This is a genomic window from Yersinia thracica, from assembly GCF_902170565.1.
GTDB classification, from domain to species: Bacteria; Pseudomonadota; Gammaproteobacteria; order Enterobacterales; family Enterobacteriaceae; genus Yersinia; species Yersinia thracica.
Genome location: NZ_CABHXX010000069.1, coordinates 1 through 115,343 on the forward strand (window position 1 = coordinate 1; position 115,343 = coordinate 115,343).

Below are 115,343 nucleotides of genomic sequence, written 5' to 3' on the forward strand. Positions count from 1 at the left end.
TAATAACTCCGTGTCATTCTTGTGTTATATTATTAAGGTTTTTTAAAACGGCAAGTTCAATGGCTACTATAGAGAATAGAAAGTGAATAAACTCTTTAATCATCTCTTTATTTGTTTTTTATTCTTTTGTGGGAGTACGATACTTTTTGTTGAGGGTGTTATATTAAATGTGTAAAGCGAGGGTAATAAGTATTTAATTAGACTAAGGGACGCTGGGAATATTTGATGATTTATTTACTGATGCCGCTGCCACTGCATAGTTAAAATAACATTTTTAGTTTCCGCATTATAGGCCCGCTCGGTGACAACAAAACCTTGTTTACGATAAAAGTGATAAGCCCGATGATTTTTTTGATAAACCTCCAGAGTTAGCGCTTTATAGTGTTGCTGAACGCCATCCATCAGTATTTTTCCCACTCCTTTACCGTAATAGAATGGGTCAACAAATAATGCGCCGACCAGTTGTTCTTCAAGGATACTAATAAACCCGGCGATGGTGTTTCCGCTGTCAGTGGGTTCCGATGGCACTTCTTGCGGTAAATATACCCAAGTCCGCGCCGCCGGAAGATAGGTATCTCGCACCAACGAGGCGCTCTCGTGCCAATATTGCTCGGTAACAAAAGGGTGCGCAGCAATAGTGCTGCTCAACCACAATTGCATTACGGCATCAAGATCGTCAGGTTGGTAAGTTCTTATCATTTTACTACGTTATCCGGGTGGCAAAAACAGCTCGCAAGATGATCGTTCACCAGTCCACTGGCCTGCATAAAGGCATAGCAAATGGTGGAGCCGATAAACTTAAAACCTCGTTTTTTGAGTGCTTTTGACATCGCATCAGAGGTTGGTGTCATTGCCGGGCATTCAGCCAAACACCACCAGTGGTTAATTTTGGGTTCACCGTCGATAAAACTCCAAATAAAACGCGAAAAATCTTCGCCGTTAGCTTCCATTGCCAGATAGGCCTGTGCATTAGTGATAATGGCCTGAATTTTACCGCGGTGGCGGATAATACCACTGTCCAGCACCAGCTTTTCGACTTCTTCCTGCCCCATTTTCGCCACACGCACGGGATCAAAATTATGGAAGCATTTGCGATAGTGTTCGCGTTTTTTCAGCACGGTTATCCACGAAAGCCCAGCTTGTTGGCCTTCGAGGCACAGCATTTCGAATAATGCCTGGCTATCAGTTCGTGGAATGCCCCATTCAGTATCGTGATAAGCAAGATAAAGCGGATCAGTTGTCACCCAAGCGCAGCGTTGTAAATCCATATTTATCTCCCTTTGATGTTTGTTACAGACGGGGATAATCGCTGTTCGGGCGATAATAAGCAACCGACTGATTTTTATTCTGCAATAACCTTGACGCAACTTTGATCTGGTCAATAATTGAACTTGTTATAGTGCTAAATTCCATAATTAATCAATTATCTGGCTATTTATTGAGGTTATATATGATTTTACAGAGATATCTTCTGACTGGTTTATTTGTAGCTGTAATTCTCTTTATTGGTGGTGGGGTTGGCTCCTGTTTCGCCGCCCATACTTTGTCACTGCCGCCCCCGTGCCATGGTTCATGCAAGAGTTCGTCTGGTCAAAATTCACTATTGCAATATGCTATTCCCACCACAATTAATTACGATAAAATTCAGCTGCTTGCAGCCATACCCGGCCCGATCATCTGGAAGTGTAGGTTTGCCTGTCCACTGCCATAAAAAATGAGGATTAAAAGGAGGGCCGCTGCTTGCGGTCCGGTTTGAATCTCAACAAATCTCGTTTGATTACGACATCTTTCCGGATTCTGGCTGTATATCTTACGGTCAACGGGTATACTGACCCATTCCATTTTAATTCACTTGTATCGCGTGCGAATCCAACATGCAAAAGTTTGATACCAAGACCTTTCAGGGCCTGATCCTGACGTTACAGGACTATTGGGCGCGCCAAGGCTGCACCATTGTTCAACCACTGGACATGGAAGTCGGCGCGGGTACCTCCCACCCTATGACCTGCCTGCGTGCACTTGGCCCAGAGCCAATCGCTGCCGCTTATGTACAACCTTCACGCCGCCCGACCGATGGTCGCTACGGTGAGAACCCGAACCGCCTGCAACACTATTATCAGTTCCAGGTGATTATCAAACCTTCACCAGACAACATTCAGGAACTCTATTTAGGTTCATTGAAAGAGCTGGGCCTGGATCCGTTGATCCACGACATTCGCTTTGTCGAAGATAACTGGGAGAACCCAACACTGGGTGCCTGGGGTCTGGGCTGGGAAGTGTGGCTAAACGGCATGGAAGTGACGCAGTTCACTTACTTCCAGCAAGTAGGCGGTTTGGAATGTAAACCGGTCACCGGCGAAATAACTTATGGTCTGGAACGTCTCGCCATGTACATTCAGGGCGTAGACAGTGTTTATGACCTGATTTGGTGTGACGGCCCACTGGGCAAAACCACTTACGGCGATATTTATCATCAAAATGAAGTGGAGCAATCCACCTATAACTTTGAATACGCCGATGTGGACTTCCTGTTCTCCTGCTTCGAGCAATATGAGAAAGAAGCCCAGTCACTGCTGGCGCTGGAAGTCCCGCTGCCACTGCCGGCTTATGAACGCATTCTGAAAGCTGGCCACACCTTTAACCTGCTCGACGCCCGTAAAGCCATCTCGGTGACTGAGCGTCAGCGTTATATTCTGCGCATTCGTACGCTGACCAAAGCTGTCGCCGAAGCTTATTATGCTTCTCGCGAGGCATTGGGCTTCCCTATGTGCAAAAAGAATCAGAACTAAGAGGCTGTCATGACTCAACAGACTTTCCTGGTGGAAATCGGCACGGAAGAGTTGCCACCGAAGGCTCTTCGTTCTCTGGCCGAATCTTTTGCTGCCAATTTTACGGCTGAACTCGATAGCGCCAACTTGCCTCATGGCGAGGTTATTTGGTATGCCGCACCGCGCCGTTTAGCGTTAAAAGTCATTAATTTAAGTGCTGCTCAGGCTGATCGTGAAGTCGAAAAACGCGGCCCGGCAATTGCGCAAGCGTTTGATGCTGAAGGTAAACCAAGCAAAGCGGCAGAAGGTTGGGCGCGCGGTTGTGGTATTATGGTCGATCAAGCAGAGCGTCTGGTCACTGATAAAGGTGAATGGCTGCTGTATCGCGCCCATGTAAAAGGGCAATCAGCACAATTATTGCTGGCGGGGATGGTGAGTACTGCGCTGAGCAAATTGCCTATTCCTAAATTGATGCGTTGGGGTGATAAAGAAACCCAATTCGTTCGCCCGGTTCATACCGTGACCCTGCTGTTAGGTTCTGAAGTGATTCCTGGCACCGTGTTGGGTATCGATTCAGACCGAGTTATTCGTGGTCACCGCTTTATGGGTGAATCCGAGTTTGCGCTCGATAATGCTGATCAATACCCGCAACTCTTGCTGGATCGCGGTAAAGTTATCGCTGATTATGAATTGCGCAAAGCTATCATTAAGCGTGATGCCGAATTGGCGGCACAGAAGATTGGCGGTATTGCTGACCTGAGTGAAAGCTTGCTGGAAGAAGTGGCATCACTGGTGGAATGGCCGGTGGTATTGACTGCCAAGTTTGAAGAGAAATTCCTGGCAGTTCCTGCGGAAGCACTGGTTTACACCATGAAGGGTGACCAGAAATATTTCCCGGTTTACGACACTGCCGGTAACTTGATGCCAAACTTTATCTTTGTTGCCAACATTGAATCGAAAGATCCTCAGCAGATTATTTCGGGTAACGAGAAAGTGGTACGCCCACGTCTGGCGGATGCCGAGTTCTTCTTTAATACCGATCGTAAAAAACGCCTTGAAGACAATCTCCCGCGTCTGGAAACCGTGCTGTTCCAACAACAATTGGGCACCCTGCGCGATAAAACAGATCGTATTCAAGCACTGGCCGGTTGGGTTGCTGCGCAAATTGGTGCAGATGTTAACCATGCCACGCGCGCCGGTTTGCTGTCCAAGTGCGACCTGATGACCAATATGGTGTTCGAATTCACTGACACCCAAGGTGTGATGGGGATGCATTACGCCCGTTACGATGGTGAAGCTGAAGACGTTGCGGTTGCACTGAATGAGCAGTATCAGCCACGTTTTGCCGGTGATGATTTGCCGTCAAATCCGGTTGCTTGTGCATTGGCTATTGCCGATAAAATGGACACGCTGGCCGGGATTTTCGGTATCGGTCAACATCCTAAAGGCGATAAAGACCCATTTGCTCTGCGCCGCGCGGCGTTGGGTGTATTGCGTATTATCGTTGAGAAGAATTTGCCGCTGGATCTGCAAACGCTGACCGAAGAGGCCGTGCGCCTGTATGGTAGCAAGCTAACCAATACTAAAGTGGTCGATGAAGTGATTGAGTTCATGCTGGGCCGCTTCCGCGCCTGGTATCAGGATGAAGGTCATAGCGTCGATACCATTCAGGCGGTATTGGCTCGTCGACCAACCAAACCGGCTGATTTTGATGCTCGGGTGAAAGCGGTAACTTATTTCCGCACACTGGATGCTGCCGCTGCATTGGCTGCCGCGAATAAGCGTGTGTCGAATATTCTGGCAAAATCCACTGATACTCTGAATGACCATGTTCGTGCTTCGGTGTTAAAAGAACCGGCGGAGCTGAAACTGGCCACTCATTTGGTGGTATTGCGCGATAAGCTGGAGCCGGTGTTTGCTGCAGGTCAATACCAGGAAGCACTGGTTGAACTGGCAGCGTTGCGGGAAACAGTCGATGAGTTCTTTGATAGTGTGATGGTGATGGCCGAAGACGATGCCGTGCGAGTTAACCGCCTGACGTTGTTGAGCAAATTACGCGAGCTGTTTTTACAGGTTGCTGATATTTCGCTGTTGCAGTAATCCTGTACTCGGCTCGTCACAGGGGAGCGTAGTTACCCAAAGAACTTGGTGTTGCGGGTAGGCTGCAAACGAGCGCATCCCGATGAGCTTACTCAAGTAAGTGATTCGGGTGAGCGAGAGCAGCGAACACCCCTGCAACCTCAAGTAAGAAGGGTATATCGCTCCCCTTAGCTATTCTTAATGCTGGAGTTGGGTAATAAGAATAGAATTTGGTGAAAATAAGTACTTATTACAGGAGTAGCTTCACATGACTTTTGCACTGAATACGACCCGATATTCACGTTGGTTAGCGCCTTTTCTGGCGTTGCTGGTGGTGTTCCAATTGACCGCCTGCGGGGATAAAGAACCAGAACAACGTAAGGCTTTTATTGATTATCTGCAAAATACAGTGATGCGCAGTGGGATGAAACTGCCAACGCTGAGTGAAGATCAAAAACAGAAATTTGGCCCTTATGTCAGCGATTACGCGATTTTAGTGACTTTTTCGCAGCAACTCAGTAAATCTGTGGATGCTAGCCTGAGCCCGGCGATTGCGCAAATCAATGAGATTCGTATGGCGCAGGATTATCTTAATCAGCGCGATGCATTGCAGCAGTCAGCGGGTGCGCTGAATTTGTTAGTGCAGCAGATTCGCACCGCCAAAACACAAGCAGATGCCGCGGTATCCGCGTTGAAGCAGCCGGATGACTTGAAAGTCGTTTTCAATAAAGCTTTTGATAATATTGTGACTCAACCTACCAATGTGCTCATTCCGGCTGTTCCAGTCGTTTCTGCCTTTGTGCAGGATCTGGCGCAGGTTGGGGATTTCCTGCAACAGCAGGGGACTCAAGTGACCTTTAATAATGGTGGTGTTCAGTTCCAGACAGCGCAACAAGCGGCACAATACAACGCGATGATGGCTAATTTAGTCGCCAAGTACCCGGCGATGATGGCGGCGCAGAAGAGTGTCATGAGTGTGATTCAGTAGGTTTTTGGATTGAATTGCATTGGATTGGTGATCGGTTCGGTTGTGAGGACTGATCGAGTTATTGTTTCGGTTGATATTGGTTCAGTGGTCATTTTAGCTCAGTAGCCTCAACCGAGTTAAGGCCCATAAGCGTGGGCCTTAACAATCCGCGCTTTCGCACGTATCGCCTGCCTGCTTCGCAGGTTCCCTCGGTTCATCATTACGCTGGCGGGACGGCTTTATTCGCGTCCCTGCTCATGACGCCTAAATCCGCCGTCCATGGCGGATTTCCTTGGCTACATTCTTCACTCGGCAGCTCAAATGTGCTTTTAACATCAAGGTCAAAATCATGGTTTTGACTTTCTCTGTTGACCTTGAGCGCAATCAGGAATATTACCGACAAAGACGGTGGCCCGAGTGAGCCGCCATGGACAAATCTGCCGGGAGCAGATTTGAACGCTGCTTGCAGCGACCCCGTAGGGGTGAGTCCCAGGGATGGGACGAATAACCCGGCGAAAAGCGCGCTGGAGCAGGAAGCGACTCGCGCTGGCTCGATAAGGCCAACGGCTGCCGGAGGGGACTGCGAATAGCAGTAATATTTCGCGCAAGCGCAGGGGTTCCAAGGGGGTTACGCGCTTGTAACCCCCTTGGCGGTTGAGGCTGCGAAGGCCAAGTGATTACTAATCTTATGTCAACCGAACCTAATCACCGAAAAAATCCCAAGCGAAACAAAAAATCATCACCCTCTTCCCCCCTGTTGTTTTATTACACATTTACCACGTAACTTGGCGGCTCAATCCGAATAAGATGGGTGAATGTCTCATCCTTCTTCTGCGAGCAAAAATAACTTGTGATTAACATCACATTTTCAAAACAAATGGTCGCCACTAAAGTGTGATATGAATCACTATATTGGCCGCTTGCAGCTTAAAAATTCTCCGTTGTGGCTTTCTTACACCCTAATAGTGTGATCTTAATCAACAAATCCACCCCTATAGTGGGGGTTTTAGTGTGATATCTGTCACATGTCTGGGGTGAGCTACGCGTGAGCAAAGGAGCATGCTAAAGTTTGTTTTGCATACAGCGGGTTTGTATTCGATAACACCGGCGGGTTTTGCAGAACTGCCTCAACAAAACAATTATATCGCGCTCTTATTGTTAGCGCGTACCAATAGGGGTGTTTTATGTTTTCACCAGACGCAAAGGTCAGAATTCAAAATTTTGGCCGATTCCTCAGTAACATGGTCATGCCCAACATCGGCGCATTTATCGCCTGGGGTATTATCACCGCGCTGTTTATCCCAACGGGTTGGCTGCCGAATGAAACGCTAGCCAAATTAGTTGGCCCGATGATCACCTTCCTGTTACCACTGCTGATCGGTTTTACCGGTGGTCGTTTGGTCGGTGGTGACCGTGGTGGTGTGGTGGGTGCTATCACCACCATGGGGGTTATCGTTGGTGCTGATATGCCAATGTTCCTCGGTGCGATGATTGCTGGCCCATTAGGTGGCTGGGCAATCAAACACTTTGACCGCTGGGTTGAAGGTAAAATCAAAAGCGGCTTTGAGATGCTGGTTAACAACTTCTCAGCCGGTATTATCGGGATGTTGCTGGCTATTCTAGCCTTTATGGCGATTGGCCCGTTGGTCGAGATTTTGTCTAAAGCACTGGCTGCTGGCGTGCACATCATGGTGCAGAATAACCTGCTGCCACTGACGTCAATCTTTGTTGAACCGGCCAAAATCCTGTTCCTGAATAACGCTATCAACCACGGTATCTTCTCACCGCTGGGTATCCAGCAGGCGACTGAGACCGGTAAGTCTATCTTCTTCCTGATTGAGGCTAACCCAGGCCCAGGTTTGGGTGTGTTGATGGCTTATATGTTCTTCGGTAAAGGTAACGCTAAGCAATCTGCTGGCGGCGCGGCTATCATCCACTTCTTCGGTGGTATCCACGAAATCTATTTCCCATACGTTCTGATGAACCCACGTTTATTGCTGGCGGTGATTCTGGGCGGTATGACTGGCGTGTTTACTCTGACTTTGCTGAACGGCGGTCTGGTATCTCCAGCGTCTCCGGGTTCTATCCTGGCCGTATTGGCGATGACACCAAAAGGTGCTTATTTTGCCAACATTGCTGCGGTTGCTGCTGCGTTTGCGGTGTCCTTCGTGGTGTCAGCTATCTTGCTGAAAACTTCTAAAGTCAAAGACGACGAAGAAGATAGCCTGGAAGATGCAACTCGCCGTATGCAAGACATGAAAGCGCAATCTAAAGGCGCACAAGCGGCTAATGCTGCCGCTGCTGCGGGCGACTTGAGCACTGTGCGGAAAATCATTGTTGCCTGTGATGCGGGTATGGGTTCCAGCGCGATGGGTGCCGGTGTGTTGCGTAAGAAAGTGCAAGATGCGGGCCTGAAGTACATCTCGGTCACGAACTGCGCCATTAACAACCTGCCGGAAGATGTTGATTTAGTTATCACGCACCGTGATTTGACTGAGCGAGCAATGCGTCATGCACCGCAAGCACAGCATATCTCGCTGACTAACTTCCTCGACAGCCAGTTGTATACCAACCTGACGGCACGTTTAGTCGAAGTGAGTAACGCGACAGCGACCACACAAAAAGTGATTGAAACGCTGGATGATAGCTTTGAGCCATCAGAAGCCAATCTGTTCAAACTGACTGCGGAAAATATCTTCCTCAATCAACACGCTACAGATAAATGGCAAGCTATTCGCTTCGCCGGTGAGCAGTTGGTAAAAGGCGGTTATGTCGAGCCAGAATATGTTGAAGCGATGTTGGAACGTGAAAAACTGACTTCCACTTATCTGGGCGAATCTATCGCCGTACCACACGGCACCATCGAAGCTAAAGACCGCGTACTGAAGACTGGTGTAGTGTTCTGCCAATACCCTCAAGGTGTGCGCTTTGGCGAAGAAGAAGATGAAGTGGCTCGCTTGGTGATTGGTATTGCTGCCCGTAATAATGAGCATATTCATGTGATTACCAGCCTGACCAACGCGCTGGACGATGATTCTGTCATTGAGCGTTTAAGTAAAACCACCAGTGTGCAAGAAGTCTTGGATTTGCTCGGTGGTAAAAAGTAACTGGACGGAAAAAATAGCCCAGTAATAACTGAATAGGGCCGTTGGGAGAAAACGGCCCTTTACAGCAAAAGGTGAAAAATATGAAAGCATTACATTTTGGCGCGGGTAATATTGGCCGGGGCTTCATTGGTAAACTTCTTGCTGATGCCGGTGCGCAACTTACTTTCGCCGATGTTAATCAGCCGCTATTGGATGAGCTGAATAAGCGTAAGAGTTATCAAGTTAATGTAGTGGGTGAGCAAGCCCGTGTTGAAGAAGTGAAAAATGTTAGCGCAGTGAACAGTGGTAGCCCGGAAGTGGTGGAGCTGATTGCGCAAGCGGATATTGTCACGACCGCCGTTGGCCCACAAATTTTGGCCCGCATCGCCGGCACTGTGGCGCAAGGTTTGGTGACCCGTCATCAACAAGGTAATACCCGCCCACTGAATATTATTGCTTGTGAGAATATGGTGCGCGGCACCAGCCAGTTAAAACAGCATGTGTTTGCCGTCTTGCCAGAAAGTGAGCAGGCGTGGGTTGAGCAACATGTTGGTTTTGTTGATTCTGCGGTAGACCGCATTGTGCCGCCATCAGAAGCGGGCAGCACGGATATTCTGGCCGTGACAGTAGAAACATTCAGCGAGTGGATTGTTGATGGTACCCAATTTAAAGGGCAGCCGCCGCAAATCGCCGGTATGGAACTGACTGACAACCTAATGGCCTTTGTGGAGCGCAAACTCTTCACGCTGAACACCGGGCATGCCATTACCGCCTATTTGGGCCAGCTTGCTGGTCACCAAACCATTCGTGATGCGATTCTTGACTCAGCCGTTCGCCAGACAGTGAAAGGTGCAATGGAAGAAAGCGGCGCAGTGCTGATCAAACGCTATGCTTTTGATCCGCAGAAACATGCGGCTTATATCGATAAAATTCTCTCCCGTTTTGAAAACCCTTACCTGCATGACGATGTTGAGCGCGTTGGCCGTCAGCCATTGCGTAAACTGAGTGCCGGTGACCGTTTGATCAAGCCGCTGTTGGGGACATTGGAATATCAGTTGCCACATAATCATCTGGTGACCGGCATTGCTGCCGCGATGAGTTATCGCAGTGAGCAAGATCCGCAAGCGCAGGAACTGGTTGAATTACTGGCTAAATTAGGGCCAAAAGCCACTCTTGCTCAAATTTCCGGTCTGCCAGCGGATAGCGAGGTTGTGGAACAGGCGGTGAGTGTGTATAACGCCATGCAGAACAAGCTGGCGCACTAATTCTGTTTCGTTATGAACAAAACGCGTTTGCGTTAGGGGATAAATACCGTGTCAGATTGCGCGGTATTTATCCTTTGATAGCCTGATAATCGGCAACCACCCCAGTGACAAGCGATGATTGAAAAAACACAGGCATTTGAGAATCGGGTACTTGAACATCTGAACGCGGGAAAGACCGTTCGGAGTTTCTTGATGGCTGCTGTCGACTTATTGGCAGAAGCATTGAACATTCTCGTGGTGCAGGTTTTCCGTAAAGATGACTATGCGGTGAAATATGCCGTGGAGCCATTGCTGGTCGGGGATGGGCCGTTGGGTGAATTATCAGTAAGATTGAAGTTGGTTTATGCTCTGGGCGTCATAACCCGTCATGAATATGAAGATGCCGAGCTATTGATGGCGCTACGTGAAGAGCTAAACCATGATGGCACCGAGTACCGCTTTACCGATGACGAAATCCTCGGGCCATTTGGTGAACTACATTGTGTGGCTGAGTTGCCGCCAGTCCCGACATTCTTACGCCCGGATGAAGCAGATGCTTCGCTGATTGCCATGCAACGCCAGCGTTATCAGCAAATGGTGCGCTCCACTATGGTGCTGTCGATTACAGAATTACTCTCCCGTATCAGTCAAAAACAAGTTTCTAAACTCTCGCCACTCGGACATGTTTAATTATTGAAGACACTGAGCCATTCCTCAGCTAACAACCACAGGGCCGTTATTGCCATCAATCCGCCCATCACGCCATTAAATAGCCGCAACTTCCAATTAACGCGCAGCGCATGACGCAATTGATCGCCCATCACCGCCCAAACCGCCACGCAAGGCAGATTTAATAAAGCAAAGCCACCGACAATCAGCAAAGTATGACTCAGTGTTGCACCTTCGCGTGGGGTGAATAAGATGGCGACATTCATTGCCATCAACCAGGCTTTTGGATTAATCGCTTGAAATAATGCCCCCTGAATGAATCCCATTGGTTGCTCATTGTCCCGAGCATTGGGGCTACCAGAATTAAAAATCTTCCAGGATAACCACAGTAAATAACCGCCACCCAATGTGACTAATGGCAAGCGAACAACCCCTACCCAGCTGAGGATAAATGCCAATAGCGTGGTCATTAGTGCGCATTGCAGTGCACAACCAAAGGTAATCCCTAGCATCATCGGGAAAGTTCGGCGCAAACCAAAATTGACACCAGCGGCGGCCAATAACAGGTTGTTTGGGCCTGGGGTGATCGACATTACGGTGACGTAACTGATAAAGGCACTGTCCAGCATAAGAACCCCTCGGGTATTATATTATTGATGTTGCCAAGAGATTCAGCATAAACAGCAATCGGCGCTAGCGGCAGAAGCAGAAGTTATCTATTGTTATGGGTACAGTTTTCATGATACTTAACTGTACCCATCAATTCTCTAGAGAACTGTCACCATGTCCCTTGTTATGAATGAAATTCGCTACTTACAAGTGGCAGACAATTTGGCGCAAGCCATTAAAAATGGCAGTCTCCTGGCGGGTAGCCGCTTACTCTCGGTGCGGGGCTACGCGCAGAGTCATCAGGTGAGTATCAATACCGTGGTGGCAGCCTATCGCACATTGGAAGACCGCGGCTTGATTGAGGCCCGCCCGCAGTCAGGTTTTTATGTCTGTAGCCCGTCAACCGCCGTGGTGCCAACCGCCACAGTGGGGAAACCGGTGGATGAAGTGCTGGATTTGATTGATACCGTATTTGCTGCGCAACAAAATCCGCGCTTTACCAATATCTCGCTGGCCTGCCCGCAGACTGGCGATTTCTATCCCAGCGCCAAGTTGGGGCGCATTATGGCTTCTTTGTTACGTCGTCAGCCGCAGTTAATCAGTCAATATGCATTGCCACCCGGCAGTCAGCGCCTACGCCAGCAAATAGCTCGCCGCGCTATGACGTTGGGAATGCTGGCCGATCCGGCAGATATCACCATTACCCATGGGTGTATGGAGGCGCTGCAATTAGCGCTCCGGGTGACCACTAAACTGGGGGATTGTGTCGGGCTGGAGTCGCCGACTTATTTCTATCTGATGCCCTTGTTAGCTAGCCTTGGCTTGAAAGCCGTGGAGATTCCGACTGATCCGCAGCAAGGACTTTCATTGGATGTGTTGGAGTTATTGCTTAAAGAAGGGCGGTTGAATGCACTGATTGCAATGCCGACGGTGCAAAATCCCATGGGCTATACCATGCCGCTCGCCGCGAAAAAAAGATTGGCGCAGCTGATGAACGATCATCAAGTGCCACTAATTGAAGATGGTTTATATGCCGAAATTCAATTCGGCTCGACTTTATCTCCGGCGGTCAAAGCATTCGATCGTGACGGCTGGATACTGTTTTGCTCCAGCTTCACCAAAACGCTGGCACCGGATTTCCGTATTGGTTGGATTGATGGGGGCCGCTTCGCAGAAGCATTGCACAAGCTAAAAGCGGTATCGTCGATGGCGGAGCCGATGCTACTGTCAGAAACCTTGGCACTGTTCCTTGAGTCTGGCGGCTATGACCACCATCTGCGCAGTTTGCGCCGCCGTTATGCGCAGCAGGTTCAGCAAGCTCAACAACTGATTACCCGCTCCTTTCCGCGGGGAACCACAGTGACACAACCAGCTGGCGGGTTTGTTTTTTGGGTCGAATTCCCTGATAGCGTCGATACCGTCACGCTGTTCCATCAATTGCTGCAAGAGCAGATTTGCCTGACGCCGGGGACGCTTTATTCACCCAGCGGCCGGTATCGCAATGCATTTCGCCTCTCTTGCTGTTACCCATTCAATAGCCGCTATACCGGGGCGTTGGAGCGGTTGGGGGCGGTTGCATGTGAAATTAGCGGCTTACCCGCCGGAATGCAGTGGCAATCGGCACAGGAGGCTGCTGTCGAAAGGCCTGCATCCTGATACACTATCCATCTTGATGCACAATCAGTGCTATCCTATCTCCAACTTTAGCGAAATATCGTGCCCATCAGTGGCATGTACGGGCCAATACTATGAAAGAACATGCAGAAATAAAACGTCTAAGCGATATGCTGGATGCGCTGAACCACAAAGATCCGACTGTTATACAGCAGGGTAATGTGGAGTTAATCGCACAGCATATGAAGGAAAAAGAGAAACTGGCGGCTGAAATTCAGCGCCTGAAAGAAGTGCGGGTTAAAAACCTGAGTGCTGAAGCCCAGAAACTGGCGCAACTGCCGTTCAGCCGAGCGATTACCAAGAAAGAGCAAGCCGATATGGGCATCTTGAAGAAAGCGGTGCGCGGCATTGTGGTGGTTCACCCAATGACCGCATTAGGTCGCGAGATGGGCCTGAAAGAAGTGACTGGTTTCGCCAAAAAAGCGTTCTGATTGCTATTTTCGATAGAGCCGGGTGTGTGGCATCGCCGTTGCCCGGTTTTTGCGGATTTGCATGACTCTTGACATATGCTAAGCATATGCTAGTGTTTTTTGTGGGGCACTGCTATCAGGAGTAAAAATATGAGAACTGTATCTATTTTCAAAAATGGGCAGAATAGGGCAATACGTTTACCCAAAGATATGGATTTTGAGGGCGTCACTGAGCTGGAAATACTCAAAGACGGCGACAATATCATTTTACGGCCGATACGCCCTACATGGGTATCATTCATGGATGAAGATAAAGCAGATAATGACTTTCTTGCGGAAAGACAAGAAGTTATCGAAGAAGGACGCTTCGAGTTATGATCAAAAAAGTGTATATGCTTGATACTAATATTTGTTCTTTTATTATGCGAGAACGCCCAGCGGAAATAATTATAAAATTACAAAAGTGTATTGAGCAGCAGAATAAAATAGTTGTTTCAGCAATTACTTATTCAGAAATGCGTTTCGGTGCGATAGGTAAAAAAGCATCACCAAAACATATCTATTTGGTAGATGAATTTGTAAAAAGATTGGACTCTATCTTACCCTGGGATGTCGCCGCTATTGGTGCTACAACCCATATTAAAATGGAGCTAGCAAAGCAGGGAACGCCAATTGGAGGCAATGATGCTGCTATAGCGGGGCATGCTATTTCTACCGGTGCGATATTAGTAACTAATAATATTAGAGAGTTCGAAAGAGTTAAAAAGTTGCGAATTGAAGATTGGGCACAATAATAACTATTAATATTACTAATTAATATTTTCAGAAGATTAATTGTAACAATATGGTGAAGTATCCGTTTTAAGGAATTCTCTCGTATTAGTTTGCCATCCTTGGCAATATTGTTTTGACTGACTATTCTCCTTGTCTGTACCCAAAATAAATAATCAGAAAGTTTCCCAATTATCCTGCTGATTATTACGGCTAGCGTCTGGGGCCGGGCGCGGTGTGGTTACACGTGAGGCGCTGGTATTGCTTTGAACCGTTTCAGCTTCAGCTTCGGACAGGCGGAATACCGCGACCGCTTGCGCCAGTAAGATGGCTTGTTCAGCCAGTGAATCGGCGGCGGCGGCGGACTCTTCCACCAATGCGGCGTTCTGTTGAGTGGTGCTGTCCATTTCGGAAATAGCCTGGCTGACTTGTGTGATACCCCGGCTTTGTTCATCAGAGGCCGAGGCGATTTCCGCCATGATATCGCGCACATGGGTGACTGAGCGGACGATATCTTCCATAGTTTGACCCGCATTCTTCACCAGCGAGGTACCGGCATTCACCTGCGATACTGACTCACTAATCAGCCCCTCAATTTCTTTCGCCGCTTGCGCACTTCGCTGCGCCAGATTACGCACTTCGCTGGCGACCACGGCAAAGCCCCGGCCTTGCTCACCGGCGCGTGCTGCTTCAACTGCGGCATTCAGCGCCAAAATATTGGTCTGGAAAGCAATACTGTTAATCACCGAGGTGATTTCAGAAATGCGTTTAGAGCTGCCGGATATATCATTCATGGTGCGCACCACATCATTAACCAGTTTGCCCCCCTGTTGCGCAGTTTTTGATGCCTCGGTAGCCAGTTGATTAGCGTGGTGAGCGTTATCGGCATTCTGTTTAACCGTGGCATTCAATTGCTCCATACTGGCGGCAGTTTCTTCTACAGCGGCGGCTTGTTGCTCGGTTCGGGATGATAAATCAGTATTGCCGGCTGCAATCTCGCCGGATGCATAGGACACTTGGCTGACGCCGATACGAATTTCATCAATCATGGCGCGCAGGTTTTCATTCATCCGGGCGACGGTATTCATCAGCAAGCCCAGTTCATCAGTACGGTTTGATGTTGTCTCTGCGGTTAAATCGCCGTTAGCAATGCGTTCAGCCATTGCCAGCGTGGTGCGCAATGGCACGGTAATCTGGCGGGTCATGCGCCATGAAATCAGCAAACCAAATAGCAAAGCAGCAATGACAGTAATGGCTAGCTGCAATTGCGCATTATTGATTTCGTCATGGGTGCCTTGCAGTTCTTGGGTGAATAGATGTGTCGCCAACTTATTCAATTCATTGGCATTATCTTCCATCACTTTACCCACTTCCAACTCTTGCTGATAAGCCGGTAAAAAGGCCAGCACATTGCCTTTATAAGCGCTGAGGCTGGAGATGACGGGGGATAATAACTTTTGCTGGTCGGCGGATAACACCGGCATGAAAGCATTCGCCGCACTGTTAGCAATATTGATCGAGGTTATCAACGAAGATTCTGCATCTTGGTTGCGATCCAGCAATAAACCCCGCGCGTTATAGCGCACGGTCATTAATTTTTGGTTCATTTCTGCCAGTAGAATCTGGGTGTTGGTATCCGCACCCTCATTGAGCAAGCTTTGTTGTAACTCATTGAGATTCTTTTGAGTTTCAGAGATATTCCAGCTTTTACGCACATCGTCTTTATGGGCCACTGCATTCACAAAGTTGCTTTGTTGTTGCAGATATTCTTCTACCACATCGGCAATACTATTGATCGTTTTACGGTTATTTTCCGACCAGGCAAGATCTTCACTTTGGGAGAGCAGATTTTTTATCTTATTGATATGCTCTGAGTTTTCTTCGATATATTTCAGGTCATAAGTGCGTTCATATAGCGCACGATTATATTTCGCCTGATTAGCCTCATCATTAATTTTGTAGCTCAAATCGACTTTATAAGCATGTTCTTCAATGACGGAGAAATGATATGCGGTGGTACCAGCGATGATCCCAACCAATAACAACATCAGGAAAAAGCTTAACCCCAGCTTTTTACCGACTTTCACGTTTTCAAAGTTACCAAAAACTTTGCTAAATCCTGCCATGTTCTTCTCCGTTATGCGGTGTTTTTGCTGCAAATCAATCAGCGTAGGTGAGTTTGGGGAGGTCTAATTATTAGAGGATTTCGGGGAACTGGCAGTATGTGGGGCAGCCTTGGCAAGAGTGCTTTTCCCAAACGCAATGACTTCTACATTCATAGATTTCTTCCATGAATACCAGTGACCTTCTTGTACATTCTATCGGCAGGAATTGGCTAAACTTTAACAATAAAAATGTCAGTAAGTAGCAATAAAAAATGCCAGCAAGAGGGCCTTGCTGGCATATATCTTTCGTACTTGAAGCCGCAGGGTTGTTAGCTGCTCTCATTCACCCGAATCACTGACCAATGTCAGCTCATCGGGATTCGTTCGCTTGCTGCCTACCTGCAACTTCAAGTTCTTTGGATATGTAACGTGCGGTTTATGCGGTTCTGGTGAATTACTTAGCTTGAGCGAAACGCGCTGCTGCTTCGTCCCAGTTAACGACGTTCCAGAATGCTTTGATGTAGTCTGGGCGGCGGTTTTGGAATTTCAGGTAGTAAGCGTGTTCCCACACATCCAGGCCAATAATCGGGAAGCCAGACGCGCCAGAAACAGCTTCGCCCATCAGCGGGCTGTCTTGGTTAGCTGTAGAAACAACCGCCAGTTTGCCATCGTCTTTCAGCACCAGCCAAGCCCAACCTGAACCGAAACGCGTTGCCGCAGCTTGCTCAAATTTTTCTTTGAAGCTGTCAACGCTGCCGAAGTCGCGCTCGATAGCGGCTTTCAGGTCACCGGTCAGAGTGGTGCCCAGTTTCAAGCCCTTCCAGAACAGGCTGTGGTTAGCGTGACCGCCGGCGTTATTACGCATAAAGGTGCGTTTTTCAGCTGGGACTTTATCCAGATCTTTGATCAGATCTTCAACGCTGAATTTAGCCAGCTCAGGGAAGCTCTCCAACACCGTATTTGCATTGTTAACATAGGTTTGGTGGTGTTTGGTATGATGGATTTCCATCGTCTGCTTATCGAAGTGGGGTTCTAAGGCATCATAAGCATAAGGCAGGGATGGCAGTGAGTAACTCATAATCATCGTCTCCGTAGGTGTAGGGCGGCGCAAAAAAGTAAGCACCGCGTAAGCATTCGGATCATTATAGTTAATTAAATGATATTGAAAATGATTATCAATGCCGTACTAATTGTGTGGTTTTTATGTGTTAATCCGCTGCGGGTGTGTGTATACCGTTGCTCTGCCGAGTTTACTGAAACCAACCAAGGTGAGATTACAGCGCTCGGCGACTTCAACGGCTAAGGTTGTGGCAGCTGAAACAGCAAATAAAATTTCAGCCCCGCACATGGCGGTTTTCTGCACCATCTCATAGCTGGCGCGGCTGGAGACCAGCACCGCACCTTGCTGCCACGGCTGTTTAGCTCGAATCCCAAGCAGTTTATCCAGTGCGACATGGCGGCCCACATCTTCACAGCCCCCTAATAATTCCCCTTGAGGATTAATCCAGGCGGCGGCATGAGTACAGCCGGTCAGTTGGCCCACGGTTTGTACCTGTTTGAGCTGTGCGAGGGCGCGGTCGAGGTTGTTAAGATCAAAAGTTTGTGTGAAGGGTAAGGGCGTGATTGGGCGGAATATATCATCCAGTTGCTCAATACCACAGACACCGCACCCCGTGCGGCCAGCCATCGCCCGGCGGCGTTCTTTTAACCCGACAAAACGGCGGCTGGATAATTCAATGTTAACTTCTATGCCATTACAGCCAGGATTAACATCAATGGCGTAGATTTCTTGCGGCGCACTAATAATTCCCTCTGATAACGAAAACCCCAGCGCGAAAGCCTCTAAATCCTTGGGGGTGGCCATCATCACGACATGAGAAATGCCGTTGTACACCAGTGCTACCGGCACTTCCTCCGCCAACCAATCCAACTGTGGCTCGGCCATTTTATGGCGCTGTAGCACGTTAAGTTGCCTGGCTCCGCAAATTCCGGTGGAAAGGTCAATATCTGAAGGTTTGATCTGGCTCACTATGCGGCCCTGAAAGTTATAACCCATAATCACAATGTGGTAACATTCACATTAAGAATGGTATGGGTATGATTCCATTTCAACAGGAATGTATCCCACACCGATAAAGGTGATATCGCATTAGCGATTTTAGCGCTTCTGGTTTTGTTGAGGGAAGCGCGAACTGAATTTTAAATTCATACAATGTGACAATGAATGAAGGAGAGACCCATGCAGGTCAGCAGAAGGCAGTTCTTTAAGATCTGCGCTGGCGGTATGGCAGGAACCACGGTCGCGGCACTCGGCTTTACGCCGTCAGTGGCGCTGGCGGAAACGCGCAATTATAAGTTGCTGCGCGCCCGTGAAACGCGGAATACCTGCACATATTGCTCCGTTGGTTGCGGGCTTTTGATGTATAGCCTCGGCGATGGCGCTAAAAACGCCAAAGAGAGTATTTTCCACATTGAAGGGGACCCGGATCATCCGGTAAACCGTGGTGCACTGTGCCCTAAAGGTGCGGGGCTGGTGGATTTCATTCACAGCGAAAGCCGCTTGAAATACCCAGAATATCGCGCGCCAGGTTCAGATAAATGGCAGCGAATCACTTGGAATGATGCATTTGACCGCATTGCCAAGCTGATGAAAGAAGACCGGGACGCTAATTTCATTAAGACCAACGACGCGGGTGTGACCGTCAACCGTTGGCTGAGTACCGGTATGTTGTGTGCTTCGGCATCCAGCAATGAAACGGGTTATTTGACCCAGAAATTTAGTCGCGCTCTCGGCATGCTTGCCGTAGACAACCAAGCACGTGTCTGACACGGACCAACGGTAGCAAGTCTTGCTCCAACATTTGGTCGCGGTGCGATGACCAACCACTGGGTTGATATCAAGAACGCAGACTTAATTATCGTCATGGGCGGTAATGCGGCAGAAGCGCATCCGGTGGGGTTCCGCTGGGCGATGGAAGCCAAAATCCACAACAATGCCAAGTTGCTGGTGATCGACCCGCGCTTTACTCGTACTGCATCGGTGGCTGACTTCTATACGCCAATCCGCTCCGGTAGCGATATCGCGTTCCTGTCCGGCGTGTTGTTGTATCTGATGACCAACAACAAAATTAACCGCGAATACGTCGAGGCCTATACCAACGCCAGCTTGCTGGTGCGGGAAGACTATGCTTTCGATGATGGTTTGTTCAGTGGTTATGACGCCGAAAATCGCAAATACGATAAAACCACCTGGAATTATCAGCTGGATGAAAACGGCTTTGCTAAACGCGATGTCACCTTGCAAGACCCGCGCTGTGTGTGGAACTTGCTAAAAGAACACGTCAGCCGTTACACGCCGGATGTGGTCTCCAACATTTGCGGCACACCAAAAGAAGATTTCTTGCAGGTTTGCGAATATCTCGCCGAAACCAGTGTGTCCAATAAAACCGCCACATTCCTTTACGCATTGGGCTGGACACAGCACTCAGTTGGCGCGCAGAACATCCGTACCATGGCGATGATCCAGTTGTTGCTCGGCAATATGGGCATGGCGGGGGGCGGGATTAACGCCTTGCGCGGTCACTCTAATATTCAGGGCTTAACTGACCTGGGCTTGTTGTCACAAAGCTTGCCGGGCTACCTGAATTTGCCGTCAGAAAAACAGCCGGATATTGATACTTACCTGAAGGCCAACACGCCGAAAACCCTGTTGCCGGGCCAGGTTAACTACTGGAGCAACTACCCGAAATTCTTCGTCAGCTTGATGAAAAGTTTCTACGGTGACAACGCCCAGAAAGAAAATGGCTGGGGCTACGACTGGTTGCCGAAGTGGGATAAAGGCTACGACGTATTGCAGTATTTCGAGATGATGTCGCAGGGAAAAGTGAATGGCTATATTTGCCAGGGCTTTAACCCGGTGGCTTCATTCCCGAACAAAAACAAAGTGGTAGCCTCACTGTCGAAACTGAAGTTCCTGATAACTATTGACCCGCTCAATACGGAAACCTCGAATTTCTGGCAAAACCACGGCGAATTTAACGATGTCGACCCATCGAAAATTCAAACCGAGGTATTCCGCTTGCCATCCAGTTGTTTTGCTGAAGAAAACGGTTCCATCGTTAACTCCAGCCGCTGGTTGCAATGGCACTGGAAAGGCGCGGATTCACCGGGCGAAGCATTGAACGACGGCGCTATTTTGGCGGGTATCTTTAGCCGTCTACGTGATATGTACCGCCGGGAAGGTGGTGCGGTGCCAGAGCAGGTGCTCAATATGACTTGGGATTACCTGACGCCAGATAATCCAGAGCCAGAAGAAGTGGCGCAGGAAAGCAATGGTAAAGCATTGGCCGATATCACTGATGCCGATGGCAAAGTGCTGGTCAAAAAAGGCGAGCAGCTCAGCACCTTTGCTCACTTGCGCGATGACGGCACCACCGCCAGTGGTTGCTGGATTTTTGCCGGTAGTTGGACACCGGCGGGCAACCAGATGGCACGGCGCGATAATGCTGATCCATCCGGTTTGGGCAATACCTTGGGCTGGGCATGGGCATGGCCGCTTAACCGCCGCATTCTGTACAACCGCGCGTCTGCTGACCCTCAGGGTAAACCTTGGGATCCAAAACGCCAGTTATTGGAGTGGGATGGGGCTAAATGGGGGGGCATTGATATCCCTGATTACAGCGCCGCCGCACCGGGCAGTGATGTCGGGCCATTTATCATGCAGCCAGAGGGCATGGGCCGCTTGTTTGCCATCGACAAAATGGCGGAAGGGCCATTCCCGGAACATTATGAGCCGTTTGAAACGCCGCTGGGCACCAACCCGCTGCATCCGAATGTGATATCCAACCCAGCCGCGCGCGTCTTTAAAGACGATTTGGCTGCTATGGGTTCTCATGAGCAGTTCCCGTATGTCGGCACCACTTATCGTCTGACCGAGCATTTCCATTACTGGACTAAGCATGCGTTGCTCAATGCTATCGCGCAGCCAGAACAGTTTATTGAGATTGGCGAAAAGCTGGCGGCGAAAAAGGGCATTAAGCAGGGCGATACCGTGAAAGTCAGTTCCAACCGTGGTTATATCAAAGCCAAGGCGGTAGTGACCAAACGTATTCGCACGCTGAATGTTCATGGGCAAGAAGTTGACACAATTGGTATCCCCATTCACTGGGGCTATGAAGGGGTAGCGAAAAAAGGCTTCCTGGCCAATACCCTGACACCCTTTGTCGGTGATGCTAATACACAAACGCCAGAGTTCAAGGCGTTCCTGGTCAACGTGGAAAAGGTGTAACGGAGATAATCTATGTCACTGCAAACTCAAGACATTATCCGGCGCTCCGGCACCAACTCCCTTACGCCGCCGCCACAGGCTCGTAACCATCAGGAAGAGGTGGCCAAGCTTATCGACGTCACCACCTGTATCGGCTGCAAAGCCTGTCAGGTGGCGTGTTCGGAATGGAACGATATCCGTGATGAAGTGGGCCATAATGTCGGGGTGTACGATAACCCCGCCGATTTGACCGCTAAATCCTGGACGGTGATGCGCTTCTCTGAAGTTGAAGACGAAGATAGCGGCAAGCTGGAGTGGCTAATCCGTAAGGATGGCTGCATGCATTGTGCTGATCCGGGCTGTTTGAAAGCCTGTCCGTCAGAGGGTGCAATCATTCAGTATGCGAATGGCATCGTCGATTTCCAATCAGAACACTGTATCGGCTGTGGCTACTGTATCGCCGGTTGCCCATTTGACGTGCCGCGCATGAATAAAGACGACAATCGGGTGTACAAATGTACTCTGTGCGTCGATCGTGTCGGTGTTGGTCAAGAACCTGCTTGTGTGAAAACTTGCCCGACCGGGGCGATTCACTTTGGTACCAAAGAGGCGATGAAAGAAGTGGCCGCGGGCCGAGTGAGCGAGTTGAAAACGCGTGGTTTTGATAACGCCGGGTTATATGACCCAGCGGGTGTTGGGGGCACTCACGTGATGTATGTTCTTCATCATGCTGATAAACCTCAGCTTTATCATGGCTTGCCGGAGAACCCGACGATCAGCCCGACCATCACTTTCTGGAAAGGCATCTGGAAACCGCTGGCGGCGATCGGCTTTGCTGCGACCTTTGCTGCCAGTATCTTCCATTACGTGGGCGTCGGCCCGAACCGGGTTGAGGAAGAAGAGGTCGAAGACGATAAATCGGATTCCACCCCTTCCGATACGGCATCCAAGGCTCCTGAGCCAACCACCGCTGAGCACTCAGACGACGGGGAGACGCGGAAATGAAAAAAGAAAAGCGGATCCAGCGCTACAGTGCGCCGGAGCGAATCAACCACTGGATAGTGGCCTTTTGTTTTATGCTGGCCGCCATCAGTGGTCTGGGGTTCTTCTTCCCGTCATTTAACTGGCTGATGAATATTTTTGGTTCGCCGCAGTTGGCGCGCATCCTTCACCCCTTCGCCGGGGTGATTATGTTCGCTGCCTTCCTGATCATGTTTTTCCGTTACTGGAAACATAACTTGATCAACAAGGAAGACCTCGAGTGGGCGAAAAATATCCATAAAATCGCCATGAATGAGGAAGTGGGTGACACGGGGCGCTATAATTTTGGTCAGAAATGCGTATTCTGGGCTGCTATTATCAGCCTGGTGTTATTGCTGGCCAGTGGCGTAGTGATTTGGCGGCCTTACTTTGCGCCCTCTTTCCCGATCCCACTGATTCGCCTGGCGCTGCTGGTGCATTCGCTGGCGGCGGTAGGATTAATTATTGTTATAATGGTGCATATCTATGCCGCCCTGTGGGTGAAAGGCACGATTACCGCGATGGTGGAAGGTTGGGTACCGGCAGCATGGGCTAAAAAGCACCATCCGCGTTGGTATCGTGAGGTTAACGCCAAACGGCAGCTCCAGAAAAAACAGGAAGAGAAACCCTGATGAGTATTCGCATTGTCCCTAAAGATCAATTAGGAAAACAGAGCGAAAAAGGTACGACGGCGGGGAATATCCCGCCGTTACTTTTCGCGAATTTAAAAAGCCTGTATACCCGGCGCACCGAGCGTTTGCAGCAGCTAGCGCTGGATAATCCGCTGGCTGACTATCTGGATTTTGCGGCTAAAATTACGCAAGCGCAGCAGAACGCGCTGCATGACCACCCGCTGGTATTGGACATGCAGGCTGAGTTGGCGCAATCCGCAGCCAGCGGTAAACCGCCGCTGGATTTAAGCGTTTTTCCCCGTACTGACCACTGGCGCAAGCTATTGTCAGCGCTGATTGCTGAACTGCGCCCTGATGCGCCCGACCCTATTGCAGCGGTACTGGATAATCTGGATAAGGCGTCGGTACATGAGCTAGAGCTGGACGCCGATGCGCTGTTAAACCGCGAATTTACCCATGTAGGTAGCGAAAAAGCGCCCTTTATCTGGGCGGCGCTATCCTTGTATTGGGCGCAAATGGCCAGCCAAATCCCCGGTAAAGCCCGAGCTGAGTATGGTGAACACCGCCAATTTTGCCCAGTGTGCGGCAGTATTCCTGTCTCCAGTGTGGTACACATTGGCACCCACAGCGGCTTGCGTTATTTACACTGCAATTTGTGTGAGAGCGAGTGGCATGTGGTGCGGATTAAATGCAGTAATTGCGAGCAAACGCGTGATTTGAACTACTGGTCGCTAGACAGTGAATTGGCCGCTGTGAAAGCAGAAAGTTGTGGCGATTGCGGCACTTACCTGAAAATCTTATATCAGGAAAAAGACCCGATGGTCGAAGCGGTGGCGGACGATTTAGCCTCGCTGATCCTCGATGCAAAAATGGAAGGCGAAGGTTTTGCTCGCAGCAGTATTAATCCATTTATTTTTCCGAGTGAGTAACTTTTCCCGAGTGAATCGGTTTTCTGGGGAATAACTTTCCGAGTGAATAAATAGGTCTACAGGTGAGTCAATTTTCGATTACGAATCTCCCCCAATAATATTGATTGTGCTGAAGATGAAAGTATCATTCAGCACAATTAAATAACTGAAAGTTAGTTGTCACCAAACAAATCACGGGTATAAACTTTATCTTTTACATTATTTAATGCATCAACCATCCGGTTACTGATGATTATATCGGACTCTTTCTTAAATTGATCTAAGTCAGTCAATACTCGTGAGTTAAAAAACTCAGATTCTTTCAGTGTTGGTTCATAGATAATAACTTCAATACCTTTGGCTTTAATTCGTTTCATAATCCCTTGAATACTGGATGCTCGGAAGTTATCAGATCCACTTTTCATTATGAGACGATAAACACCTACAATCTTTGGTTTACGTTGCAGAATTTCTGCTGCTATAAAATCCTTTCGTGTCGTATTGGACTCTACGATGGCATTAATAAGGTTTTGTGGGACATGGCGATAATTTGCCAAGAGTTGCTTAGTGTCTTTAGGTAAGCAATAGCCACCGTAGCCGAACGATGGATTGTTATAGTGTGTCCCAATTCGAGGATCCAGACATACACCATCAATAATTTGACGTGTATTCAAACCATGGGAGGCTGCATAAGTGTCAAGCTCATTAAAATAAGAAACTCGCATGGCTAAATATGTATTTGCAAAGAGTTTGATCGCCTCAGCTTCAGTAGAATCAGTAAACAGAGTTGATATATTCTCTTTAATTGCGCCTTCTTTTAATAAGTTAGCAAATACTTCAGCACGTTGGGAACGTTCACCCACAACAATACGAGAAGGGTGTAAGTTATCATAGAGCGCGCTCCCTTCACGTAGGAATTCAGGCGAGAAAATAAGATTATCACAACCAAGAATTTCTTTGGTTTTAGCAGTGTAACCTACTGGTACAGTTGATTTTATAATCATTACAGCATCAGGATTAATTTCCATAACATCCCGAATGACAGCTTCAATAGATGCTGTATTGAAATAATTAGTTTCAGGATCGTAGTCGGTAGGGGTGGCAATAATAACATAATTTGCTCCCTCATAAGCTTCATGCTTATCTAGCGTAGCTCGGAAATTAAGTCGCTTATTTTTTAAAAAATCTTGTAACTCAGTATCAACAATTACCGACTCTTTACGGTTAAGCATCGCAACTTTTTTTGGAATGATATCCAATGCTACGACTTCATGGTGTTGCGAAAGCAAAATACCATTAGATAAACCTACATAACCTATACCCGCTATTGCAATTTTCACAGTCAATATTCTCAGTTACAAACCTATTAAAAATTAAAATAAAAATATGCAAACCTGTTATTTTATCATTTAAATTATTTAAAGTAACTACGATACCAGTCGACGAAATATCCAATACCCTCTTCAATTTCCACCTTCGGTGTATAATGAAAGTTTTCAACTAGATCATCAATATTCGCATATGTGTCAGTCACGTCTCCGGGTTGTAATGGTAGCAATTCTTGCTTTGCTTTTTTACCCAGTGCTTTTTCTAAGGCAGTAATATAGTCCATTAATTCTTCAGACTTATTATTACCAATGTTGTAAACACGCCAAGGTGCTTTGCTGGTAGCCGGATCTGGTATATTACTATTCCATCCCTCATTTTTTTGGGCTGGTTTATCTAATACACGAACAATACCTTCGATAATATCGTCAATATAGGTAAAGTCGCGGCGATGTTTTCCGTGATTAAACACCTGTATAAACTCACCAGCCAAAATAGCTTTGGTAAATTTAAATAGGGCCATATCAGGACGACCCCATGGACCATATACTGTAAAGAAACGAAGCCCAGTGGTTGGTAGTCCATAAAGATGGCTATATGTATGTGCCATTAATTCATTCGATTTTTTTGTCGCCGCATAAAGACTTAGTGGATGGTTTACACTTTGATGAACGGAAAAAGGCACAGATGTATTCGCACCGTAGACACTTGAGCTACTGGCATAAACAAGATGCTCTACCCCGTTATGGCGGCATCCTTCTAGAATATGCGCAAAACCGAGAATATTGCTGTTAATATAGGCGAGTGGGTTGTCGATGGAGTAACGAACACCGGCTTGCGCTGCTAAATTGACTACTCGTTGTGGTTTATGCGTTGCGAAACAATCCTGGATAGCTAAACGATCAGCAAGATCAACTCGCAGATGAGTATAGTTTGGATGATTGATGTGTCTTGCAAGGCGATCTTCTTTAATTGCGGGGTCGTAATAATCATTATGATTATCTATGCCAATAACAGTATCACCTCGCTCCAGCAGCCTAAGAACAAGAGCAGAACCGATAAAGCCAGCAGATCCGGTTACAAGTACTTTCATTTATTTATTCCTAAAGCATTAATCCCAAGTATCTCAATGACGGTGCCGGTAACATGGCATCCCTTCTATAATAAGGGTGAAGCATAATGTATTACCCCGCATTCCATAGCATTTGGGGTAATATATCATTCTAAACTCACCGATCTTTAGAAATAAATGCAAATTAGTTTATGTTATTAACTAACCGCGTTCTTAAGCCGTCTCAATCGATTTTTGATCTTGTGTGTAATACTTGGTTTCTGGATCATTATGGCGGGTGATTTTGCTTTTATGGTAGATACCAATAACGGTATTATGGATGCTTCTTTCTGCTGAATAAGATTTGCGCTCCGAACATGTAACCCCAGCAAACGCCGATCATTCGTGCCAAATTGCGAAGGAGACTTAGGATTCTCTATCCTGAGTTCAACCTTTAAATTACGGGATGATTGCAGCACTGATAATGGTATTGGAGCGAAGAGATCAGATGCGATGCCATGAACAATCCATTTTGCGACTATTACATCATTAACCAGTACGGTCACATTGATCGCTTCCCCTGCCGGAGAGTAGCCGAACGCAGAGAAACACAAGGCTAAATTACTAACATGGGCTTGATCAAACTGGAATCCTAGGAAGGCTTGATTACCGACAGTCCAGGTACCTCCATTCTCACTGTTAGACCAACCTTTGAGCGTAAATTTATCGCTTTTCAGTGAGTGAGGTTCAGTATTGCGTATAAAGCTGATTTTATCACCAATATTTAACGAAGACATTCGCTTAGTTGTATGAACATCATCTATTGATTCAACTACTTGCTTAGCAGTTAATTGCCAGTCTGTTGGTTCATAACTTTTTGCTAGTTGAGTTTTTTCTGCCAATAACTCAGGGTTAAAACAATATTTCTGCAATGCTTTATACCAAGCAATACAATCTAAGGGGTCAATGTATTCAGCATGGTCAGGTGCGACTTCTGGTAATGAACCTGCATTTGAAGAAATACAGAACTTACCATATCGGCAACTTTCAGCGACAGGTAATCCCCAGCCTTCATAGCGAGAAGGGAAAACAGTGAAGAGACAATGGGTATAAAGCCAGTCTAAAGTCGCATCTTCAATGCCATGCAGTATCAGAACCTTATCTTTGAGGATTGGATTATCATTAAGGATACTTACTGCTTCTTCACCACGCCAACCTACGCGACCAACCAAGACTAGTTTAGGTACTGCATCACCATATTCACTGATCAAACCTTTCCATAACATCAGTAAAAGAGAGTGATTTTTTCGCACATCAATCGTACTGACAAACATAACAAATCTATCATCGCTTGCTAAATCTGTTAGCCCTTCTCTCTGAAGTTCAACATCTGGTTCAGGGTTAGAATAAACAGCTTCATCCCCTAATCTGAAAACAGAAATTGGACATAATGGTGTTTGAGTTTCAAGGCAAAAGTCCACAATATCTTTGCGGCTTTGGTTGGAGCAAGTCAGTACCATGTCAGAAATCGTTAATATTTGACGACAATTTTCGGCAAATTGATCACCAACCCCTTCAGGGAATAAGAATTTCAGCTTATGTTGAATAACATCGTAAACTGTAGTGACAAGTGTTATGTCAAACATCAGTTTCAATGCCCATAGATCTTTTAGATAGTGAGTATTTCTTATCCATGCACCACCGAAGACGAGTAGTATGTCATCTTTTTGGAGATTACAGACAGAGCGTGGAATACTATCGTTAGTACTGGCATTTTTTTTGCCAGCAAAATTGCATATATTACCATTTTCAAATTCAGAGAAACTGACTTCGATAAACTTACGATAGAATGAGTTCCAGACAATATAATGTATTTCTGACCCATAATATTTATGCAATTCATTTGCTAGCCGGCTTTCAACACGTGCAATACCCGTTGGCGTGGCGCTATGGTGTGCCATTGTTGTTAAATCAACAAAAATACGTTTCTTTCTTTGTCCAATGGTCGGTAATGATAATGGTTTCTCAGCTTCTACTTTTAATGCTGATTCATAAGCATCTTTAGTCTGGATTGCATAATTTCCCCAACTATGCTGGGTACGCATTTTTTCTTTAAGTTGTTCTGAACGCGCAGATTTGAGTGTATTGGAATCATTCCACGCATCTAAAATTTTGGCTCGTATGTCATCAGGATTTGCTGGGTCAATATACCGGGCTAAATCACCAAAATATTCTGACTCTGATGATCGATTACTCAGAACCATATTACAACCTGCGGCTGCAGCTTCCAGGGCAACTAAGGGCGCACCTTCACTCCAAGATGGTAGACAGAATACTTTTGCACCGGCAAATGCTGAAGCCAGCATTGGGCTGTTAGCTTCAACCCGGCCAGCAAAGATAACTTTATCACTGCCCCATTTTCTTATTAATTCAGCGTAGTCAGAATCAGCTTCGTGTCCGATAAGAACCAGTGGAACATTAGTGTCTCGTAACGCGAGTGCAAGAAGTGCCTGGTTCTTCCTAGATTCAATTCTACCGACACAAAGTACATAATCTTCGACCCCGATGAGTTCTCTGAATAATTTGGGATCACCGTGATTAAATACCGAAGCATCAACTGGATTTTTGACAATACTTATTGAGGGATGCGAAATACCAATTTGCTCAAGTAGTGTTTTCTCAAGATCACTTAATAGAATTAAATGATTGGCATAAGAGGCTAAACGGCGCACAGATGCAAAATAATTAGGAAGAGGTTCACGTTCGAGCATCGGTTTCTTTCGGTGAGCCGTGATTTCACGCCGTAAGGCGGAAAGCTCTTTGTTAACATCGACAATGTCTTCATTATTCGACAGGATTTGCCTAACTTTGATGTTATAAAAATTTAACTCAGAAAGATCAAGGAATATAGGTGAAAGTACGGAGGGTCGATTATTTTTTTCTATTTGTCTTAGTAATACTTCACATTCAGTTGGATGCCAAACATTCAAAACATGAACGAGATCGACATTGTCTACGGAGAAATTACGGTTTGAGATAAAATCAGCCGTTAAACCAATATTGCGCAAAGCTGCGACTGTTTTCGGTGCCCGTATTGAAGGGCCGCCCAACGAAGCCGTCATTTCTTGGCCATGAACCGCAACAAGTGCGCTGAGTTTATTAGTTGTATTAACAGTTTTCATTTTAGTATTTAGTATCTGTGGTTGATTTTCTTTTTTATCTAAACTGGGATCGCGTCCTAGCAATTGACTAAAAAGATTATGATGGTTTTTGGCCCATGATTCCCAAGTATAATCTTCAACACTTCTTCTTAATGCCAGTTTTTCTTCAACGACTTGCAGTAGAACCCGGCGTAAATCTGCAGCGTCACCCAGTTTAAATTCAATATGTGGAAATTGTGGAACCCAGCCAACAGGTGAAGCAATTACTTTACAGCCACTTGCCAAAGCTTCAAGTACACACATAGGCCCGCCCTCAATTAAAGCAGGCACAAGTATATAATCTAGTGAGCGATAAAATTCAGGCAGTTTATCTTCGTCAATAAAACTGGCGGGACCTGGCCAACCTGTACCGGTGAAATGCCATTCAATACCAGGAATATCCATGACTTGAGCAACAAGTTTTTCACCTTTTCGTCCTGTATGGTATGTCCGGCCAACGACCCCAATGCGAACTGTTGGAGAGAAGCGATTTAAATCAACGCCAGGAGAAATAGTTTGGACGTTTGTCAGACCAATTTTACGGATAATATCTTCTGTTTTCAGCGATTGTGCTATGCAAAAATCAACCTCTGATGCAACAGCATCAAATTTCGCGGCCGCGGCTGCCACTTCCTCTTTGTGGGTAAATAAAGCGACTTCAATAGGGGAAACTCTTTCCTGCCGACATCCGTATGTCATGTAATATTGAATTTCAGCAGAGCTATCTGTGTCAAGACCAAAACTAACGTAGTGCAATCGATTGGTTATTTCACTCGCTAGTTTTTCAAGGATCCAACCTGAGTCAGAAATCTTGATATGTACTATGTTTTTCATAAAACCCCGACTTAATAATCAGAAATAAGCATATCCAAATAATATTATTGAATTTTAATAAGGAAATGTAATTATTTATTATGCATACAGTTTATCTATTTAGATATTCCCGAGAGGTACTCTACTACCCTTGTTAGTCTGAAAGACGTTGAAGCAGTTTTTCAAAATCAGAATTATTGGATGTTAATTGATTAGCTCTGCGCGCAGAGCTAATTGCTTCATTTAAAAGCCCAGATTTTTCGCACATAAGTGCCAGCCGATAGTGAAAAATAGAAACGTCATCTTGCAATAGAATGGCTTTGCGTAAATATTCACCTGCCTGTGTTAAATTACCTGAAGCTAGATATAACTCCCCAAGAAAGGAAATATAATGAGCACTTGTTTCGGGTAGATTAACAGCCTGTAATGATGAGGTTAATGCTTCTTCAATATTTCCTGCTCGATATTGTAATACAGATAGATGGTGGAATAGTTTAGCCGATTCAGGGAAAACAAAAGTAGCAGAATGTAGCATTTCTAAATGAGCGGGAGAATTTGGATGGCGGGAAACAATGCGGATAAGTTCCCCGATAAAATCTTGATGACTACTGCTTTTTGTGAAATTGGTTGTAGTCAAATTCATTTGATCAAAAGCTCGCTGAAACTTTTTCTCCCAACTAGGGCCATACTCATTGCCTATAGAAGAGGCTATCTTCACAAGGATTGAAGGAGTAATCTTTGCTTCCCAAGGTGTATAGGTCGTATTTAGTAGGAGCGTAAGAAATTTCTCATCGATCCTTTGGGGCATTCTAACAGCGCCGATCATGGGTAGGTTCTGCGAAGAATGAAGTTTTTCAAAAGGCCAACATTCATATAAATATTTCGGACCTCTATTAGCTTGATTATGTCGCTCATAGGTAGAAAGATTTAAATCGTGTAGCAGTACATATGCAGATGGACTAAGCGTAGGCATTAACGACAAAAGATCTAATATCGCCCAAGGATGCATATGGTCACCGTCAATAAATGCTAAATCTACATCTTTACCAATCTCTTTTTGTAGATCAATAGCCAAAGAACCAAGCAAGAGTTTAGCGTTAATTGGGGAGCTAGGAAATAACTCTGAAATGGCTGCCCCAGTTTTTCTTGAAGGGTCGAGATAATACGTTGGGGAAAGGTCGATGCCAATGTATTCAGCTGGCTGACGATTCGCCTCAAGAATATCCATAAAGATGCACCCACTCCAACCACTGGCGACCCCGATTTCAACAACCTTTTTGGGGCGCGTTAATTTGGTGAGACCCATCAGTAGTGGTTGGTCAAACTCCGAGATATTTCCGCTAACCCATAAAGGTTTCTTCTCTAGCATTACTCGTGAAGCTGTTTTTGCAACAAACTCACATAACTCGGATGTAATGGTCATATTAACCTTCCCATATATTATATTTTTCTAACCAAAATAGCGAGAACACACTGATTCGACATCTCCATCCATGAAAACTTTCCCGTGTTCTAACCATATTGCCCTATTACATGTTTTCATTACTAGACTTCTGGAATGAGATGCAATAACTAAAATATTGGTCGCTTGCACCATTTCACTTAGTCGGGTTTCCGCTTTTTGTTTAAACCCTTCATCACCAACGGAAAGCCACTCATCCATCAACAGAATTTCTGGACGAACAATAGTAGAAACAGCAAAAGCAAGACGCAGATGCATACCAGTAGAGTATGTGCGTACCGGCATATCAACGAAATCACCTAATTCTGAAAATTCTATAATTTCATCTAACCGAGCTGTAATTTCTGCACGAGTACGACCTAATAGGCCACCGCGTAGATATATATTTTCTCTGCCAGTCGCTTCAGCATCGATACCGAGAGAAATATCGATCAGTGACCCAATTTCACCAGACGTCTTTGCCGTTCCTGATGAAGGTTCATATGCACCACTTAGTAGGCGAAGAAGTGTACTTTTACCGGCACCATTATGCCCCAAAAGACCGACTCTATCGCCGTCTTTAAGTGTAAATGATAAGTTATCAATTGCACGGACAACAACTCTTCCTTGTTGGTCCGAACCTAACTGCCCACCAGTAGCCACTTGCAGCAGTCGTTTTTTCAATGATCGACCATCTGCATTGTAAATAGGGAAATCTACGCAAACGTTATTAAACTCAACAAAAGCCATATATAAGTCTTCTTATAACCAGTAAGCGATTCGACGCTTATAGCGCCCATAAACTATAAGTGCGAATGACCATCCAAGCACAGCAAGTGCAAGTGCTATACCCCAACTAACCATTCCGGGTAATTGGCCAAGTAATGGAGCTCGTACAATATTGATCAGATGAAAAACAGGGTTAAATCCTAGAATATATACCCCGACTCTCTCTGGTACTAAATGTGGCATCCACATTATCGGTGTGAAATAAAATATTACATTTAGTAGGCTGGCAATAATTTGGGGGAGATCTCTATATCTTGCGCACAATATACCCAGTACAAGTGCTACCCATGTTAAATTTAGTACAGTTAGCATAAATCCGGGAATAGCAAGAAAAGCATAAATAGTTAATGGTTTACCGACAGCCAAAAATACTAAAGGAAGGATAACAATGTTATGGCCTAATATAAGGATATTACGCCAAATAATCCTTAATATATGCACAAATAAAGGTATTGGAAGTTGTTTGATTACACGTTCTGCACTTATAAACCCAGCGCAGCCTTCATTGACGGTTGTGGTGAAAAAAGTCCAAAGAATCATGCCGCAAGCGAGGAATGGCAAAAACTCGGCAAGTGGTGCTCTAAAGATAGAACCAAATACTATACCAATAGTGCCAATTATTACCCCCATACTGATAGTCAACCAGAAGGGGCCTAATGTTGATCGGCGATACCGTTGTCTCACGTCCTGCCAACCCAGCATTCCCACTAATGAGAAACGTCTTATTGCAGCGATAATATCTTTTAGGGCGACTTGTATAGAACTACCTTGCATTAGTTTAATCCAGCGATGAAAGTCAGGTATTTTAAACTGTAGCGTAGTGTAGTCAACTTCTTTAGATTCCGCATTGATGCCTCTCAAAAATGCAAAAAAATAAAAAATATTGTCACTAAATAAAGCATTATAGTGAACTCAGTTATAATTTGAGTTTTTTTGATAACAAAAAGCATAATGGCATAATAAAGGAGACTATTCTTAACCAAGGTTGTACAGGGGCTAAAAAAGGAAAGTATGTTAGTGTATTTTATGCCAGCGAGTTGTTTAAAGGGCTTTTACTCATTTGTCTAAAGGGGTGATATGTGTCAGCACTTATAACGCATATTTACCTTGGCACAATGTAACCATTTGTTTTACATGTTCATTGTATGTTGGTGATGTGGGTGTCTTATCCGTAATAATAGTATGCTGGCACTCGTTGATAACCTTTGAGCCGAAACTTTCAGTCAATCGACAGCAGATGAATAGATTTAATGATAGGGTTATCATTATGCTGTTTACCCATCAGGGTAATTTACCGGTGCTGAGTTTTTTAATACTAAGCGTTAGTGTAATGCGTGACAAATTTAATCACGTCTCACTAATTAATTCGTCAGAGTATCAGGCTGCTGCCTGGTGCCTTTTTGACCTCACTATCACTAATATTTGAGTGACTATGAGCGCAGAATCCCATCATCTTTACAGTCAGTTACCCGCCATAGACAGCTTGTTGCGGTCGCCAGAAATGGCCCCTTTGCTGGATGAATATGGCGCAGCTCTGTTAACTGAAACCCTGCGTTTGATGCAGGCCGAGGCCCGTGAATATATTGGTCAATTCCATACATTGGCTGATTGGTGCGCGGATTGGCCAGCGGCTTTACGTCAGCGATTAAACCAACGTCAACCCGCATTGAAACCCGTTTTTAACCTCTCCGGCACGGTTTTACACACTAATTTAGGACGAGCACCTTTAGCGGAATCCGCTATTGCTGCGGTGACTGACGCCATGCGTGGCGCGGTAACTCTCGAATATTCCCTGAGTGGCGCGGGTCGCGGTCATCGTGATCGCGCGGTGGCCGATTTACTCTGCGAACTGACCGGGGCGGAAGATGCTTGCATCGTCAATAATAATGCCGCCGCAGTATTTTTGATGCTGACGGTCATGGCCGCCGGGAAGCAGGTGGTGGTTTCTCGCGGCGAATTGGTCGAAATTGGCGGCGCTTTTCGCATTCCAGATGTGATGCGTCAGGCCGGTTGTGACCTGGTTGAAGTTGGCACCACCAACCGCACCCATCTGAAAGATTACCGCCAGGCGATTAATGAACACACCAGCCTGCTGATGAAAGTGCACACCAGCAATTACAGTATTGAGGGCTTTACGGCCTCGGTACCGGAGCAACAATTGGCGGCTTTGGGGCATGAATTTGCTATCCCAACCGCGACAGATCTGGGTAGCGGTTCGCTGGTGGATATGACCCGCTACGGCTTACCGGCTGAGCCGATGCCACAGCAATTGATTGCGGCGGGGGTCGATTTGGTGACTTTCTCGGGGGATAAACTGCTTGGCGGCCCACAGGCGGGGATAATTCTCGGTAAAAAACAGTGGATTGAACAATTACAGCAGCATCCGCTCAAGCGGGTATTGCGGGCCGATAAAATGACATTGGCGGCGCTGGACGCCACTTTACGCCTCTATCAGCAGCCCGACCGCTTGAGTGAATTGTTACCGACCCTGCGGCTACTGACTCGTCCGGCGCAGGATATTGCCGAGAGCGCCCAGCGGGTGTTGGCGGCACTCAATGGCAGCTATGGTGTCGATTTTACACTGGCTGTTGAGCCATGCTGGTCGCAAATTGGCAGTGGATCATTACCTGTAGACCGGTTACCCAGTTGGGCGGTAACATTTACGCCTAAAGATGGCAGCGGCAGTGCGCTGGAAGCATTGACGACACGCTGGCGTAGCTTGGCTAAACCCATTATTGGCCGCGTGGCCGATGGGCGCTTATGGTTGGATTTGCGCTGTCTGGAGGATGAGGCGGCGTTGCTCAGGGAGTTGGCACCATGATTATTGCAACCGCGGGACATGTCGACCACGGTAAAACCACGCTTTTACAGGCCATTACCGGGGTTAATGCTGACCGCTTGCCGGAAGAAAAGCAGCGCGGAATGACCATTGACTTGGGTTATGCCTATTGGCCACAACCTGATAACAGCATCATTGGGTTTATTGATGTCCCCGGACATGAGAAATTTCTCGCCAATATGTTGGCTGGCGTGGGCGGCATCAGTCATGCTTTGCTGGTGGTGGCTTGTGATGATGGTGTAATGGCGCAAACTCGCGAGCATCTGGCGATTTTACGGCTGACGGGGCGGCCGATATTGACTGTCGCGCTAACTAAAGCCGACCGAGTAGATGACGAGCGGATTGAGCAAGTTCGCCAACAGGTGATGGCTGAGCTGTTGGCCCAAGGCTGGTCGGCAGAGCAAGTCACTCTGTTTGTCACTGCGGCTACAACCGAGCGTGGTATCAGCGAATTGCGCGAACATCTGGCGCAATGTCACCAGCAAGATGAAAATAATAGCCGGTTACTGCGGCGTTTTCGGCTGGCGATTGACCGCGCATTCAGTGTGAAAGGCGCAGGTTTAGTGATCACGGGGACGGCACTCGCGGGCAAGGTGGCGGTGGGCGATATCCTATGGCTCACTGGCAGCGATTGCCCGGTACGGGTGCGGGGCATTCATGCTCAAAACCAAGATACGCAACAGGCGCAAGCGGGGCAGCGCATTGCGCTGAATATCACCGGCGATATTAGCAAACAACAAATCAATCGCGGCGACTGGCTATTAACGCAACAGCCGCCAGAATCCGTTGATCGGGTTTTGGTTATTGTCGATGCCGATGAACCCATACAGCATTGGCAACCGCTGCATTTACATCATGCCGCCAGCCATATTACCGGGCGCTTTTCACTGCTGAGCAGCACTCAGCCGGAGGGTAAATCCCAGTGGATACTGGCCGAGATATTGCTGGATACCCCCCTATGGCTGGCTGAGAATGACCGGCTGATCCTGCGGGATATTGCCGCGAAAAAGACATTGGGTGCCGCGCGGGTTATCCACCTGGCAGTACCAAAACGAGGTAAGCGGCAACCGGCCTTTTTGGCGTGGTTAACCGCGTTAGCGCAAGCAACAACAGACACTGAAGTGCTGGAGTTGCATTTGGCGCAAGGGCCGATTTCTGTGAGTAAGTTCAGTTGGGCGCGCCAGCTTAGCAGCCATAATATGGCCGCATTATTGGCAGAGACTGACTGCGTTATTGCCGGCGATATTGCATTGTCGAGCCCGCATGCCCAGCAAGCGCAACAAACCTTATTACATGTTTTATGTTTGTATCATCAACAGCATAGTGACCAGTTAGGGCTGGGCCGGGCACGTTTGCGGCGCATGGCATTGCCGACACTGGATGAAAATTTAGTGTTTCGTTTGATTGATAATTTGCTGACACAGGGCACGCTAAAGAATACTCGCGGCTGGCTGCACCTGCCCGAACATGGATTAGGATTTACCGCGCAAGAACAAGCACGATGGCAGCAAGTTGCCCCCTATTTTGTTGATTTACCCTGGTGGGTACGTGATTTAGCCGCAGAGTTGGCAATGGATGAAAGCGAAATGCGCAGCTTATTACGCAAGGCCGCACAACTGGGCTACATCACGGCAATTGTTCCCGATCGCTATTATCTGAGCCAGCGTATTGAGCAGTTTGCTGATTTAATTCGTGAGCTGGATGCCAGCCAAGGCAGTGCCAGTGCCGCGGATTTTCGTGACAGACTGGGTATCGGTCGCAAATTGGCGATTCAAATTCTTGAATTCTTTGACCGCAGTGGCTTCACCCGCCGCCGGGGCAATGACCATTTTCTGCGCGACAGCGGGCTGTTCTCTGCTGGGAATTGACTATCTCATTTATCTAGCATGAGAACACTGGCAGAGATTGCAGAGGAAATAAAAGGTATCCGTCAGCAGCAGAAACCCAAACAATCTGATATGCGGCTGGTTAATGGCATGACGCAACAACAGGTTCTAAGTTTGAAAAAGGTGGAGATATCAATATTTCCACTCTGCTGCGTATTCTGGATGGCTTTAATTTGGAAATGGTCTTCGTGACGCGCGAACAAGCTCGGGAGTTGCGCCAAGGGCTGAACTCGATAAACATGGCCGAGATTGACAATAACGGCGAGCATAGTAACCCATGGCAGGAGAAATATAAACATCTGGTGCCAACAGGTTTGCTTACTGCAGCTCGCCTTGCCGCTTATATCGCCCACATCACTTTTATTCATTACGTAATATATCTACATAAGCCTGATAGACGTAGGTTTTACCTCTCATCCGACCCGTTGTTTCCACAAGTACACCTGCATTTACAAGTGTTCTGATGGCCGTGTTCGCAGTAGGAAATGTAACGTCTAACTCCACCTGAGCTCGTTCTACGGTCAATTTTGGCATTGTTGGTAATAACTCAAAAAGGCGCAACGTTGGCAAAGTACTTGATGCAATGCTGAGAACTTTCTTTCTGTCTATTGCGATTAGCGAAGCTATCTGAATGATGCTCCGCTGTGCTTCTTCTGCAGCAAATTCAACCCATTCAAGAAAGAATAATACCCACGACTCCCAATCTCCATTACTCCTTATCTCTGACAAACAACGATAGTATTCTGCCTGATGAGTCTTCAGATACCCTGATACATACAATAAGGGTTCAGGCAAAATATTCCATGCTTCAAGTAACATGGCTATTAGCAAACGGCCGATGCGCCCATTACCATCAAGAAAAGGGTGAATAGTTTCAAACTGAGCATGTACCAAAGCTATCCTTACCAATGGCGGCAATGCTGATTTTTCGTCGTGTATAAAAAGTTCAAGGTCTGCCAGTAAATTGCCGACTTCCTCTGGAGGGGGGGGGACATACAACGCATTGCCTGGGCGTGTACCGCCAATCCAGTTCTGACTGGTTCGCACACTACCTGGCTGCTTATTCGCACCACGAACACCATCCAGAAGAACTTTGTGGGCTTCCATTAGCAAGCGAACTGATACAGGTAATCCAGTTGGAGAACTTATCTGTCCACGAACAAATCTGAACGCTTGCAGATATTGAGTAACTTCCTCAACATCATCCGCATTTGTTACAGGCAACCCTGCTTCTTCATCAAAAACATCTGTCAGCGTCGCCTGAGTTCCTTCAAGCTGTGAAGTGAGCAACGCTTCTCGCCGTATTGCGCTGTAGATGAGCCATTCTCCTGATGTAACCAGACCGGACATGCCTGACAGTCTGGCCAGAGCAAGCTCAGCCTTGTTGTTGAGTTCTTGATACGATATCGAGTCTAGGTCAGGGGCAGATGGCGGTAAAGACGCTGGCACAAAGGCATTGACGACTTCCTGATGGCTATGGGTTGTCACAAATCGACCAGATACACGCTTCATTAAAGACCCCTTTAATAAGACCAAACGTTATTAAACAACTCTTTAATAACATAGGCAGTCATTAAAAGTCTCTTTAATTAACAGTTTTATCGCTACGCAGTGGCATTGTTCCAGATAGCGGGCCGAAAGATATAGACTACTCTGTAGCCAATGTCTCCGGCTGTTTACGGATAAAAATCATCACCAAGCCCAGCCACAGCAGGCCACTGATGAGATTGAACAGATTAAAGACTCCGCTGTTGCCCCACAAATAGGCCACTTTGGCGAACTCAATTCCCAAGGTGAAGACCATCATACTGATCATCCCCATGGCCGCCGACACAGTGCCTTTACTGATATCGCTGGAGAACAGGGTTAGGCGCACCAAACCGGCGTTCGCCAGGCCGATACCAAAAGCATAGAGACTCAATCCCGCCGTCATCCACAAATAAGCATGAGATGAATAGAGGGTAGAGCCGGCGGCAATCATCAGGCCAATAATCATCGGGCCTGCGCCATAGCGGATAAGCTGTGGAATTGAGGTTTTGCCGCTGAGTCTCGCCAGTGTCAGGTTACCGATAATCAGTGCGCCGAAAATGGGCACCTGCAAAACGCCATATTCCACAGTAGATAATTTTTCACCGCTGATCAGAATCACTGGCGATTGTGCAATCCATGCCAGCAGGGGCAAGCTGGCAAAGCCCAATGCCAGGGAGCCGCACAGAAAACGGCGGTTGGCGAGCACTTGCTTATAATCGTGCCACATCGCCCCCACTGACAGTTTTTCCCCTTTGCGCGAGGCGGTTTCTGGCATTGCACGCCACAATCCGGCAAATGAAATTGCACCCAGCACCGCGAATATCACAAACATGGATTGCCACGGGGCGACATGTATCAAGGCGGCACCGGCCAAGGGGCCGAGCAGCGGGGCAATTAACGCCACATTTGCCATCAGTGCGGTGATTTTAATACAGACCGCTTCTTCAAATGATTCCTGAATAGTGGCGTAACCGACAGCGCCGATAAAGCACAGGCCGATCCCTTGCAGGAAGCGCATGGCGATAAACTGTTCAATTGACGTGACCAATAATATGGCAAGGCACGTCGCCACAAAAAATGCGACGCCAACCAGCATCACCGGGCGACGCCCACGGCGATCCGATAATGGCCCCAGCAACCATTGCAGAAACATCCCGCCAGCCAAATAAGCTGTCATGGAGGTCGGAACCCACTCAATGCTGGCATTAAAATCGGCAACCACCGCCAGCATACCGGGCTGAATCATATCGTTAGCGATATAGGTGGTAAATTCGAATAATACCAAACACAGGGGAAATAAAAGCGCCCGTCGACCTAAACGCGTCGCGGGTGAAAATGAAGTTTGCATAAGTTAAGTTGTTAATAATAAACACAAAAAAATGAAACATTCAGATAAAGTATAGCATCTGAGTGTGTTAGGGCGGTTATTTTGCCGTCAATGTAACGTTATAGCAACAATTACCCTTCGTAGATTTTGGGTAATGCCTTTCGTCCTTGATGTAGTTTCATTTACTTTGGGTATAAGTCGAATTTACGTTATTGTTTGCAACCTGATTATTGGCGTCCTAAATAACTAGGCGCTTCTAAGTATACAAACGGGTGATTGAGAGTATGCATGACCAATAAGATAGGCTGGATTGATAACTTGCGGGCCGTCGCCTGCATTATGGTGGTCATGATCCACGCCACGACTTATTACGTCACTAGCGGTGCGCAGGTGGGAGAAGTGAATTGGGACATTGCCAATTTGCTGAACTCGGCCTCTCGAGCTTGTGTGCCTTTGTTCTTTATGATCTCCGGTTATCTATTTTTTGGTGAAAAAAGCGCGCAGAAAAAGCATTTTACCCGCATTGGGCTGTGTTTGTTGTTCTACAGCTTGATTGCACTGATTTATATTTCGACGCTGACCCCCATCAATGGTTGGGCGGCGCTGAACAATATTCTGCAAAAACCGGTGTTTTATCATTTATGGTTTTTCTACGCCATTATCGTGGTTTACCTGGTTTCACCGCTGATTAATGTTAAACCGGTATCAGGTCGCTATCTGGCGGTGGTCATTCTGCTGCTGGCGGTGGTGGCTAACCCGCAGACCAGCCAATACACCTTTGGCGACTTCCATTTATTGCCAATAAATCTCTATATCTACGGCGATACTTTCTATTACTTATTGTATGCGCTGCTGGGGCGGGCCATTGGCATGCTTGATACGCGAGGGCGGGCCATCAGTTGGGGCGCGGCATTGTTGTTTATTATGAGTGTGATATTTATTGCTATCTCAACGGAGAAACAGACGCGAATCAATGGCAGCTTTGCGGATACCTTCTATATGTACTGCGGCCCGTTGGTTTTTGTTGCGGCGGTATCACTGCTGGTGTGGTTTAAAAATTGTCTGAATCAGCCTATTGCCTGGTTGAGTTGGCTTGCCGGGCATTCGCTAGCGATTTACGGTTTCCATGCGCTTATTATTCATTTTATCCGCACCCATCATTATGATTTTACTGGCCATCCGGTGCTGGATATTTTCTATGTCTTCGCATTAGCGCTGGCGCTGAGCACCTTATTCTCAATGGGATTACAGTGCATTGACCGGCGGCGATTAGTCAGTTAACTGTGACCTGCCCGCGCTGTTGTGCGCGTCGAAGCTGGCGGGCGGAGGAAAACCCCGCCGCCAGTGCCGCTTTCTCTAAATTAAACCCCTCTTGCAGGCGGACTTCAGCCACGGCGACCCGCAGTTGCTCATGAAATTCTCGCACACTGATCCCGACATGCTCGCGGAATAATCGGGTTAAATGACGGCTGCTGACATGGGCTTTCTGCGCGACTTGAAGCAGCGACCACTCCGCTTGGGGGGCTGCGGACATCACATCTTGCGCCCGATGTACCGCCGGGTGGAGATGGTTGCGGTAACGTAACCACGGTGAGAGTTGGGGATCATCCCCCGAGCGGCGGAAATAAACCACCATCTCCCGGGCCACTTCCAGCGCGGTTTGCGGGCTACAATAGCGGCTAATCAGATGCAAAGAGAGATCAATACCGGCGGTAATTCCCGCGCTGGTGTAGACCCCGCGATCTTCCACAAAAATACGATTTTCTTTGGTTTGTGCCGCCGGAGCTTGTTGGCGCAGCCGTTCAAGCACATGGTGATGAGTCGTGCATTGGTAGCCATCCAGTAGCCCGGCTTGAGCGGCTAACAACGCCCCAGAACAGACACAAACTAGAATGGTTTTTTGCTGTGTAATCGCGGCTTTCTGCTGTTGTAGCCAGTGGCGAGCTATTGTTGCAGTCTCGGTCGCAAAATAGTGGCGCGAATCGCTCACCCCCGGCACCACCAGTAAACTGCCTTCCGGTAAGCTGTCTGGCAGCGGCTGCAACTGGCCCAACATCATCTCAGTGGAAGACATTACTTCTGGTAACGGACTGATATAAAACAACTTAAATGAACATGCCAGCCGTAGCGTTTCAGCGGGGCCGGTTAAATCCAGCGATAACACGCCGGGCAGCAAGAGAAAATAGACATTTCGTTGCATTATTAATCCACAGTTACCGGTTGATATATCCACTTTGATGCTAGGGACATAAGGCTCTTTGGTTAAATATCACTTATTGTATAATTCATCCAGGACATGCAATGTTTCTGCTACGGTATGAACCGCAGCAAACCGGTCGATGAGCACGGTTGCGGTGCGTAATTTTAATTCAGCACTGCTCAGAACAATGCCATTAGGCTGAGTCATAGGGAACGTCAATGTGGCATCCGTGACAAAAGTGACTTGATAACCCAAATCTGACGCCACGCGCGCTGTGGTTTCACAACATTGTTCAGTGCGCATGCCAGCAATAATCAGGTGATTTATTTGTCGCTCCTTAAGCCATTGAGCCAGCCCTGAGTCAGTCAGTGCATTATGCACCCGTTTATGCACGGTGACATCCGCTTGATGGGACACCAGCGACATGGGCTTAACATAGCCAGAAGCCAGTGAAAACGGGCCATCAGGAGCAACATGGAAGACATCCACTAGCGCAATGCCCCGCTGTTTACAGCCCGTAATCAGTTGGTTCAGTGCTGTAGAGAAAGCGGGTAAGTCTTCTTGCCGCCAAAAAGATTTATGTTCGAAAGATTGTTGAACATCAATGATCAGTAATGCACTGTGAGTCATTTCCGGCCCTCCGCCATATGGGTATGGCCTCATTATTAGCGGGTTTTGAATTGAGAGGAATGCCAAATCCGGCCATCATAGGGAGTAAAAGGGACCAGATTTTACTTCCGCTCCGGTAGATTAAAAAGTTAATGAGAAAAATATTCATTAAAACAGTTTATTGGCCGAAAATACTTATTAAGGGAAAACGTTATTCACGGTAAGACGATATACATTGGAATGGAATAAACCATGAAAGACCTTAATAACGCGATGTTGATAAAAAAAAGCTATCAGTTAAATAACGTCCTGATGGGAATAGCGCTTTTACTTGGCACGGGAGTGAGTCAGGCGGCAATCAATCTGGACAGAACGCGGATTATTTTCAATAGTGCCGACACATCAGCCAGCATTGTTTTGCAAAATAAAAGCGAGACATCGCCTTATTTGGCGCAAGCTTGGTTAGAAAATACAGCCGGACAAAAAGTGGATAGCCCATTATCTGTGTTACCCCCGATACAGCGGATTGATACGGGGCAGAAAAGCTTGGTGCGCATTATTTCGCTACCGGATGTTGAGCAGTTAGCCACTGATCGTGAAACTTTGTTCTATTTTAATGTACGGGAAATACCGCCGAAGAGTGAAATAACTGATGCGGTACAAATAGCGATTCAAAGCAAAATAAAATTATTTTATCGACCAGCGGCGATTAAAGCGGATTATAAGAATGTCTGGCAGGAGAAATTACAGTTTAGCCAACAAAGAGAAATGCTTAAAATTCATAATCCTACGCCGTATTACGTCACGCTAGGGCATTTAAATCAGGATAATCACGGTAATTTCCCCGGTTTTGACAGTGTCATGATTGCGCCATTTAACACTGAGTCCATCGAGACTCCCGGATATAATGGTGACCATTATAGCATCGGCTATATGGATGATTTTGGTCAGATGATCATTCGTCATGTTAACTGCTCGATAGGTCATTGCCAGATTCAGGCTGTGGAAAAGAAATAATCCTCTCCACAACCTGTGATGCGTTATAGGCTGCACTTTAGCTTATTCACACAATCTAGCCTATTCACACAATTTAGCTTATTCATACAATTTAGGTTATTCACATAGTGGCAGTAATTGCTGGCAAAGCTTTTTAAAGATGACGCGACGATCAGCATAATTCTGATGGCGTAGTGCATCTGGAAAATGTGTTTGCTCCAGTGGTAGCGCAGGCAATAAATCAGCTAATGGAATATCCGGATTGAGAGCAATTTGGGCTAATCGGGCGGCACCTAAAGCAGGGCCGACATCACCTCCAGTTCGATACTCCAGCGTTTGGCCGCTAATATCTGCCAGCATTTGACGCCAATAAGGGCTTCGCGCTCCGCCACCAATTAATGTGACCGATTTGGGCTGTAATCCACTGGCATGCAGGGCATCCATTCCGTCGGCTAAAGCAAATCCTACTCCTTCCAATACCGCACGGGCTAAATCTGCCCGGCCATGTTCATGGGTAAAGCCCCAGAAAGCCCCTTTAGCATTCGGATTATTATGAGGAGTTCGTTCGCCAGAAAGGTAGGGCAAGAACCACACTGGCGTGGCGGCTTGCGGCGTATTTGCCACTTCATCAATCAGCGCAGGAACACTCTCGGCCCCGGTAAGTTGGCAAGCCCAATCAAGACATGACGCGGCGCTCAACATCACTGACATCAAGTGCCAGGTATGCGGCAAAGCATGGCAAAAGCTGTGCACGGCGCTGGCCGGGTTACTCAAAAAGCCATCACTGACCGCAAAATAGACGCCGGATGTACCCAGCGATAGCATTGCCTGCCCGGTTTGATACAAGCCCACCCCGATTGCTCCGGCAGCATTATCACCTCCGCCAGCAACCACCGGAACAGAGTTGATACCCCAGCGGCGCGCAATATCGGCACTGACATGGCCGGTAATCTGGCTACCTTCGAACAGGGCGGGCATGTGCTGGCGATTAAGGTTGCAGGCCGCCAGCATTTCATCGCTCCAGTCGCGTTTTGCCACATCGAGCCACATTGTTCCTGCGGCATCGGACAGATCACTGGCAAAATCGCCACTGATCAGAAAACGTAAATAATCTTTGGGTAACAGCACCTTATCAATGCGATTGAAAATATCTGGCTCATGTTCTGCCAACCATTTCAGCTTCGGTGCAGTAAAGCCCGGCATCATCAGATTGCCGGTAATGTGGCGGGATTCCACTACTGCTTTTTCCAGCGCCTGGCACTGAGCAAAACTGCGGCCATCATTCCATAAAATAGCCGGGCGCAGCACCCGATGCTGTTTATCCAACAAGGTTGCGCCGTGCATTTGGCCGGTCAGTCCGAGGGCTTTTACTTGTTTTAAATCATGGTCTGTGGCTAAGAATTTCATAGCCTGATCAGTGGCTTGCCACCAATCGGCGGGGTCTTGCTCAGACCATAAAGGGTGTGGGCGGGAGACGGATAATGCTGCACCTTGGCTGGCAATGACTTGCCCGTTTTCGGCCAGGAGAATGGCTTTAACGCCGGAGGTGCCTAGATCGATGCCAAGGTACATAGGTGTTCCTCATATTAATAGGCTATTTTTCAACAAAATTTCATCTATTCGGCGCAGGCATCAGATAAATAAAACTATCAGCCAAAGATATAGCGGTTAACCAGATTTTCCAGTTTCTCTTGATGACCACTGTGGTGCTGTGGGTTCAGATTATGTTGGCCGGCATAGCGCGCCAAATCTTCCAGCGACAGTTTGCCTTGCAAAATTTGCTGGCCCAACTCTGTATTCCAACCGGCATAACGTTTCGCAACCTGTTGATCTAACTGACCACCTTCAATCATTTTCGCTGCAATTTTCAATGCTAATGCCATCGTGTCCATCGCCCCGATATGGCCATAGAACAGGTCGTATTTATCGGTGCTTTGGCGGCGTACTTTGGCATCAAAATTCAACCCGCCGGTAGTGAACCCCCCAGCTTTGAGGATTTCAAACATCACCAGTGCATTTTCTTCCACACTGTTTGGGAACTGGTCGGTATCCCAACCCAATTGCGGGTCACCGCGGTTGGCATCCACTGAGCCAAAAATACCTAATGCAATCGCACTGGCAATCTCATGATGGAAAGAGTGCCCGGCCAAAGTGGCATGGTTGGCTTCAATATTAACTTTGATCTCTTTTTCCAGCCCAAACTGCTTGAGGAAACCATAAACAGTAGCAACATCATAATCATACTGATGTTTGGTCGGTTCTTGTGGTTTTGGTTCGATTAACAAGGTGCCCTGGAAACCGGTTTTATGTTTATGCTCGACCACCATTTGCATAAAGCGGCCAATTTGCTCACGTTCTTGCCGTAAATCTGTATTTAACAGCGTTTCGTAGCCTTCGCGCCCGCCCCACAACACATAGTTTTCACCCCCAAGTTTTTGGGTGGCATTCATGGCGGTAAAGACTTGAGTCGCAGCCCAGCTAAAAACCTCTGGATCTGGATTGGTTGCCGCCCCAGCACCGTAGCGCGGGTGAGTGAAGCAGTTAGCTGTGCCCCATAATAATTTTACGCCGCTACTTTCTTGTTTCTCGGCCAACACATCCGTCATGACGGCGAAATTATTCAGATATTCTTTTAATGATGCACCTTCGGGTGAAACATCGACATCGTGGAAGCAGTAATAAGGCACATTCAGTTTATGGAAGAATTCAAAAGCCACATCGGCTTTGCGTTTGGCCAGGGTCAGAGCATCGCCAGCCTGTTGCCATGGGCGCTCAAACGCATTGCTGCCAAACATATCCGCCCCGCCCCAGCAGAAGGTATGCCAGTAGCAAGCGGCGAACCGCAGGTGATCGGCCATTCGCTTACCAAGGATAATTTCATCCGGATTGTAGTGATGAAATGCCAGTGGATTAGTGCTCTGGCTACCTTCGTAACGCACTTGTTCTAATTCATTAAAATAAGATTGCATGCCATACTCCTTGGAAGCTGACCCGCATTATCGGGCTAATGAGCTTTTATCTTCGGAGTTGTTGGCGATTCTCACAATTACGTTATTTCACACTTAAATTCAGAGAATTATTAATTGTGGCGTAGATCTCATAAATACCCGATTAATTATAGAAACTTTCTGATATTCATTATATGGATAACATCTCTGACTGGGATTATGCATTTTGCAGGAAAGAAAACATGATCGTTATCATAAAATTAACATTAAACCAAAAAACATAATTGGCGGACGAAAATCTGTAATTGCCGATGTGCAAATAAGCGACAACAATCCCTATTGCAGTTGATGTTTACCGTTTCTCTTACCCTGCTTGCACAATAAGAAAGGTACCGAAAGATGAAATTTAAGAACATTTTACTCTCCGCATGTGCCGCTCTGGTAATGTTTAGCCAGCCCGGATTCAGTAAAGAAATTAAAATCGGTATGGCGATAGACGATCTTCGTCTTGAACGCTGGCAGAAAGACCGCGATATTTTTGTTAACAAAGCTGAGTCTCTCGGCGCTAAAGTATTTGTTCAATCGGCAAATGGCAATGAAGAAACCCAAATGTCACAGATTGAAAATATGATTAACCGTGGTGTCGATGTGCTGGTTATTATTCCTTATAACGGACAAGTATTAAGTAATGTGATCGCCGAAGCAAAACGCGAAGGTATAAAAGTATTGGCTTATGACCGTATGATAAATAATGCTGATATTGATTTTTATATCTCCTTTGATAATGAGAAAGTGGGTGAGTTACAAGCCAAAAGTTTGGTTGAGCGAGTACCTCAGGGTAATTATTTCCTGATGGGTGGCTCGCCGGTTGACAACAATGCCAAACTGTTCCGCCAGGGGCAGATGACAGTGCTTAATCCATTGATAAAAGAAGGGAAAATAAAAATCGTTGGTGATCAGTGGGTTGATGCCTGGTTACCGGAAAATGCCCTAAAAATCATGGAGAATGCGCTAACAGCTAACAATAACAAAATTGATGCTGTCGTGGCGTCTAATGATGCCACCGCCGGTGGGGCTATTCAGGCGTTAGCGGCACAAGGGCTGGCGGGTAAAGTGGCTATTTCTGGGCAGGATGCTGATTTGGCAGCAATAAAACGTATTATTGCGGGCACCCAAACCATGACCGTATATAAACCTATCAGTAAATTAGCCAATGATGCCGCAGAAATTGCCGTGTCTTTGGGTAAAGGCGAAGCGCCGAAAGCAAATAGTCAATTAAATAATGGAATAAAAGATGTTCCAGCTTATTTACTGACACCGATTCAAGTGGATAAAAACAATATCGACAGCACAATTATTGCTGATGGTTTCCACAAGAAGGCTGATATTTATTAATTGCTTTTTAGATGTTTAATATATCCGAAGTTATTGAGGTTGTCGCTAACCATGCTGCAACTTCAAGAACAAAAGATATATGGAGGGAATTATGCCCTACCTGCTAGAAATGAAAAATATTACTAAGCAATTTGGTGTCGTTAAGGCGGTAGATAATATCAGCCTGACACTGGAAGCCGGGCAAGTATTATCATTGTGTGGTGAGAATGGCTCTGGAAAATCCACACTAATGAAAGTGTTATGTGGTATTTACCCCACAGGTTCCTATCAGGGGGAAATAATTTTTTCAGGTGAAACGCTTCAAGCTAAAAATATTCGTGAAACGGAACAAAAAGGCATTGCGATAATTCATCAGGAATTAGCGTTAGTAAAGCAAATGTCGGTGCTGGAAAATATGTTCCTGGGTTCTGAGTGGGGGCGTTTTGGCATTATGGATTACGACGCCATGTACTTGCGCTGTCAACGGATGCTGGCACAAGTAAAACTGGTGGTAGACCCGAATACTCCAGTGGGGGAATTGGGGCTTGGGCAGCAACAATTAGTCGAAATTGCAAAAGCGCTGAATAAACAAGTCCGGTTGTTGGTATTGGATGAGCCGACAGCTTCTTTGACAGAAAGTGAAACCGCTATTTTGCTGGATATTATCCGTGATCTACGGAATCACGGCATTGCCTGTATTTATATCTCACACAAATTAAACGAAGTAAAAGCGATATCCGATCATATCTGTGTGATCCGCGATGGCCGCCATATCGGCACTTGCCCTGCGGCGACCATGAGCGAAGATGACATCATCGCCATGATGGTGGGCCGCGAACTTAAAGAACTCTATCCACACGAAGCCCACCACATTGGTGAGGAAATTCTGCGGGTGGAAAATATCTGCGCCTGGCACCCGGTAAACCGCCATATCCGCCGGGTGGATGAGGTCTCTTTCTCTCTGAAACGCGGGGAGATATTGGGCATTGCCGGGCTGGTTGGCTCTGGCCGAACAGAAACTGTGCAATGCTTGTTTGGTGTTTACCCTGGCCGCTGGCAGGGAGAGATATTTATTGATGGTAAAGCGGTGACCATCAGCAATTGCCAGCAAGCCATGAAGCTCGGCATTGCCATGGTGCCGGAAGATCGCAAGAAAGACGGCATCATACCGGTTATGGGCGTGGGGGCTAATATCACACTGGCTGCGCTAGATGATTTCACCGGCTCTTTTAGCATGCTGGATGATGCCAAAGAACAATCGACAATTGTGCAATCTCTGGCCCGGTTAAAGGTGAAAACCTCCTCTTCAGAGCTGGCGATTGCCCGACTCAGTGGGGGCAATCAGCAAAAAGCCATTCTGGCTAAATGCTTGTTGCTGAACCCACGAATTTTGATTCTCGATGAACCGACGCGTGGTATAGACATCGGCGCAAAATATGAAATTTATAAACTTATCAACCAATTGGTCCAGCAGGGAATTGCGGTCATTGTGATTTCCTCTGAATTACCGGAGGTCTTGGGATTAAGCGATCGGGTGTTGGTCATGCATCAAGGACGCATCAAAGCCGATCTCATTAACCATAATCTGACGCAAGAAAAGGTCATGGAAGCCGCACTCAGGAGTGAAACCCATGTCGCAAGCTAATCAAACTGAAGTGAATACACCCGAAAATGGCGATAAAAAGCCATTATTTCGACTAAAATCGGTCAATTTGCAAGTTTTTGTCATGCTGGCGGCTATCGCCATTATTATGCTGTTTTTCACTTTCACCACTGAAGGGGCCTATCTCAGCGCCAGGAATATCTCGAATTTACTTCGCCAAACGGCAATCACCGGCATTTTGGCGGTGGGGATGGTTTTTGTCATTATTTCGGCAGAAATTGATTTGTCGGTCGGCTCGATGATGGGGTTATTGGGCGGCGCGGCGGCCATTTTCGATGTGTGGCTCGGTTGGCCGCTACCTCTAACTATTGTTGTCACCCTCGGATTAGGGCTGGTACTCGGCGCATGGAATGGTTGGTGGGTGGCATACCGCAAAGTGCCATCATTTATTGTGACTTTGGCGGGGATGCTGGCTTTTCGCGGCATTTTAATCGGGGTAACCAACGGCACCACGGTGTCGCCGACCAGTAATGCTATGTCGCAAATTGGTCAAAGTTATCTGCCCAATGGCTTCGGATTTGGTATTGGTGCTATTGGTCTAATGTTGTTCGTGGTGTGGCAATGGCGTCGGCGCAGCCATCGTATCCGGCTGGGCTTACTGGTTGCGGCTCCACAAGGGGATGTTACCCGTCAAACTATTACCGCCGTTATCGTTCTTGGCGCTATATATTTACTGAATGATTATCGGGGTGTCCCTACGCCGGTATTGATTCTCACAGCGCTGATGCTGGCAGGTATTTTTATGGCCACCCGCACCGCTTTTGGCCGCCGGATCTATGCCATTGGCGGCAATATCGATGCCGCCCGTTTGTCGGGGATTAATGTAGAGCGCACCAAACTGGCAGTATTTGCTATCAATGGATTGATGGTGGCGATAGCGGGTTTGATTCTTAGTTCACGGCTGGGGGCCGGTTCGCCGTCTGCCGGTAATATTGCCGAACTGGATGCGATTGCCGCTTGTGTCATTGGTGGCACCAGCCTAGCTGGCGGGATTGGCAGTGTGGCCGGTGCGGTCATGGGCGCATTTATCATGGCTTCTCTCGATAATGGGATGAGCATGCTGGATGTGCCGACTTTCTGGCAGTACATTGTCAAAGGCGCAATTTTGCTGCTGGCGGTGTGGATGGATTCCGCCACCAAACGCCGAGTCTGATCCCATCGTCGCAAAGAGATCAATGCCATACTGCATTGATCTCTTTGTCTGTTATATCCCTTTCCCACCTATTTCAGGAGCCACTTCCATGTTTGAGAAACGCTACCGGATAACTTTGCTATTTAACGCTAATAAAGTGTACGACCGGCAAGTGGTGGAAGGTGTTGGCGAATATTTGCAGGCATCACAATGTGATTGGGATATTTTTATCGAAGAGGATTTTCGCTGCCGTATTGATAATATTCGGGACTGGTTGGGGGACGGTGTTATTGCTGATTTTGATGATCGGCAAATAGAGCAATTGCTGGAAAATGTCGATGTACCCATTATTGGCGTCGGAGGGTCTTATCATCAGCCAGAAGATTACCCACCAGTGGATTACATCGCGACCGATAATGCCGCCTTGGTTGAGGCGGCTTTTATGCATTTGAAAGAAAAGGGTTTAAACCGTTTTGCATTTTACGGTTTACCCGCCAGCAGCGATAAACGCTGGGCGCAGGAGCGGGAATATGCTTTCCGGCAATTAGTGGCGGCCGAGCAATATCAAGGGGTGGTTTATCAGGGAATGGCCACTGCGCCGGCTAATTGGCAATATACCCAAAACCGGTTGGCAGACTGGGTACAAACGCTGCCACATCAGACCGGAATTATTGCGGTAACAGATGCTCGGGCGCGGCATTTATTACAAGTATGTGAGCATTTGGATATTGCGGTGCCGGAGAAGTTGAGTGTGATTGGCATTGATAATGAAGAGTTAACTCGCTATTTATCGCGGGTGGCGCTTTCATCGGTAGTGCAAGGGACGCGGCAAATGGGCTATCGGGCGGCTAAGTTACTGCATCAGCGCCTCAATCAACGCCAGAAACAACAAGAAACTCCGCCATTACAGCGCATTTTGGTGCCACCGGTGAAAGTAATGGCGCGGCGGTCGACGGATTTCCGCTCATTGCGCGATCCCGCCGTGATTCAGGCGATGCATTATATCCGCCATCATGCTTGTAAAGGGATTAAGGTTGAACAGGTGCTGGATGCCGTTGGGATGTCGCGATCGAATCTGGAAAAGCGCTTTAAAGACGATATTGGGCAGACTATTCATGGCGTTATCCATGAAGAAAAACTCGATCGAGCGCGCAATTTGTTGTCTGCAACTTCATTACCCATCAATGAAATCTCACAAATGTGTGGTTATCCGTCGCTGCAATATTTCTATTCGGTATTCAAAAAAGGTTATTCAATCACCCCGAAAGAGCATCGTGATAAATATGGCGAAGTCAGTTATTAGCTATTTTTGAGCCGCGAATGATGCTTCTATCATCCACTTTGCGAAGTAGATCTATTCACCGAGTCTATTGAATGAATGGCGTCATATAATAAACACGCTATAATCACCGACTTACTACCCATCTTCCAGATGGAAGATCATCGTCCCCGGTGGGGCGGCTGGACTTCAAATCCAGATGGGGCCGCCAGCGGTCCCTGGCAGGTTCGACTCCTGTGATCTTCCGCCAAAGCTCGCCTCCCGCTTTCTCTTGCCACCAATAAATCACCTTATAATCAAATGATTATAAAGAAATCGGTCTGTCTGAATCTACCGCAGTCTACTGGTTTCTACCTTATACAAGGGGTATAAAAATACTGCCATTTTAGAGATGCCCCCAAATAAACCTCAATGCCCGTCGCGCAACTGTTGCCTTATTTCTGCGGAATTTAGCGGGCTGAACTGATGAAAAAACGTTTTTCTTCACATTCTCACCTCGTTAGTGTTGCTCATTATATCTCTAACAAAGTGTCCGAAATGATTAAACTATTACAGTTTTATACCGGTCTAGATCAATAAATAATCATAAAATCTCAATAGTACTGATAATAAAGACATGTGCTTAAAAACAGTATTGACATCTGATATAGAACACGTAGATTGGAATTTAACACCGGTGCAATGAGTAACGAACTTTTTATTTAACCGGTGTCCATGTAGCAAATTTTAAATAATGCGATAAAGGTCACGAAATATTTTTTTATGTGAGATTCGTTATGAGTTTTCTTATAATCGACTCATGCGATGATGCTTTAAGGCCACGCAGTAAATCTGTACAATCGCATTTTGTGGACGATACGCGATGATGTAAGGCTTTGTTGTTAATAGTAATGTTCGCGATTTGTGTACATCAGTATGAGATCGGGGATATCGCGACGAAAGTAAAGCCACGTAACAAAGAGTATATATCGCGAGGGTGATGTACTGATTTAGCCAGTCTTATCAAAAGCATGGCTAAATGTAATAAACTGGGAATGTTACCATTCAGTTAATATATTGGAGGGAAGAGTTAGTTTTAAACGAAAATATTCCTGAAAAATATGTACATCTTTATAAATAGTACCAAGATATGTATTACGTTATTAAGTTGATTAATGTTTAATTTTAAATGTGTAGTTCCTTAAAAGCCCTGACTAACTCGTGTAGTCGGGGCTTTTATCATTTTGGGGCCACGGGTATACCAAATCAAAACAGGAGAGTGGATGGAGGTCAGGTTAGCATCACCGAGTGAAGTTGAGCAATTATGGTGGGTTAGGAACCAGGCCATCAGACATGGGTGTCGCAATGTGTACGATGAAAAAACACTAACCGCATGGACACCGGATCAGATGCCCGAGGGATATCCCAAGGCTGTGGCGAGTAATCCATTTTTTGTTATTAATGATCCAATCAGCCAACTAGCTGTTGCCACAGGGTTTTTAGACCTTTCATCCGGTAGCGTCGAAGCCATTTTCACATTACCAGAATTTGAAGGTCGTGGGATGGCATCTCGGATTTTGGATGCTATCAAGCAGGAAGCCAGAGATCGGGGATTCACAAAGTTAACCCTTGCCTCGACACCTAATGCATCGGCATTTTATGAAAAGAATGGTTTTACTCTGCTCGGCGAGAGTTTCTACCCATCACAGTTGGCACAAACCAACCTTAGATGCATGGATATGTTCTGCTATTTATAATCTATAAATGAGCTTTATTCTGATAAAAAAATGGCTATACATTAGTGAAGCCACCGGACAAAAATGCATCTTATCGGTGGCATTAACATGCTAAAAATAATAACTTTTCTTTCTAGTACAATGAACTTTCAGCCATGACTTTAGTTTGGTTGATGTTTTGCGCATGCAGTTTTGTCCAAAATAACCCGTACAGCCCAATAGCAACAAAGCACCCTAATGGCATGACAAAGCCCAGTTCATCGATAGCTTTCATCGCGCGCTAATCAACTAATATGAATATTAGGCCGGGGAGGCGTGATGGAAATATGATTAAGCAATGGCGACATATCGCGCATTTTGCGTGTCATAATGTAAAATTAGTGTGAAACATATGTGACTCCGTGCGCAAAAACAGACCAATTTTATGCTGGTTTCATCGCCAAAACCACGTCGAAAATTCTCCCGCTTTGTCTTGGTAACCAATGAAAAATCTCATAACTTATTAATTTTAAACATTATTAATGTAATTATTTTTTAGGTTTGTGGTGAGTTATTACAGTTTTTCTGGCGCTTGATTGTACTTGTCTATACGAGTATATGTTAATAAATACTCAAACTAAGTAATGTCGTTGATACCTGAAAAACTGGTTGAAGGAAATTGCCGTGACTGCCCAAAATAGATTCCGTGATACTGAGATTCGAGCTTCGCGTGGTACAAAACTGACTGCTAAAAGTTGGATGACCGAAGCCCCGCTGCGTATGTTGATGAATAATCTCGACCCTGAAGTAGCTGAAAATCCAAAAGAATTAGTGGTTTACGGTGGTATTGGTCGCGCAGCTCGCAACTGGGAATGCTATGACAAAATTGTGGAAAGCCTCACTCAGTTGAATGATGACGAAACTCTACTGATTCAGTCTGGCAAGCCAGTGGGTGTTTTTAAGACCCACAGCAATGCACCTAGGGTATTGATTGCCAACTCTAATTTAGTTCCGCATTGGGCTAATTGGGAACACTTTAACGAGCTGGACGCCAAAGGGTTGGCCATGTACGGTCAAATGACGGCGGGCAGTTGGATATATATTGGTAGCCAAGGCATTGTGCAGGGTACCTATGAAACTTTTGTCGAGGCAGGTCGGCAGCATTTTGGCGGTAGCTTGAAAGGGCGCTGGGTATTAACAGCGGGCTTGGGCGGCATGGGGGGGGCACAACCGCTGGCGGCAACTCTGGCGGGAGCTTGCTCTTTGAATATTGAATGCCAGCAAAGCCGTATCGATTTCCGTCTCAAAACCCGTTATGTCGATGAACAAGCGACCGATTTGGATGATGCGCTGGCACGGATTAAAAAATACACGTCCGCCGGCTCCGCTGTTTCTATCGCCTTATGCGGTAATGCCGCCGAAATTTTACCTGAGCTGGTACGCCGTGGGGTTCGCCCTGACATGGTGACCGACCAAACCAGTGCACATGACCCACTGAATGGTTATTTGCCGACCGGCTGGAGTTGGGAAGAGTATCGTCGACGAGCCCAAAGCGAGCCAGCGTTGGTGGTGAATGCCGCCAAAACTTCAATGGCCGAACATGTCAAAGCGATGTTGGCTTTCCACAATATGGGCATCCCGACCTTTGATTATGGCAATAATATTCGCCAGATGGCGCAAGATATGGGTGTTACCCATGCATTTGATTTCCCTGGTTTTGTTCCTGCCTATATTCGCCCCTTATTCTGCCGTGGTATTGGCCCATTCCGCTGGGTGGCGCTTTCTGGTGATGCCGACGATATTTATAAAACGGATGCGAAGGTCAAGGAACTTATCCCAGATGATGAACATCTGCACCACTGGCTAGATATGGCCCGTGAGCGCATCAGCTTCCAAGGATTACCCGCCCGTATCTGTTGGGTTGGCTTGGGCCAGCGCGCTAAATTAGGCTTGGCTTTTAATGAGATGGTACGAAGTGGTGAGCTGTCAGCGCCGATTGTCATTGGCCGCGACCATCTGGATTCCGGCTCAGTTGCCAGCCCTAACCGTGAAACCGAAGCTATGCAGGATGGTTCTGATGCTGTCTCAGACTGGCCGTTACTCAATGCATTGCTAAATACCGCCAGTGGTGCGACTTGGGTATCACTGCACCATGGTGGTGGTGTGGGAATGGGCTTCTCGCAACATTCAGGCATGGTGGTGGTATGTGATGGCAGCGATGATGCGGCCGAACGTATTGCACGAGTATTACATAATGACCCGGCAACTGGTGTGATGCGTCATGCTGATGCGGGTTATGATATCGCGATTAATTGTGCGCAAGAACAAGGCCTTAATCTACCAATGATTGCCGCAACTCAAGGGAATAAAGCATGAAAACAACAATGACACTGCGCCCTGGCCAGATGACTCTGGCTGATTTGCGACATGTTTATCAGCATCCCGTACAGATAACTTTGGATGAAAGTGCTTACGCGCCCATTCAGCAAAGTGTGGATTGCGTGCAAGCCATATTGGCAGAGAAGCGCACAGCTTATGGTATCAATACCGGATTTGGCCTGTTGGCATCCACTCGTATTGCTACGGAAGATTTGGAAAATCTACAGCGCTCGATTGTCCTTTCCCATGCTGCGGGTGTTGGTGAGCCCAATGACGACGCTATTGTACGCTTGATTATGGTATTGAAAATCAATAGCTTGGCGCGTGGCTTCTCAGGTATCAGACTTAAAGTCATTCAGGCGTTGATAACATTAGTTAATGCACAAGTTTATCCGCATATTCCACTAAAAGGCTCAGTGGGTGCTTCTGGTGATTTAGCTCCGCTGGCACACATGAGTTTACTGCTGCTTGGTGAAGGTAAAGCTCGCTATCAGGGCGAATGGCTGGATGCAGGTGCGGCACTGACTAAAGCCGGTTTGCAGCCGCTGACATTGGCGGCCAAAGAAGGGCTGGCACTCCTCAATGGTACTCAGGTCTCCACCGCGTATGCTTTGCGCGGTTTATTTGAAGCTGAAGATCTTTATGCAGCGGCCTCCGTCTTTGGCAGCTTGACGGTGGAAGCAGCATTAGGTTCTCGTAGTCCATTTGATGCCCGTATCCATGCCGTTAGAGGCCAACGAGGGCAAATTGATGCGGCCAGCACTTACCGTCATTTGCTTGGCGAGCGCAGTGAAGTCTCTGAATCTCATCGTAATTGTGACAAAGTTCAAGACCCATACTCCCTGCGTTGTCAGCCACAGGTTATGGGGGCTTGTTTGACCCAAATGCGGCAGGCAGCTGAAGTTTTGGCGATTGAATCGAATGCGGTGTCAGATAACCCATTGGTATTTGCTGAGCAGGGCGATGTGTTGTCTGGCGGGAATTTCCATGCTGAACCGGTTGCTATGGCGGCAGATAATCTGGCGCTGGCGCTGGCGGAAATGGGCTCATTATCAGAGCGCCGTATTTCGTTATTAATGGATAAACACATGTCGCAGCTACCACCATTCCTGGTGGAAAATGGCGGCGTAAACTCTGGTTTTATGATTGCGCAAGTTACGGCAGCGGCGCTAACCAGCGAAAATAAAGGGCTGGCATTCCCCTCCAGTGTCGACAGCATCCCAACCTCGGCGAATCAAGAAGACCATGTTTCTATGGCCCCGCGTGCTGGTAAGCGTTTGTGGGAAATGGCGGAAAATGTGCGCGGCATTCTGGCTGTTGAGTGGTTGGCAGCATGTCAGGGGCTGGATCTGCGAAAAGGCCTAAAAACATCAGAGACTTTGGAACCTGCGCGCCTGCTACTGCGTAAACATGTGGCCTACTACGAAAAAGATAGATTTTTTGCTCCCGATATTGAAGCTGCAAGCCAGCTCATTGCTCAGCTTCATATGAATGAACTGATGCCTCCGCATCTACTTCCTAGCCTTTAATAAATCATTAGTTTTAATAAATAATAATTACTAAAAAAAAACAGTGATGTATAGGTGATTCCGGTTACCGGAATCGCCCTCTCTGAACCCCTGCCTGAAAGGGCACAAACCTTGCGAGAATGTACCATGAAGAATGATTCATCCACGCTCAAACGCGGGCTTAGTGCTCGGCATATCCGGTTCATGGCGTTAGGTTCCGCCATTGGTACGGGCTTATTTTATGGTTCCGCTGAGGCCATCCGTCTGGCTGGCCCCGCAGTATTACTTGCTTATTTGGTTGGTGGCGCTGCTGTATTTATGGTGATGCGCGCACTGGGTGAAATGGCGGTACATGATCCCGTTGCCGGCTCCTTCGGTCACTACGCCAGCCGCTATCTTGGCCCACTGGCAGGTTTTCTGACCGGTTGGACGTATACCTTTGAGATGATCATTGTGGCGCTGGCCGATGTCACAGCGTTCGGTATTTATATGGGATTGTGGTTCCCGGATGCGCCACAGTGGGTTTGGGTGCTGAGTATTATTTTCTTTATTGGTGCGCTAAATCTGTGTTCAGTCAAAGTTTTTGGTGAAATGGAGTTTTGGCTATCGCTGCTAAAAGTGACCGCGATTATTGTCATGATTGCAGCAGGGCTGGGCATTATGATGTTTGGTTTTGGTGTCGGTCATGAGAGCACTGGGGTCAGTAATTTATGGTCTCATCAAGGATTTATGCCAAACGGCATTACGGGGGTGATTGCTTCATTTGCTGTAGTGATGTTTGCTTTTGGTGGTATCGAGATTATTGGGGTGACGGCCAGTGAGGCGAAGGACCCGGAAAAAGTATTACCACGCGCTATCAATACTGTCCCCGTGCGTATTTTACTGTTCTATGTTTTGACCTTATTTGTTTTGATGGCGATTTATCCGTGGAACAGCATTGGACAAAACGGCAGTCCCTTTGTTGAAATTTTCAGTAGCTTAGGGATTAGTTCTGCCGCAAATATTCTGAATCTGGTGGTTATTACCGCGGCTATTTCAGCGATCAATAGTGATATTTATGGTGCTGGCCGCATGATGTATGGTCTGGCGCAGGAAGGGTTAGCGCCTAAGTGCTTTAGCCGTTTAACCCGCAATGGCGTGCCATGGATGACTATTTTAGTGATGGCGATAGCGTTGTTATGCGGGGTAGTTTTGAATTATTTGATCCCGAAAAATGTGTTCTTGATTATTGCCTCGATTGCGACCTTTGCGACGGTCTGGGTGTGGCTAATGATACTTATCTCACAAGTGGCGATGCGCCGCTCAATGAGCAAAGAAAATGTTGCCCGCTTGGCCTTCCCTGTGCCTTTCTGGCCGGTAGCACCGATTCTCACTATCATCTTTATGGCTTTCATTATTGCGGTTCTGGGATATTTTCCTGATACCCGGATTGCCATGTATGTTGGTCTGGTTTGGGTAACATTAATGACACTTGCCTGGTGGGTTTGGTTGCGTAAAGCACCTGTTCATATTATTGCAGAGCAAGTGGAAAATAGCGAAGCGTAGCCGTGATAGCCTCGAGTCAGGCTACTGATAATATTATCTTTATCTGTAGCCTGAGTTATTTTCAGATATGAGGTTGCGGTGGTAGTTTTGTGCTCCGAGGAAAATCGGTGTGCCAAAAAAACGGGCAAAGGCTTCTGCTTTCAGCGCAAACCAACCATTACCGAAAGGATTAGACAAATACTCATGAGGGCGGCTCCGGCACGAAAGGACTGCAATAAAGTTAAACGAGGCCATTTAATACTATAGTGAAATGAGATGGATAACGGGGAATTAAGCTGTTTAAGGTTGTTTCTTTGACAGTAATAACTGGATGTTAATTTTATTAATATCGCGCTATATACCAAGTTAATACTTTGCGTTTAAAGTAACAGCATGACAGATGGTGATAAAGTGACCTTAATAATGAAAATGATATATCTACGGAGTAATTACCCATGCCAGCTCTAGCCATTAAGCGGTGGATTAAACGGATTGTACTGGTCTTGGTGGTCATGTCAGTGACCATACTGGCGATAAGAATTTATGATACACAACGTGGCCCGAAGCTTGAGCTTTGGCATACGTTTGTCCCCCATGACATGCGCGCAGCTGAAATTGATAAAGCCAATTGGACCGATTACATTACAGCTGAAAACAAGATTTTCGATGAAGTTCGGACCAATGTTACTGAGAAACTGGAGCCAAGAACCCAGGTTCCATTAAACCGCTATTATTCGGGTAGCTCGATTTATCCACCTCATTTTAAAAATGACTGGAACCGTTCTTATATCCTGCAACCCGATGGTAAACCTAAAGGTGCGGTCGTATTGCTGCATGGCCTGACTGATACCCCCTACAGTTTGCGCCATATTGCTGAAAATTATCGTCAACGTGGATATGTAGCCGTTGGTATTCGTTTACCTGCGCATGGCACCGTCCCTGGCGCCTTGACCGATGTTGAATGGCAGGACTGGTTAGCGGCTACACGCCTGGCTGTTCGTGAGGCTAAAGCGCTAAGCGGCCCTGATTTGCCGCTGCATGTTGTTGGTTTCTCAAACGGGGGGGCACTGGCAATGAAATATACGCTGGACTCCCTGGAGGACCCAAAACTGGCAAAACCTGAACGGGTTATCTTGATATCCCCAATGATTGGTGTAACCAGTTTCGCACGTTTTGCCGGTGTTGCGGGTTGGCCAGCTATCTTCCCCGCTTTTGCCAAAGCGGCCTGGCTGGGGATAGTGCCCGAGTTCAACCCATTCAAATACAACTCATTCCCGGTTAATGCTGCTCGTCAGTCTTATTTGCTAACTTCTGTGTTACAACAGCAAATCGCGCGTGATGCCAGAAACAATAAAATGGATGAGCTGCCGCCAATTTTGACCTTCCAGTCATTAATGGATTCAACGGTCAGTACCCGCGCTGTTGTTACGGCTCTCTACAACCACTTGCCGAAGAATGGCAGTGAAGTGGTGCTGTTTGACTTGAACCGTGCGGCCAGTTTCGGCCCGTTACTGAGAACATCTTCTTATACGGCTTTGGCCCGTTTATTGCCGCCGCCACCGCGTAATTACAGCGTAACTGTGATTAGTAATGTTTCGCCGCAGAGCAATGAAACCGTGGCGTTAACCACCCTGGCGGGTCAAACCAATGAGACTTCAACGCCAACGGGGTTGATTTATCCACCGGATATCTTCTCGTTATCTCATGTGGCATTACCATTCCCAATGAGTGACTCACTTTATGGGCGCTACCCTGAGCCGCGTGATCAATACGGTATCAGTCTGGGGACGTTCGCCGCACGCGGTGAGCGGGCCGTCTTGGTGGTTGGATTGGATTCACTGATGCGTATCTCATCGAATCCATTCTATCCATATATGTTGCAGCGGATAGACGACAAGATAGAGGCTCCAGCCAAATGATCATTTTTATAAATGACGGTTTTTCTAAATAATAGTGCCTCTAAAGCCCCCAGTTCAAGTTTGGGGGCTTTTTCATAATGAGTGCCATACTTTCAAATCGTACATGCTCTTCATGTTTATTGACCCTGAAAGGAAAGCATTATGTCTATCGAAAAAGTGGTATATCGTGCCAAAGCCAAAGCAACGGGTGGTCGTGATGGCCGGGCAACATCCTCGGATGGCGTATTGGATGTGAAATTGGGTGTCCCTAAAGAGATGGGCGGCGCAGGAGGGGCCGTGACGAATCCTGAGCAGTTGTTTGCTGCGGGATATTCTGCCTGTTTCCTTGGGGCACTGAAATTTGTGGCATCAAAAGAAAAGGTAAAAATACCCGATGATGCCAGTATCGAAGGGACGGTCGGTATTGGCGCTATTCCGACGGGATTCGGCATTGAGGTTCAACTGGATATTAGCTTGCCGGGTGTTGAGCGCAGCGTAGCAGAAGATTTGGTGAAAAAGGCCCATGTTGTCTGCCCATACTCCAATGCAACCCGTGGCAATATTGACGTCACATTGAATATCAAATAAATCATTGCCCTCACGCGCCAGCCCATGAGAGTTATCTTGTGGGCATATACTCCTTTTCCCCGCATTAACCGATAAATAAGCAGATATCTCCTGCCTGGACTATGCGTTAGCTTGAAGACTAAACCACTAAAAAGGGTTAAGGTAATTCTTGTAACTGAGATCAATAGCGTGCTTATTAGTTTTGCACTGAACCTGAGGAGGGGTTTACTGTCTGATTGATTCACACCGCAAATAGTGTCTTTGGAGACCTTGCGTTATATGGACAGAGTTAAATCTTTATCCCAGCAAAGCATTTCTTTGTTGTTGGCAGTTTATATTGGTGTTTTCCTGAATATCTCTGTCTTTTATCGTCGTTTTGACACCTTTAGCCAAGGTATTCAAGGCATAAAAGTCGTGTCCGCTATCATCGAAGTGATGGCAATTATTCTGTTTACTTTCTTTGTCATGCGCGTCATTTCCCTCGGTGGCCGATGGTTTTATCGCGTAGCCGCAACCTTTTTGGTACTGATTTCTGTTGCCGCCAGCTATTACATGACTTTTTTCAATGTCGTGATTGGCTATGGCATCGTCATTTCCGTCTTGACCACGGATACCGACCTATCGAAAGAGGTCATCGGGTTGCATTTTGTCATCTGGATGATTGTGGTCAGCGCACTACCTTTGTTGCTTATCTGGAAAAATACCTTACGGTTCACCTTACTGGAGCAATTTCGAACTCCGGGCCAGCGCCTCAAACCCCTGGTATTGATGGTGGCGGTGGTGGCATTGGTTTGGTTACCGATTCGCTATCTGGACAAAGTACAGCACGCGGATGAACAACTGAAAACTGTGGACTTACCGAGTTATGGCGGGGTGATTGCTCACTCCTATCTTCCCTCTAACTGGTTGGCAGCATTGGGTTTATACGCTTATACACAATATGACGAAAAGTATGATGCGGCGACAATGTATGACCCCGCGAAACAGCATACCTATGTTGCCCCCGCAGGTATTGATGACACTTATGTTGTGTTTATCATTGGTGAAACCACCCGTTGGGACCATATGGGGCTGCTGGGATATTCACGAGATACCACTCCGCGGCTAAGTAAAGAAAAGAATTTAGTCGCTTTTCGTGGCACATCTTGTGATACCTCGACCAAACTGTCATTGCGCTGTATGTTTGTACGGGAAGGAGGGACGGAAGAAAACCCACAGCGCACACTGAAAGAGCAAAATGTGTTCGCCGTGATGAAGTCCTTGGGCTTCACTTCTGAATTGTTCGCGATGCAAAGCGAGATGTGGTTCTACAATAATGCGAACGTCGATAATTATTCGTTCCGAGAATTGATTGCCTCTGAGAAACGTAACGATGATAAACCCGTAGATGACATGCTGCTGGTTGATGAATTGAAAGAGTCACTCGGGCGCTATCCTGTCGGTAAGCATTTAGTGATACTACATACTAAAGGTTCTCATTATCTCTATTCCCAACGTTACCCCCGCAGCTATGCCCGCTATCAGCCTGAATGTATGGGAGTTGATGATTTTTGTAGTAAACAGCAATTGGTGAATGCTTTTGATAACAGCGTGCTGTACACCGATTCCTTTATTGCGAATGTGATCGACGAAATGCGCGATAAGAAAGCGCTGGTGTTCTATGCCGCAGACCATGGGGAATCTATCGACGATAATTCCCACTTCCACGGCACGCCACGGGAGATGGCGCCGCCAGAGCAATTCCGCGTGCCATTGATGGTTTGGGCATCAGATAAGTTTCTGGCGCACCCGGCAAATCTCACGGCTTTTGAGCAGTTGCAAGCCGAGCAGCGCATCGGCAAAAGTCACCGTCAGGTTGAATTGTTTGACTCTGTCCTCGGATGTTTAGGCTATACCTCACCCGATGGCGGAATTAATGCAGAAAATAACTGGTGTCAGACTCCGACACGGCATACTCAGCCGAATTAATACAGGATTATCTGATATAGGATGATTTTTGATACCAATCGCAGTGTTGCTCTAATGTTACGGTATACTTCAGCCTAATCCCCCCCGCTGGCTGGAGTCTTCCGTGACTTATCGTGTTGCCTTTATTGATGATCACGACATCGTGCGTTCAGGTTTTGCCCAATTACTTTCTTTGGAGGAAGATATCCAGGTTGTGGGTGAATTCAGCTCCGCGAAGCAGGCTAGGGCTGGATTACCGGGCTTACAGGCGAATATCTGTATTTGTGATATTTCCATGCCTGATGAGAGCGGATTGGATTTACTAAAAGACCTCCCCTCAGGAATGGGGGTTATTATGCTGTCGATGCATGACAGCCCGGCGTTAGTTGAAATGGCCCTAGAGCGCGGCGCGCGGGGGTTCCTATCCAAACGTTGTAAGCCGGAAGACTTGGTTAATGCCGTCCGCACGGTGGGCAGTGGCGGAGTGTATCTGATGCCGGAAATTGCCCAAAAATTAGCCCGTGTAGCGGTTGATCCCTTAACTCGTCGTGAGCGAGAAGTTGCTGTGCTGTTGGCGCAAGGTATGGAAGTGCGTGATATTGCCGAGGCACTCGCACTGTCACCGAAAACAGTTCATGTCCATCGCGCTAACTTATTTGCCAAACTCGGTGTCAGTAATAACGTTGAGTTAGCCAAGCAGGTATTGAATCTATGATGCAGCGTTTGATTATGCTGCTGGCATTATTATTTATTTATATCACTGCAGCTTTCTGTTTATGGTCCGTTGGCACTCAACTGGTTGATAGGCCGTTACAGGCACTGCTGTTATTCCCTTTTGGCCTGCGTATGGGCATTTTATTACAAAGTCCACGGCAATATTGGCCGGGGATTCTGCTGGGGGACGCTTTACTTTGGTGGATGCTAACGGATCAATTTGGTTACCCCGAGTTATTGTGGTTCGCTCTTCCCCTCCTGCTGGCGACCACCTTGTTGGCCGTTTTCGCCTCCCCTTGGTTATTGCGCCATCAGAAAAATGACAGTGAATGGAAATGGCCCTTGATGCAGGGCGCTGTCATTATTGGTGCGGCGCTGATACAGGCGTTGGGGTGGCAAATTGCCAGTCAACAGGGAGCGATGGCACTATTATTGGGGTTGGTTGGCGGCTTTACTATTGCACCGATTTGCCTGCTATTGTGGCATTATCTGGCGCGCCAGATCTGGGCCCCACTGGAACCGGGGCTAATACATAAGCCAATTAACCTGCGTTTGAATCATATAATGTGGTATTTGCTGCTGTTTGCCCTGAGTATTTGGCTACAGCATCATATTACTGAGTCGGATTTGTATTTATTTGCACCTTTCTGTCTGGCGATCCCCATTGTATTTATGTCCTACCGTTATGGCTGGCAAGGGGCGGTGGTGGCCACTCTGCTCAATGGCATGGTGTTATTGATTATTACTCCGGCAGAGTTAGATTCACACCGTGATTTGTTATTATCACTATTAGCGCAAAGTTTAACGGGTTTATTACTCGGGGCTGGTATCCAGCGGCAGCGGGAGCTGAATGAACAATTACAAATACGGCTGAATGAAAACCGAGAACTGGCCAAAGCGTTGGTGGTGGCTGAAGAACATGCCCGGCGCGATGTCGCGCGCGAGTTGCACGATGAGGTCGGGCAGACGGTGACAGTTATTCGTACCCAAGCCAGTATTATCAAGCGGCTAACTACACAACCCCAGATTTCAACCAGTGCCGAAATGATAGAAACACTGGCTTTGCGTGTTTATGACGGCGTCCATGATATTTTGGCGAAGTTATGGCCCGCAGCATTAAATAACCTACCTTTATCAGCCGCTGTTGCGGCATTGATGCGAGAACTTATTCCACAGGACCAATCGGTAGTCGGAGTGCTTAATTGGCAGCTCGATGATTCTCCGGTAGATGAAACCCTGAAAATTACGCTATACCGTATCTGTCAGGAGGGGGTTACCAATGCCTATCGCCACGGGGGTGCCAGTCGGATTGAGATTAATGCTAAGCAGGATAAGCAGAAGATATACCTGACCATCCGCGATAATGGTAAAGGCATGGATTTGGCAACATTAACGCCAGGTTACGGGTTACGCGGCATGCAAACACGTGTCAGTGCATTGGGGGGAAGCTTTAGCCTCAGTGTGGATAACGGCACCTGCTTAAGTGTGATCCTGCCCACAAATTCTTTGCCAGCTAATGAAAACTAGGAAATATTCTCGTTTTCTACAGGTGTTTTTCTCATTGGTTTTGTACGCACGAGGAACATGATGACTCTACTTGATAAATTTTCTGAGGTTCACATGTGGTCTTTCCTCAAAAGTCGCGATAACGTGCCAGCGGTAACGGATCAAGCGCAAATTGACTCGTCTTATAAATACTGGCGTATTCAATTAATGTGGACGATGTATATCGGCTACGCTGCTTTTTATTTTACCCGTAAAAGCTTCAACTTTATTATGCCGGCCATGCTCAGCGACTTGGGGCTGACAATGTCAGATGTCGGGATTTTAGGCACGCTGTTTTATATCACTTACGGTTGTTCCAAGTTTATTTCTGGGATGATCAGCGACCGCTCTAATCCACGTTACTTTATGGGGATCGGGCTGGTCATGACTGGGATTATTAATATCCTGTTCGGGATGAGTTCTTCATTACTGGTGTTTGGCACCTTGTGGATAGTTAATGCATTCTTCCAAGGGTGGGGCTGGCCGCCATGTTCTAAAATATTAACCAGTTGGTATTCCCGCTCAGAACGCGGCAGCTGGTGGGCGATGTGGAATACATCACATAACTTTGGTGGTGCATTAATTCCCTTGCTGGTTGGTTTTATTTCTCTGCACTTTAGCTGGCGCTACGGCATGATTATCCCCGGTATTATCGGAGTGGTAGTGGGTTTACTGATGTGTTGGCGACTACGTGATAAACCCAGCACCATGGGGCTGCCAAGTGTGGGTAAATGGCGGAATGATGCCATGGAGCTGGTGCAAGAATCTGAAGGGCAGGGGCTTTCAAACAAAGAAATCGTCAAGCGCTACGTGTTAACCAATAAATATATTTGGTTGCTGGCGGTTTCTTATGTACTGGTTTATATCGTCCGCACCGCGATCAATGACTGGGGAAATCTCTATTTGACGCAAGAGAAAGGTTATTCATTAATGACAGCCAACTCGGCAATTTCATTATTTGAAGTGGGCGGGTTTATCGGTTCGCTGGTCGCGGGTTGGGGATCGGATAAGTGGTTTCGGGGTAATCGTGGGCCGATGAACCTGATATTCGCCATTGGTATTTTCCTTTCTGTCGCCTCATTGTGGATTATGCCTGGTGTCAGCTATGTCTTGCAGGCCGGGTGCTTCTTTGCCATTGGCTTCTTTATTTTTGGCCCACAGATGCTTATTGGTATGGCTGCCGCTGAATGTTCACATAAAGATGCTGCGGGGGCGGCTACCGGTTTTGTTGGGTTATTTGCCTACTTAGGTGCTGCCTTATCAGGCTACCCTATTGCTCGCATTATGGAGATTTGGCACTGGAATGGTTTCTTTGTGGTTATTTCTATTGCTGCCTGTTTATCCGCTTTCTTCTTGCTGCCATTCTTACGGGCGCAATCACCGCAATTGAAACAAGCTGAAGCTTGATTTTTGCCCGAATGATGCTTTTAACAACAGTCACCCGCGAGTTGTTAAAAAGTGATTGACGGCCCAGGCGCGTAGCAGTAAGATGCGCCCCGATTCGGCGAGTAGCGCAGCTTGGTAGCGCAACTGGTTTGGGACCAGTGGGTCGGAGGTTCGAATCCTCTCTCGCCGACCAAATTTAAGAACCCTGATAGCAATATCAGGGTTTTTTTTCGTCTCTATCTTTTTGTCTCTCGGCGATATCTCAATTAGTCTCATTGTATTCCATTTAAAATTATCTTTATATTATCAATAATCTTATTTTATCTCATATGCATTACTAATTTCTGACAGTATATATTTTTTATTCTTCTAATTTATTATATGTATTTCATCATATTGACTTTGTTTTATTTAAAACCGCTAATTGATGTTGGTTTCATCGGTGATGCGACCAATATGATAACCATAATGTAACTAATATAATAACCATATTAACTATTCTATAAGAGGAATAATATGATTTTCGTAAATGAGAATAACAGAAGAAAATTATCTGCGTTGCCACTTTCTATCATGCTGTCGTTATGTGGCATGTCCGTATCTCATGCAGCCAATATCATTGCTGATGAGGCCGCACCTGCTGGACAGCAAGCAGATATAAAAATAGAGCCAAATTCGTCATTGCAAGTCCCCTGTCGCTCTATCATGGGCTGTGGTGAAACCACCACGATAAATATCCAGACACCAGACACAAATGGATTGTCACATAATAAATATACTAAATTTGATGTCCCTCATTTTCAGGATGTTGTTGTCTTGAATAATAACTTAATCAAAGAGATTAACGGTAATCCGAATCTGGAAAATACAACAGCGAAGATTATTTTGAATGAAGTAAGATCCTCGCATGCAAGCCAATTAGCAGGAAGTATAAGACTCTCAGGTCAAGATGCCCATGTTATCATTGCTAACCCATTGGGTATTGATTGCAATGGGTGTTCATTTTCCGATATGTCTCATCTGACTCTAACAACAGGAGAAGCATATTTCAGTAATAACAAGAAGCTACAAGGTTTTAATGTCGTTGGTGGGGGCATTAATATTAATAACGGAATGTTAAATAGACAAGGATTAATTCATAAAGGGAAAGATAAAGATCCCGCCTATCTTGATTTATTCTCTAACTCATTAAAAATAAAAGGTAAAGTACAGGCGGATGATCTCTTTGTTATTGCGGGTAAAAATAACGTAAGAGTGGCATCCCCAGGTGAAAAAATGGGAATATCACCGTTAGTAGCATATTTGAGCACCCCTGATTATTTAGATAGTGTTGATGTCCGTCAGATGGGGGGGATGTATGCTAATAAAATACGCATAATCGCCGAAGGTAATATAAACAATAGCAAAAAAATAGAATCAACTGGTGCACTCCAGATGGTTGCTGGAGGGAATATCAACAATTCTCTGGGTGGGGCGATTACCGGCGGGGAAATACTGCTATACAGTGGTGGTCTTGTCCATAATTTAGAGGGAGAAATAAAATCAAGTAGCACAAATAAGAGGTCATCGGTTTATATAAAGGCTGCGGAATTAAATAATAATTATGGCAAGATACAGACGGATGGTGGAAGTATAAATATAGTTCTTGATAGTCCGATAAAAAACAACAATGGTGATATAGCTGTTGTCGGTAAAACAAAAACAAAACGGCTAGTGATTTAATATTACTTTTTTGTGCTAAATATAGTTTAAATAAACCCGTGTATATTTTTAAAAAGTTAGCCACGTATTGTGGCTAACTTTTCTGATGATATGACTAGGTCATTGTTTAATTTAAAGAGAGGGTGTTGCATGAAGTTTAAAAGAATAACTAGAAATTTCTTAAAAGATTATAATATTTCACAAGTCATGACGGCCTTATTTCCTTTTTTGGCTTTTATGTCTGTTTTACCTCTCGTGGCTTATGCGGATATTAATCCAACTCAAACAGCGATATTAGAAAAACAACAAAGAGATTTAAAAAATAGTCTTACACCTCCACTGAAACATGCACCGATGGATAGTAAACCTATTACACCAGAAGAAGCTGAATCTTCAGATGATTCGTCATGCTTGGTTATTAATCGAGTAGAGCTGATTAATATGGATGCCTTTCCTAATGCTGGGCGTTTAATGCGCTGGGCAAAGCAGGCCCAAGGTCATTGTTTGGATGATAAAGGATTATCAACTCTGCAGAAGACACTCCAATGGCAACTGGTTACTGATGGCTATATCACTTCACATGTGACTTTCACCGAAGACAGTTATATGGGAGGTACTTTATTCCTAACCTTAATTCCTGGCAGTCTGAGTGGTATTAATCACCATGAAGACAGCCATGACTACGCACGGTTAAATACAGTTTTCCCCGGTAGGCTGGGTGACATCGTTAATTTACAGAACCTCGAGCAGGGGTTAGAGAATTTACAGCGTCTGCCCTCAGTGAATGCGACCATGGATGTGGTGTTAAATCGTGAGGATTTAACCAGCCAAATTGTGGTGAAACGCCAGCAATCGCGCTTTTGGCGAATTAATACTTTTCTCGATAATGCAGGGCACTATGCCGTCGGCCGTTATCGTGTGGGTACAACACTCTTTCTAGAGAACCCATTATCTTTAAGTGATTTAGCTTATTTCTCTGCGGGTCGAGATCTGGATAATCATCATGATAAAGGCAACAGTAATTTTGCCCTACATTACTCGGTCCCTTTTGGTCATTGGCTATTGAGTATGACGGGCAGCCAAGGAGGCTATTATCAATCTTTGTTGATAGACAATAGTGCGTTTAAATATCACTCACGTTGGCGATCGCTGGATATGCAAATTCAACGGTTGCTAACGCGAGGTTACAATTATAAAACGGTGGGCCACACAGGAGTATTAATACGAAAGTCTAATCGCTTTTTTGCCAATTCAGAAGTGGAGATTCAGCGGTCGGATACTGTTGATTGGCAACTCGGATTACAACATCTCTACTATGCCCGCTGGGCGACCATGAGAGGCGAGGTTAATTATCAGCAAGGCACCCAATGGTTTGGTGCACGGCCGTCACCAGGCAATGAGTCATTTTCAGCGAGCAAGCTGATTAATCTCACGGCTTCACTGGATATTCCTTTTATATTGGGGGAGCAGCTTTTTCATTACCAACCGACATTTAGCCATCAATATACTCGCTCAAATCTCGCGATACAGGATGATTTTTCCATTGGTGGGAGAAGTTCAGTACGCGGATTCGCCACCGGTATGGCACTTATTGGGTCGCAAGGATGGTTTTTAAAAAATGATATTGCCTGGGTAAATCAGCGACTTGCCAGCCAACTGTATGTGGGGGTGGATTATGGCGAAGTGAGTAAAAAAGGGGGGCAATTTTTATTAGGGAACCGCTTAGTCGGGGGAGTGTTGGGCATTCGGGGTAGTTATCATCAGTTTGGATATGACTTTAATATCGGTTTACCACTCGATAAGCCGAGGGAATTGAATACTGACCCTGCGGTATTTGGTTTCGTGGTGAACTGGCAATATTAACCTTTATATATAATGGATAAACATAATTAATATATAGATATTGTATTTTTAAGGTTGTAGTTATGTATTAATTGTTTGAGTATTAAAATCGCTTTATTTTTTATAAAATAGGTGGATGAAATGATTAATACATATCTATATTCTGATTTTAATATTAAGAATGGTATGATAATATTACATTGTTTTTTATATTTCACAATTCCATTGTCATATGCTGAGATTGTTGTTGATAAGAATGCTCCTTTACATCAACAGCCTGGTGTATCTTCAATCTATATAAAATGGAGTGAAACACATTGCAAGGCATTAAATGCACATTGCCGTGGAGCTAATTACACTGCGATAAATATCCAAACCCCCAATGAGCAAGGTGTATCTCACAATAAATATGTGAAATTTGATGTAATAAATGGTGGTGGATACGATAAAGTATCGCTTAATAACTATCTCGCTTCGAGTGCGACAGGAAATCCAAATTTAATAACAAAACCGGCAAAGGTTATTTTGAATGAAGTGACTTCAGGAAATAAAAGTCTATTGAATGGTGAGCTTATTGTTGCCGGTGAAAAAGCACATGTCATCATCGCTAACCCTGCGGGGATAAGTTGTGATGGTTGTTATTTTAGCAATATTGATCATGTGACATTAACCACTGGGTTACCCATGTTCAGCGGAGGAGGACCGCTTGGTTACCAAGTGAGTCGTGGTGTCATTGATATTGATGCCCGTGGCCTGAAACATGACGAGAGTAATGATACTTATTTAGACTTTTTCGCTAACTCATTAAAAATAGGAGGAGAAATAAGGTCAGGTGATATTCTCGCTATTATAGGTAGAAATACAATAAATTATGCACCAATAGATGGAAAGGTAAATGTAAAATCATTAGTGGGTACTTCCTCTGGTAATAAAAATAATCTGGGCGTCGATGTTTCCCATTTGGGGGGGATGTATGCCAACAAGATTTTTGTCTTTTCTAGAAATAATGGTGTAAAAAATTCTGGAGTTCTTCATGCAGAGAAGAAATTGGTAATAGCTTCAAACCGGTTTATTAAAAACAATCATGGAAAGATATGTTCTGGAAACATAATATTACGGAGTTTAGCCTTAATTGATAATCAACAAGGGACGATAAAAAATATAAGGCTGGTTCCAGTTACTAGTGCTGAAGAGAAATTTGGTATTAATATCACGGGGAAAACTCTTAATAATAAAGAAGGATATATTCACTCAAATATTGGTGATGTGCTTATGACGGCTGATGGTAATTTTTATAATAGTGGTGGATTGATAAAAACTGTGGGTTCATATGGTCATGCTGATATTAAAATTAAAGCAAAATTAGTTAATAATTTTAATGGTGCGGTCATCACTTCAAATAATATATTAATCAATACTGATAGCTTAAAAAACAATCAAGGGCGGGTTGTCAGTGCTTTTGGTACTGTGACTCTGCGCTATAAAACGCTAGAGGATACAACGGGAGTATTACACGGGGGAATGGGGGTTAAAAAGACGATAAAGTAACAGATAAAATCTGTACTTTTATCTTTCTCAGCATGAGTGCACTGTCTTGGGGCCTCACTATAGTGCGTCATGACTGTGAGCTATGCTCTTTCTGGCTCGGCCGAATGATTAAGCGAGTTTTTCGCTTTTTTAACAGCACGCAAAATGTTTGAGATTCCGGTTGTGTGTGACAAGGTTCACGTCACTTATCGGCTGTCACCGCCGCATTTCTCTCTATTTTCTATCGTTATTACAAAAAAATATGAACAGATAATCCTCATTTAGCAACAAAGTTTTTTCGTTTGTCATTAGCTGTTACAACTGCTTTATTTTATTTAGCCAGTTTATACCGCTGGATTATTCCTAGTAGCATAAATTTTAATGCTGATAATGTTAATGGAAAGTTTTTTTTATGTTTGCATGCTGTTTCTCATTGTCTTAATAAATCCATTCAGACCGTATTGACGTTGCCACCAACTGTTGCCAAATTGGTACCCTCAGGGGTAGTAATCGAGAGCAATTTGGGGTTATTCCATACATTCTACATTGCCGTCGCGATAGCATTTATCCGACATCTCAATCCCGCATCCCTGCGGTAAATAGGCCAAAACGGTACAGTCCACTGACTAAAAAATTATAGGGCTTGGCCGTACACACAACACACATCACCATAATGGAGCACAAGCGATGACGATTTCCTTGGGAAAAACAGGGATACTGAAATTCGGTATTGGGCTGATTGCACTGACCGTAGCGGCCAGTGTACAAGCGAAGACATTGGTATATTGTTCTGAGGGCTCTCCGGAAGGTTTCAACCCACAGCTTTTCACCTCTGGCACAACTTATGATGCAAGTTCGGTTCCTATCTATAACCGTCTGGTTGAATTCAAACTCGGCACAACCGAAATTGAACCCGGTCTGGCTGAAAAGTGGGAAATTAGCGAAGATGGTAAAACTTACACTTTCCACCTGCGTAAAGGCGTGAAGTGGCAAGATAATAAAGACTTCAAACCGACCCGCGATTTTAATGCTGACGATGTGATTTATTCATTCATGCGTCAGAAAGATGATAAACATCCGTACCATAAAGTGTCTGGCGGCAGCTATGAATACTTCCAGGGTATGGGTATGGGTGATTTGATCACCAATATCGTTAAAGTTGACGACAACACAGTGCGCTTCGAACTGGCGCGTCCAGAGTCTCCATTCCTGGCTGACCTGGCCATGGACTTTGCGTCAATCCTGTCTGCTGAATATGCTGACAATATGCTGAAAGCGGGCACGCCGGAAAAGGTCGATTTGAACCCAATCGGTACCGGCCCATTCCAGTTGCAACAGTACCAAAAAGACTCCCGCATCCTGTACAAAGCCTTTGATGGTTACTGGGGCACTAAACCGAAAATTGATCGTCTGGTCTTCTCTATTACCCCAGATGCGTCAGTCCGTTATGCGAAATTGCAGAAAAATGAATGTCAGGTTATGCCGTACCCTAACCCGGCCGACATTGCTCGCATGAAAGAAGACAAAACCATCAACTTGATGGAGCAACCTGGCCTGAACGTCGGTTACCTCTCTTTCAACGTTGAGAAAAAACCACTGGATAACCTCAAGGTTCGCCAAGCGCTGACCATGGCTGTTAATAAAGAAGCTATTATCGAAGCGGTTTATCAAGGTGCTGGCCAGGCGGCCAAAAACCTGATCCCACCAACCATGTGGGGCTACAACGATGATGTGAAAGATTATGCTTACGACCCAGCTAAAGCGAAAGAGTTGCTGAAAGAAGCCGGTCTGCCAGATGGTTTCTCCATCGACCTGTGGGCAATGCCAGTTCAGCGTCCGTACAACCCAAATGCGCGTCGTATGGCTGAAATGATCCAGTCCGACTGGGCGAAAGTGGGCGTGAAAGCCAAAATTGTGACCTACGAGTGGGGCGAATACCTCAAGCGTGCCAAAGACGGCGAGCATGAAACTGTGATGATGGGTTGGACTGGGGACAATGGGGATCCGGACAACTTCTTCGCCACTCTGTTCAGCTGTGATGCGGCCAAACAAGGTTCCAACTACTCCAAGTGGTGCTATAAGCCGTTTGAAGACGTGATCCAGCCAGCGCGTGCTGAGTCTGACCATGACAAACGTGTCGCACTTTACAAACAAGCTCAGGTTGTTATGCATGATCAAGCGCCAGCGCTGATTGTTGCTCACTCAACCGTGTATGAGCCAGTGCGTAAAGAAGTGAAAGGTTATGTGGTTGATCCGTTGGGTAAACACCATTTCGAGAACGTGTCCCTGGATTAATTTTAACCTGCTAGATAACCGGTGAATGTGTGTAACAGCATGTTCGCCGGTTTCGCATTTAGGTTAAGACAGATACAGATGTGAGCCATATAAGCTGGGTTGCCCACGAGCAGCCTGGCATTCTACACAGAGAGTTCGGGATATGTTGCAGTTCATACTCCGACGTTTGGGGTTAGTTATCCCAACGTTTATCGGCATTACTTTGCTGACCTTCGCTTTTGTCCATATGATCCCAGGTGACCCGGTGACCATCATGGCTGGGGAACGCGGTATCTCCACCGAGCGCCATGCTCAAATCATGGCGGAAATGGGGCTGGACAAGCCTCTTTATCAACAATACTTCCATTATGTGAATGGCGTATTACATGGCGACCTCGGCATCTCGCTGAAAAGTCGTATTGCTGTCTGGGAAGAGTTTGTTCCCCGCTTTAAAGCCACTCTGGAACTGGGGATCTGCGCGATGTTGTTTGCTATCGCCGTGGGTATCCCGGTCGGGGTGTTGGCGGCAGTCAAACGCGGTTCAATATTCGACCACACCGCCGTGGGGATCTCCCTCACCGGCTACTCAATGCCCATTTTCTGGTGGGGCATCATGCTGATCATGCTGGTTTCGGTGCAATGGAACCTGACCCCGGTCTCGGGGCGAGTCAGCGACACGGTATTCCTCGATGATAGCTTGCCATTGACCGGCTTTATGCTGATAGACACCTTGATTTGGGGTGAGCCAGGCGATTTCAAAGACGCCGTGATGCATATGATTTTGCCCGCCATTGTCTTGGGGACTATTCCCCTCGCCGTGATTGTGCGGATGACCCGCTCCTCAATGCTGGAAGTGCTGGGCGAGGATTATATTCGTACCGCGCGCGCTAAAGGTCTGAGCCGGATGCGCGTGATTGTGGTTCATGCCCTGCGCAATGCCTTATTGCCGGTGGTCACCGTGATTGGCTTGCAGGTCGGCACTATGCTGGCGGGCGCGATTTTGACGGAAACCATCTTCTCCTGGCCGGGATTAGGGCGCTGGTTGATGGATGCATTGCAACGCCGCGATTACCCGGTTGTTCAGGGTGGGGTGCTGCTGGTCGCGATCATGATTATTTTAGTTAACTTGCTGGTAGATGTGCTCTATGGCGTAGTTAACCCGCGTATTCGTCACAAGAAATAAGGGGCGCAAAATGTCTCAACTTATTGAGTCGACAGTAAAAAGTGCGCCGAAGCCGATGACTCCTTTGCAGGAGTTTTGGCACTATTTCAAGCGCAATAAAGGGGCTGTTATCGGCCTGTTTTACATCATTATTATGTTGGTGATTGCCGCGGGTGCTACTTGGCTCGCCCCACATGGGCCAGCAGAGCAATTTCGCGATGCACTGCTAAAACCCCCGGTCTGGGAAGAGGGCGGGAGCTGGAAATTCATTCTCGGTACTGATGATGTGGGCCGCGATGTCTTGTCCCGCCTGATGTACGGCGCCCGGCTCTCACTGTTGGTGGGCTGTCTGGTGGTGGTGTTGTCACTGGTGATGGGCGTGGTTTTCGGCTTACTGGCTGGTTATTTTGGCGGCATAGTTGATGCCATCATCATGCGTGTTGTCGATATCATGCTGGCACTGCCAAGTTTGTTGCTGGCATTGGTGTTGGTGGCGGTATTTGGGCCTTCGATTGTCAATGCCTCGCTGGCGCTCACCTTTGTGGCCTTGCCGCACTATGTGCGTTTGACGCGAGCAGCCGTGCTGGTTGAGGTCAATCGCGACTACGTCACGGCCTCAAGAGTGGCCGGCGCGGGCGCGATGCGCCAAATGTTTATCAATATTTTGCCAAACTGCCTTGCGCCATTGATCGTGCAGGCTTCTCTCGGCTTCTCTAACGCCATTCTGGATATGGCGGCTCTCGGCTTCCTCGGGATGGGTGCGCAACCGCCAACACCAGAGTGGGGCACCATGCTCTCTGATGTGTTGCAGTTCGCCCAAAGCGCCTGGTGGGTCGTGACCTTCCCCGGTGTGGCGATTCTGCTGACGGTTCTGGCGTTTAACCTGATGGGGGACGGCCTGCGTGATGCTCTCGACCCCAAACTCAAGCAGTAACAGAGGTAGAGAGAGATGGCACTTTTAAATGTAGACAAATTGTCGGTGCACTTTGGTGATCAAGGCGCGCCGTTCAAAGCAGTAGACCGCATCAGTTACAGTATTGAGCAAGGTCAGGTGATTGGGATTGTCGGTGAGTCCGGCTCCGGTAAATCAGTCAGCTCATTGGCAATCATGGGGCTGATTGATTACCCCGGCAAAGTGATGGCCGATAAGCTGGAATTTAATGGCCGCGACCTGACCAAGATTTCTGAAAAAGAACGGCGTCAATTAGTGGGTTCGGAAGTCGCGATGATCTTCCAAGACCCGATGACCAGCCTTAACCCGTGCTATACCGTCGGTTTTCAGATAATGGAAGCGCTGAAGGTGCATCAGGGCGGCAACCGTAAAACTCGTCACCAGCGGGCGGTGGATTTGCTGACATTGGTCGGTATTCCTGATCCGGCCTCGCGGTTGGATGTCTATCCGCACCAGCTTTCTGGTGGGATGAGCCAGCGGGTGATGATTGCGATGGCGATTGCCTGTCGGCCTAAATTGCTGATTGCTGATGAGCCGACCACTGCGCTGGATGTGACCATTCAGGCGCAAATTATTGAATTGCTGCTGGAATTACAGCAGCGCGAAAATATGGCGCTGTTGCTGATTACCCATGATCTGGCACTGGTTGCTGAGGCGGCTCATCATATTATTGTGATGTATGCCGGTCAGGTAGTGGAAACCGGTAAAGCGGCGGAAATTTTTCGTGCGCCGCGCCATCCATACACTCAGGCATTGTTGCGGGCGTTGCCGGAATTTGCGCAGGATAAAGCGCGGTTGGCATCCTTGCCGGGTGTGGTTCCGGGGAAATATGACCGCCCCGAAGGCTGCTTGCTTAACCCGCGTTGCCCGTATGCTAATGATCGCTGCCGCCGTGAAGAACCTGAATTGCTGGGGCCTGCGGGGCGTCAGGTTAAATGCCATACACCGCTCGATGATGCGGGGAGGCCGACCCTATGAGTCAACCTATTGAAATGAAAAATGAATCACCGGCAGCTAAGCCGCTGTTGCAAGCCATTGATTTAAAAAAATACTATCCAGTCAAAAAAGGGTTGTTTGCACCGGAGCGGTTGGTTAAAGCGCTGGATGGCGTTTCATTCACTTTGGAGCGCGGCAAAACGTTGGCGGTGGTGGGGGAGTCCGGCTGTGGTAAATCCACCTTGGGCCGCTTGCTGACCATGATAGAAATCCCCACCGGTGGCGAGCTTTACTACCAGGGGCAGGATTTGCTCAAGCCCGATGAAAGTGCGGAAAAACTGCGCCGCCAGAAAATCCAGATTGTGTTCCAGAACCCTTATGGTTCACTGAACCCGCGTAAGAAAGTGGGGCAGATTCTGGAAGAACCGCTGCAAATCAATACGAAGCTCAACAGCAAAGAGCGCCGCGAAAAAACCTTGGCGATGATGGCCAAAGTCGGGCTAAAAACTGAACATTATGACCGTTACCCGCATATGTTCTCTGGCGGCCAGCGCCAGCGTATCGCCATTGCGCGTGGGTTAATGTTGAATCCTGATGTGGTGATTGCCGATGAGCCAGTGTCGGCGCTGGATGTGTCAGTGCGGGCGCAGGTATTGAACCTGATGATGGATTTACAGCAAGAGCTGGGTTTATCGTATGTTTTTATCTCCCACGACTTGTCAGTGGTTGAGCATATTGCCGATGAAGTGATGGTGATGTACTTGGGGCGTTGTGTGGAAAAAGGCAGTAAAGCGGCTATTTTCAATAACCCGCGCCACCCTTATACGCAGGCATTGTTATCTGCCACACCACGGTTGAATCCGGATATGCGCCGTGAGCGTATTAAGTTGACTGGCGAATTGCCTAGCCCAATGAGCCCACCGCCAGGTTGCGCGTTCAATGCGCGTTGTCGCCGAGCGTTTGGCCCTTGCACACAGTTGCAACCCCAACTGAAACAGTATGGCGACCAAATGATAGCCTGCTTTGCTGTTGATCAGGATGAAGCAGAAAAAGCGAGTTAAAGCGGGAATAGAGCCGTATAACATCCATAAAAAACGTCGGTTATCCGGCGTTTTTTTATAACTGAATAGCAGCATTTATTTTTGAGTTATAACCTAATTAAGTCAGATACTTTAACTGTAAATAATTACGTAATAATTAATTTCTAACTAATATTTGTTTGCAATATTATGTCGTAGACCATGTTAATAATTAATGCCGCAAGATTTAACTGAAAATAAAACGGAGGGCGTTTTTTGTCTATCTGAATGAATATAAATAACCGGTTTACAACTGAATGAAAAGGGTGCAATAAATGCACCCTGAATTAACTAACGTAAATTCTTTCTATTATTGCGGATAAGGTACCCAATCACCGCCATTGAGCCGAATATAGGGTTTGCCCTGATATTGCATCACAATAGCATTATCATTTTCTGAAATGACGGCGGTTTCGGGTAAACCTTGTGTCAATGTCTGCCAGTCAACACTCGGCGCGGTAAATGCTTTGCCATCAACCATTCGTGACACTAATTCAGAAATAGCCAGATAACTGCTGGGCGCACTCACAACCACCGGGCTGGCGGGTTGTGGCGCTTTCATACCAATCAATTTAATCCCCACCGGGATATGCGTGATGCTGGGGCTGGGGATATCGCGCAGACCGGACATCTGCATTTTATCGCCAACCAAGGCGGCACCGTGCTCTGGCACCACCACCACCATGACTTTCCGACCTGACTTTTCCAATTCTTCAAGGAAAGTATTCAACTGGTCAAACAGCGTTTGGGCGCGCGCCTGATAATCCGCGGTTTTGTTGGTGCCAACCAAGCGGTTACCATCATGTAAGGGTATGATATTCATGAAAGTTGCGCTGCGGGTATCGCCGCCGTTCTTCTGCTGCTCCAACCAGCGATTCAGCAATTCCAGATCGTTATAAATCGGCTCGCCATCAAAGGAAGCTAATTGATTACTAATGCCTTTTTGTGACATCATCGGCGCGCGCATATTGCCGTCGTCTTGGATGTTTTGCAGATAATTACCAAAGATGCCGGAGTGATCCATCATCAGCTGGGAGGTAAACCCAAGTTTGGCTAAGTTATCAAACAGATAACACTGCTGGTCTTGCGGCTGATACAAATCTTTGTGTGATGACTGGCCGCAGCTGGCGCGTAACAGGCGGATAGACGCCGGGCCACTGTAGGCGGTGGCTGAGTTGAAGTTTTTGAACAGAATATCAAACTTACTCCACAGCGGGTGTTTATCCAGTTGAATCGCCTCAATATCTGACCATGACAATGAACAGATATTAATCACTAACAAATCAAATGGTTGTGCATCATCGGGTAGTGATGCCGGGAATGTCGTGCGGCGCGTTTTTTCTTGCTCATAAAAAGCATTCAAATGGGCGGTCAAATTAGCATCAGTGGGCGGGCCACCCGCTTCGACAGGGCTACCTCCGGCTGCGGGTTGCCCTGTACTGGCTGGCGCGGCTGTTGCTGCCGCAGTCTCCGCTGTTGGGGCCAGAGAAAATACCGGCCCGGCAATACCGGCGATATTCAGCCAAATCATGGCGGCGACGACAAAAACAGTGATGCGAATCCATTGCGAAATAAACAGATAGCCCACCAGAATGACGAAAGCGGCTCCTATCATGGCCCAGTTAATGAAACGGCCAAATAATTCAATCAGATAGCTAAAACTAAACCCCGTCACTTGGGAGCCTTGGCTCATGATGCTGTTGATGCCCGGTAGCCAGGTATCGTGATAGAGCAAGCCAATACCGATGGGAATAGCTATCCAGTGACGCCAGCGGTGGACGCGGTACGCCGGGATTGGGAACAGCAGAAAGGCCAAAAATACCAAGTTTGCTAACGGATGGAAGTTCAGGTAACCAAACCACAGCAGGGCAAACTTGAACAGGAAATAGATGTTCCATGCGCCCAGACCACGCCAATAGCGCCACGGACTCTGCGATTCTTGCTGTTTATTTTTTGCATTCATGGTGATTTCTTAGTCTGTGAAGAGGAACTATCACGCAACCAAATCCCTTCTGATTTTAAATAGCGCGCGGATAAGAACAAATGTTGTTTTTTCTCCCACCACCGCGGAAACCAGCGGCGAGCTCTATAGCCCAGCGGGAAAAAGATAATCGCGCCCAGCAACAGAATTTGCCAAATATCATTGAGATTCATGGGTATTCTCCTGACGATGGCGGGTGTTCAGTGTCAGTGGCACGGGGGTGCGCCGGGCGACTTCCACCTGATCTGGTGCATCAACCTCTTGTTTATAAGTCTTTTTATCACCCGCAGCTTGCCATGCCTCGGGAGTATTAATCATTCTATTAATCTCCGAAATAATTTCCTGATCCTGATACCACACCAGGCTATTACTGAATGCTTCGGCCACGGGTAGGCGGAAAATATAACTGAGTGCTGTATCTAAATCATTGATACGGCAAGTGGAAAGGAACAATATCAACCGATTATCAGACACTGTCACCACGTCGCCATAGCGGCGCAAATGGCACAGTGTCAGCGCTTGGCGCGCCTGTAACCCCGGTACGGCTCGCAGCGCAACTAATACGCCTTTACCATTTTCCGGTAGCAACGTGTTGTTCATCAACTGCAATACCGAGTGGCAGAACTCAGCCGGTGGCAGATAGCCTTTGAGCTGAAGTGGGCGCAATGCTTCCAGTAACGCATTGATATCTTCGGGAACATGGCGAGAGAATCGCTGCCCCTGAATCCCTTCTAGCATGGTCAGAAAACGCGATAATGGCGCAACCTGTGGGACGATCAGATTAGCACCGCAGGCCAGTAACAAGCGCTCATCGCTGTAGCGCAGGCTGGCGTGCATTTCGCGCACCACGATTTTCACGCTATTGCCGCGTTGACGGCGTATGTTATGGATTTGATGCGCCATTTCATCAATTTGCTCACTTTGATTCAGCGCAAAAATCAGTGTTGCGGCATGCGCCGTCATTGCCCGCTGAGCTAAAGCCGCATTGGACTCCAGCAATTGCCAGTGGGTAGAAAGCGGGGGGGCGCCTTCCAGAATATGGGTGTGGGCTAAATAGAGATGCTCATCATTGCGCGATTGCGGCAGAGCTTGCTGCACTTCATCCGCCATGCTCCAGCCTTGTTCATCGGCTTCGAGCAAAACTAATTGATTGGCGGTCACCCCTTTTACTGTGATCCACCAGGCAACCATATATTGTGCGTTATCCTGCTGCCATTGCAGATTAGCCAGGCCTTGTAAATAACGGTGCTGACTGACTAACTGATTTTTAACTTTATTAATGCCGGAGCTGTGACAAATCACCAATAATGTGCAGTTCTGGGCCTCCAGCCATTGCTGAATTTGCTGTAGCCACTGCTGCATCTCTTCACTGGTAAAGGTTTGCCACAGACTGGCGGGAGCAAACAGAATGAAAAGCCGCTGTTGTGGGCGCAATGAACGCATTAAGTCATGGGTTAAAAATTTTAAGGCATTTTTTTGAGCCGGTAATGTAAATAGCGGTAATTTCTTGGGGCCAGAATGACCGATATTAGTCAGGAGGTTTTCAGGTTTTTGTCCTGAACAAATCAATGCCGCCCGGGTATCTTCGGGTTGGTTACGGATAAGTTGTTGGCAGAATAAGTTAGCATCTATTTGACGTTCAATATTGATCCAATAGAATCCGGGAGCCTGCATGACGGCTAATTCATCCCAGATTTCGCGAACACCTAATGAGAAACATCGTGACATAGATTCATTATCTGCTTTCGTTAAAGTGCTATTGGGCCAATAACTGGATAAAGTCAAAAAACAATTGTAACATTGCGATAAGTATTAACCAATGTCCTTGCCTTGATATTAATCTAAGATTCTTCTTACCAAGTAAAGTATAAAACTACCATCGTTATACTTAATTACCATAGCCTATTTTCTCAAGGCGGATAAATGAAGACTATAATAAATCGATTTCATGAAAAAACTTCACTTGAAGCTCAGGATGATCTACTAGCATTAAGTCAGGCTTTCTCATTACCCACATTAAGTTATGTCGATATTGTCCGTCAGGAGCGATTAACCCAAATGATGGCTCGCTGGCCATTGTTGGCAGAATTGGCGCAATCCACAGGGAGCGAATAGCCTATGCCGGTATTGGCGTTACAAGGCGTAAGAGGGGGCGTTGGCACAACCTCGGTCACTGCGGCTCTGGCATGGGCGTTACAGCAACTGGATGAATCAGTTTTGGTGATTGATTTTTCACCGGATAATTTACTGCGATTGCATTTCAACATGAGTTTTGAGCAATCCCGTGGTTGGGCTAAAGCTGAAATTGACGGTGAAGGCTGGCAGCAAGGGGCTATGCGCTACACCGAGAAGCTGGATTTCGTGCCATTTGGCCAATTAACTCAAGCTGAAAATGAGCAGATAAGCACACTTTTGCAGCAAAATCCCCATCAATGGCAGGAGAATTTGTCCACCTTGCAGGCCGATGCGAGCTATGGTTGGATTTTGTTGGATATCCCCGCCGGTGACAGCATATTCACCCGTCAGGCATTGGCGCTGGCGGATCAAACCCTGATTCTGATTCATGCAGATGCCAGTTGCCATATTCGGCTGCATCAGCAAAATTTACCTGTTGGCTGTCATTTCCTGCTCAATCAGTTTACTGCCAGCAGTCGCCTACAACAGGATTTGCATCAGCTCTGGCTGCAAAGTTTGGATAGTTTATTACCGACCTTTATTCACCGCGATGAAGCGGTGGCCGAAGCATTGGCTGCCAAACAGCCATTGGGCGAGTACAGTGCGCAAAGTCTGGCAGCGGAAGAGATGATGACGCTGGCGAATTGGTGCCTGATTAATGTGGCGGAAAGCGGCCTATGAATCGCCTGCTGCGGATGTTATTTCAGACTCCGGTTTATCAGGCGATGCGCCGCCGTTATCATCTTTATATGCAGCAAGGCTGCACTGTGCTCACCGCTTTTCTCACCACGATGACGTTGCCACTGTGCTGGATTTTCCTGCGCCTGGAGTCCCCAAGCTGGCAGTATGTCATACAGCATCGGGCTTACTGGTTCCCGCAGATTTCACCTAATCGCCCGCGCCTGGGGGATGGTGTGCGCTATCTGCTGCAAGGGCTGTGGCTGTTATTCATCCGCCCACAATCAGACCATGATAAAAAACGTCGGCCAGCGGCGGTCGGTAAGGGCTGGGTAAAAAACAAAAGACAGGGCTATATCAGTTGGTTGGGGGATGTTCCCCAGCGCTTTGAAATTCAGCGCATCGAGAAAACAGTCGCCAGCCGATTAAGCCAACTATCAAGACGTGCTCGCCGTATCTTGTTTATTATTCTGGGTATTTTTACCAGTATTTTGGCCCTGCTGTGTATTTCGCAACCCTTTGGCATGATGGCGCAATTCGTGTTTGTCTTACTGTTATGGGCCATTGCCATGGTGGTGCGGCGGGTACCGGGGCGCTTACCAACTCTGATGCTGATTGTGTTGTCGTTAACCGTTTCCTGCCGCTATCTGTGGTGGCGCTATACCGAAACGCTTAACTGGGATGACCCGGTGAGCCTGGTGTGCGGCTTATTATTACTGTTAGCCGAAACCTATGCTTGGGTGGTGTTGGTGTTGGGCTATTTCCAGACGATTTGGCCGCTAAACCGCCAGCCGGTGCCTATGCCGGAAGATATCAATAGCTGGCCAACCATTGATTTGATGGTGCCGACTTATAATGAAGACCTCGGTGTGGTCAAGCCGACCATTTATGCGGCGCTGGGTATTGATTGGCCGAAAGACAAAATTAACATCTATATTCTGGATGATGGTAACCGGCCCGCTTTTCGCGAGTTTGCCGCCGAAGTCGGGGTGCATTATATTGCTCGCCCCACTCATGAACACGCCAAAGCCGGTAATATCAATAATGCGCTGAAGCAGGCCACAGGTGAGTTTGTCGCTATCTTTGACTGCGACCACGTGCCCACCCGCTCTTTCCTGCAACTGACCGTCGGCTGGTTCTTTAAAGATAAAAAGCTCGGTGTGATTCAAACGCCGCATCACTTTTTCTCTCCCGACCCTTTTGAGCGAAATTTAGGCCGTTTCCGTCAAACCCCCAATGAAGGCACTTTATTCTACGGCCTGGTACAAGACGGTAATGATATGTGGGATGCGACTTTCTTCTGTGGCTCCTGCGCCGTTTTGCGCCGTAGCGCGTTAGATGAGGTCGGGGGGATCGCGGTGGAAACTGTCACCGAAGATGCCCATACTTCATTGCGTCTGCACCGCAAAGGCTACACTTCAGCTTATATCCGTATTCCGCAAGCCGCCGGGTTGGCAACGGAAAGTTTGTCAGCACACATCGGGCAGCGTATCCGCTGGGCGCGGGGCATGGTGCAAATCTTCCGGCTGGATAATCCGCTGCTGGGCAAAGGGCTAAAACTTGTCCAGCGGTTGTGCTACGCCAACGCCATGTTGCACTTCTTATCGGGTATTCCGCGCTTGATCTTCCTGACGGCCCCGCTGGCATTCCTGCTGCTGCATGCTTACATCATTTTCGCGCCAGCACTGGCCATTGCACTTTATGTCTTGCCGCATATGATTCACGCCAGTCTGACTAACTCCCGCCTACAGGGTAAATACCGCCATTCATTCTGGAGTGAAATCTATGAAACCGTGCTGGCCTGGTATATTGCCCGCCCGACCACCGTGGCGCTGCTCAACCCCCACAAAGGGACATTTAATGTCACGTCAAAAGGTGGTTTGGTCGAAGAGCAACATGTGGACTGGGTGATTACCCGCCCTTATATGGCGCTGGTTTTGCTCAATTTGGCGGGGTTGATTGCGGGCTTGTGGCGCTTGGGCTATGGCCCGGCCACTGAAATCATGACCGTGGTCATTAGCTTGGTGTGGGTCATTTATAATATGACAATTTTAGGCGGGGCGGTGGCGGTGGCGGTTGAAGCCAAACAAGTGCGGCAGTCTCATCGGGTTGAGATTGCCATGCCCGCTGGGGTGGCGCGTGCTGATGGACATTTGTTCTCCTGTACTTTGCGCGACTATTCCGATGGCGGGGTGGGAGTTGAGATGCGCGAAGCCGGGTTACTGAAAGATGGCGAGGCCGTGCATTTGCTGCTTAAACGCGGTGCACAGGAATACACCTTCCCGTGTGAAGTCACCCGCGCTTTCGGCACCAAAGTTGGCATGCGGATGCATCAGCTGACTGTAGCCCAACATATTGATTTTATACAGTGTACCTTTGCTCGCGCTGACACATGGGCACTGTGGCAAGATAGTTTCCCAGAAGATAAACCGATTGAAAGTCTGCGCGATGTCTTGGCGCTGGGCTTTAGAGGCTATGTTCGGATGGCCAGCTATGCTCCGCCGGTGATTCGAAATGTATTGATAGGATTTACCTCCCTGATTGCCTGGATTGCATCATTTGTCCCCCATGGCGTAGATAAAAATCAGGCTCCGAGTAGCCAGGGCCAGACAATGGCTCAACATTGATGATGATATGATGACGAGAAAAATAACCTGGTTTACCGCACTGGCTTTGGGTTTAGCACCATTCACCCAGGCCGAAACATTGGCTGTTCCGGCGATTCAATCGGCGGCCTCGACACCTGCTGCTGAAGCAACTGTGGAGCTGGCTCCTGCCACCCCGGCGGTACAGCCTAATGTGCCGGTTCGCGATGTGAGTTACACCTTTGCGAAAATTGCCCCGCCACCGGGGACATTCGCCTTGCGCGGCACTAACCCTGAAGGGGTGATTGAATTTGGCGTGCGCAGTGATGAAGTGGTCACTCATGCCATGCTAAATCTCGAATTTACGCCGTCGCCGTCACTGATTCCAGTGGAGTCGCAGGTCAAAGTCTTCCTGAATGACGAGCTGATGGGCGTCACGGCGATCACTAAAGATCAGCTGGGTAAACCCACGAAGATCCAGTTGCCGATTGATCCGCTTTATATCAGTGATTTCAACCGATTGCGGTTAGTGTTTGTTGGACATTATCAGAATATTTGTGAGAACCCGGCCAGTAATACATTGTGGCTGGATATCAGTAAATCCAGTTCATTGGATTTACGCTATCAATCACTGTCAGTCAAAAATGACTTATCCCATTTCCCTGAGCCTTTCTTTGATGCCCGGGATAATCGCCCGCTGAATTTGCCGGTGGTGTTTGCCGCAGTACCTGACGTGGCCCAACAACGCGCGGCCTCTATTTTGGCATCCTGGTTTGGCGACCAGGCGCAATGGCGCGGGCAGAGTTTCCCCGTTTTATATAATCAACTGCCCACTCAGCATGCGGTGGTGTTTGCGACAAACAGCCAACGCCCTGATTTCCTGAAAGATTACCCGCCGGTCAAAGCACCGACGGTGGAAATCATTAGCCATCCGGATAATCCGTATGTGAAGTTATTGCTGATTTTGGGTCGCGACGACAATGACCTGATCATGGCGGCGAAGGGGATTGCGCAAGGTAATATTCTGTTCCGTGGTCAGAATGTGACGGTAGATAACGTCGAGCAACTGGCACCAAGACAGCCCTATGATGCGCCAAACTGGGTGCGTACCGACCGGCCAATGACCTTTGCTGAATTACAGCAATATCCAGATCAGTTGCAAACCACCGGTTTGTTGCCGCCGCCTATTTCCTTATCACTGAACCTGCCACCGGATTTATTCCTGATCCGCAGTGCGGGCATTGATATGCGCTTGAAATACCGCTACACCTCAACGCGCCTGATGGATGGTTCTCGCTTAAGTATCAGCCTGAATAATCAATTTGTGCAGGACTACCCGCTGTCGCCGAATATGCCGCAAGACAGTAAAATCCTGCGCCTGCCGTTACTGCAAGGTCTGCAAGATTCAGCCAGGCAGTTGACCATTCCGGCCTTGAGACTGGGGGCTACTAACCAATTACGCTTTGATTTTGATTACAGCACCTTGTTGGCGAGTGGTGCGGAGGGGCGCTGTGAAACCTACTCAACCGCCCCGAATCACGCAGTGATTGACGGCAACTCCACCATCGACTTTTCCGGCTATCGCCACTTTATGGAAATGCCGGATTTGCGGGCGTTTGCCAATGCTGGCTTCCCCTTCAGCCGTATGGCGGATCTCTCCGAAACCTTGGTCTTGGTGCCGCCAAAACCTGCGCCGTCACAGCTGACGACGCTATTGAATACTGTGGGCAATATCGGGGCGCAAGTGGGTTACCCGGCGGTGGGTATCAACATCACTGACGATTGGTCACAGGCGAAAGATCAAGATGCCGATGTACTGATTATCGGCCCGATCCCGCCGGAACTCCGTGATGACCGCAAGATTAACCTGCTGGTGGATCAAACCCAAAGTTGGGTAAAAATGCCAAATCGCCAAACCGGCTTGCCCGGCATGATGGCACCGGCTTCAGACCGGGTGGCGGATAGTAAAGCGACAATCAGCTCAGAAGGGGCGATGTCGGCGATTATCGGTGTGCAGTCACCGAACTTCCCGCAGCGCAGTATTGTGGCGTTATTGGCGGACAGCCCGCGGGGCTATAACTTGCTGAACAATGCTTTGCTCGACAGTGGCAAACGCGAGGCGGTATTTGGCTCGGTGGCGGTTATTCGTGAGTCGGGCGTCAATAGCTTGCGGGTCGGCGAAACTTATGATGTCGGCCATTTACCCTGGTGGGAGCGCATCTGGCATACCTTATCCACCCATCCGGTGGTGTTGGCCGGTGTCGCCGTGTTGGTGGTCATTATCGCCGCAATGATGGCCTGGCGCTTACTCCGTCTGATTAGCCGCCGCCGGTTATCACCTGATGAGAGAGATTAATGTTGATGGTCGTCATGTTTAAACGGCTGGTATGCATCCTGCTGCTGCTGGCCAGTTTTGGTACGGCAGCAGCGTGTGATTGGCCCGCATGGCAGCAGTTCAAACAAAACTATATCAGTGAGGGTGGGCGAGTTATCGACCCCAGTAACCCGAGGCAAATAACCACTTCCGAAGGGCAGAGTTACGGCTTGTTTTTTGCTCTGGTAGCCGACGATCGGGAGACATTTGACCGGCTATTAAGTTGGACAGAAAACAACTTATCAGCGGGGGATTTAACCGCCCGCCTGCCTGCCTGGTTATGGGGGCAACGCAATGACCGTAACTGGGATATTTTGGACCCAAACTCAGCTTCGGATGCTGATTTATGGATTGCTTACAGCTTGTTAGAGGCCGGGCGGTTGTGGGATATCCGCCGTTATCAGACCATGGGCACCTTGTTGCTGCAACGCATTGCCAAAGAAGAAGTGGTGAATATTCCGGGCCTCGGTGAAATGTTATTGCCGGGCAAAATTGGCTTTAGTAATGAAGACCGCTGGCGGCTCAACCCGAGCTATTTGCCGCCACAATTGCTGGTGCGTTTTGCTTCTCTGGCGGGGCCGTGGAAAGAGATGGTTGATGTCAATCAGCGGTTGTGGGTGGAAACGGCCCCTCATGGTTTCAGCCCTGATTGGGTGGTGTGGCAAAAGGATAAAGGCTGGCAGCCGGATGAAACCCAGCCGAATCTCGGCAGCTATGACGCGATTCGCAGTTATCTGTGGGCCGGAATGTTGCCCGATGATAGCCCGCAAAAAGCCGCACTCATCCAGCGCTTCCAGCCAATGGCGGAGGTCACCCAGCAACAGGGCATGCCACCGGAGAAAACCGATTCCCTCACTGGCAAAACCAGTGGCGATGGGCCGGTCGGATTTTCGGCAGCATTATTACCGTTTTTAGCCAGCAACCCCGCGCCATTTAATCAGCAGGTGTTTAGCAAGCAACAAAAACGTGTGCAAGATTCACCTCCGGGCGCTGATGCCTACTACAGCGCGGTGCTGACATTGTTTGGTCAGGGATGGGCACAACATCGCTATAGCTTTAATCGTCAGGGGGAACTTCAGCTTTCATGGAACAGTCAATGCGCAACATTAAAATAAACTGGCTATTAAGCTTGGCGTTATTGCCTCAAGCCTTTGTCGGTATGGCGCAGGGGGCTGAAACTGTGTCGCCGACCCAATTTTTACTCGAGCAGGTACGATTGGGGGAGGCGACCAATAAAGACGAATTGGTGAAGCAATCTCTGTATCGCCTAAACATGATGGACCCGAATAATCCGGATGTTATCGCGGCAGGAATTCGCCAGGCGCTACGGCAAGGGAATCTGGCCGAAGCACAAAAACAGTTGGATAAGTTGCAACAATTGGCACCCGACACTGAAGTGTATCGCCGCGCTAAATTGATGTTGGCCATGACAAAACCTGAAGTTCGTCAGCAATTGCAGGAGGCCCGCCTACTGGCAACGGCGGGGCGGGTTGCTGAAGCTAAAGTTAAATATGATCAATTGCTGCAAGGCAATCCACCGACACTGGATCTGGCGGTCGAGTATTGGCGGCTGGTGGCGCGATTACCCGGTCAGGAAGCTCTGGCGACCCAGAAACTCGCCTCTCTGGACCAACAATATCCCGGCAATGTTGCCCTGCGCATGGCGCTGGCGCGTATGTATTTCGGCCAACAAAAGGCCGAGCTTGGCTACGCCATGTTGGAAAAAGTGGCCGCAGACCCTACCGGGGCTTCAGATGCCGCTGATGTGTGGATGGACACCATCAAAGCGATGACCGTCAGCCCGCAAAGTGTTGCTGCATTGACCCATTTTCTTGACGTTTTTTCCACCGGCCCTCAAGTGGATATTGCTCGTAAAGAATTAGCTAATCAGCAGGTTACGCTGGCCGATCCGGCCTATCAGGCGCGGTTAAGCGGGCTGGAAAAAGTCGGCAGTGGCGCAGGGGTGGGCGCCATCCCAGCATTGAAACAAGCATTGGCCGCCTCACCCAATGACCCGGAAATTCTGGGCGCACTGGGCCTGGCGTATGCCCGTGGTGGCTCCCGCGCGCAAGCATTGCGGTTGTTTGAACAGGCGCAAAAATCGGATAAAGACGGCCTGAAAAGTGATAAATGGGCCAGTTTGATCAAAACCAACCGTTACTGGCTGCTGAATGATGCCGGTGATAAGGCGCTGAAAGCCGGTGACACCGCGCTGGCACAGCAAAAATATCAACAAGCGCGGCAAATCGACGGCAGCGACAGTTATGCATTAATTGGTTTGGGTGATGTGGCCGTGGCCCGTCATGATGATAAAAGTGCCGAGCAGCATTATCAGCAGGCATTGCGTCTCGATCCAAGCAACAGCAGCGCGGTGCGCGGGCTTGCTAATATTTATCAGCGGGAATCCCCGCAAAAAGCACTGGATTACCTGAATAATTTGCCACGCAGCCAACAAGCCAAAATGCGCGACACATTAGATAGCTTGCAATTAGAGAGTCTGAAACAGCAAGCCGAAACCTTGGCGGCACAGCAGCAGTGGCAGCAGGCGGCAGAGAAATATCGGCAGGCGCAACAGAGAGCGCCGGACGATGTATGGATAACTTACCGGCTGGCACAAGCAATGGCGCAAGAGGGCCAGACGGCGCAAGCAGATGCACAATTCCGCCAACTGGCCAGCCGTAAACCGGGCGACCCTGAACAGGTCTATGCCTATGCACTTTACCTTTCCAGCACCGGGCGGGATAGTCAGGCATTGGCGCATTTAACCACACTGCCCACGGCGCAATGGAATGATAATATTCGTGAATTAGACCAGCGCTTGAAATTGGGTCAAGTGCTGACCTTGGCGCGTCAATTGCGGGCAAGTGGCGATGAAGCGGGGGCCATCACCGCCTTGCGCCAGCAACCCGCTAATACGCAAATTGACCTGACATTGGCAGATTGGGCGCTGGAGCGCGGCGACTACAGCGTAGCGCTGACGGATTATCAGCATGTCCTGGCGCGTGAACCGCGAAATCCTGATGCGCGTCTGGGTGAGATAGAGGCGTATATCGCCGAGGGCCGCCTCAGTGAGGCGCGTCAGCATTTACAAACTGAGCCACTGACGGGCGACGGGGCCAGCTTAAATACTCAGCGGCGGGTCGCCAATGCCTGGCGCGGCGTGGGCGAGCCACAAAAAGCGGCAGATATTTTCCAGCAGTTAAAACTATTGGCGGCTAAAAAAAACCTAGCGGCTAAAGGCGCGCCATCACAAGATACGGCTTTAGTCTTCCGTGACTCGGCCCATTTAGCGCAATTACAGGGGCAACCGGCCGCCGCTCAGGATGATTTCAAGCAGGCGATGGTGGCCAGCGGCATAGCGCCTAAGCTTCCGGCAGATAATGACAGTTATACTTTACTGACTCGTAATCAAGCCACGGATGATTGGCTCAAACGCGGGATTCGTGCCGATGCTGCGGATTTGTATCGTCAGCAGGATACCCGCGTTACATTGGATCAAGACTATCTGCACTCAAGTGGCACTGAAGGGATTTCAGATCTCAGCGCGTTCAACACCATGCTGCAAGTGGATACTTCGCTGGCTGATGGTCGGATGTTCTTCCGCACCGACACTGTGCATATGGACGCTGGCACCTTTGACAAAAATACCCGTTACAAAGCAGGCACTTGCTACAGAACTGAGATTCCTTGTCAGGCGAATTTACATCAACGGGCCACCGGCACCAGTGTCGCGGTGGGGTGGCAAAATGACAGTTGGGCCACGGATATTGGCACCACGCCGATGGGTTTTGAGGTGGTCGATGTGGTGGGTGGTTTGGCGTACAGCAACAGCTGGAACCATATTGGCTGGACGGCAACGGCTTCGCGGCGGCCGATATCCAACTCATTATTAGCTTTTGCCGGCAGCAAAGACCCCAATACTAATATTACTTGGGGGGGCGTGCGCGCCAGTGGTGTCAGCTTGGGAGCCAGTTATGACCAGGGTGAGGCTAATGGGGTCTGGAGTGACTTGAGTTATCATTATCTTACCGGGAAAAATGTGGCCGATAACCAGCGGCTGCGCTTTATGACCGGCTATTACTACAAGCTAATCAATGAAGATAACCGCCGTCTGACCGTCGGTTTGAATGGCATGTGGTGGCATTACCAAAAAGACCTCAGTGGCTACACGTTGGGTCAGGGCGGGTATTACAGCCCGCAAAAGTATCTGTCACTGGCTATCCCGGTAAACTATCGGGAGCGGACAGATAACTGGTCGTGGGAGTTGGGTGGGTCGCTGTCTGTTTCACACTCCGCGACCCATGATCGGGCGCGTTATCCACTGCAAAATCTGCTCAACAATAGCCTTCAGCCTATCCCCGATCGCGGTGATCCCGATTATGGTGACAGCAGCAATGGCGTGGGTTACACCTTGCGAGCTTTGATTGAGCGCCGCCTGAGTTCGCACTGGACACTGGGGGCTGGAGTGGATATCCAGCAAGCCAAAGATTATACCCCAAGCCATGCGCTGATTTACCTGCGCTACTCTATGGCGGGGTGGCAAGGTGACTTGGATATGCCGCCTCAGCCGTTAGTGCCTTACTCCGACTTTAAGTGACAGCCAGTCGTGCTTCTTTACATAAAAAGCAACTTTACAGTGATAAATAACACTTTGAAGTGGCTTTCCTGATAGGAAAAGACTGAAACCCACGGTATTCTTCCCAACCGGTTATGGTTTCATAAGATAAAATTTCAGGGCGATCGAGTATACTCGGATAGCATCAATGAGTCGCCGCATCACTGTGGCAACCATTTTATTTTATTCAGTCGGAATGGGTGGGAGTGAGTTTGCGGGTAAGGCGTTCGTTAACGATTAAGCAAATGGCGGCGGTGGCAGTTGTTGCCCTGGTCACCATCTGTATTTTTATCGTCATTCAGCTATTCCACTTTGTGCAGCAGCGCAAGGACGATTACGCCACGCAGTTGGAGAGTATCGCCTATTCAGTTCGCCAACCGCTGTCTGCGGCAATCTTGAGTGTCGATATCCCCCAAGCCAAAAATATCCTCAATAATTTACTGCCCATTGGCATTCTTAGCCGTGCCGATGTGATTTTACCTAATCAAATTCAAGTATTACACGCAAACTTCCCCACGGAAAGGCCCGTACCCCGCTGGGCTAAACGCATTTTTTCCCTGCCGGTGCAGGTAACGGTGCCGTTATATTCTCTGGAGCGGGTATCCGCCAATCCACAGCCATTGGCGCATTTGGTGTTACGGGCCGACTCATTTCGCATGTATCAGTTTATCCTCAGCACCTTGTCGGCGATGCTCTCGACTTATTTGCTGCTGGCATTAGTACTCTCGGTATCTCTCGCCTGGTGTATTAATCGCCTGATTATTCACCCACTGCGCGCGGTCGCCAAAGAGCTGGAACAGATTGGTCAGCAAGGGGTACTGAATCACCAACTGACTTTGCCTGCTCATCATCAGGATGATGAACTGGGTATGTTAGTTTACAATTACAATCGCAATCAGCAATTGTTAGCTGAGGCTTATGCGGGTCTGAGCTGTCCGCTGGCGACTGAATTACCTTTGCCAGATAAAACCCCGAAACCCTTGGCGCAGGAAAATGACATTTTGCGGGCGATTAAGAATCGTGATTTTGTCCTGTTTTTACAGCCGCAATGGGATATGGAAGAGCCGCAGATTATTGGTGCTGAAGCATTGCTACGCTGGCGGCAGGCGGATGGCAGCTATCGTCTACCTTCAGAGTTTATCGCGAACGCAGAAGAAAATGGCGCGATGATGCCGCTGGGTCATTGGGTGCTCGAGGAAGCTTGCCGCATTCTGGCTGACTGGAAAGCACAAGGAATCACCTTGTCACTGGCGGTCAATATTTCCGGCTTACAAATTCAATGTGAGAGCATCCTGACGCACCTGCAAACCATTATTAGCCGCTATAACATTGACCCACACCTATTGGTGCTGGAGATTACAGAGACTGCGCGTATTCAGAATCTCGACAAAGCGCTCATGTTATTGCGCGAGTTACAAGGGCTTGGCTTGTCTATCGCCCTGGATGATTTCGGTACCGGGTATTCAAGCTTACAATATCTCAACCACCTGAAAAGCTTGCCGATCAATATCATTAAACTGGATAAAAGCTTTGTGAAGCATTTGCCAGAAGATGATGCGATGGCGCGAATTATTAGCACCATCTCCGACGTGCTGAAACTCCGAGTCATGGCTGAAGGTGTCGAGACGGACGAGCAGCGGCAATGGTTGTTAAAACAGGGTATTCGCTGTGGTCAGGGCTTTTTATTTTCGGAGCCGTTATCCCGCGAGGAGTTTGAAGCCCGCTTTACCCTGCGCCCTTGACGCTACAGCGGTGTTAGCTTCTCTCACTTACCCGAATCACTGACTGCCCGTTGACCTTAAAATAAATAGACTCATCGGGACACATTCGTTTGCTGACTTGCTGTAACGGCAATGGCTGATATTTTGCGGCCCAGTGATGTCAGATCTATGTTAGCTATCATTATTAATAATACCGTGAAGAAAATAGTTGGCCGATATTTTTTTGTCTTATTTGAATAGCTATACAATATAATTCACCATCACGTCAAGACTATTTAATTCGAAAGAAAATCCCTCCGAAATAGCCTTAATCCCTTACTACACCTACGATATAACAAAAAACTTACAGTGCCATTGCATTAGTTAAAACTATTTACTTTGAACCAAATCACATAAATGGATATCAATTTTATTAATTTCGAACTATCAGTCATAGATCTCGGAACTTAGTATCAAAATAAATAGAATGATGTTTCATAAGTGAGATCTATATTTATCATAATAATTAATGTTATTTATTAAAATAAGGTAACTGTAATGAAATTTAAATTACTATCTCTGGCAGTGGCATCACTTATCAGCACCAGCGCAATGGCCGTCACTATTGACTATCGTCATGAAACACAAGATCAAAGTGGTAATAATCACAAAGACCGCTTATTAATGTCGCACCGCTTTGCTAATGGCTTCGGGTTATCTCTGGAAGGCAAGTGGAAAAGCGCCAGTGACAAGGATAAGCCATTCCATGAAGGCGTGAGTAATGGCACTGAAGTGGTTGCCAGCTATGTGTATAAAATTGATAAAACATTCTCCATCGAACCGGGCTTCTCATTAGATTCAAGCTCGAGCGCTAACAGTTATCGCCCTTATTTACGTGGCAAGGCAAATATCGTGGATGATCTCTCTATATCATTACGTTATCGCCCTTATTACAAGCGCACCAGCGCCAATATTAATACAAAAAAAGACACGACTGAAAATGGTTATAACCTGACGAGTGTTCTCAGTTATAAAATCAACAAAGAATTCCAATTAGACTACGAGCTGGATTACAAACAAGCGAATAAAGCCGGTGTCATTCTAGCGGATAACGAAAATTACGATTGGACCCATGATTTCAAATTGACGTATAAGTGGGATAAGAACTGGTCCCCTTATATGGCTATTGGTAATGTCTCTGGCAGTAAAAATACCGATGAACGCCAAACTCGTTATCGCGTAGGCGTCAAATACAGTTTCTGATCTATTACTGAAGTCATTACATTCTGACCTTTGGGGTCACACCTCGCTATAACGATTTTTGACAGGTAACGAAGTCATGAAAAAAAGAGCGTTATTTTTGAGTATGGCAGCGCTAGCCACGCTGTATATTCCTGCCGGACAGGCCGCGGATACCGATCGCCTGACGGTGGTAAAACAGTATGTCGATAATGTGTTAAATAAGGCATCCGATACTTATCACGGTGATAAACCAAGCCCGCTATTGGCGGATGGTGTTGACCCCCGCACCGGACAGCAACTGGAATGGATATTCCCTGATGGCCGCCGGGCAGTATTATCAAATTTCTCAGCACAACAAAATCTCATGCGCGTGATGAGTGGGTTGAGCCAGCTGAGTGGAGATCCCCGCTATCAGAAGCGCGCTGAAGATATTGTTCGCTATCACTTCCAGAATTATCAAGACCCAAGTGGCTTGCTGTATTGGGGCGGCCACCGGTTTGTTGATCTGAAAACTCTTCAACCGGAAGGGCCAAGCGAAAAAGAGATGGTGCACGAGCTGAAAAATGCTTATCCCTATTATGATCTGATGTTTAACGTCGACAGTGATGCAACAGCGCGGTTTATTCGCGGCTTTTGGAATGCCCATGTTTATGATTGGCGCATTCTTGAAACTAGCCGCCACGGTGAATATGGCAAATCGATGGGCGCACTGTGGGAAAGCAAATTTGAGCAGCAGCCACCTTTCTTTGCTACCAAAGGGCTGAGTTTCCTCAATGCGGGCAATGACCTGATTTATTCTGCGTCCTTACTCTACAAACACCAACAAGAACCCGGCGCATTGGTTTGGGCTAAGCGCTTGGCCGATCAGTATGTTTTGCCGCGTGATGCCAAAACGGGCCTTGGTGTTTATCAGTTTACTCAAGCTCTGAAACGCGAAGAGCCAACGGATGATGCCGATACCCATTCCAAATTTGGCGATCGCGCTCAGCGCCAATTTGGGCCGGAGTTCGGCCCGGCAGCATTGGAAGGCAATATGATGCTCAAAGGGCGCACCAGCACCCTTTATTCTGAAAATGCCTTGATGCAGTTGCAGTTGGGCAAAGATTTGGGGCCTCAGGGCCAGGATTTATTGAAGTGGACGGTGGATGGTCTGAAAGCATTTGCTCAATATGCCTATAATGATCAAGACAATACCTTCCGCCCGATGATGGCCAACGGGCAGGATTTATCAAATTACACCCTCCCGCGTGATGGTTATTACGGTAAAAAAGGCACGGTGATCAAACCATACAAAGCAGGTAATGAATTTCTGATTTCTTATGCGCGTGCTTATGCTATCGACAATGATCCATTACTGTGGAAAGTTGCCCGTGGTATTGCTAATGACCAAGGACTGGGCGATATCGGTACTGCGCCGGGGAAAGATGTCAAAGTGAAAATGGATACCACCAACAGTGATCCTTACGCTTTGTTTGCTTTGTTGGATCTTTACCAGGCCAGCCAGGTCGCAGATTATCGGCTACTGGCAGAGAAAATCGGCGATAACATCATTAAAACGCGTTATATCGACGGCTTCTTCATGGCTTCTCCTGACCGCCAATATGCCGATGTTGATGCCATAGAACCTTACGCTCTGCTGGCTCTGGAAGCATCATTGCGCAATAAACCCCAGGCAGTGGCACCTTTCCTGAATGGTGCGGGCTTTACTGAGGGGGCTTATAGAATGAACGATGGTTCGGCGCGAATTTCAACTCGTGATAATGAACTGTTCTTGCTCAATGTGGGCGAGAAGCTACAACCGAACGGCCGTAAATAGTCCCGACAGTGGCCCGTGCTGGGGCCGCTGTTGGTAAAAAGTGCCGAGCAGCGGCTTCCCAGGGCTTGCTTGCCCGGCGCTTTTACCCACGGGTTTTCATCGTCGTGCTAAACCGCCCCCTTGCTTCACCCAAAAGGGGGCTATCGCCTACTCAATATTCTGCTCAAAAATCATTCATTCTTTGTATACCCCACAGCCGTAAATTGCTTCTTTTTTATCCTTTCTCATTGCTAATCATTTTGGGTTAATTGTCTGGTTGATATGACAGTATTCCGGTTGTTGCTGCCGCTTGAAGCGTTTCAGTTCTTAATTTCGCATTTAGGGTGCAATCCAGTGCAACTAATAATTTCCATATTGTTATGAGGGTGTTATTTTCCGCGCAAGCACGGATAAAAAAGAAGTGTCACTCAATTATCACAGAGAGCAAAGCGACAGGCTGCCGTGTATTACTCCAAAAGGACATAGTTATGAAAGCTTCAGTATTTAAAAGTCTTTATTTTCAGGTGTTAACGGCGATTACTTTGGGCGTGTTACTGGGGCATTTCTACCCGGAACTCGGTGCTCAGATGAAACCTCTGGGTGATGGATTTGTTAAACTAATTAAAATGATTATCGCACCCGTGATTTTTTGTACTGTTGTGACCGGTATCGCGGGGATGGAAAGTATGAAAGCCGTGGGCCGCACTGGTGCCATTGCGCTGCTCTATTTTGAGATTGTCAGTACCATTGCGCTACTGATTGGTTTGGTGATTGTTAACGTGGTGCAACCCGGTGCTGGTATGAATATCGACCCGGCGACACTGGATGCAAAGGCGGTTGCACTTTATGCTGAACAAGCTTCGCAGCAAGGGATTGTGCCATTCTTGCTGGATATCATTCCCGGCAGCGTAGTCGGCGCTTTTGCCAGCGGCAATATTCTGCAAGTCCTGCTGTTTGCTGTGCTGTTCGGTTTTGCCCTGCATCGCCTGGGTGAAAAAGGTCAGATTATCTTTAATGTTATCGAGAGTTTCTCCCGCGTTATCTTCGGCATCATCAATATGATCATGCGCCTGGCACCTCTCGGGGCTTTCGGGGCCATGGCCTTTACCATCGGTAAATATGGCGTGGGTAGCTTGGTGCAACTGGGCCAGCTCATTATCTGCTTCTATATTACCTGCGTGTTGTTTGTGGTGGTCGTGCTGGGGTCCATTGCGAAATTCAATGGTTTTAATATCTTCAAATTCATCCGCTACATAAAAGAAGAATTGCTGATCGTGCTTGGGACATCCTCCTCGGAGTCTGTGCTACCGCGCATGCTGGATAAGATGGAGAAAGCCGGGTGTAAGAAGTCCGTGGTGGGCTTGGTTATTCCGACCGGTTACTCGTTTAACCTAGACGGCACCTCTATTTACTTGACCATGGCGGCGGTATTTATTGCTCAGGCAACCAATACCCAAATGGATGTTATCCATCAGGTTACCTTACTGGTGGTGTTGTTGCTCTCCTCAAAAGGCGCGGCTGGGGTCACGGGCAGTGGCTTTATTGTCTTGGCCGCCACCATTTCTGCGGTTGGGCATTTACCATTAGCAGGTTTGGCGCTGATTCTGGGTATCGACCGCTTTATGTCTGAAGCCCGTGCGCTGACCAATCTGGTGGGTAATGGGGTTGCAACTATCGTGGTAGCGAAGTGGTGCAACCAATTGGATAACGACCAACTGCAAGCGGTGTTATCAAACAAAACCTTACCGAATAATGAGATAAAGAACAGCATTTCTCCGTCTTAATACCCTGCTAACTCTCTATACTCGAAAAACTACCGGTGGCGAATCGTCACCGGTAGCACCTCTTAATTATGCCCCTCGATAGTCTTTCTTGTGTAAATTACCATTTAGATACTATTTTTTACTCTGATGAGTGACATCGGCAAAAGCACGCGGTCTAACAGAATGGTACACTCCCAGTTCCAGTTTTTACGCGAGTGATAACCGTTGATTTTTCGCCCAATAATGACGGCATAACGATGCGTGTTTGAAAGCTGGACTTATTTATTCATGTTTCCATGATTACCCTATTGTATGACGCCGGTATGTTACTCATTGGCGGTTGGCGTGAAAGCACAGATGGCTGACATGAATGACATGACGTTGCATCGTTTTAACATTGGATAGTTTATTAAGTAGGGGTTCACATGCAGGGCACCAGAATTCGTCTCATAGTTGGTGGGTTATTGCTGGCTGCCGCCAGTAGTAATGTGCAGGCTGAAGCACTACAACCCGATCCTGCCTGGCAGCAGGGGAAATTAGAAAACGGGTTTTCATGGCAGTTGTTGGCAACGCCACAGCGCCCTAGCGACCGGGTCGAGTTACGTCTGGTAGTTAATACAGGCTCATTAGCTGAGAGTGCGCCGCAAATTGGCTTTGCCCATTTGTTACCGCGCCTGGCATTAATGAGTAGCGCGAGTTTTACTCCTGCCCAACTTCAGTCGCTATGGCAACAAGGGGTCGATAAAGATCGTCCGTTGCCACCGGCTATTACATCTTATGATTTCACCTTATATAGCTTGAGCTTGCCCAATAACCGCCCTGATTTGCTGAAAGAAGCTTTGGCGTGGTTATCCGATACCAGTGGCAAGCTAGCTATCAGTGAACAGACCGTCAACGCGGCGTTGAATAGTGCTACCGATCCTATTGCTACGTTCCCGCAAAATATTCAGGAACCTTGGTGGCGTTATCGGCTAAAAGGCTCTTCTCTGATGGGGCATGATCCCGGTCAGCCAGTGGCAAAACCGGTAGATATTGAGAAGCTAAAACAGTTTTATCAGCAATGGTATACCCCGGATGCCATGACATTGTATGTCGTGGGGAATGTCGATAGCCGCAGTATTGCCGCCCAAATCGGCAAAACATTCTCTGAGTTGAAAGGAAAGCGGGCGACGCCAGCACCTGTTGCGATGTTAGCGCCGCTGCCGCCAGAGCCGGTGAGCTTGATGAATGAGCAGGCGACGCAAGACACATTATCACTGATGTGGGATACCCCTTGGCATCCGATCCAGGATTCTATTGCGTTAAGCCGTTACTGGCGCAGTGATTTAGCCCGTGAGGCATTGTTCTGGCATATTCAGCAAGTGCTGGAAAAAAGTGATCAAAAGAACCTGAAATTGGGCTTTGATTGCCGGGTGCAATATCAGCGCGCTCAATGTGCCATTCATTTGAATACGCCAGCTGAAAACCTGACCGCGGGCATGAATTTTATTGCGCGCGAACTGGCGAACTTACGCGCCAATGGCCTGAGTCAGGCAGAATTTGATGCTTTAATGGTGCAGAAAAACGATCAGCTCAGTAAGTTGTTTGCCACTTATGCTCGCACAGATACGGATATTCTGATGAGCCAACGGCTGCGTTCACAGCAAAGTGGTGTGGTGGATATCGCCCCGGAGCAGTATCAGAAGCTACGACAGGCTTTCTTGTCAGGTCTGACTTTGACGGTACTGAATCAGGAATTGAAGCAGCAATTATCGCAAGACACCACGCTGATTCTGACGCAGCCAAAAGGCGAGCCGGAAGTGAATGTGAAAGCATTGCAGGATGCGTATAACGCAATTATGACGCCACATACCGTGGTGCCAGAAGATGCAGCACCTGCCGCAGCTGGTGCTGCTGAAGCCGCGCCCGCGATACCCACAACAGCGCAATAAGCAAAATATTGCGTCGTTATGAATAAGCCCGGACATTGTGTTCGGGCTTCAGTAACCGAAGGGGTTACCGCACCTAGGGGCGCTCCGGTCGCTTACGCGACTACGACCCCAACGGCACGCTTCCCCTTCATTCTGATTTCTGGCGATAAATATTATCAATCACACCGCTGGCATTGCCGCCAGAGGAATGATTGCGCCACGATATTGAATCACGGTGCTGGCGGTTAAGTGCCCTCGCACGGCTGCGTCATGCGCACTGCCACCGGTCAGGCGAACCGCCAGATAACCGGCACTGAACGAATCCCCGGCCGCTGTGGTATCGACCACTTTCTCTTTCGGCAGTTTAACCGCCGGAACATCATACTGGTGGGCTTCAAAGCCCTCTTTCACCCAGACGATGCAGGAGTCCGCGCCGCGTTTGATAATAATCTCACTGACACCTAAATCTTGAGTGCGCTCAATCACTTGCTCTAGTGGCGTCTCGCCCCACAGCATATCTTCATCGTCCAATGTCAGGAAGGCGATATCCGTGCAGGCCAACATGTCGCGATAGGCTTCTTGTGTCTCTTCTTTGCTCTGCCACAGGCGAGGGCGGTAATTGTTATCAAAGATAACTTTGCCCCCGTTAGCACGGCAGGCGCGCAGCAATGTCAGCAAACGCTGGCGAGAAGCACTGTCGAGGATCGCCAGGCTGATGCCGCTGAGATACAGATAATCAAATTTTTCAAGGCGTTGGCAGATCTCATCCGCCTGTGGGCTGGTCAGCCAAAAACGTGCGGCGGCATCATTACGCCAATAATAGAAAGTGCGCTCACCGGTGCTATCCGTTTCAATGACATACAGCCCCGGCAATTTATTATCCAGACGCTGAATGAGAGAGGTGTCGATGTTCTCTTGCTGCCAGGCGGTCAGCATCTCGTTACTGAAACTGTCAGTCCCCAGCGCCGTGACGTAATGTACATTCAAGCTCTGTTTGGACACCTGACGGGCAACATACACCGCAGTATTCAGCGTGTCGCCGCCAAAGCCCCGGCTGAGGTCGGAACCTTTTTGTGACAGTTCAATCATGCATTCGCCGATAACGGCAATATTTTTGCTGGTCATGGAAAGCTGGCCTGTGAGTCAATAATGGAGATGAGGTTAGTCTCACTGCTGGCTTAGTCGGAGTCAATAGTATTAAAACGATGTTTTAAATTTTTTATGATGTAAGTCGGGAAACTGATAAGTTTCCCGCTATTTTGCACACAGTTATGATCCTGAAAACCATTATTCTAAAAACAATTAGGATGACTTTCGCAGGTCGGTCACACTGTGGCCGCCAATCCCCCAGTTATCGGTATCGACTTCATCAATCACGACTACGGTCGTGGCCGGATTTTTACCCAAAGTGTCGACTAATAGCTGGGTGACACCGGCGATCAGCTGTTTTTTCTGCGCCGCCGTCGCCCCTTCGCGCGTAATTTTAATATTGACGTAAGGCATATTCATCTCCATTAAGTTCTATGGCATTGATTAACAACTATAGATGGCTTAAATGTGCTGCACCAGCCTGCTTAGGAGGAATAATCTATCATGCTGCTATATAAAGTTCTGGTCGCCTGAGTCGATAACATCTTCAGAAGAAAAACCGTTTATCACCGGGTGTCCCCAGTTGTCGGCAATCCCCATCGCCGTAGCTGTTTGGTGCCCTAAAATATGGCGACTAAACTGATGATGACCAATAAAATATCAGGTTTACTTGCGCCATCCTTTGCCGCCATTGATCGAAATAAAGGACAAAGCTTCTGGCGGCAATGTCAGCGTCGGTATACTTTTCAACCTATCTATCGTACCTCTGGTGCGCTGCTGGCTATCGAGTTGCTTACGGCGGTTTTTCATCCCTCATCACCGGACACCCGCTTGAATCCGGAAGATTATTTTAGTGCCATTAGTATCCGCGCCCGTTTGGATGTGGTGCTCGAGCAGTTGAGTATGGTTAAGCAGTGGCATGAGATATTTGTGCATCACTCGGTGTTGGTCTCAATCAATATTGATGGTCAGGCGCTAATGGCCATGCAGGATGACCAGCAGGCTAAGGTGCTAATCGATGCTATGCCTTACATTCGTTTTGAATTGCTGGAGCATGTCGACACCTCTCTTGATACCCCCTTTGCACGTATTGCCGAAGCAGACCGGTTATGGCTGGATGATTTTGGTAGCGGGCTAGCGAATTTCACCTCATTCATTAGTTGGCGCTATGAGTACATCAAAGTTGCCCGAGACTTGTTTATCGTGTTGCAAGAAAGTGATGTCGGGAATCAGCTGTTTTTCAAACTGGTGACCTTGATGGGCAGCTATAGCAAAGGGGTGATTGTTGAAGGGGTGGAAACCTCACAAGAATGGGCGATGGTGCAGCAGTCTGATGCCGTTGCCGCGCAAGGTTATTATCTCTCCCGACCGACGTCATTTGACCGTTTACAGTCCCTCCCAATGCTGTTCTGTGGCTAATCTTTAGGGTTAATAAATGCCCATTCCCCTCCTCTAACCCGCCTTCCTGCGCCATTCTCGACTATGGTTAAAGTGGTTTTTTAATTTAAGATAGTGAGTATTGGCATGGAGCTGTTATGACCAAAACCGGAAAAGTGCTGACGGGCATTGGCGGGGGTATTGTGCTGCTGCTGGCCGCTGTCATCGTGTTTATGATGACTTTCGACTGGAATCGCCTAAAGCCAACTATTAATGAAAAAGTCTCGGCTGAATTGCAGCGGCCTTTCGCTATTCGTGGCAATCTCGGGGTGGACTGGTCACGTAAAAGTGATGAGCCGGGCTGGCGCGGTTGGGTGCCGTGGCCAAATATTCATGCTGAAGATTTGGTGCTGGGTAATCCGCCAAATTTAGTCGGTGATAAAACCGTGGATAAGGCCAATTCCGCTGCAGGCAAAGCGGAATCCACCGCATTACCTGCCGGGGAAATGGTCACTTTAAAACGGGTCGATGCCAGCATTGCGCCGTTGGCATTACTGGCGAAAGAGGTTTGGATACCGCGTATCTGGCTGACCCAGCCGGATGCCCACTTGCTGCGGCTGGCGAATGGCGAGAATAACTGGACATTTAATCTGGCGAATAGCGCTGCGGATGATAAGAGCGCCGCGTCTGATTGGTCGGTTAATATTGATGATATTGTCTTTGATCGCGGCCAGATAAACCTGAAAGATGCGGTGCTGAAAGCCGACTTGCAGGCGGTGATTGATCCGCTGGGTAAGCCATTGCCGTTTGCTGAAGTGAGCGGCGCACGTAATGAGAAAAAAGATAAGCAACCGGCTGAAAAGGCAGAGAATAATGCGGCTGATTTTATCTTTGGCTGGAAAATTGACGGTCAGTATCAGGGCCAGCCTTTAACCGGCAGTGGCAAAATTGGCGGCATGTTGTCGATGAATGACGCCAGCACCCCCTTCCCTTTGCAGGCGGATGTCCGCTCTGGCACGACCCGAGTGGCGGTGGCGGGCACATTGACGGACCCCGGAAATTTGGCGGGGTTGGATCTGCAATTGAAATTATCCGGCGCCAGTTTGGATAATCTCTATCCGCTACTGGGCGTGTTATTGCCGGCAACCCCCCCTTACAACACTGATGGCCGCTTAATCGCGAGTCTCAAGCAGGCCGGTGGGGCGGTTTATCGCTACGAAAACTTTAACGGTAAAATTGGCGACAGTGATATTCATGGCAACCTGGCCTATACCGCCAGCCAGCCGCGGCCCAAATTAACCGGCAACATGTCATCGGAAAAATTACGTTTTGCTGACTTATCGCCTTTGATCGGGGCGGATTCCAATCAGGAAAAAGCCAATCGCGGTGAGCGCAGCCGACAACCCAGTAATAAGGTATTGCCGACTGAAAAATTTGATACTAAAAGCTGGGGCGTGATGGATGCTGATGTCACCTATGCAGCTAAACGTATCGATCGGGATAAATCATCGCCATTAACCGACCTGTCGACGCACGTGGTGCTCAATAATGGTGAGTTGCTGCTCGACCCGCTGCGATTTGGCATGGCGGGGGGGAATCTCAATGCTACTCTGCGGCTGAATGGCAATAAAAACCCTATGCAGGGTAAGGTTGATTTACATGCCCGCCGTTTGCAGCTAAAAGAGCTATTGCCGCAGGTGCAGGCGATGCGCAACAGCTTGGGGCAATTGAATGGCGATGCATCATTTACCGCCAGCGGCAACTCGGTTGCAGCTCTGTTGGCAACCAGTAATGGTCATCTGCGCTTGTTACTCAATCAGGGGTTAATCAGCCGCAGCTTGATGGAGTTACTCGGCCTGAATGTCGGTAACTATTTGGTGGCGAAGCTGTTTGGTGACGATGAGGTTAAAATTAACTGCGCGGTGGCTGATGTTCAGTTACGCAATGGTTTGGCGACGCCACGGCTGTTTGTGATTGATACTGAGAATGCCATTATCAACATTAGCGGAAATATCAATTTTGCTACCGAGCGGCTGGATTTATCCATTGATCCGGAAAGCAAAGGGCTACGAATTTTAACCCTGCGCTCTCCGCTGTATGTGAAAGGCACATTTAAACAGCCGGATGCGGGAGTCAAAGCCGGGCCTTTGTTGGCCCGTGGCGCGGTTGCTGCGGTGTTAGGTGTGGCTCTCACTCCTGCCGCGGCATTACTGGCACTGATTTCCCCCAGTGAAGCTGAAGAAAATCAGTGCACGCCATTACTGCAAAAAATGAAACAAAAGAAATAGCGCGTTAATGTGTCGGTGGTTGGGGCAGCAGTTGGCAACTGTGATCTTGCAGCTCCTCCACCGATGCCCTATTCAGGTTTATCAGCCCGGCTTTACTGGCGAGCAATAAAAATTGCCCATCGGGCAATGCTGTCATGGCGAGACCATAACGGCCCATTTCATCTTTCGCGCCCGGCACTTCATTCGCTAACAAGCGAAATGCCCCTGTTTGCTGTAATTCTGCCGCCGTCGTCCGCCGCACCAGATAATCATGCCCCAATAAACCGCCGGGCAGAGGCTGCCATTGTTGGCGAAAATCGGCTTCCCGTGCCGCCAAAGCGGTTTTGACTGCTGGTTTTAGGCAAGAAATATGAATATGTAAATGATCCTGACTGCGACCATATTTTGAATTGATGGTTAGCGAAATATCCGCATCATCAATGGGGGCGCCGTATTTATCCGCCATAAAGTGGCGAACTTGCCAGGCATCAAAGAAATAGTTGGGGCTGCTGGTGGCTAATAGCTGCGGGCTTTCTATGCCGCTGACTTTTGCCGTCGGCATCAACAAATACTGTAATGGCCCGTGCATATCTTTGTACACCACGAACCCGGCGGGGGTATCAACTTCTGCACAAGGTTGCGGATTATGCTCCGCTTCCATATGGGGGACACATTGCTGGCTCACAATTTTCCACAGCGCTTCCGCATTGCTAAAGCGCAATTTATAGCCAATGCCCAGCAAAATAATGACCAGCAATATCAGCAAAAACCACGGCTTTTTTAGATAACGAAACATGGGCTTCCCTTCACTTTCCATGATGAGTCGCCAGTGTAGTGAGATATCCGTGGAACGGGCAAACCCAATAATGCTTATTTATCATTATGGGGTAATGACCTTAAACAGGAAGATACCGGCTATTGTGGGGCCTTATTGTTTGCATCTTGAGACAAAGTGCCGTCTTCGGCATAGCGGGCGGTGGCAATCCAGGCGGCGCAAAATAAAGTCAGGCGAGCGAAAAAGTAGAAAAAGGCCATTAAGCCAATCACTGAACCAAAGGCCGCCCCTGAGGGGGAGCTGGCAAGGCGCGGCAACATCATGGTCATGATGAACTTGATGATTTCAAAGCCAATTGCCGCAATCAAGGTGCCCCGCAATAGCGCTTTTTTCTTCGGCTTATGGCGTGGCAGAATCCAGAATATCCATAAAAATAATAGATAGTTAGCAGCGATAGAGATGGATAAGGCAATCAGTGTCATCACCGGCCGCAACCACTCAATCCCCCCTAATCCTAATGCATTAACAATCGCGGATTGCGCCGCCCCGGCGATAGAGGTCAGCGAAAGAGTAATAATCAGCGCGATAACTAAGCCAGTGAGTGAAATAAAATCACGGGCGTAGCGGTAATAGAATTTTTCCTGATCCTGTGGATTGCGCTCCCAGACGTCCCGCGACTGGGCACGAATGGCTTCGCGCAGATTCCCCATCCAACTGATACCGGAATAAAGCGCAATCGCCAAACCGGTTAGCCCGACGGTAGTGCGCTGCTGAATAGCGGTATTTACCGTGTTTTTGAGGGTGGCTGCCAGACTCGGGTCACTGATGGTATTCACAATTTTGTTAATTAATTCAGCCAATAAGTCGGGGTTAGAGGCGAGCACAAAACCCACAGCGGCAAAAGAAACCATCAAAATAGGAATCAGGGATAAAAATGAAAAATAAGTAATGGCAGCGCCAAACTGGCTGCCCAGCCGGTCATTGAAGCGGTCTGTGGCGCGGATAATATGGGCAACAGGGGGGTAAGCTTTCACACGGTCAGTGAGCCGCGTCATAAAGGAAATTGCTTTTTTGCCCGTTTCAATTCCAGCAGTCAGCGGTGCTGGGTTGTCTCGCGGTGCGTTTGGCATAATTCTCCTTGAGTCTGTTAATCCATGCTTTATGCAGATGATTATGCTAAAGAATTTGACATAAAATGGCGACTAATTTGTTGATAATAGCAGAGTCGACGTCTATCACAACCTCGCCTGCGGTTATGCTGCTGTGGGTATTGGCCGGGATTCTAGTATGGTCATGGCGATCCCGGCATCTTATGTGTGCTCAATTATCATCACTGCGGTAGTGTTCGCCGTCAGCGCGAAAGTCAAAAATATTCTTGAGGATAATATTCAAGGCAATAAAAAAGGCTACAAACCCTGCGGTTTATAGCCTTTAAAGGTTTATTAAAAAACCTTAGCGCAAATTAACCTTAGCGCATAGTAACAAATTCTTCAGCGGCGGTTGGGTGGATAGCGACCGTATTGTCGAAATCTTTCTTGGTTGCGCCCATCTTCACGGCGACCGCGAACCCTTGCAGGATTTCATCCATACCAAAGCCAATTCCATGGATGCCGACAATCTTCTCTTCCGGCCCTGCGCACACCAGTTTCATCCTGCATGGCTGGCGGTGCTGAGTGACGGCGCTGTACATCGCGGTGAAGGACGATTTGTACACTTTCACTTGGTCGTCGCCAAACTTCTCACGCGCTTGCGGCTCAGTCAGGCCAATAGTCCCGATTGGCGGGTGGCTGAACACCACGGTCGGAATATTGCTGTAATCCAGATGCTCGTCCGGCTTGTTATTGAACAGGCGCTCGGACAAACGGCGACCGGCAGCAACCGCTACCGGGGTTAGCTCAACGGCACCGGTATTATCGCCGACGGCGTAGATACCTTTAACGTTAGTATTCTGGAACTTATCAACCTCGATATAGCCTTTTTCATTGGTTTTGACACCGCTGGCGGCCAGATTCAGGTTATCAGTTGCCGGTTCACGGCCAATGGCCCAAATTAGATGGTCGACAGTCACTTCAGTGCCGTTTTCCAGTTGCAGTGTCAGGCTACCATCCGCATTTTTGATAACCGCTTTCGGTACTGCCTCGGTATGCAGTTTCGGCCCTTCGGTGTTCATCACTTCCAGTAGGGTTTCGACAATCAAGGGATCAAAAGTACGCAGTGGAGCGTGCTTGCGCACAAATAAATGCGTTTCTGTGCCTAACCCATTGAGAACGCCCGCGATTTCTACCGCGATATAACCGGCACCCACTACAGCAACCCGTTTTGGCATCTCGTCCAATTCGAAGAAACCATCGGAATCGATACCATACTCAGCCCCTGGAATATCCGGGTGACTTGGGCGGCCGCCGGTGGCGATCAGAATATGATCGGCAGTAATCTTCTCACCGTTTACTTCCACAGTATGCGCATCAATAAAACGCGCAAACCCATGAATAACATCAACTTTATTATTACTTAAACCACGGTCATAAGACTGATGGATACGATCGATGTAAGCAGTACGATTGGCAATCAGCGTTTTCCAATCGAAATGATTCACTGTGGTATCGAAGCCGTAATCCGGGCCATACAATTTAATTGCTTCCGCAATTTGTGCTGCATGCCACATCACTTTCTTCGGCACACAACCAACGTTGACACAGGTGCCACCGAGCTGTTTAGCTTCAATTAGCGCACATTTCTTGCCATACATGGCTGCCCGGTTGATGGACGCGATCCCGCCACTGCCACCGCCAATTGCCAGATAGTCGTAATGTTTGGTCATCAGTATCGTTTCCAATTCGTTTAAAAAATTGCCTATCAGTGTAGCGCTTGATAAAGCTTTATGCATCAATGGCTCTGATAGGCAGCTTATTCCGGCACTACCCATTTCACCAGCGTATGGCCATGGCCAGACGGCACCAATGCTTGGTGCAGCCACGGCAGTAGCGTGTTCATTTGCTGTTCCAGTTTCCATGGCGGGTTAATCACAATCATGCCAGAGGCGGTCATGCCGTGTTGATCACTGTCTGGGCGAACGGCCAATTCAATTTGCAGAATACGGCGGATGCCCGTGGCTTCCAGATCCCGCAATAACCGTTTGACTTGCTGGCGTAAAACCACCGGATACCATAATGCATAAGTGCCCGTTGCGAAGCGTTTATAACCTTCCTGAATACCTTTCACCACATCCTGATAATCAGTTTTCATTTCATACGGAGGATCGATAAGAATCAAACCACGGCGTGATTGCGGCGGCAACTGTGATTTAAGCTGCTGATAACCATCAGCTCGCTGGACTTTAGCGCGCTCATCTTTGGCAAATTCATTGCGCAACAGCGGGTAATCACTCGGGTGCAGCTCAGTCAGATGGATTTTGTCATATTCACGCAGTAAATGGCGGGCAATCAACGGTGAGCCGGGGTAATAACGCAATTTCTCACCACGGTTAAAGTAATTGATTGCACTCATATAAGGGGCTAAATCAGCGGGTAAGTCTTCGCGTTGCCACAGTTGGCCGATACCTTCCAGGTATTCACCCGTGCGTTCAGCATGCTCGCCGCTTAATTGATAGCGACCGGCACCGGCGTGGGTATCCAGGTAAAGGAACGGTTTTTCTTTTTCTTTCAAAGACTCAATAATCAGACTTTGAACAGTATGTTTAAGAACGTCGGCATGGTTGCCAGCGTGAAAACTATGGCGGTAACTGAGCATTTTATTTTAACCAATTGATATTTAGCACATTGCGGCAGTGTTTCTTGCGGCCTTTCTCAGTGGATGCGACAAAGCATCGCCGTCAGAAACCGCAGCCAACACATTATGGCAACTAGTATAAACTGTCTGGTGGATAAAAAGTGAAAAGCATTAATCTGTGATGAATACCTCCCCCGCCACAATGAATATAATCATGGCAGTTAAGCCGCCAGCCATTGATTTTCATGCTGGCAGACCTCATGTTGTTTGTTCACACATAGATTCATACATAATTTATTATTCGCCGCTGGACTGCTTCTGGCGTCGATATTCAAAAAAATAATCAGGACAACCCTATGACAAATCCGCTGTTGACCCCGTTCTCCCTGCCGCCATTTTCTGCTATTCGCCCTGAAGATATCGTGCCTGCGGTGAAATCCGCTCTGGATGAATGCCGTCAAGCGGTGGAGCGGGTCGTCGCCCAGCCAGGCCCTTTCACTTGGGAAAATCTGTGCCAACCATTGGCGGAGTCCGATGACCGCTTATCGCGCATTTGGTCGCCTGTTGGGCATTTAAATTCAGTCAAAAACAGCCCGGAATTGCGCGCGGCTTATGAACAAAGCTTGCCGCTGCTGTCGGAATACGGCACTTGGGTCGGGCAGCACAAAGGTTTGTATCAGGCCTATGTCAGCTTGAAAGAAGGGCCGGGATTTGCTGTTTTAAGTGCGCCACAGCGCAAAGCGGTAGAAAACGCGCTGCGTGATTTCCAGTTATCCGGCATTGGTCTGGAACCAGAACAACAAAAACGTTATGGCGAAATTGTGGCCCGCTTGTCTGAGTTGGGCTCGACTTACAGCAATAACGTGCTCGATGCCACCATGGGCTGGAGCAAGCTGATTACTGATGTCGAGCAACTGAAAGGCTTGCCGGAAAGTGCATTGGCCGCCGCCAAAGCTATGGCCGAAGCCAAAGAGCAGGACGGCTGGTTACTGACATTGGATATGCCGAGCTACTTGCCGGTGCTGACTTACGCCGACAATGCTGAACTGCGCGAAGAAATGTACCGCGCCTTTGCCACCCGTGCTTCTGATCAGGGGCCGAATGCGGGCAAATGGGATAACAGCGAGATCATGGCCGAAATTCTGACCTTGCGCCATGAATTGGCCCAATTGCTGGGCTTTAGCAGCTATGCGGATAAATCGCTGGCGACCAAAATGGCCGAGAACCCACAGCAAGTGTTGGGTTTCTTAAATGATTTGGCAAAACGCGCGCGGCCACAAGCGGAAGAAGAACTGGCGCAGTTACGTGCTTTTTCTGAAAAACATTATGGTGTCAGTGAGTTAGCCGCGTGGGATATCACTTATTACTCCGAGAAACAAAAACAGCATTTGTTCTCTATCAGCGACGAGCAATTGCGACCTTACTTCCCAGAACAGCGGGTGGTAGAAGGGCTGTTTGAAGTGGTGAAACGCATTTACGGTATTACCGCTAAAGAGCGTCATGATGTCGACACCTGGCATCCAGATGTGCGTTTCTTCGAACTTTATGATGCCAGCGGCGAACTGCGCGGCAGCTTCTATCTGGATTTATATGCCCGTGAACACAAGCGCGGCGGAGCCTGGATGGACGATTGTGTCGGCAGCCTGCGGTTGGCAAATGGTCAATTACAAAAACCGGTCGCTTATCTGACCTGTAACTTTAATGGGCCAGTTGGCGGCAAACCGGCGCTGTTTACTCATAATGAAGTGACCACCTTGTTCCATGAGTTCGGCCATGGTTTGCACCATATGCTGACCAAGATTGATACCGCGGGTGTTTCCGGCATCAATGGTGTGCCGTGGGATGCGGTCGAGCTGCCAAGCCAGTTTATGGAAAACTGGTGCTGGGAGCCGGAGGCGCTGGCGTTTATTTCCGGCCATTACGAAACCCACGAGCCATTGCCACAAGAGATGCTGGATAAACTGCTGGCGGCGAAAAATTATCAGGCGGCGCTGTTTATCCTGCGCCAACTGGAGTTCGGCTTGTTTGATTTCCGCATGCATTATGAGTTTGATCCGCTGACCGGTGCGCAGATCTTGCCTGTTCTGTATGAAGTGAAAAAACAGGTGGCGGTGGTGCCATCGCCAACTTGGGGCCGCTTCCCACATGCCTTTAGCCATATCTTTGCCGGTGGCTATGCGGCGGGTTATTACAGCTACTTGTGGGCGGAAGTGCTCTCGGCGGATGCTTTCTCGCGCTTTGAAGAAGAAGGGATTTTCAATGCAGCAACTGGGCAGTCATTCCTCGACAATATTCTGTCCCGTGGCGGTTCCGAAGAGCCAATGACTCTGTTCAAGCGCTTCCGTGGCCGTGAGCCGCAGTTGGATGCTATGCTGCGCCATTACGGTATTAAGGGCTAGAATGTGTCACAGGTAAGTATTTGTTTATTGTCTGAAGCAGGCGCCGATCCCAGCGCCTTGTCTATTCTGGCTGAACGCTGGGGGTTGGTGTCTGACGAACAGTCCATTATGGCGCTGGTGCTGACCCCTGAGCGGCTTGAGCTGCGCAAGCGCGATGAGCCGAAACTCGGCGGAATTTATGTTGATTTCGTCGACGGCACACTCGCCCATCGCCGTAAATTTGGTGGCGGGCGCGGTGAAGCGGTTGCCAAAGCGGTGGGTATCAAAAAAGGGTATCTTCCGCGCGTGGTGGATGCGACTGCCGGCCTCGGACGGGATGCTTTTGTCTTGGCGGCGCTGGGCTGCCATGTGCAAATGTTGGAGCGCAATCCGGTGGTCGCCGCATTGCTGGATGATGGGTTGCGCCGTGGTTATCAGGATGCCGAGATTGGCCCGTGGTTACGCGAGCGGCTCACATTGTTGCATGCATCCAGTTTAACCGCGTTGGCGGATATCGAACCTCGGCCCGAAGTGGTTTATCTCGATCCGATGTATCCGCACCGGCAAAAAAGTGCGTTGGTAAAAAAGGAAATGCGGGTGTTCCAATCGCTAGTGGGCGCTGACGAAGATGCCGATGGGCTATTGGCACCGGCGCGGGCATTGGCGACCAAACGGGTGGTGGTTAAGCGCCCGGATTATGCAGAACCTCTGGCGGGGATGACGGCACAGGGCGCAGTGACTACCAAAAGCCACCGTTTCGATTTATATACCCATCTTCCTTGACGCCGCAGTGGTGTTAGCGGCACTCACTTACCCGAATCACTGACTTGTGTCAGCTCATCGGGATGCGTTTGTTTGCTGCCTTACTACAACGCCAATGACTTTGGGTAATACCCATCTTCCTTGATGTGGGGTAGGTCAGTGCTAAAAAAGCGGCGGCAAACTATTGCCGTCGCTTTTGATTTTAAACATTCAATATTATGCCGTGAGCAGCGGGCTGATGATAAAGTTATTTAATGTCAGTTGATGCTTGCCAGTGAGCTTGATCATCATGTCGGCTTTATGCACCTTATTATCAAAATCAACCATTAAATAAGTTATGTCTCTGACTTCATCATATTTCTGCATTATTTCTGTCTGACCACTAAAACTGAATTTATCGACTAGAGCAATATCTTCATTACCATATATAAGCGGAGATAAATCTATTTTATCTTCACCTGATTTGAAATCATGAATAGTGTCAGCGGAGGTTGTTAAAGAATCTTCAACATGATGGTAGATAAAAGTATTATTTCCCTTACCTCCCCAAAGATGATCGGCCCCGTTGCCTCCTGATAATTTATCATCGCCATCCCCACCCTCCAGTACATTAATTTCCTTATTACCCCATAATTGATCATTACCACTACCGCCAATGGCATTTTCTATCACCACGCCATAGGCAATGGAGATATTGCCTTTTAGTCCTCCGATATGAGAGAAGCTGCCTGCGGCAAGGTTAATGACCTGATCTTGGGTTTGATGAGAAAAATCCAGGGTATCAATACCGCCAGCATCCCATATACAAAGTATTGGTGTATGGCTGGAATAGGTATAAATATTATTCCCGGTTCGGGTGCTCATATTCGGGCCATAAAGATATTGGAGTGCGGCGATATCGT

General features: G+C 47.7%; 85 protein-coding genes and 2 tRNA genes (1 of these 87 running past the window's edge). 58 read left to right on the forward strand and 29 right to left on the reverse strand.

Annotated elements, in window-relative coordinates; translation table 11 throughout:
• Nucleotides 1-234 precede the first annotated feature (234 nt).
• Nucleotides 235-699 carry an N-acetyltransferase gene (locus tag FTA91_RS08140; RefSeq protein ID WP_050113331.1) on the reverse strand — a complete coding sequence of 155 codons (465 nt, stop codon included), beginning with the start codon at nucleotides 697-699 and terminating at the stop codon, nucleotides 235-237.
• Nucleotides 696-1,268 carry a DNA-3-methyladenine glycosylase I gene (locus FTA91_RS08145; protein WP_145583162.1) on the reverse strand — a complete coding sequence of 191 codons (573 nt, stop codon included), beginning with the start codon at nucleotides 1,266-1,268 and terminating at the stop codon, nucleotides 696-698. The genes FTA91_RS08140 and FTA91_RS08145 overlap by 4 nt, the downstream gene beginning before the upstream one ends.
• A 606-nt stretch (nucleotides 1,269-1,874) precedes the next feature.
• Here FTA91_RS08145 and glyQ point away from each other — a divergent pair.
• From glyQ to FTA91_RS08185, 6 genes are all read left to right on the forward strand, one after another.
• Entirely contained in the window at nucleotides 1,875-2,789 is a 915-nt protein-coding gene (glyQ, locus tag FTA91_RS08150) for a glycine--tRNA ligase subunit alpha (RefSeq protein WP_004393008.1), read from the forward strand.
• A gap of 9 nt (nucleotides 2,790-2,798) precedes the next feature.
• On the forward strand, nucleotides 2,799-4,868 hold the full coding sequence (glyS, locus tag FTA91_RS08155; protein WP_145583164.1) for a glycine--tRNA ligase subunit beta: 2,070 nt from the start codon (nucleotides 2,799-2,801) through the stop codon (nucleotides 4,866-4,868).
• A 247-nt stretch (nucleotides 4,869-5,115) separates the two neighbouring features.
• Complete coding sequence (locus tag FTA91_RS08160) at nucleotides 5,116-5,835, forward strand: DUF3053 domain-containing protein (RefSeq protein WP_050113327.1); 720 nt, start codon at nucleotides 5,116-5,118, stop codon at nucleotides 5,833-5,835.
• Nucleotides 5,836-6,998: 1,163 nt separating this feature from the next.
• Complete coding sequence (locus tag FTA91_RS08175) at nucleotides 6,999-8,921, forward strand: PTS mannitol transporter subunit IICBA (RefSeq protein WP_145583165.1); 1,923 nt, start codon at nucleotides 6,999-7,001, stop codon at nucleotides 8,919-8,921.
• 80 nt (nucleotides 8,922-9,001) lie between these two features.
• Complete coding sequence (locus tag FTA91_RS08180; RefSeq protein WP_145583167.1) at nucleotides 9,002-10,165, forward strand: mannitol-1-phosphate 5-dehydrogenase; 1,164 nt, start codon at nucleotides 9,002-9,004, stop codon at nucleotides 10,163-10,165.
• 114 nt (nucleotides 10,166-10,279) lie between these two features.
• Nucleotides 10,280-10,834 (forward strand): MltR family transcriptional regulator, encoded by a 555-nt coding sequence (locus FTA91_RS08185; RefSeq protein WP_038637592.1) that lies wholly within the window; start codon nucleotides 10,280-10,282, stop codon nucleotides 10,832-10,834.
• Here FTA91_RS08185 and FTA91_RS08190 read toward each other — a convergent pair.
• Nucleotides 10,831-11,442 (reverse strand): LysE family translocator, encoded by a 612-nt coding sequence (locus tag FTA91_RS08190; RefSeq protein ID WP_050112164.1) that lies wholly within the window; start codon nucleotides 11,440-11,442, stop codon nucleotides 10,831-10,833. The two genes, FTA91_RS08185 and FTA91_RS08190, sit on opposite strands and share 4 nt — an antisense overlap.
• Nucleotides 11,443-11,596: 154 nt before the next feature.
• Between FTA91_RS08190 and FTA91_RS08195 the strand changes: the two genes are divergently transcribed.
• From FTA91_RS08195 to FTA91_RS08210, 4 genes are all read left to right on the forward strand, one after another.
• Nucleotides 11,597-13,078, forward strand: a complete 1,482-nt coding sequence (locus FTA91_RS08195; protein ID WP_050112163.1) for an aminotransferase-like domain-containing protein — start codon at nucleotides 11,597-11,599, stop codon at nucleotides 13,076-13,078.
• 92 nt (nucleotides 13,079-13,170) lie between these two features.
• Nucleotides 13,171-13,527 carry a YibL family ribosome-associated protein gene (locus FTA91_RS08200; RefSeq protein WP_050112162.1) on the forward strand — a complete coding sequence of 119 codons (357 nt, stop codon included), beginning with the start codon at nucleotides 13,171-13,173 and terminating at the stop codon, nucleotides 13,525-13,527.
• Nucleotides 13,528-13,656: 129 nt separating this feature from the next.
• The gene (gene vapB / locus FTA91_RS08205; RefSeq protein ID WP_050112161.1) at nucleotides 13,657-13,884 is read left to right on the forward strand and encodes a type II toxin-antitoxin system VapB family antitoxin; all 228 of its coding nucleotides are present in this window, start codon (nucleotides 13,657-13,659) and stop codon (nucleotides 13,882-13,884) included.
• Entirely contained in the window at nucleotides 13,881-14,300 is a 420-nt protein-coding gene (locus FTA91_RS08210; RefSeq protein WP_145534736.1) for a type II toxin-antitoxin system VapC family toxin, read from the forward strand. The genes vapB and FTA91_RS08210 overlap by 4 nt, the downstream gene beginning before the upstream one ends.
• A gap of 153 nt (nucleotides 14,301-14,453) precedes the next feature.
• Here FTA91_RS08210 and FTA91_RS08215 read toward each other — a convergent pair whose 3' ends face one another.
• The 3 genes from FTA91_RS08215 to fdhD form a co-directional block, all read right to left on the reverse strand.
• A complete protein-coding gene (locus tag FTA91_RS08215) occupies nucleotides 14,454-16,403 on the reverse strand; it encodes a methyl-accepting chemotaxis protein (protein ID WP_050112160.1) in 1,950 nt (649 codons plus the stop codon).
• A gap of 433 nt (nucleotides 16,404-16,836) precedes the next feature.
• A complete protein-coding gene (gene sodA, locus FTA91_RS08220; protein WP_050112159.1) occupies nucleotides 16,837-17,460 on the reverse strand; it encodes a superoxide dismutase [Mn] in 624 nt (207 codons plus the stop codon).
• A gap of 123 nt (nucleotides 17,461-17,583) precedes the next feature.
• On the reverse strand, nucleotides 17,584-18,438 hold the full coding sequence (fdhD, locus tag FTA91_RS08225; RefSeq protein ID WP_050112158.1) for a formate dehydrogenase accessory sulfurtransferase FdhD: 855 nt from the start codon (nucleotides 18,436-18,438) through the stop codon (nucleotides 17,584-17,586).
• Nucleotides 18,439-18,621: 183 nt separating this feature from the next.
• Here fdhD and fdnG point away from each other — a divergent pair, with 183 nt between their 5' ends.
• From fdnG to fdhE, 4 genes are read left to right on the forward strand one after another with little or no spacing between them, the layout of a single operon-like run.
• A complete protein-coding gene (fdnG, locus tag FTA91_RS08230) occupies nucleotides 18,622-21,669 on the forward strand; it encodes a formate dehydrogenase-N subunit alpha (RefSeq protein ID WP_145534744.1) in 3,048 nt (1,015 codons plus the stop codon).
• Nucleotides 21,670-21,681: 12 nt separating this feature from the next.
• Nucleotides 21,682-22,653, forward strand: coding sequence for a formate dehydrogenase subunit beta (gene fdxH / locus FTA91_RS08235; RefSeq protein WP_145583169.1), 972 nt, complete (start codon nucleotides 21,682-21,684; stop codon nucleotides 22,651-22,653).
• Nucleotides 22,650-23,300 (forward strand): formate dehydrogenase cytochrome b556 subunit, encoded by a 651-nt coding sequence (gene fdoI, locus FTA91_RS08240; protein WP_050112155.1) that lies wholly within the window; start codon nucleotides 22,650-22,652, stop codon nucleotides 23,298-23,300. Before fdxH ends, fdoI begins: the two co-directional genes overlap by 4 nt.
• Nucleotides 23,300-24,229, forward strand: a complete 930-nt coding sequence (gene fdhE, locus FTA91_RS08245; RefSeq protein WP_145583171.1) for a formate dehydrogenase accessory protein FdhE — start codon at nucleotides 23,300-23,302, stop codon at nucleotides 24,227-24,229. The genes fdoI and fdhE overlap by 1 nt, the downstream gene beginning before the upstream one ends.
• A gap of 152 nt (nucleotides 24,230-24,381) precedes the next feature.
• On the opposite strand, the gene FTA91_RS08250 is transcribed toward fdhE, so the two are convergent.
• From FTA91_RS08250 to FTA91_RS08275, 6 genes are all read right to left on the reverse strand, one after another.
• On the reverse strand, nucleotides 24,382-25,548 hold the full coding sequence (locus tag FTA91_RS08250; protein WP_050112153.1) for a nucleotide sugar dehydrogenase: 1,167 nt from the start codon (nucleotides 25,546-25,548) through the stop codon (nucleotides 24,382-24,384).
• A gap of 74 nt (nucleotides 25,549-25,622) precedes the next feature.
• Nucleotides 25,623-26,627 (reverse strand): NAD-dependent epimerase, encoded by a 1,005-nt coding sequence (locus FTA91_RS08255; RefSeq protein WP_050112152.1) that lies wholly within the window; start codon nucleotides 26,625-26,627, stop codon nucleotides 25,623-25,625.
• Nucleotides 26,628-26,803: 176 nt separating this feature from the next.
• Complete coding sequence (locus FTA91_RS08260) at nucleotides 26,804-30,619, reverse strand: glycosyltransferase (protein ID WP_145534756.1); 3,816 nt, start codon at nucleotides 30,617-30,619, stop codon at nucleotides 26,804-26,806.
• A 133-nt stretch (nucleotides 30,620-30,752) separates the two neighbouring features.
• Entirely contained in the window at nucleotides 30,753-32,021 is a 1,269-nt protein-coding gene (locus tag FTA91_RS08265; protein ID WP_050112150.1) for a class I SAM-dependent methyltransferase, read from the reverse strand.
• A gap of 27 nt (nucleotides 32,022-32,048) precedes the next feature.
• Nucleotides 32,049-32,789 carry an ABC transporter ATP-binding protein gene (locus tag FTA91_RS08270; RefSeq protein WP_145534762.1) on the reverse strand — a complete coding sequence of 247 codons (741 nt, stop codon included), beginning with the start codon at nucleotides 32,787-32,789 and terminating at the stop codon, nucleotides 32,049-32,051.
• Nucleotides 32,790-32,801: 12 nt separating this feature from the next.
• Nucleotides 32,802-33,602 (reverse strand): ABC transporter permease, encoded by an 801-nt coding sequence (locus FTA91_RS08275; RefSeq protein WP_050112148.1) that lies wholly within the window; start codon nucleotides 33,600-33,602, stop codon nucleotides 32,802-32,804.
• Nucleotides 33,603-34,260: 658 nt separating this feature from the next.
• Here FTA91_RS08275 and selA point away from each other — a divergent pair.
• Nucleotides 34,261-35,649, forward strand: a complete 1,389-nt coding sequence (selA, locus tag FTA91_RS08280; RefSeq protein WP_050112147.1) for an L-seryl-tRNA(Sec) selenium transferase — start codon at nucleotides 34,261-34,263, stop codon at nucleotides 35,647-35,649.
• Complete coding sequence (gene selB, locus FTA91_RS08285) at nucleotides 35,646-37,535, forward strand: selenocysteine-specific translation elongation factor (RefSeq protein ID WP_145534764.1); 1,890 nt, start codon at nucleotides 35,646-35,648, stop codon at nucleotides 37,533-37,535. Before selA ends, selB begins: the two co-directional genes overlap by 4 nt.
• 378 nt (nucleotides 37,536-37,913) lie before the next feature.
• Here the strand turns inward: selB and FTA91_RS08295 are convergent, their stop codons facing one another.
• Together FTA91_RS08295 and FTA91_RS08300 are read right to left on the reverse strand one after the other, a co-directional pair.
• The gene (locus FTA91_RS08295; RefSeq protein WP_145534767.1) at nucleotides 37,914-39,065 is read right to left on the reverse strand and encodes a Fic family protein; all 1,152 of its coding nucleotides are present in this window, start codon (nucleotides 39,063-39,065) and stop codon (nucleotides 37,914-37,916) included.
• A 136-nt stretch (nucleotides 39,066-39,201) separates the two neighbouring features.
• Nucleotides 39,202-40,431 (reverse strand): MFS transporter, encoded by a 1,230-nt coding sequence (locus FTA91_RS08300; RefSeq protein WP_145534770.1) that lies wholly within the window; start codon nucleotides 40,429-40,431, stop codon nucleotides 39,202-39,204.
• 267 nt (nucleotides 40,432-40,698) lie between these two features.
• On the opposite strand from FTA91_RS08300, the gene FTA91_RS08305 reads away from it, so the two are divergent.
• A complete protein-coding gene (locus tag FTA91_RS08305) occupies nucleotides 40,699-41,691 on the forward strand; it encodes an acyltransferase (protein WP_145583173.1) in 993 nt (330 codons plus the stop codon).
• Here FTA91_RS08305 and FTA91_RS08310 read toward each other — a convergent pair.
• Entirely contained in the window at nucleotides 41,684-42,610 is a 927-nt protein-coding gene (locus FTA91_RS08310; protein WP_050112142.1) for a GlxA family transcriptional regulator, read from the reverse strand. The two genes, FTA91_RS08305 and FTA91_RS08310, sit on opposite strands and share 8 nt — an antisense overlap.
• 69 nt (nucleotides 42,611-42,679) lie before the next feature.
• The gene (locus FTA91_RS08315; RefSeq protein ID WP_050112141.1) at nucleotides 42,680-43,240 is read right to left on the reverse strand and encodes an isochorismatase family protein; all 561 of its coding nucleotides are present in this window, start codon (nucleotides 43,238-43,240) and stop codon (nucleotides 42,680-42,682) included.
• 231 nt (nucleotides 43,241-43,471) lie between these two features.
• On the opposite strand from FTA91_RS08315, the gene FTA91_RS08320 reads away from it, so the two are divergent.
• Nucleotides 43,472-44,236: a fimbrial biogenesis chaperone gene (locus FTA91_RS08320; protein WP_145534772.1), complete on the forward strand. Its 765-nt coding sequence runs from the start codon at nucleotides 43,472-43,474 to the stop codon at nucleotides 44,234-44,236.
• 96 nt (nucleotides 44,237-44,332) lie between these two features.
• On the opposite strand, the gene xylB is transcribed toward FTA91_RS08320, so the two are convergent.
• Nucleotides 44,333-45,787 (reverse strand): xylulokinase, encoded by a 1,455-nt coding sequence (gene xylB, locus FTA91_RS08325; RefSeq protein WP_050112139.1) that lies wholly within the window; start codon nucleotides 45,785-45,787, stop codon nucleotides 44,333-44,335.
• A gap of 77 nt (nucleotides 45,788-45,864) precedes the next feature.
• Nucleotides 45,865-47,184, reverse strand: a complete 1,320-nt coding sequence (gene xylA, locus FTA91_RS08330; RefSeq protein WP_050112138.1) for a xylose isomerase — start codon at nucleotides 47,182-47,184, stop codon at nucleotides 45,865-45,867.
• Between the two features lie 378 nt (nucleotides 47,185-47,562).
• Between xylA and xylF the strand changes: the two genes are divergently transcribed.
• The 6 genes from xylF to FTA91_RS08355 all read left to right on the forward strand — a co-directional run bounded on the left by xylF (nucleotide 47,563) and on the right by FTA91_RS08355 (nucleotide 54,347).
• Nucleotides 47,563-48,558: a D-xylose ABC transporter substrate-binding protein gene (gene xylF / locus FTA91_RS08335; protein WP_050112137.1), complete on the forward strand. Its 996-nt coding sequence runs from the start codon at nucleotides 47,563-47,565 to the stop codon at nucleotides 48,556-48,558.
• A 91-nt stretch (nucleotides 48,559-48,649) separates the two neighbouring features.
• Nucleotides 48,650-50,182 carry a xylose ABC transporter ATP-binding protein gene (locus tag FTA91_RS08340; RefSeq protein ID WP_050112136.1) on the forward strand — a complete coding sequence of 511 codons (1,533 nt, stop codon included), beginning with the start codon at nucleotides 48,650-48,652 and terminating at the stop codon, nucleotides 50,180-50,182.
• The gene (gene xylH, locus FTA91_RS08345) at nucleotides 50,169-51,353 is read left to right on the forward strand and encodes a xylose ABC transporter permease XylH (protein WP_050112135.1); all 1,185 of its coding nucleotides are present in this window, start codon (nucleotides 50,169-50,171) and stop codon (nucleotides 51,351-51,353) included. The genes FTA91_RS08340 and xylH overlap by 14 nt, the downstream gene beginning before the upstream one ends.
• An 88-nt stretch (nucleotides 51,354-51,441) precedes the next feature.
• A complete protein-coding gene (gene xylR / locus FTA91_RS08350) occupies nucleotides 51,442-52,635 on the forward strand; it encodes a D-xylose utilization transcriptional activator XylR (protein WP_050112134.1) in 1,194 nt (397 codons plus the stop codon).
• Between the two features lie 131 nt (nucleotides 52,636-52,766).
• Nucleotides 52,767-52,861, forward strand: a tRNA-Sec gene (locus FTA91_RS20055).
• A gap of 1,012 nt (nucleotides 52,862-53,873) precedes the next feature.
• On the forward strand, nucleotides 53,874-54,347 hold the full coding sequence (locus tag FTA91_RS08355; RefSeq protein ID WP_145534777.1) for a GNAT family N-acetyltransferase: 474 nt from the start codon (nucleotides 53,874-53,876) through the stop codon (nucleotides 54,345-54,347).
• Nucleotides 54,348-54,459: 112 nt separating this feature from the next.
• Here the strand turns inward: FTA91_RS08355 and FTA91_RS20060 are convergent, their stop codons facing one another.
• Nucleotides 54,460-54,600, reverse strand: coding sequence for a hypothetical protein (locus FTA91_RS20060; protein WP_155407202.1), 141 nt, complete (start codon nucleotides 54,598-54,600; stop codon nucleotides 54,460-54,462).
• Nucleotides 54,601-54,989: 389 nt separating this feature from the next.
• Between FTA91_RS20060 and hutU the strand changes: the two genes are divergently transcribed.
• The 18 genes from hutU (at nucleotide 54,990) to dppF (ending at nucleotide 79,228) form a co-directional block, all read left to right on the forward strand.
• Nucleotides 54,990-56,681, forward strand: a complete 1,692-nt coding sequence (gene hutU, locus FTA91_RS08360; protein ID WP_050112132.1) for a urocanate hydratase — start codon at nucleotides 54,990-54,992, stop codon at nucleotides 56,679-56,681.
• Nucleotides 56,678-58,213, forward strand: a complete 1,536-nt coding sequence (hutH, locus tag FTA91_RS08365) for a histidine ammonia-lyase (protein WP_050112131.1) — start codon at nucleotides 56,678-56,680, stop codon at nucleotides 58,211-58,213. Before hutU ends, hutH begins: the two co-directional genes overlap by 4 nt.
• A gap of 126 nt (nucleotides 58,214-58,339) precedes the next feature.
• Entirely contained in the window at nucleotides 58,340-59,737 is a 1,398-nt protein-coding gene (locus FTA91_RS08370) for an amino acid permease (RefSeq protein ID WP_050112130.1), read from the forward strand.
• 434 nt (nucleotides 59,738-60,171) lie between these two features.
• Nucleotides 60,172-61,635, forward strand: coding sequence for an alpha/beta hydrolase (locus FTA91_RS08380; protein WP_050112129.1), 1,464 nt, complete (start codon nucleotides 60,172-60,174; stop codon nucleotides 61,633-61,635).
• 141 nt (nucleotides 61,636-61,776) lie between these two features.
• A complete protein-coding gene (locus FTA91_RS08385; protein WP_038637498.1) occupies nucleotides 61,777-62,202 on the forward strand; it encodes an organic hydroperoxide resistance protein in 426 nt (141 codons plus the stop codon).
• 258 nt (nucleotides 62,203-62,460) lie between these two features.
• Complete coding sequence (gene eptB / locus FTA91_RS08390) at nucleotides 62,461-64,149, forward strand: kdo(2)-lipid A phosphoethanolamine 7''-transferase (protein ID WP_145583175.1); 1,689 nt, start codon at nucleotides 62,461-62,463, stop codon at nucleotides 64,147-64,149.
• A gap of 103 nt (nucleotides 64,150-64,252) precedes the next feature.
• A complete protein-coding gene (gene uhpA / locus FTA91_RS08395; RefSeq protein ID WP_038637496.1) occupies nucleotides 64,253-64,843 on the forward strand; it encodes a transcriptional regulator UhpA in 591 nt (196 codons plus the stop codon).
• On the forward strand, nucleotides 64,840-66,369 hold the full coding sequence (uhpB, locus tag FTA91_RS08400; protein ID WP_050112128.1) for a signal transduction histidine-protein kinase/phosphatase UhpB: 1,530 nt from the start codon (nucleotides 64,840-64,842) through the stop codon (nucleotides 66,367-66,369). The genes uhpA and uhpB overlap by 4 nt, the downstream gene beginning before the upstream one ends.
• 93 nt (nucleotides 66,370-66,462) lie before the next feature.
• A complete protein-coding gene (gene uhpC / locus FTA91_RS08405; protein ID WP_050112464.1) occupies nucleotides 66,463-67,794 on the forward strand; it encodes an MFS transporter in 1,332 nt (443 codons plus the stop codon).
• Nucleotides 67,795-67,889: 95 nt separating this feature from the next.
• Nucleotides 67,890-67,966 (forward strand) — tRNA-Pro (locus FTA91_RS08410).
• A 323-nt stretch (nucleotides 67,967-68,289) separates the two neighbouring features.
• A complete protein-coding gene (locus FTA91_RS20305) occupies nucleotides 68,290-69,495 on the forward strand; it encodes a two-partner secretion domain-containing protein (protein WP_050112127.1) in 1,206 nt (401 codons plus the stop codon).
• 129 nt (nucleotides 69,496-69,624) lie between these two features.
• Nucleotides 69,625-71,337, forward strand: coding sequence for a ShlB/FhaC/HecB family hemolysin secretion/activation protein (locus FTA91_RS08425; RefSeq protein WP_186377353.1), 1,713 nt, complete (start codon nucleotides 69,625-69,627; stop codon nucleotides 71,335-71,337).
• Nucleotides 71,338-71,457: 120 nt separating this feature from the next.
• Nucleotides 71,458-72,864, forward strand: coding sequence for a two-partner secretion domain-containing protein (locus tag FTA91_RS08430; protein ID WP_145583177.1), 1,407 nt, complete (start codon nucleotides 71,458-71,460; stop codon nucleotides 72,862-72,864).
• Nucleotides 72,865-73,530: 666 nt separating this feature from the next.
• Nucleotides 73,531-75,138, forward strand: coding sequence for a dipeptide ABC transporter periplasmic-binding protein DppA (gene dppA / locus FTA91_RS08435; protein WP_050112124.1), 1,608 nt, complete (start codon nucleotides 73,531-73,533; stop codon nucleotides 75,136-75,138).
• 142 nt (nucleotides 75,139-75,280) lie between these two features.
• A complete protein-coding gene (dppB, locus tag FTA91_RS08440) occupies nucleotides 75,281-76,300 on the forward strand; it encodes a dipeptide ABC transporter permease DppB (protein ID WP_032819080.1) in 1,020 nt (339 codons plus the stop codon).
• A gap of 10 nt (nucleotides 76,301-76,310) precedes the next feature.
• Nucleotides 76,311-77,213 (forward strand): dipeptide ABC transporter permease DppC, encoded by a 903-nt coding sequence (gene dppC, locus FTA91_RS08445; RefSeq protein WP_050112123.1) that lies wholly within the window; start codon nucleotides 76,311-76,313, stop codon nucleotides 77,211-77,213.
• Nucleotides 77,214-77,228: 15 nt separating this feature from the next.
• The gene (gene dppD / locus FTA91_RS08450) at nucleotides 77,229-78,209 is read left to right on the forward strand and encodes a dipeptide ABC transporter ATP-binding protein (protein ID WP_050112122.1); all 981 of its coding nucleotides are present in this window, start codon (nucleotides 77,229-77,231) and stop codon (nucleotides 78,207-78,209) included.
• 14 nt (nucleotides 78,210-78,223) lie between these two features.
• Nucleotides 78,224-79,228 carry a dipeptide ABC transporter ATP-binding subunit DppF gene (dppF, locus tag FTA91_RS08455; protein WP_050112463.1) on the forward strand — a complete coding sequence of 335 codons (1,005 nt, stop codon included), beginning with the start codon at nucleotides 78,224-78,226 and terminating at the stop codon, nucleotides 79,226-79,228.
• Nucleotides 79,229-79,556: 328 nt separating this feature from the next.
• On the opposite strand, the gene bcsG is transcribed toward dppF, so the two are convergent.
• Genes bcsG through bcsE form a run of 3 tightly spaced genes read right to left on the reverse strand, consistent with a single transcriptional unit; the run spans nucleotide 79,557 to nucleotide 82,955 of the window.
• Nucleotides 79,557-81,209 carry a cellulose biosynthesis protein BcsG gene (gene bcsG, locus FTA91_RS08460; protein WP_050112121.1) on the reverse strand — a complete coding sequence of 551 codons (1,653 nt, stop codon included), beginning with the start codon at nucleotides 81,207-81,209 and terminating at the stop codon, nucleotides 79,557-79,559.
• A complete protein-coding gene (bcsF, locus tag FTA91_RS08465) occupies nucleotides 81,206-81,400 on the reverse strand; it encodes a cellulose biosynthesis protein BcsF (RefSeq protein ID WP_050112120.1) in 195 nt (64 codons plus the stop codon). Before bcsF ends, bcsG begins: the two co-directional genes overlap by 4 nt.
• Entirely contained in the window at nucleotides 81,387-82,955 is a 1,569-nt protein-coding gene (bcsE, locus tag FTA91_RS08470) for a cellulose biosynthesis protein BcsE (RefSeq protein WP_145536016.1), read from the reverse strand. Before bcsE ends, bcsF begins: the two co-directional genes overlap by 14 nt.
• 195 nt (nucleotides 82,956-83,150) lie before the next feature.
• Here bcsE and bcsR point away from each other — a divergent pair, with 195 nt between their 5' ends.
• The 11 genes from bcsR (at nucleotide 83,151) to FTA91_RS08525 (ending at nucleotide 102,085) form a co-directional block, all read left to right on the forward strand.
• The gene (bcsR, locus tag FTA91_RS08475) at nucleotides 83,151-83,342 is read left to right on the forward strand and encodes a cellulose biosynthesis protein BcsR (RefSeq protein WP_050112118.1); all 192 of its coding nucleotides are present in this window, start codon (nucleotides 83,151-83,153) and stop codon (nucleotides 83,340-83,342) included.
• 3 nt (nucleotides 83,343-83,345) lie between these two features.
• Entirely contained in the window at nucleotides 83,346-84,083 is a 738-nt protein-coding gene (bcsQ, locus tag FTA91_RS08480) for a cellulose biosynthesis protein BcsQ (RefSeq protein WP_050112117.1), read from the forward strand.
• On the forward strand, nucleotides 84,080-86,707 hold the full coding sequence (gene bcsA, locus FTA91_RS08485; RefSeq protein WP_145536017.1) for a UDP-forming cellulose synthase catalytic subunit: 2,628 nt from the start codon (nucleotides 84,080-84,082) through the stop codon (nucleotides 86,705-86,707). Before bcsQ ends, bcsA begins: the two co-directional genes overlap by 4 nt.
• 10 nt (nucleotides 86,708-86,717) lie before the next feature.
• Complete coding sequence (bcsB, locus tag FTA91_RS08490) at nucleotides 86,718-89,021, forward strand: cellulose biosynthesis cyclic di-GMP-binding regulatory protein BcsB (RefSeq protein ID WP_174634704.1); 2,304 nt, start codon at nucleotides 86,718-86,720, stop codon at nucleotides 89,019-89,021.
• A 5-nt stretch (nucleotides 89,022-89,026) separates the two neighbouring features.
• Nucleotides 89,027-90,154 carry a cellulose synthase complex periplasmic endoglucanase BcsZ gene (bcsZ, locus tag FTA91_RS08495; RefSeq protein WP_050112461.1) on the forward strand — a complete coding sequence of 376 codons (1,128 nt, stop codon included), beginning with the start codon at nucleotides 89,027-89,029 and terminating at the stop codon, nucleotides 90,152-90,154.
• Nucleotides 90,136-93,636 carry a cellulose synthase complex outer membrane protein BcsC gene (gene bcsC / locus FTA91_RS08500; RefSeq protein WP_145583180.1) on the forward strand — a complete coding sequence of 1,167 codons (3,501 nt, stop codon included), beginning with the start codon at nucleotides 90,136-90,138 and terminating at the stop codon, nucleotides 93,634-93,636. Before bcsZ ends, bcsC begins: the two co-directional genes overlap by 19 nt.
• A gap of 230 nt (nucleotides 93,637-93,866) precedes the next feature.
• Nucleotides 93,867-95,396 carry an EAL domain-containing protein gene (locus FTA91_RS08505; protein ID WP_072082411.1) on the forward strand — a complete coding sequence of 510 codons (1,530 nt, stop codon included), beginning with the start codon at nucleotides 93,867-93,869 and terminating at the stop codon, nucleotides 95,394-95,396.
• A 516-nt stretch (nucleotides 95,397-95,912) separates the two neighbouring features.
• Entirely contained in the window at nucleotides 95,913-96,617 is a 705-nt protein-coding gene (locus FTA91_RS08510; RefSeq protein ID WP_050112113.1) for an oligogalacturonate-specific porin KdgM family protein, read from the forward strand.
• Nucleotides 96,618-96,693: 76 nt separating this feature from the next.
• The gene (locus tag FTA91_RS08515; protein WP_050112112.1) at nucleotides 96,694-98,412 is read left to right on the forward strand and encodes a pectate lyase; all 1,719 of its coding nucleotides are present in this window, start codon (nucleotides 96,694-96,696) and stop codon (nucleotides 98,410-98,412) included.
• Nucleotides 98,413-98,879: 467 nt separating this feature from the next.
• Nucleotides 98,880-100,175, forward strand: coding sequence for a dicarboxylate/amino acid:cation symporter (locus tag FTA91_RS08520; protein ID WP_050112111.1), 1,296 nt, complete (start codon nucleotides 98,880-98,882; stop codon nucleotides 100,173-100,175).
• Between the two features lie 404 nt (nucleotides 100,176-100,579).
• A complete protein-coding gene (locus FTA91_RS08525) occupies nucleotides 100,580-102,085 on the forward strand; it encodes a M16 family metallopeptidase (RefSeq protein WP_050112110.1) in 1,506 nt (501 codons plus the stop codon).
• Nucleotides 102,086-102,244: 159 nt separating this feature from the next.
• Here FTA91_RS08525 and kdgK read toward each other — a convergent pair whose 3' ends face one another.
• Nucleotides 102,245-103,189: a 2-dehydro-3-deoxygluconokinase gene (gene kdgK, locus FTA91_RS08535; RefSeq protein ID WP_050112109.1), complete on the reverse strand. Its 945-nt coding sequence runs from the start codon at nucleotides 103,187-103,189 to the stop codon at nucleotides 102,245-102,247.
• Between the two features lie 177 nt (nucleotides 103,190-103,366).
• A complete protein-coding gene (locus tag FTA91_RS08540; protein ID WP_050112108.1) occupies nucleotides 103,367-103,567 on the reverse strand; it encodes a 2-hydroxymuconate tautomerase family protein in 201 nt (66 codons plus the stop codon).
• 213 nt (nucleotides 103,568-103,780) lie between these two features.
• Between FTA91_RS08540 and pdeH the strand changes: the two genes are divergently transcribed.
• Together pdeH and FTA91_RS08550 are read left to right on the forward strand one after the other, a co-directional pair.
• Entirely contained in the window at nucleotides 103,781-104,572 is a 792-nt protein-coding gene (gene pdeH / locus FTA91_RS08545; protein WP_050112107.1) for a cyclic-guanylate-specific phosphodiesterase, read from the forward strand.
• Between the two features lie 116 nt (nucleotides 104,573-104,688).
• The gene (locus FTA91_RS08550) at nucleotides 104,689-106,818 is read left to right on the forward strand and encodes an AsmA family protein (protein ID WP_050112106.1); all 2,130 of its coding nucleotides are present in this window, start codon (nucleotides 104,689-104,691) and stop codon (nucleotides 106,816-106,818) included.
• 4 nt (nucleotides 106,819-106,822) lie between these two features.
• Here the strand turns inward: FTA91_RS08550 and FTA91_RS08555 are convergent, their stop codons facing one another.
• Nucleotides 106,823-107,593: a CDP-diacylglycerol diphosphatase gene (locus tag FTA91_RS08555; RefSeq protein ID WP_145583182.1), complete on the reverse strand. Its 771-nt coding sequence runs from the start codon at nucleotides 107,591-107,593 to the stop codon at nucleotides 106,823-106,825.
• Between the two features lie 119 nt (nucleotides 107,594-107,712).
• Entirely contained in the window at nucleotides 107,713-108,702 is a 990-nt protein-coding gene (gene yhjD / locus FTA91_RS08560) for an inner membrane protein YhjD (RefSeq protein WP_050112104.1), read from the reverse strand.
• A 157-nt stretch (nucleotides 108,703-108,859) separates the two neighbouring features.
• Here yhjD and FTA91_RS20065 point away from each other — a divergent pair, with 157 nt between their 5' ends.
• Nucleotides 108,860-109,000 carry a hypothetical protein gene (locus tag FTA91_RS20065; RefSeq protein WP_155407201.1) on the forward strand — a complete coding sequence of 47 codons (141 nt, stop codon included), beginning with the start codon at nucleotides 108,860-108,862 and terminating at the stop codon, nucleotides 108,998-109,000.
• Between the two features lie 40 nt (nucleotides 109,001-109,040).
• Here the strand turns inward: FTA91_RS20065 and gorA are convergent, their stop codons facing one another.
• Both gorA and FTA91_RS08570 read right to left on the reverse strand, forming a co-directional pair.
• Entirely contained in the window at nucleotides 109,041-110,393 is a 1,353-nt protein-coding gene (gene gorA / locus FTA91_RS08565) for a glutathione-disulfide reductase (RefSeq protein ID WP_145583184.1), read from the reverse strand.
• An 86-nt stretch (nucleotides 110,394-110,479) separates the two neighbouring features.
• Complete coding sequence (locus tag FTA91_RS08570) at nucleotides 110,480-111,322, reverse strand: 23S rRNA (adenine(2030)-N(6))-methyltransferase RlmJ (RefSeq protein ID WP_145536024.1); 843 nt, start codon at nucleotides 111,320-111,322, stop codon at nucleotides 110,480-110,482.
• A 335-nt stretch (nucleotides 111,323-111,657) separates the two neighbouring features.
• On the opposite strand from FTA91_RS08570, the gene prlC reads away from it, so the two are divergent.
• The gene (prlC, locus tag FTA91_RS08575; protein WP_050112101.1) at nucleotides 111,658-113,700 is read left to right on the forward strand and encodes an oligopeptidase A; all 2,043 of its coding nucleotides are present in this window, start codon (nucleotides 111,658-111,660) and stop codon (nucleotides 113,698-113,700) included.
• Between the two features lie 3 nt (nucleotides 113,701-113,703).
• Nucleotides 113,704-114,462, forward strand: coding sequence for a 16S rRNA (guanine(1516)-N(2))-methyltransferase RsmJ (gene rsmJ / locus FTA91_RS08580; RefSeq protein ID WP_145583186.1), 759 nt, complete (start codon nucleotides 113,704-113,706; stop codon nucleotides 114,460-114,462).
• Nucleotides 114,463-114,657: 195 nt separating this feature from the next.
• Here the strand turns inward: rsmJ and FTA91_RS08585 are convergent, their stop codons facing one another.
• Nucleotides 114,658-115,343, reverse strand: the 3' portion of a protein-coding gene (locus tag FTA91_RS08585) for a M10 family metallopeptidase (protein ID WP_050112099.1). It continues 583 nt past the right edge of the window; the window shows 686 of its 1,269 coding nt (coding positions 584-1,269); its start codon lies beyond the right edge, outside the window; it ends in the stop codon at nucleotides 114,658-114,660.

Coding starts and splice junctions, on each gene's coding strand:
- bcsG (WP_050112121.1), bottom strand. CDS start 81,209: ATGAATGCAAAAAATAAACAGCAAGAATCGCAGAGTCCGTGGCGCTAT.
- eptB (WP_145583175.1), top strand. CDS start 62,461: ATGGACAGAGTTAAATCTTTATCCCAGCAAAGCATTTCTTTGTTGTTG.
- FTA91_RS08175 (WP_145583165.1), top strand. CDS start 6,999: ATGTTTTCACCAGACGCAAAGGTCAGAATTCAAAATTTTGGCCGATTC.
- xylB (WP_050112139.1), bottom strand. CDS start 45,787: ATGTACCTTGGCATCGATCTAGGCACCTCCGGCGTTAAAGCCATTCTC.
- FTA91_RS08520 (WP_050112111.1), top strand. CDS start 98,880: ATGAAAGCTTCAGTATTTAAAAGTCTTTATTTTCAGGTGTTAACGGCG.
- hutH (WP_050112131.1), top strand. CDS start 56,678: ATGAAAACAACAATGACACTGCGCCCTGGCCAGATGACTCTGGCTGAT.
- FTA91_RS08510 (WP_050112113.1), top strand. CDS start 95,913: ATGAAATTTAAATTACTATCTCTGGCAGTGGCATCACTTATCAGCACC.
- FTA91_RS08310 (WP_050112142.1), bottom strand. CDS start 42,610: ATGCAACGAAATGTCTATTTTCTCTTGCTGCCCGGCGTGTTATCGCTG.
- FTA91_RS08320 (WP_145534772.1), top strand. CDS start 43,472: ATGAAAGACCTTAATAACGCGATGTTGATAAAAAAAAGCTATCAGTTA.
- FTA91_RS08515 (WP_050112112.1), top strand. CDS start 96,694: ATGAAAAAAAGAGCGTTATTTTTGAGTATGGCAGCGCTAGCCACGCTG.
- sodA (WP_050112159.1), bottom strand. CDS start 17,460: ATGAGTTACTCACTGCCATCCCTGCCTTATGCTTATGATGCCTTAGAA.
- xylF (WP_050112137.1), top strand. CDS start 47,563: ATGAAATTTAAGAACATTTTACTCTCCGCATGTGCCGCTCTGGTAATG.
- FTA91_RS08260 (WP_145534756.1), bottom strand. CDS start 30,619: ATGAAAAACATAGTACATATCAAGATTTCTGACTCAGGTTGGATCCTT.
- glyQ (WP_004393008.1), top strand. CDS start 1,875: ATGCAAAAGTTTGATACCAAGACCTTTCAGGGCCTGATCCTGACGTTA.
- bcsE (WP_145536016.1), bottom strand. CDS start 82,955: ATGTCACGATGTTTCTCATTAGGTGTTCGCGAAATCTGGGATGAATTA.
- selA (WP_050112147.1), top strand. CDS start 34,261: ATGAGCGCAGAATCCCATCATCTTTACAGTCAGTTACCCGCCATAGAC.
- FTA91_RS08570 (WP_145536024.1), bottom strand. CDS start 111,322: ATGCTCAGTTACCGCCATAGTTTTCACGCTGGCAACCATGCCGACGTT.
- dppA (WP_050112124.1), top strand. CDS start 73,531: ATGACGATTTCCTTGGGAAAAACAGGGATACTGAAATTCGGTATTGGG.
- FTA91_RS08430 (WP_145583177.1), top strand. CDS start 71,458: ATGATTAATACATATCTATATTCTGATTTTAATATTAAGAATGGTATG.
- FTA91_RS08265 (WP_050112150.1), bottom strand. CDS start 32,021: ATGACCATTACATCCGAGTTATGTGAGTTTGTTGCAAAAACAGCTTCA.
- FTA91_RS20065 (WP_155407201.1), top strand. CDS start 108,860: ATGGTCATGGCGATCCCGGCATCTTATGTGTGCTCAATTATCATCACT.
- FTA91_RS08255 (WP_050112152.1), bottom strand. CDS start 26,627: ATGAAAGTACTTGTAACCGGATCTGCTGGCTTTATCGGTTCTGCTCTT.
- gorA (WP_145583184.1), bottom strand. CDS start 110,393: ATGACCAAACATTACGACTATCTGGCAATTGGCGGTGGCAGTGGCGGG.
- bcsQ (WP_050112117.1), top strand. CDS start 83,346: ATGCCGGTATTGGCGTTACAAGGCGTAAGAGGGGGCGTTGGCACAACC.
- bcsF (WP_050112120.1), bottom strand. CDS start 81,400: ATGAATCTCAATGATATTTGGCAAATTCTGTTGCTGGGCGCGATTATC.
- FTA91_RS08305 (WP_145583173.1), top strand. CDS start 40,699: ATGACCAATAAGATAGGCTGGATTGATAACTTGCGGGCCGTCGCCTGC.
- selB (WP_145534764.1), top strand. CDS start 35,646: ATGATTATTGCAACCGCGGGACATGTCGACCACGGTAAAACCACGCTT.
- pdeH (WP_050112107.1), top strand. CDS start 103,781: ATGGCGACTAAACTGATGATGACCAATAAAATATCAGGTTTACTTGCG.
- fdhD (WP_050112158.1), bottom strand. CDS start 18,438: ATGGGTTATAACTTTCAGGGCCGCATAGTGAGCCAGATCAAACCTTCA.
- FTA91_RS08540 (WP_050112108.1), bottom strand. CDS start 103,567: ATGCCTTACGTCAATATTAAAATTACGCGCGAAGGGGCGACGGCGGCG.
- FTA91_RS08315 (WP_050112141.1), bottom strand. CDS start 43,240: ATGACTCACAGTGCATTACTGATCATTGATGTTCAACAATCTTTCGAA.
- bcsA (WP_145536017.1), top strand. CDS start 84,080: ATGAATCGCCTGCTGCGGATGTTATTTCAGACTCCGGTTTATCAGGCG.
- FTA91_RS08300 (WP_145534770.1), bottom strand. CDS start 40,431: ATGCAAACTTCATTTTCACCCGCGACGCGTTTAGGTCGACGGGCGCTT.
- FTA91_RS08425 (WP_186377353.1), top strand. CDS start 69,625: ATGAAGTTTAAAAGAATAACTAGAAATTTCTTAAAAGATTATAATATT.
- dppF (WP_050112463.1), top strand. CDS start 78,224: ATGAAAAATGAATCACCGGCAGCTAAGCCGCTGTTGCAAGCCATTGAT.
- FTA91_RS08550 (WP_050112106.1), top strand. CDS start 104,689: ATGACCAAAACCGGAAAAGTGCTGACGGGCATTGGCGGGGGTATTGTG.
- FTA91_RS08195 (WP_050112163.1), top strand. CDS start 11,597: ATGTCCCTTGTTATGAATGAAATTCGCTACTTACAAGTGGCAGACAAT.
- FTA91_RS08555 (WP_145583182.1), bottom strand. CDS start 107,593: ATGTTTCGTTATCTAAAAAAGCCGTGGTTTTTGCTGATATTGCTGGTC.
- bcsZ (WP_050112461.1), top strand. CDS start 89,027: ATGGTCGTCATGTTTAAACGGCTGGTATGCATCCTGCTGCTGCTGGCC.
- glyS (WP_145583164.1), top strand. CDS start 2,799: ATGACTCAACAGACTTTCCTGGTGGAAATCGGCACGGAAGAGTTGCCA.
- prlC (WP_050112101.1), top strand. CDS start 111,658: ATGACAAATCCGCTGTTGACCCCGTTCTCCCTGCCGCCATTTTCTGCT.
- FTA91_RS08525 (WP_050112110.1), top strand. CDS start 100,580: ATGCAGGGCACCAGAATTCGTCTCATAGTTGGTGGGTTATTGCTGGCT.
- FTA91_RS08210 (WP_145534736.1), top strand. CDS start 13,881: ATGATCAAAAAAGTGTATATGCTTGATACTAATATTTGTTCTTTTATT.
- FTA91_RS08145 (WP_145583162.1), bottom strand. CDS start 1,268: ATGGATTTACAACGCTGCGCTTGGGTGACAACTGATCCGCTTTATCTT.
- FTA91_RS20060 (WP_155407202.1), bottom strand. CDS start 54,600: ATGAAAGCTATCGATGAACTGGGCTTTGTCATGCCATTAGGGTGCTTT.
- kdgK (WP_050112109.1), bottom strand. CDS start 103,189: ATGACCAGCAAAAATATTGCCGTTATCGGCGAATGCATGATTGAACTG.
- fdhE (WP_145583171.1), top strand. CDS start 23,300: ATGAGTATTCGCATTGTCCCTAAAGATCAATTAGGAAAACAGAGCGAA.
- FTA91_RS08215 (WP_050112160.1), bottom strand. CDS start 16,403: ATGGCAGGATTTAGCAAAGTTTTTGGTAACTTTGAAAACGTGAAAGTC.
- FTA91_RS08190 (WP_050112164.1), bottom strand. CDS start 11,442: ATGCTGGACAGTGCCTTTATCAGTTACGTCACCGTAATGTCGATCACC.
- dppB (WP_032819080.1), top strand. CDS start 75,281: ATGTTGCAGTTCATACTCCGACGTTTGGGGTTAGTTATCCCAACGTTT.
- fdoI (WP_050112155.1), top strand. CDS start 22,650: ATGAAAAAAGAAAAGCGGATCCAGCGCTACAGTGCGCCGGAGCGAATC.
- vapB (WP_050112161.1), top strand. CDS start 13,657: ATGAGAACTGTATCTATTTTCAAAAATGGGCAGAATAGGGCAATACGT.
- FTA91_RS08140 (WP_050113331.1), bottom strand. CDS start 699: ATGATAAGAACTTACCAACCTGACGATCTTGATGCCGTAATGCAATTG.
- dppC (WP_050112123.1), top strand. CDS start 76,311: ATGTCTCAACTTATTGAGTCGACAGTAAAAAGTGCGCCGAAGCCGATG.
- uhpB (WP_050112128.1), top strand. CDS start 64,840: ATGATGCAGCGTTTGATTATGCTGCTGGCATTATTATTTATTTATATC.
- uhpC (WP_050112464.1), top strand. CDS start 66,463: ATGTGGTCTTTCCTCAAAAGTCGCGATAACGTGCCAGCGGTAACGGAT.
- FTA91_RS08180 (WP_145583167.1), top strand. CDS start 9,002: ATGAAAGCATTACATTTTGGCGCGGGTAATATTGGCCGGGGCTTCATT.
- dppD (WP_050112122.1), top strand. CDS start 77,229: ATGGCACTTTTAAATGTAGACAAATTGTCGGTGCACTTTGGTGATCAA.
- FTA91_RS08295 (WP_145534767.1), bottom strand. CDS start 39,065: ATGAAGCGTGTATCTGGTCGATTTGTGACAACCCATAGCCATCAGGAA.
- FTA91_RS08380 (WP_050112129.1), top strand. CDS start 60,172: ATGCCAGCTCTAGCCATTAAGCGGTGGATTAAACGGATTGTACTGGTC.
- FTA91_RS08370 (WP_050112130.1), top strand. CDS start 58,340: ATGAAGAATGATTCATCCACGCTCAAACGCGGGCTTAGTGCTCGGCAT.
- FTA91_RS08160 (WP_050113327.1), top strand. CDS start 5,116: ATGACTTTTGCACTGAATACGACCCGATATTCACGTTGGTTAGCGCCT.
- FTA91_RS08355 (WP_145534777.1), top strand. CDS start 53,874: ATGGAGGTCAGGTTAGCATCACCGAGTGAAGTTGAGCAATTATGGTGG.
- FTA91_RS08385 (WP_038637498.1), top strand. CDS start 61,777: ATGTCTATCGAAAAAGTGGTATATCGTGCCAAAGCCAAAGCAACGGGT.
- xylR (WP_050112134.1), top strand. CDS start 51,442: ATGTTTGAGAAACGCTACCGGATAACTTTGCTATTTAACGCTAATAAA.
- FTA91_RS08185 (WP_038637592.1), top strand. CDS start 10,280: ATGATTGAAAAAACACAGGCATTTGAGAATCGGGTACTTGAACATCTG.
- FTA91_RS08340 (WP_050112136.1), top strand. CDS start 48,650: ATGCCCTACCTGCTAGAAATGAAAAATATTACTAAGCAATTTGGTGTC.
- xylA (WP_050112138.1), bottom strand. CDS start 47,184: ATGCAATCTTATTTTAATGAATTAGAACAAGTGCGTTACGAAGGTAGC.
- FTA91_RS08275 (WP_050112148.1), bottom strand. CDS start 33,602: ATGCAAGGTAGTTCTATACAAGTCGCCCTAAAAGATATTATCGCTGCA.
- bcsB (WP_174634704.1), top strand. CDS start 86,718: ATGACGAGAAAAATAACCTGGTTTACCGCACTGGCTTTGGGTTTAGCA.
- FTA91_RS08200 (WP_050112162.1), top strand. CDS start 13,171: ATGAAAGAACATGCAGAAATAAAACGTCTAAGCGATATGCTGGATGCG.
- bcsC (WP_145583180.1), top strand. CDS start 90,136: ATGCGCAACATTAAAATAAACTGGCTATTAAGCTTGGCGTTATTGCCT.
- xylH (WP_050112135.1), top strand. CDS start 50,169: ATGTCGCAAGCTAATCAAACTGAAGTGAATACACCCGAAAATGGCGAT.
- bcsR (WP_050112118.1), top strand. CDS start 83,151: ATGAAGACTATAATAAATCGATTTCATGAAAAAACTTCACTTGAAGCT.
- fdxH (WP_145583169.1), top strand. CDS start 21,682: ATGTCACTGCAAACTCAAGACATTATCCGGCGCTCCGGCACCAACTCC.
- FTA91_RS08270 (WP_145534762.1), bottom strand. CDS start 32,789: ATGGCTTTTGTTGAGTTTAATAACGTTTGCGTAGATTTCCCTATTTAC.
- FTA91_RS20305 (WP_050112127.1), top strand. CDS start 68,290: ATGATTTTCGTAAATGAGAATAACAGAAGAAAATTATCTGCGTTGCCA.
- yhjD (WP_050112104.1), bottom strand. CDS start 108,702: ATGCCAAACGCACCGCGAGACAACCCAGCACCGCTGACTGCTGGAATT.